At 73.2% G+C, this 112,489-nt stretch carries 102 protein-coding genes, 2 pseudogenes and 1 riboswitch (1 of these 105 running past the window's edge); of the genes and pseudogenes, 28 read left to right on the top strand and 76 right to left on the bottom strand.

Going from position 1 to position 112,489, the window contains the following annotated elements; translation table 11 throughout:
* Positions 1-737 carry the 3' portion of a prephenate dehydrogenase/arogenate dehydrogenase family protein gene (locus ACZ6KO_RS15310; RefSeq protein ID WP_469304454.1) on the top strand. The gene continues 157 nt to the left of window position 1, outside the view, so the window shows 737 of its 894 coding nt (coding positions 158-894); its start codon lies beyond the left edge, outside the window; its stop codon occupies positions 735-737.
* A 141-nt stretch (positions 738-878) separates the two neighbouring features.
* Entirely contained in the window at positions 879-2,576 is a 1,698-nt protein-coding gene (locus ACZ6KO_RS15305; RefSeq protein WP_469304453.1) for a class I adenylate-forming enzyme family protein, read from the top strand.
* 382 nt (positions 2,577-2,958) lie between these two features.
* Here the strand turns inward: ACZ6KO_RS15305 and ACZ6KO_RS15300 are convergent.
* From ACZ6KO_RS15300 to ACZ6KO_RS15200, 21 genes and pseudogenes are all read right to left on the bottom strand, one after another.
* Positions 2,959-3,954, bottom strand: a pseudogene (locus ACZ6KO_RS15300) (histidinol-phosphate transaminase); the annotation flags it as partial.
* Positions 3,955-3,957: 3 nt separating this feature from the next.
* Positions 3,958-4,815 (bottom strand): LuxR family transcriptional regulator, encoded by an 858-nt coding sequence (locus ACZ6KO_RS15295; protein ID WP_469304452.1) that lies wholly within the window; start codon positions 4,813-4,815, stop codon positions 3,958-3,960.
* 86 nt (positions 4,816-4,901) lie between these two features.
* Positions 4,902-5,150: a hypothetical protein gene (locus tag ACZ6KO_RS15290; protein WP_469304451.1), complete on the bottom strand. Its 249-nt coding sequence runs from the start codon at positions 5,148-5,150 to the stop codon at positions 4,902-4,904.
* On the bottom strand, positions 5,147-6,508 hold the full coding sequence (locus tag ACZ6KO_RS15285) for an ATP-grasp domain-containing protein (RefSeq protein WP_469304450.1): 1,362 nt from the start codon (positions 6,506-6,508) through the stop codon (positions 5,147-5,149). The genes ACZ6KO_RS15290 and ACZ6KO_RS15285 overlap by 4 nt, the downstream gene beginning before the upstream one ends.
* Entirely contained in the window at positions 6,505-7,707 is a 1,203-nt protein-coding gene (locus ACZ6KO_RS15280; protein WP_469304449.1) for a 3-deoxy-7-phosphoheptulonate synthase, read from the bottom strand. Before ACZ6KO_RS15280 ends, ACZ6KO_RS15285 begins: the two co-directional genes overlap by 4 nt.
* Positions 7,704-9,260, bottom strand: a complete 1,557-nt coding sequence (locus ACZ6KO_RS15275) for a nitrosuccinate lyase (RefSeq protein ID WP_469304448.1) — start codon at positions 9,258-9,260, stop codon at positions 7,704-7,706. Before ACZ6KO_RS15275 ends, ACZ6KO_RS15280 begins: the two co-directional genes overlap by 4 nt.
* Entirely contained in the window at positions 9,257-11,230 is a 1,974-nt protein-coding gene (locus ACZ6KO_RS15270) for an FAD/NAD(P)-binding protein (RefSeq protein ID WP_469304447.1), read from the bottom strand. The genes ACZ6KO_RS15275 and ACZ6KO_RS15270 overlap by 4 nt, the downstream gene beginning before the upstream one ends.
* Before the next feature lie 102 nt (positions 11,231-11,332).
* A complete protein-coding gene (locus tag ACZ6KO_RS15265) occupies positions 11,333-12,769 on the bottom strand; it encodes an aldehyde dehydrogenase family protein (RefSeq protein WP_469304446.1) in 1,437 nt (478 codons plus the stop codon).
* Positions 12,769-13,866, bottom strand: a complete 1,098-nt coding sequence (locus ACZ6KO_RS15260) for a phenylacetate--CoA ligase family protein (RefSeq protein ID WP_469304445.1) — start codon at positions 13,864-13,866, stop codon at positions 12,769-12,771. The genes ACZ6KO_RS15265 and ACZ6KO_RS15260 overlap by 1 nt, the downstream gene beginning before the upstream one ends.
* A gap of 307 nt (positions 13,867-14,173) precedes the next feature.
* Positions 14,174-15,220: a 3-oxoacyl-ACP synthase III family protein gene (locus ACZ6KO_RS15255; RefSeq protein WP_469304444.1), complete on the bottom strand. Its 1,047-nt coding sequence runs from the start codon at positions 15,218-15,220 to the stop codon at positions 14,174-14,176.
* Positions 15,220-15,498 (bottom strand): phosphopantetheine-binding protein, encoded by a 279-nt coding sequence (locus tag ACZ6KO_RS15250; RefSeq protein WP_469304443.1) that lies wholly within the window; start codon positions 15,496-15,498, stop codon positions 15,220-15,222. Before ACZ6KO_RS15250 ends, ACZ6KO_RS15255 begins: the two co-directional genes overlap by 1 nt.
* Positions 15,495-17,072 (bottom strand): amino acid adenylation domain-containing protein, encoded by a 1,578-nt coding sequence (locus tag ACZ6KO_RS15245; RefSeq protein ID WP_469304442.1) that lies wholly within the window; start codon positions 17,070-17,072, stop codon positions 15,495-15,497. The genes ACZ6KO_RS15250 and ACZ6KO_RS15245 overlap by 4 nt, the downstream gene beginning before the upstream one ends.
* A gap of 61 nt (positions 17,073-17,133) precedes the next feature.
* Positions 17,134-17,655 carry a flavin reductase family protein gene (locus ACZ6KO_RS15240; RefSeq protein ID WP_401454910.1) on the bottom strand — a complete coding sequence of 174 codons (522 nt, stop codon included), beginning with the start codon at positions 17,653-17,655 and terminating at the stop codon, positions 17,134-17,136.
* A 20-nt stretch (positions 17,656-17,675) separates the two neighbouring features.
* The gene (phzG, locus tag ACZ6KO_RS15235; protein ID WP_469304441.1) at positions 17,676-18,335 is read right to left on the bottom strand and encodes a phenazine biosynthesis FMN-dependent oxidase PhzG; all 660 of its coding nucleotides are present in this window, start codon (positions 18,333-18,335) and stop codon (positions 17,676-17,678) included.
* Between the two features lie 14 nt (positions 18,336-18,349).
* Positions 18,350-19,213, bottom strand: coding sequence for a PhzF family phenazine biosynthesis protein (locus ACZ6KO_RS15230; RefSeq protein WP_469304440.1), 864 nt, complete (start codon positions 19,211-19,213; stop codon positions 18,350-18,352).
* Entirely contained in the window at positions 19,206-19,562 is a 357-nt protein-coding gene (locus ACZ6KO_RS15225) for a hypothetical protein (RefSeq protein WP_469304439.1), read from the bottom strand. Before ACZ6KO_RS15225 ends, ACZ6KO_RS15230 begins: the two co-directional genes overlap by 8 nt.
* Positions 19,559-21,421, bottom strand: coding sequence for an anthranilate synthase family protein (locus ACZ6KO_RS15220; RefSeq protein ID WP_469304438.1), 1,863 nt, complete (start codon positions 21,419-21,421; stop codon positions 19,559-19,561). The genes ACZ6KO_RS15225 and ACZ6KO_RS15220 overlap by 4 nt, the downstream gene beginning before the upstream one ends.
* Positions 21,418-22,041 carry an isochorismatase family protein gene (locus tag ACZ6KO_RS15215; protein ID WP_469304437.1) on the bottom strand — a complete coding sequence of 208 codons (624 nt, stop codon included), beginning with the start codon at positions 22,039-22,041 and terminating at the stop codon, positions 21,418-21,420. Before ACZ6KO_RS15215 ends, ACZ6KO_RS15220 begins: the two co-directional genes overlap by 4 nt.
* Before the next feature lie 11 nt (positions 22,042-22,052).
* Positions 22,053-22,514, bottom strand: a complete 462-nt coding sequence (locus ACZ6KO_RS15210; protein ID WP_469304436.1) for a PhzA/PhzB family protein — start codon at positions 22,512-22,514, stop codon at positions 22,053-22,055.
* Between the two features lie 49 nt (positions 22,515-22,563).
* Positions 22,564-23,754 carry an acyl-CoA dehydrogenase family protein gene (locus tag ACZ6KO_RS15205; protein ID WP_469304435.1) on the bottom strand — a complete coding sequence of 397 codons (1,191 nt, stop codon included), beginning with the start codon at positions 23,752-23,754 and terminating at the stop codon, positions 22,564-22,566.
* A gap of 34 nt (positions 23,755-23,788) precedes the next feature.
* The gene (locus ACZ6KO_RS15200; RefSeq protein WP_469304434.1) at positions 23,789-24,601 is read right to left on the bottom strand and encodes an SDR family NAD(P)-dependent oxidoreductase; all 813 of its coding nucleotides are present in this window, start codon (positions 24,599-24,601) and stop codon (positions 23,789-23,791) included.
* 236 nt (positions 24,602-24,837) lie between these two features.
* On the opposite strand from ACZ6KO_RS15200, the gene ACZ6KO_RS15195 reads away from it, so the two are divergent.
* On the top strand, positions 24,838-25,545 hold the full coding sequence (locus tag ACZ6KO_RS15195; protein WP_469304433.1) for a class I SAM-dependent methyltransferase: 708 nt from the start codon (positions 24,838-24,840) through the stop codon (positions 25,543-25,545).
* Positions 25,542-25,940 (top strand): VOC family protein, encoded by a 399-nt coding sequence (locus ACZ6KO_RS15190; RefSeq protein ID WP_469304432.1) that lies wholly within the window; start codon positions 25,542-25,544, stop codon positions 25,938-25,940. Before ACZ6KO_RS15195 ends, ACZ6KO_RS15190 begins: the two co-directional genes overlap by 4 nt.
* Positions 25,941-26,264: 324 nt before the next feature.
* Here ACZ6KO_RS15190 and ACZ6KO_RS15185 read toward each other — a convergent pair whose 3' ends face one another.
* From ACZ6KO_RS15185 to ACZ6KO_RS15080, 22 genes are all read right to left on the bottom strand, one after another.
* Entirely contained in the window at positions 26,265-27,593 is a 1,329-nt protein-coding gene (locus ACZ6KO_RS15185; protein ID WP_469304431.1) for an FAD-binding oxidoreductase, read from the bottom strand.
* Positions 27,594-27,677: 84 nt separating this feature from the next.
* Positions 27,678-29,189, bottom strand: a complete 1,512-nt coding sequence (locus ACZ6KO_RS15180) for a DHA2 family efflux MFS transporter permease subunit (RefSeq protein ID WP_469304430.1) — start codon at positions 29,187-29,189, stop codon at positions 27,678-27,680.
* 45 nt (positions 29,190-29,234) lie between these two features.
* Positions 29,235-30,221, bottom strand: coding sequence for a ParB/RepB/Spo0J family partition protein (locus tag ACZ6KO_RS15175; RefSeq protein WP_469304429.1), 987 nt, complete (start codon positions 30,219-30,221; stop codon positions 29,235-29,237).
* A gap of 16 nt (positions 30,222-30,237) precedes the next feature.
* Positions 30,238-31,416 (bottom strand): IS701 family transposase, encoded by a 1,179-nt coding sequence (locus tag ACZ6KO_RS15170; RefSeq protein ID WP_469304428.1) that lies wholly within the window; start codon positions 31,414-31,416, stop codon positions 30,238-30,240.
* Positions 31,417-31,653: 237 nt separating this feature from the next.
* Entirely contained in the window at positions 31,654-32,451 is a 798-nt protein-coding gene (locus tag ACZ6KO_RS15165; protein WP_469304427.1) for a 4'-phosphopantetheinyl transferase family protein, read from the bottom strand.
* Positions 32,448-32,855, bottom strand: a complete 408-nt coding sequence (locus tag ACZ6KO_RS15160) for an acyl carrier protein (protein ID WP_469304426.1) — start codon at positions 32,853-32,855, stop codon at positions 32,448-32,450. The genes ACZ6KO_RS15165 and ACZ6KO_RS15160 overlap by 4 nt, the downstream gene beginning before the upstream one ends.
* The gene (locus ACZ6KO_RS15155) at positions 32,852-35,251 is read right to left on the bottom strand and encodes a xanthine dehydrogenase family protein molybdopterin-binding subunit (RefSeq protein WP_469304425.1); all 2,400 of its coding nucleotides are present in this window, start codon (positions 35,249-35,251) and stop codon (positions 32,852-32,854) included. The genes ACZ6KO_RS15160 and ACZ6KO_RS15155 overlap by 4 nt, the downstream gene beginning before the upstream one ends.
* Entirely contained in the window at positions 35,248-35,778 is a 531-nt protein-coding gene (locus tag ACZ6KO_RS15150; protein WP_469304424.1) for a (2Fe-2S)-binding protein, read from the bottom strand. The genes ACZ6KO_RS15155 and ACZ6KO_RS15150 overlap by 4 nt, the downstream gene beginning before the upstream one ends.
* A complete protein-coding gene (locus ACZ6KO_RS15145; RefSeq protein ID WP_469304423.1) occupies positions 35,775-36,749 on the bottom strand; it encodes an FAD binding domain-containing protein in 975 nt (324 codons plus the stop codon). The genes ACZ6KO_RS15150 and ACZ6KO_RS15145 overlap by 4 nt, the downstream gene beginning before the upstream one ends.
* On the bottom strand, positions 36,746-37,222 hold the full coding sequence (locus ACZ6KO_RS15140; protein WP_469304422.1) for an ester cyclase: 477 nt from the start codon (positions 37,220-37,222) through the stop codon (positions 36,746-36,748). Before ACZ6KO_RS15140 ends, ACZ6KO_RS15145 begins: the two co-directional genes overlap by 4 nt.
* Position 37,223: 1 nt before the next feature.
* Positions 37,224-38,726 (bottom strand): MFS transporter, encoded by a 1,503-nt coding sequence (locus ACZ6KO_RS15135; RefSeq protein WP_469304421.1) that lies wholly within the window; start codon positions 38,724-38,726, stop codon positions 37,224-37,226.
* A complete protein-coding gene (locus tag ACZ6KO_RS15130; protein ID WP_469304420.1) occupies positions 38,723-39,460 on the bottom strand; it encodes an AAA family ATPase in 738 nt (245 codons plus the stop codon). Before ACZ6KO_RS15130 ends, ACZ6KO_RS15135 begins: the two co-directional genes overlap by 4 nt.
* 442 nt (positions 39,461-39,902) lie before the next feature.
* Entirely contained in the window at positions 39,903-40,961 is a 1,059-nt protein-coding gene (locus tag ACZ6KO_RS15125; RefSeq protein ID WP_469304419.1) for an AvrD family protein, read from the bottom strand.
* 3 nt (positions 40,962-40,964) lie between these two features.
* Complete coding sequence (locus ACZ6KO_RS15120) at positions 40,965-41,246, bottom strand: acyl carrier protein (protein ID WP_469304418.1); 282 nt, start codon at positions 41,244-41,246, stop codon at positions 40,965-40,967.
* Positions 41,240-41,965: an SDR family NAD(P)-dependent oxidoreductase gene (locus tag ACZ6KO_RS15115; protein WP_469304417.1), complete on the bottom strand. Its 726-nt coding sequence runs from the start codon at positions 41,963-41,965 to the stop codon at positions 41,240-41,242. The genes ACZ6KO_RS15120 and ACZ6KO_RS15115 overlap by 7 nt, the downstream gene beginning before the upstream one ends.
* Positions 41,962-43,311, bottom strand: coding sequence for a class I adenylate-forming enzyme family protein (locus ACZ6KO_RS15110; protein WP_469304416.1), 1,350 nt, complete (start codon positions 43,309-43,311; stop codon positions 41,962-41,964). Before ACZ6KO_RS15110 ends, ACZ6KO_RS15115 begins: the two co-directional genes overlap by 4 nt.
* Positions 43,308-44,072, bottom strand: a complete 765-nt coding sequence (locus ACZ6KO_RS15105) for an HAD family hydrolase (protein ID WP_469304415.1) — start codon at positions 44,070-44,072, stop codon at positions 43,308-43,310. The genes ACZ6KO_RS15110 and ACZ6KO_RS15105 overlap by 4 nt, the downstream gene beginning before the upstream one ends.
* Positions 44,073-44,270: 198 nt before the next feature.
* Positions 44,271-45,761 (bottom strand): MFS transporter, encoded by a 1,491-nt coding sequence (locus ACZ6KO_RS15100; protein WP_469304414.1) that lies wholly within the window; start codon positions 45,759-45,761, stop codon positions 44,271-44,273.
* Positions 45,762-45,798: 37 nt separating this feature from the next.
* Positions 45,799-46,593, bottom strand: a complete 795-nt coding sequence (locus tag ACZ6KO_RS15095) for an AAA family ATPase (RefSeq protein WP_469304413.1) — start codon at positions 46,591-46,593, stop codon at positions 45,799-45,801.
* Between the two features lie 51 nt (positions 46,594-46,644).
* Positions 46,645-47,292 (bottom strand): AAA family ATPase, encoded by a 648-nt coding sequence (locus ACZ6KO_RS15090; protein WP_469304412.1) that lies wholly within the window; start codon positions 47,290-47,292, stop codon positions 46,645-46,647.
* Between the two features lie 204 nt (positions 47,293-47,496).
* A complete protein-coding gene (locus ACZ6KO_RS15085; protein ID WP_469304411.1) occupies positions 47,497-48,357 on the bottom strand; it encodes an MBL fold metallo-hydrolase in 861 nt (286 codons plus the stop codon).
* A gap of 40 nt (positions 48,358-48,397) precedes the next feature.
* Positions 48,398-49,270, bottom strand: coding sequence for a helix-turn-helix domain-containing protein (locus ACZ6KO_RS15080; protein WP_469304410.1), 873 nt, complete (start codon positions 49,268-49,270; stop codon positions 48,398-48,400).
* Positions 49,271-49,425: 155 nt separating this feature from the next.
* Between ACZ6KO_RS15080 and ACZ6KO_RS15075 the strand changes: the two genes are divergently transcribed.
* The gene (locus ACZ6KO_RS15075; protein WP_469304409.1) at positions 49,426-50,136 is read left to right on the top strand and encodes a TetR family transcriptional regulator; all 711 of its coding nucleotides are present in this window, start codon (positions 49,426-49,428) and stop codon (positions 50,134-50,136) included.
* Positions 50,137-50,267: 131 nt separating this feature from the next.
* Here ACZ6KO_RS15075 and ACZ6KO_RS15070 read toward each other — a convergent pair whose 3' ends face one another.
* Positions 50,268-50,909 carry a ScbR family autoregulator-binding transcription factor gene (locus tag ACZ6KO_RS15070; protein ID WP_469304408.1) on the bottom strand — a complete coding sequence of 214 codons (642 nt, stop codon included), beginning with the start codon at positions 50,907-50,909 and terminating at the stop codon, positions 50,268-50,270.
* A 312-nt stretch (positions 50,910-51,221) separates the two neighbouring features.
* On the opposite strand from ACZ6KO_RS15070, the gene ACZ6KO_RS15065 reads away from it, so the two are divergent.
* The 3 genes from ACZ6KO_RS15065 to ACZ6KO_RS15055 all read left to right on the top strand — a co-directional run bounded on the left by ACZ6KO_RS15065 (position 51,222) and on the right by ACZ6KO_RS15055 (position 54,138).
* A complete protein-coding gene (locus tag ACZ6KO_RS15065) occupies positions 51,222-52,244 on the top strand; it encodes a ScbA/BarX family gamma-butyrolactone biosynthesis protein (RefSeq protein ID WP_469304407.1) in 1,023 nt (340 codons plus the stop codon).
* A gap of 183 nt (positions 52,245-52,427) precedes the next feature.
* Positions 52,428-53,075: a L,D-transpeptidase family protein gene (locus tag ACZ6KO_RS15060; protein WP_469304978.1), complete on the top strand. Its 648-nt coding sequence runs from the start codon at positions 52,428-52,430 to the stop codon at positions 53,073-53,075.
* Between the two features lie 85 nt (positions 53,076-53,160).
* Positions 53,161-54,138 (top strand): sigma-70 family RNA polymerase sigma factor, encoded by a 978-nt coding sequence (locus ACZ6KO_RS15055; protein ID WP_469304406.1) that lies wholly within the window; start codon positions 53,161-53,163, stop codon positions 54,136-54,138.
* Between the two features lie 282 nt (positions 54,139-54,420).
* Here ACZ6KO_RS15055 and ACZ6KO_RS15050 read toward each other — a convergent pair whose 3' ends face one another.
* From ACZ6KO_RS15050 to ACZ6KO_RS14995, 12 genes and pseudogenes are all read right to left on the bottom strand, one after another.
* A complete protein-coding gene (locus ACZ6KO_RS15050; RefSeq protein WP_469304405.1) occupies positions 54,421-55,017 on the bottom strand; it encodes a Uma2 family endonuclease in 597 nt (198 codons plus the stop codon).
* A 104-nt stretch (positions 55,018-55,121) separates the two neighbouring features.
* Positions 55,122-56,399, bottom strand: coding sequence for a thymidine phosphorylase (locus tag ACZ6KO_RS15045; RefSeq protein WP_469304404.1), 1,278 nt, complete (start codon positions 56,397-56,399; stop codon positions 55,122-55,124).
* Between the two features lie 104 nt (positions 56,400-56,503).
* Positions 56,504-56,902, bottom strand: coding sequence for a cytidine deaminase (locus ACZ6KO_RS15040; protein WP_401454994.1), 399 nt, complete (start codon positions 56,900-56,902; stop codon positions 56,504-56,506).
* Positions 56,899-58,158, bottom strand: coding sequence for an ABC transporter permease (locus ACZ6KO_RS15035; RefSeq protein ID WP_469304403.1), 1,260 nt, complete (start codon positions 58,156-58,158; stop codon positions 56,899-56,901). The genes ACZ6KO_RS15040 and ACZ6KO_RS15035 overlap by 4 nt, the downstream gene beginning before the upstream one ends.
* Positions 58,155-59,270 carry an ABC transporter permease gene (locus tag ACZ6KO_RS15030; RefSeq protein WP_469304402.1) on the bottom strand — a complete coding sequence of 372 codons (1,116 nt, stop codon included), beginning with the start codon at positions 59,268-59,270 and terminating at the stop codon, positions 58,155-58,157. Before ACZ6KO_RS15030 ends, ACZ6KO_RS15035 begins: the two co-directional genes overlap by 4 nt.
* A complete protein-coding gene (locus ACZ6KO_RS15025) occupies positions 59,267-60,970 on the bottom strand; it encodes an ABC transporter ATP-binding protein (RefSeq protein ID WP_469304977.1) in 1,704 nt (567 codons plus the stop codon). The genes ACZ6KO_RS15030 and ACZ6KO_RS15025 overlap by 4 nt, the downstream gene beginning before the upstream one ends.
* Before the next feature lie 196 nt (positions 60,971-61,166).
* Positions 61,167-62,228, bottom strand: a complete 1,062-nt coding sequence (locus ACZ6KO_RS15020; RefSeq protein WP_469304401.1) for a BMP family lipoprotein — start codon at positions 62,226-62,228, stop codon at positions 61,167-61,169.
* A 218-nt stretch (positions 62,229-62,446) separates the two neighbouring features.
* Positions 62,447-63,742: an amidohydrolase gene (locus ACZ6KO_RS15015; protein WP_469304976.1), complete on the bottom strand. Its 1,296-nt coding sequence runs from the start codon at positions 63,740-63,742 to the stop codon at positions 62,447-62,449.
* 137 nt (positions 63,743-63,879) lie between these two features.
* Positions 63,880-64,989 carry a hypothetical protein gene (locus tag ACZ6KO_RS15010; RefSeq protein ID WP_469304400.1) on the bottom strand — a complete coding sequence of 370 codons (1,110 nt, stop codon included), beginning with the start codon at positions 64,987-64,989 and terminating at the stop codon, positions 63,880-63,882.
* 42 nt (positions 64,990-65,031) lie between these two features.
* Positions 65,032-65,958: an N-acetylneuraminate synthase family protein gene (locus ACZ6KO_RS15005; protein WP_469304399.1), complete on the bottom strand. Its 927-nt coding sequence runs from the start codon at positions 65,956-65,958 to the stop codon at positions 65,032-65,034.
* Positions 65,959-66,091: 133 nt separating this feature from the next.
* Positions 66,092-66,796: pseudogene (locus ACZ6KO_RS15000) on the bottom strand (acylneuraminate cytidylyltransferase family protein); the annotation flags it as partial.
* Positions 66,793-68,094, bottom strand: coding sequence for a DUF6716 putative glycosyltransferase (locus ACZ6KO_RS14995; RefSeq protein ID WP_469304398.1), 1,302 nt, complete (start codon positions 68,092-68,094; stop codon positions 66,793-66,795). The pseudogene ACZ6KO_RS15000 and the gene ACZ6KO_RS14995, both read right to left, overlap by 4 nt.
* Positions 68,095-68,270: 176 nt before the next feature.
* On the opposite strand from ACZ6KO_RS14995, the gene ACZ6KO_RS14990 reads away from it, so the two are divergent.
* Genes ACZ6KO_RS14990 through ACZ6KO_RS14980 form a run of 3 tightly spaced genes read left to right on the top strand, consistent with a single transcriptional unit; the run spans position 68,271 to position 71,736 of the window.
* Complete coding sequence (locus ACZ6KO_RS14990; RefSeq protein ID WP_469304397.1) at positions 68,271-69,245, top strand: glycosyltransferase family 2 protein; 975 nt, start codon at positions 68,271-68,273, stop codon at positions 69,243-69,245.
* Positions 69,245-70,603, top strand: a complete 1,359-nt coding sequence (locus ACZ6KO_RS14985) for a polysialyltransferase family glycosyltransferase (RefSeq protein WP_469304396.1) — start codon at positions 69,245-69,247, stop codon at positions 70,601-70,603. The genes ACZ6KO_RS14990 and ACZ6KO_RS14985 overlap by 1 nt, the downstream gene beginning before the upstream one ends.
* Positions 70,600-71,736, top strand: a complete 1,137-nt coding sequence (locus ACZ6KO_RS14980) for an acyltransferase family protein (protein WP_469304395.1) — start codon at positions 70,600-70,602, stop codon at positions 71,734-71,736. The genes ACZ6KO_RS14985 and ACZ6KO_RS14980 overlap by 4 nt, the downstream gene beginning before the upstream one ends.
* A gap of 17 nt (positions 71,737-71,753) precedes the next feature.
* Here ACZ6KO_RS14980 and leuE read toward each other — a convergent pair whose 3' ends face one another.
* Both leuE and ACZ6KO_RS14970 read right to left on the bottom strand, forming a co-directional pair.
* A complete protein-coding gene (leuE, locus tag ACZ6KO_RS14975) occupies positions 71,754-72,416 on the bottom strand; it encodes a leucine efflux protein LeuE (RefSeq protein ID WP_469304394.1) in 663 nt (220 codons plus the stop codon).
* Positions 72,417-72,460: 44 nt separating this feature from the next.
* Positions 72,461-74,041 (bottom strand): acyl-CoA mutase large subunit family protein, encoded by a 1,581-nt coding sequence (locus ACZ6KO_RS14970; protein WP_469304393.1) that lies wholly within the window; start codon positions 74,039-74,041, stop codon positions 72,461-72,463.
* 163 nt (positions 74,042-74,204) lie between these two features.
* On the opposite strand from ACZ6KO_RS14970, the gene ACZ6KO_RS14965 reads away from it, so the two are divergent.
* Entirely contained in the window at positions 74,205-75,095 is an 891-nt protein-coding gene (locus ACZ6KO_RS14965; protein WP_469304392.1) for a L,D-transpeptidase family protein, read from the top strand.
* Between the two features lie 230 nt (positions 75,096-75,325).
* On the opposite strand, the gene ACZ6KO_RS14960 is transcribed toward ACZ6KO_RS14965, so the two are convergent.
* Together ACZ6KO_RS14960 and ACZ6KO_RS14955 are read right to left on the bottom strand one after the other, a co-directional pair.
* Positions 75,326-76,315, bottom strand: coding sequence for a hypothetical protein (locus tag ACZ6KO_RS14960; RefSeq protein ID WP_469304391.1), 990 nt, complete (start codon positions 76,313-76,315; stop codon positions 75,326-75,328).
* The gene (locus tag ACZ6KO_RS14955) at positions 76,315-77,004 is read right to left on the bottom strand and encodes an RNA polymerase sigma factor (RefSeq protein ID WP_469304390.1); all 690 of its coding nucleotides are present in this window, start codon (positions 77,002-77,004) and stop codon (positions 76,315-76,317) included. The genes ACZ6KO_RS14960 and ACZ6KO_RS14955 overlap by 1 nt, the downstream gene beginning before the upstream one ends.
* Positions 77,005-77,445: 441 nt before the next feature.
* On the opposite strand from ACZ6KO_RS14955, the gene ACZ6KO_RS14950 reads away from it, so the two are divergent.
* From ACZ6KO_RS14950 to ACZ6KO_RS14910, 9 genes are all read left to right on the top strand, one after another.
* Entirely contained in the window at positions 77,446-77,913 is a 468-nt protein-coding gene (locus ACZ6KO_RS14950) for a 2-oxo-4-hydroxy-4-carboxy-5-ureidoimidazoline decarboxylase (RefSeq protein ID WP_469304389.1), read from the top strand.
* Positions 77,914-78,083: 170 nt separating this feature from the next.
* Entirely contained in the window at positions 78,084-78,464 is a 381-nt protein-coding gene (sdhC, locus tag ACZ6KO_RS14945; protein WP_401456741.1) for a succinate dehydrogenase, cytochrome b556 subunit, read from the top strand.
* A 5-nt stretch (positions 78,465-78,469) separates the two neighbouring features.
* Complete coding sequence (locus ACZ6KO_RS14940) at positions 78,470-78,952, top strand: succinate dehydrogenase hydrophobic membrane anchor subunit (RefSeq protein ID WP_469304388.1); 483 nt, start codon at positions 78,470-78,472, stop codon at positions 78,950-78,952.
* A 22-nt stretch (positions 78,953-78,974) separates the two neighbouring features.
* Entirely contained in the window at positions 78,975-80,729 is a 1,755-nt protein-coding gene (sdhA, locus tag ACZ6KO_RS14935) for a succinate dehydrogenase flavoprotein subunit (protein WP_469304387.1), read from the top strand.
* The gene (locus ACZ6KO_RS14930; protein WP_401456746.1) at positions 80,729-81,487 is read left to right on the top strand and encodes a succinate dehydrogenase iron-sulfur subunit; all 759 of its coding nucleotides are present in this window, start codon (positions 80,729-80,731) and stop codon (positions 81,485-81,487) included. The genes sdhA and ACZ6KO_RS14930 overlap by 1 nt, the downstream gene beginning before the upstream one ends.
* Positions 81,488-81,643: 156 nt before the next feature.
* Entirely contained in the window at positions 81,644-82,207 is a 564-nt protein-coding gene (locus ACZ6KO_RS14925; RefSeq protein WP_469304386.1) for a Uma2 family endonuclease, read from the top strand.
* A 98-nt stretch (positions 82,208-82,305) separates the two neighbouring features.
* Positions 82,306-82,713 (top strand): hypothetical protein, encoded by a 408-nt coding sequence (locus ACZ6KO_RS14920; RefSeq protein ID WP_469304385.1) that lies wholly within the window; start codon positions 82,306-82,308, stop codon positions 82,711-82,713.
* Between the two features lies 1 nt (position 82,714).
* Positions 82,715-83,125, top strand: coding sequence for a thiol-disulfide oxidoreductase DCC family protein (locus ACZ6KO_RS14915; RefSeq protein ID WP_469304384.1), 411 nt, complete (start codon positions 82,715-82,717; stop codon positions 83,123-83,125).
* Positions 83,126-83,146: 21 nt separating this feature from the next.
* Entirely contained in the window at positions 83,147-83,878 is a 732-nt protein-coding gene (locus tag ACZ6KO_RS14910) for a TetR family transcriptional regulator (protein WP_469304383.1), read from the top strand.
* Between the two features lie 31 nt (positions 83,879-83,909).
* On the opposite strand, the gene ACZ6KO_RS14905 is transcribed toward ACZ6KO_RS14910, so the two are convergent.
* The 3 genes from ACZ6KO_RS14905 to ACZ6KO_RS14895 all read right to left on the bottom strand — a co-directional run bounded on the left by ACZ6KO_RS14905 (position 83,910) and on the right by ACZ6KO_RS14895 (position 87,185).
* On the bottom strand, positions 83,910-85,469 hold the full coding sequence (locus tag ACZ6KO_RS14905; RefSeq protein ID WP_469304382.1) for an ABC transporter substrate-binding protein: 1,560 nt from the start codon (positions 85,467-85,469) through the stop codon (positions 83,910-83,912).
* A 178-nt stretch (positions 85,470-85,647) separates the two neighbouring features.
* Positions 85,648-86,916 carry a metallophosphoesterase gene (locus tag ACZ6KO_RS14900; protein ID WP_469304381.1) on the bottom strand — a complete coding sequence of 423 codons (1,269 nt, stop codon included), beginning with the start codon at positions 86,914-86,916 and terminating at the stop codon, positions 85,648-85,650.
* The gene (locus ACZ6KO_RS14895) at positions 86,913-87,185 is read right to left on the bottom strand and encodes an SCO4848 family membrane protein (RefSeq protein WP_469304380.1); all 273 of its coding nucleotides are present in this window, start codon (positions 87,183-87,185) and stop codon (positions 86,913-86,915) included. Before ACZ6KO_RS14895 ends, ACZ6KO_RS14900 begins: the two co-directional genes overlap by 4 nt.
* A gap of 94 nt (positions 87,186-87,279) precedes the next feature.
* On the opposite strand from ACZ6KO_RS14895, the gene ACZ6KO_RS14890 reads away from it, so the two are divergent.
* Positions 87,280-88,542, top strand: coding sequence for a D-alanyl-D-alanine carboxypeptidase family protein (locus tag ACZ6KO_RS14890; protein WP_469304379.1), 1,263 nt, complete (start codon positions 87,280-87,282; stop codon positions 88,540-88,542).
* Here the strand turns inward: ACZ6KO_RS14890 and ACZ6KO_RS14885 are convergent.
* The 4 genes from ACZ6KO_RS14885 to ACZ6KO_RS14870 form a co-directional block, all read right to left on the bottom strand.
* Positions 88,484-89,404: a YihY/virulence factor BrkB family protein gene (locus ACZ6KO_RS14885; protein ID WP_469304378.1), complete on the bottom strand. Its 921-nt coding sequence runs from the start codon at positions 89,402-89,404 to the stop codon at positions 88,484-88,486. The genes ACZ6KO_RS14890 and ACZ6KO_RS14885 overlap by 59 nt on opposite strands.
* 128 nt (positions 89,405-89,532) lie before the next feature.
* The gene (locus ACZ6KO_RS14880) at positions 89,533-90,129 is read right to left on the bottom strand and encodes a 2'-5' RNA ligase family protein (RefSeq protein WP_469304377.1); all 597 of its coding nucleotides are present in this window, start codon (positions 90,127-90,129) and stop codon (positions 89,533-89,535) included.
* 127 nt (positions 90,130-90,256) lie between these two features.
* Entirely contained in the window at positions 90,257-91,270 is a 1,014-nt protein-coding gene (trpS, locus tag ACZ6KO_RS14875; protein WP_469304376.1) for a tryptophan--tRNA ligase, read from the bottom strand.
* Positions 91,271-91,542: 272 nt separating this feature from the next.
* A complete protein-coding gene (locus ACZ6KO_RS14870) occupies positions 91,543-92,835 on the bottom strand; it encodes a serine hydroxymethyltransferase (RefSeq protein WP_469304375.1) in 1,293 nt (430 codons plus the stop codon).
* 34 nt (positions 92,836-92,869) lie between these two features.
* A riboswitch (ZMP/ZTP riboswitch) is annotated at positions 92,870-92,960 on the bottom strand.
* A gap of 147 nt (positions 92,961-93,107) precedes the next feature.
* On the opposite strand from ACZ6KO_RS14870, the gene rocD reads away from it, so the two are divergent.
* Positions 93,108-94,295 carry an ornithine--oxo-acid transaminase gene (rocD, locus tag ACZ6KO_RS14865; RefSeq protein WP_469304975.1) on the top strand — a complete coding sequence of 396 codons (1,188 nt, stop codon included), beginning with the start codon at positions 93,108-93,110 and terminating at the stop codon, positions 94,293-94,295.
* A gap of 88 nt (positions 94,296-94,383) precedes the next feature.
* Here rocD and ACZ6KO_RS14860 read toward each other — a convergent pair whose 3' ends face one another.
* Positions 94,384-95,574 carry a glutathionylspermidine synthase family protein gene (locus ACZ6KO_RS14860; protein WP_469304374.1) on the bottom strand — a complete coding sequence of 397 codons (1,191 nt, stop codon included), beginning with the start codon at positions 95,572-95,574 and terminating at the stop codon, positions 94,384-94,386.
* Positions 95,575-95,710: 136 nt separating this feature from the next.
* The gene (locus tag ACZ6KO_RS14855) at positions 95,711-96,010 is read right to left on the bottom strand and encodes a hypothetical protein (protein WP_469304373.1); all 300 of its coding nucleotides are present in this window, start codon (positions 96,008-96,010) and stop codon (positions 95,711-95,713) included.
* 114 nt (positions 96,011-96,124) lie between these two features.
* Between ACZ6KO_RS14855 and ACZ6KO_RS14850 the strand changes: the two genes are divergently transcribed.
* Positions 96,125-96,958, top strand: coding sequence for a DMT family protein (locus ACZ6KO_RS14850; RefSeq protein ID WP_469304974.1), 834 nt, complete (start codon positions 96,125-96,127; stop codon positions 96,956-96,958).
* A 429-nt stretch (positions 96,959-97,387) separates the two neighbouring features.
* Here the strand turns inward: ACZ6KO_RS14850 and pdxR are convergent, their stop codons facing one another.
* Entirely contained in the window at positions 97,388-98,818 is a 1,431-nt protein-coding gene (gene pdxR, locus ACZ6KO_RS14845; protein WP_469304372.1) for a MocR-like pyridoxine biosynthesis transcription factor PdxR, read from the bottom strand.
* A 45-nt stretch (positions 98,819-98,863) separates the two neighbouring features.
* Here pdxR and ACZ6KO_RS14840 point away from each other — a divergent pair, with 45 nt between their 5' ends.
* Positions 98,864-99,361 carry a carboxymuconolactone decarboxylase family protein gene (locus tag ACZ6KO_RS14840; protein ID WP_469304371.1) on the top strand — a complete coding sequence of 166 codons (498 nt, stop codon included), beginning with the start codon at positions 98,864-98,866 and terminating at the stop codon, positions 99,359-99,361.
* A gap of 97 nt (positions 99,362-99,458) precedes the next feature.
* Here the strand turns inward: ACZ6KO_RS14840 and ACZ6KO_RS14835 are convergent, their stop codons facing one another.
* The 3 genes from ACZ6KO_RS14835 to ACZ6KO_RS14825 all read right to left on the bottom strand — a co-directional run bounded on the left by ACZ6KO_RS14835 (position 99,459) and on the right by ACZ6KO_RS14825 (position 102,717).
* Positions 99,459-100,448 (bottom strand): malate dehydrogenase, encoded by a 990-nt coding sequence (locus ACZ6KO_RS14835; RefSeq protein ID WP_469304370.1) that lies wholly within the window; start codon positions 100,446-100,448, stop codon positions 99,459-99,461.
* A 330-nt stretch (positions 100,449-100,778) separates the two neighbouring features.
* A complete protein-coding gene (locus tag ACZ6KO_RS14830) occupies positions 100,779-101,060 on the bottom strand; it encodes a DUF3017 domain-containing protein (protein WP_469304369.1) in 282 nt (93 codons plus the stop codon).
* A 793-nt stretch (positions 101,061-101,853) separates the two neighbouring features.
* A complete protein-coding gene (locus tag ACZ6KO_RS14825) occupies positions 101,854-102,717 on the bottom strand; it encodes a bifunctional methylenetetrahydrofolate dehydrogenase/methenyltetrahydrofolate cyclohydrolase (RefSeq protein WP_469304368.1) in 864 nt (287 codons plus the stop codon).
* Positions 102,718-102,959: 242 nt separating this feature from the next.
* Here ACZ6KO_RS14825 and ACZ6KO_RS14820 point away from each other — a divergent pair, with 242 nt between their 5' ends.
* Positions 102,960-103,577 (top strand): hypothetical protein, encoded by a 618-nt coding sequence (locus tag ACZ6KO_RS14820; protein ID WP_469304367.1) that lies wholly within the window; start codon positions 102,960-102,962, stop codon positions 103,575-103,577.
* Between the two features lie 267 nt (positions 103,578-103,844).
* Here ACZ6KO_RS14820 and purH read toward each other — a convergent pair whose 3' ends face one another.
* Positions 103,845-105,422, bottom strand: a complete 1,578-nt coding sequence (gene purH / locus ACZ6KO_RS14815; RefSeq protein ID WP_469304366.1) for a bifunctional phosphoribosylaminoimidazolecarboxamide formyltransferase/IMP cyclohydrolase — start codon at positions 105,420-105,422, stop codon at positions 103,845-103,847.
* Entirely contained in the window at positions 105,419-106,033 is a 615-nt protein-coding gene (purN, locus tag ACZ6KO_RS14810) for a phosphoribosylglycinamide formyltransferase (protein WP_469304365.1), read from the bottom strand. The genes purH and purN overlap by 4 nt, the downstream gene beginning before the upstream one ends.
* A gap of 262 nt (positions 106,034-106,295) precedes the next feature.
* Here purN and ACZ6KO_RS14805 point away from each other — a divergent pair, with 262 nt between their 5' ends.
* A complete protein-coding gene (locus ACZ6KO_RS14805) occupies positions 106,296-106,892 on the top strand; it encodes a hypothetical protein (RefSeq protein WP_469304364.1) in 597 nt (198 codons plus the stop codon).
* A gap of 842 nt (positions 106,893-107,734) precedes the next feature.
* Here ACZ6KO_RS14805 and ACZ6KO_RS14800 read toward each other — a convergent pair.
* Positions 107,735-110,584: a cell division protein PerM gene (locus ACZ6KO_RS14800; RefSeq protein WP_469304363.1), complete on the bottom strand. Its 2,850-nt coding sequence runs from the start codon at positions 110,582-110,584 to the stop codon at positions 107,735-107,737.
* Between the two features lie 119 nt (positions 110,585-110,703).
* Between ACZ6KO_RS14800 and ACZ6KO_RS14795 the strand changes: the two genes are divergently transcribed.
* Positions 110,704-112,326 carry a helix-turn-helix domain-containing protein gene (locus ACZ6KO_RS14795; protein ID WP_469304362.1) on the top strand — a complete coding sequence of 541 codons (1,623 nt, stop codon included), beginning with the start codon at positions 110,704-110,706 and terminating at the stop codon, positions 112,324-112,326.
* Positions 112,327-112,489: the final 163 nt, after the last annotated feature.

Genomic DNA, 112,489 nt, shown 5'->3' with positions numbered 1-112,489 from the left:
GCGACATCACCGACCTCTCGCCGCGGCTGGAGAAGGAGCTGGGCAAGGCCGACGTGGTGGTGCTGGCGGTGCCCGAACCGGTGGCGCTGGCCGCGGTCAAAGGGGTGGCGGCCGCACTGCGCCCGGGCGCCCTCCTGGTCGACACCCTCTCCGTCAAGCAGCGCATCGACGAGGAGTTCCGCGCGCACGTCGACGGGACCGCCGTCGAGGCGATGGGCCTGAACCCCATGTTCGCCCCGGCCCTCGGGTTCGAGGGCCGGGTGGTGGCGGCCTCGGTGACGTACGACGGCCCGCTCACCGCCGAGCTGCTGCGCCTGGTGGAGTCCTGGGGCGGGCGCGTCGTCCGGGTCGAGGCCGCCGAGCACGACCGGCTGACCGCGGTCTCCCAGGCGCTGACCCACGCGACCGTGCTCTCCTTCGGCCTCGCGCTGTCCCGGATGGGCACGGACGTCGAGGAGGTCGCCAAGATCGCGCCGCCCCCGCACAAGACGCTGGCCTCGCTGCTGGCCCGGGTCTCCTCCGGCACCCCGGAGGTGTACTGGGACGTGCAGGCGGCCAACCCGCAGGCGGTGAGCGCCCGTACGGCCCTGGCCGAGGCCGCCCGCCGGCTCGCCGACACCGTCAAGGACGGCACCGAAGAGGACTTCACGGCCCTGATGACCAAGGTCCGCGGCGCGCTGGGCGCCGAGCTCGACAACTACCGCGAGCTGTGCGCGCGGATCTTCGCGAACGTCTGACGGTTCCCGCCCGACGCTCCGCCCGCTCCTGGCACGCACACGCCGCATCTGACGGCATCGCATCGCACCGTTCACCTATCGCATCGCATCGCACCGCACCGACCCGTTGACGTACCGCACCCCTCATCAGAGAGGCACGACATGACCGACTCCCGCACGGGCTTCGCCGCGACCGTCCTCGACCCCGGGCAGCGCGCGGCGCTGGCCGCCGACAAGAGCGTCGGCGGCGGCAACCTGCTGCGTTCCGCGCTCGCGGCGAGCCCGAGCCCCACCACGCCCTTCGTCCACTCCACCCGGCCGATCACCGATCTGGCGGGCGCCGAGCAGCACGACTGGAGCCTGGCCGAGGTCGACGGCCTGGCCCAGGCCTGGTCGGCCTGGTACCTGGCGCAGGGCGTGCAGCCCAAGGACCGGGTCGCGGTCTGGTTCGAGGACTCCTTCGCGTACTCCGTGCACTTCTACGCCCTCGCGCAGATCGGCGCGATCGCCGTGCTCATCAACAGCAAGGCCACGGCGCCGATCGCCGAGTCGCTGATCGAGCAGACCACCCCGGTCGGCCTGTACGCCGACCGCGGCCGGCTGGCGCAGCTGCGGGCGAGCAGCGAGATCCTGGACGGGCTGGCCTGGACCCAGGAGGAGGAGAGCCTGCCGGCACCGCCCGCGGCGGAACTTCCGGCCGGGGCGTACTGGAACCACGTCTCCGAGGACCCGGTGGTCATCCTGCACTCCTCGGGGACGACCGGCCGCCCGAAGCCGACCATCCACACGCACGGCACGATCGTGGCCGGCCCGCAGTTCCGGCTGGTGGACTTCAAGGAGCAGCCGGGCGCGCTGATGCTGACCGCGCTGCCGCAGTCGCACCTGGGCTGCATCGCCTTCACCGTGTACGCGGTGCTGGCCGGCACCCCGGTCGTCGCGCACAGCGACCGCAGCGGCGAGGAGCTGGCGGCGACGGTGGCCGCGCACAAGCCGACGGCGGTGATGGCCTTCGCGCACTCGTACGCCGAACTGGCCGCGCTGGAGCGGACGGACGGGGCGCTGGACAGCGTCGGCTCGTGGGTGTCGATCGGCGACGCCGTGCACCAGGCGCACATCACGCGGACGCTGGAGCACCGTTCGGCGCACCTGCCGTCGGCGCAGTTCTTCGACCGGCTGGGGACGACGGAGCTGGGCTGGGGCGTCCTGCTGAAGATCCGTACGAAGGACAGCGTGCGCAACGACCGGTGCGCGGGACAGCCGGTGGGGGTCGCGGAGGTCGCGATCCTGCGCAAGGACGGCAGCCACGCGGACGTCGGCGAGGTCGGCTTCCTGGCCGCCAGGGGCCCGGCGATCACGCCCGGCTACTGGGGCGACTCGGCGACGACGTACCGCTACAAGCTGGCCGGGCACTGGCTGCCGGGCGACATGGCGTACAAGGACGCAGGCGGCGACTTCTACCTCGTGGACCGGGCCGCGGACCAGATCCTGACGGCTGCCGGGCCGGCGTACTCGACGCTGATGGAGGAGGTGCTGCTGAACGACGTGCCCGAGTTCGACGACGTCGCGGTGATCGCCGGCGAGGAGGACGGGGCCGTGGTGCCGGTGGCGGTGGTCACCACACCGGAGGCGGTGGCCGTGGACGCGGAGAAGCTGCTGCTGCGCGCGAACGAGGCGCTGGCGGCGGCCGGGCAGCCGGCGCTGCGGCTGCTGGAGGTGGCGGCCGGTGAGGCGGACTTCCCGGTGGGGGTGACGGGGAAGGTGCTGAAGCGGAAGCTGCGGGAGAAGTACGCGGACCTGGGGGCGTACGTGCGGGACGCCGCCGGCGGCGGGGCCGGCAAGTCGCTCGCCGTGGCGGGCTGAGCCGAGGGACTGCCGCCGCGTCCCGGCCCGGCGAGGGGCGGGCCGGGACGGGGCGGCGCCGGCAGGTGGCCCGGCGGGCCGTTTCGGGGGCTCCGCCCCCATGCCCCCGCGCCTCAAACGCCGGCGGGGCTGGATTGGGGGCCCGGCGGCGCCGGAAGCGGACCCGGCAGGGCTGGGTTCGGTGCCCGGCGGCGCTGGAAGGGGCCCAGTGGGGCGGTTTCGGGGGCTCCGCCCCCGGGCCCCCGCGCCTCAAACGCCGGCGAGGCTGGATTGGCGGCCTGCGGCGCCGGAAACCTGCCCCGTAGGGCAGGTTTCGGGGCTCCGCCCCGGACCTCGCGCCTCAAACGCCGGCGAGGCTGGGGTTTGTCGGGGTTCGAGGGCGTTACGTGAGGGTGGAGGCCACCCTCAGGACTGCGTCGTTGGACTCCGCGGAGCCGATCGTCACGCGGATGCCCTCGCCGGGGAAGAAGCGGACCGCGATGCCCGCCTCGGCGAAGGCCTTCGCCAGGGCGGCCGTGCGGTCGGGGGAGCCGAGGTCCAGCCAGACGAAGTTCGCCTCCGTCCGCGGGACCGGCAGGCCCAGGTCCGCCAGGCCCAGCGCCGTCCGGTCGCGTTCCTTGACCAGGGTCTCGACCCGGTCGAGGAGTTCCGGCTCCGCGGCCAGCGAGGCCACCGCCCCGTACTGGGCGACCGCGTTCACCCCGAACGGCACCGCCGACGCGCGGATCGCCGCCGCCACCGGCTCGTGGGCCACCGCGTAGCCGACGCGCAGGCCGGCCAGGCCGTAGGCCTTGGAGAAGGTCCGTACGACCACCAGGTCCGGCCGGTCCCGGTACAGGTCCATGCCGTCCGGCGAATCCGGGTCGGTGACGAACTCCCGGTACGCCTCGTCCAGGACGACCGTCACCCCGGCCGGCACCCGGTCGAGAAAACGGTTCAGCGCGGCCCGGCCGACCACCGTGCCCGTCGGGTTGTTGGGGTTGCACACGAAGACCACCCGCGTGCGGTCCCCGATCGCCTCCGCCATCGCCTCCAGGTCGTGCGAGGCGTCCGCCCGCAGCGGCACCCGGACGGACACCCCCCGGTTGACCTCGGTCAGGTGCGGATACGCCTCGAACGAGGGCCAGGCGTACAGCACTTCGTCCCCGTCCCGCACCAGCGCGTGCAGCAGGTGCTGGAGCACCCCGCAGGAGCCGGCGCCCAGCGCGAGATGCGCGGCCGGAACGCCCAGGCGGGCGGCGAGGGCCGCGGTCAGGTCCGTGGAGAGGCGGTCGGGGTAGCGGTTGGCCCGGCCCGCCGCCTCCGCGAGGGCCGCGACGACCGACGGGAGCGGCGGGTAGGGGTTCTCGTTCGCGTTCAGGGTGTGCATCAGGGATCCCTTTCAGTCGATGGCGGGGAGGGCTTCTTCGCCTCGGCCCATCAGGTAGCCGAGCTGGAAGCGGTGCTGCGCGCCGTACTGGTCGCGCAGGCACGAGATGTGGCCCTGGACCGACCGCAGGCTGACCCCGAGCCGGCGCGCGATGGCCTTGTCGGAGCAGCCCTCGATCAGCAGCTTGCGGATGGCCAGGCGCATGTCCGGCACCACCTCGGAGGCGGCGTCGGCGGCCCGCACCGGCCGGAACGGGAAGGGTTCGGCCCGGTCCCAGGCCTTCTCGAAGACGTCGGTGAGGAAGCCGGTGACCGCGCGGTCGCGGATGACGACGGCCGATCCGCGCTCCCCGTCGGCGGGGATGAAGGACACCTCGCCGTCGATGACGATCAGCCGGTCGAAGAACTCCGGCAGGGTACGGACCTGCGCGCCGTGCTTCTGGACGGTCGCCACGTAGCGCTTGGTGGGCTCGTGGAAGCGCGAGCTGTGCTGGTAGAGCGTGCGCATGGCGACCCCCCGGGAGAGGTGGTCGCGGACCGCGGCGTACGCCTCGTCGAGGGTGGCGCCGGGGCGCGGGCCGTCGGGCTGGGCGGTGAGGATCTCCCGCCGGGCCCGGCCGAGGGCCTCGTGGATGGCGTACGTGATCCGCTCGGGGCCGTGGACGTACTCGATCCGGGCCCCGGACCCGGGCGGCGGGGCGGCCGGCTCCGGCGCCCGCGGCTGGGTCTGGGCGGCCTCCGCGGCGTACCGGGACAGGCTGTCCAGGGTGTCGGCCATCCGCCGGAGGGTGGCGGAGGCCGTCGTGGCGTCCGGGGCCGGGGCCTGGGTGGGCACGGGGACGGGGGCGGGGGCGAGGGTGGTGTGTGTCATGGGCGGTGCCTTTCGGGTCGGGTGGGTGGGGGCGTACGCGCGGGAGGGCCGCGGGAGTGCTCCCGCGGCCCTCGCCGGTCGGTGGGTCACTGCCCCGGGCGCCGGGCGTGGCTGCGCGGTGGCGCCGGGGCGAGCAGGGTCTTCACGGCGTGCGCCGCCGCCCGGAGGGTCCCGCCGGCGATGACCGGTGGGGCCGGCGGATTCCGTACGGCCGCGGCCGCCGCCGCGAGGGCGAACCCGCCGCCCAGGGGCAGGCGGGCCGGGGCCCGGGGGCCGGGGGCCGGAGCCGCCTCCGGCCCGCCGGGCCCGGGGGCGGGGTGGCCGGCGCGGGTCACCGGGCCCGCGCCGGCGCCGGGGAGGTGCGGACCGTGAGGGCCGCGCGGACGCGGGCCTCCAGCTCGTCGAGGGCCACCGACGACGGGGCGTCGATGAAGAAGTTCGCCACCCGGTCCTCGCTGCTGTGCAGCGGGCCGACGTAACTGCCCTTCTCCTTCTGGACGAAGACCGCCCGCAGGGTCGGCGGGTCGTCGGGGCGGCCGGCCGGGACCTGCGGCCACAGGTCGCCCTCGCCGGCCCATTCGACGGTGACGCCCGGCCAGTCCACCGTGACCTCCTCCAGGATCCCGGGCTCGTGCTCCACGTACACCTGGCGGGCGTGCCGGGTGGCCTTGGGGTACTCGGCGCACTCGCCCAGCGCGATGCGGATGATCTCCGGTTCGACCGGGCGGCCGGTGGCCAGGTGGTAGAGGACGGTCAGGCCGTCGCCGGGGGTGCGGGCGGCGACCTCCATCAGCTTGGGGTGGCCGGAGGCGTCCAGCCGCCATTCGGAATGGGTCATGCCGTCCTGGAAGTCCAGCAGGTGCAGCAGGCACTTGTTGGCGGCCAGCAGCGTCTTGCGGTCCAGTCCGACCGCGCCGGACACCGTGTGGGAGAGCTCCACGAAGGTGTCGGCGTGGGCGTCGGTGGTCTGCTTCACCGTCACCGAGTCCCACACGATCCGGCCGTGCTGGACCAGGGCCTCGACGGAGAACTCCTGGCCCGTGACCTTCTCCTCGACCAGGAGCGTCTCGTGCTCGGGGTAGTCGGCCAGCAGCCGGGCCAGCTGCTCCGCGTCCGCCGCGGTCCGCACGCCCGAACTGGAGTGCCGGGTCGCGGGTTTGACGACCGCCGGGTACGGGACGGCCGCGAGGTCGGCGGCCGCCCGCGCGCCCGGCGGGATCACCAGCGCGTACGGGTTGAACTCGCCCAGGTGCAGCCGCTGGAGGTACTTGCTGCGGCACACACGGCTGGCCCGCAGGCCCGGCGAGGGCAGGTTCAGGGCGTCGGCGACGAGGCCGGTCGGCTCGACGAGGGTCTCGCCGGCCGCGTACGCGCCGACGATCTCGTACGCGCCCTCCCAGCCGCGGACGGCGGCGACGACGCCCGCGTTGAAGGAGCACTCGCGGTCCACGGAGCCGTCGACGAAGGCGATGTCGGCGAGGGCGGCGGCCGGGTGGCCGGGCTCGCGCAGGGCGGCCAGGGCCTGCTCCCGCCACACGGACGGGGTGATGAGCAGGATCTTCAGGCCGCGCCGGGTCAGTTCCTCCAGGTAGCGGGGGGCCCGGCAGATCGCCAGGAAGGACCCGGTGAGGAGGAACGCTGCGGGTCTCTCGCCGTGGGTGGGCGCGGTGGCGGGCAGCGGGTCGGTGCTCATCGGTGGGGCCTCCACAGGTCCGCGGCCAGGAAGGCCATGTCGAGGGCCTGGCCGCGGTTCAGGCGCGGGTCGCAGGCCGTGGTGTAGCAGCGGTCGAGGTCGTCGAGGGTGACGGGGTCGGTGCCGCCGACGCATTCGGTGACGTGGGCGCCGGTGAGCTCCAGGTGCAGCCCGCCGGGGTGGGTGCCGAGCTCCCGGTGGATCTCCACGAACGCCGCGATCTCGGCGGTGATGTCGCCCAGCGAGCGGGTCTTGTGGCCGGTCGGGGCGACCTGGGTGTTGCCGTGCATCGGGTCGCAGACCCACAGCACGGGCGCGCCGGCGGCGGTCACCTTCTCGACCAGGCCCGGCAGGACGTCGCGGATCCGGTCGGCGCCCATGCGGGTGATGAAGGTGAGCCGGCCCGCCTCGCCCTCGGGGTCGAGGATCTCGGTGAGGGCGAGCAGTTCGTCGGCGGTGGCGGTCGGGCCGACCTTGACGCCGACGGGGTTGGCGATGGAGGCGGCGAAGGCGACGTGTCCGCCGTCGAGCTGGCGGGTGCGCTCGCCGATCCACACGAAGTGTCCGGAGCCGGCCCAGCGGCGGCCGCTGACCGGGTCGGTGCGCACCAGCGGGACCTCGTAGTCCAGCAGCAGCGCCTCGTGGCTGACGTGCAGCGGGATCTCGGGCACGTCGTCACCGCCACCGTCGCCACCGGGCAGCAGGCGGATGCGGTCCAGGGTCTGCACGGCCGTGTCGTACGCGGTGATCATCCGCCAGGGGTCGGCGGCGCGCTCCCCGGCGGTGAAGGCGAGACCGTTGACGGCGTCGCCGCGGTAGGCGGGCAGTTCCACGCCGTCGCGGGTCTCGGTCGGGCTGGAGCGCGGCTTGGCGTACTGCCCGGCCATCCGGCCCAGCGGGACGACGGGCACGGCGGCGCCGTACGAGACGATCTCCGCCATCTGGCGCAGGGTGGTGGCGGTGGACTCGGCTTCGCCGAGGGCGCGGGCGCCGAACTCCTCGGCACAGTGGCCGCCCTGGAGCAGGAGTGCCTCGCCGCGGGCGGCGGCGGCCAGCCGCGCGCGCAGCGTGTCGCTCTCGGACAGCGGCGTCAGCGGGGGCAGTTCGCCGAGCCGGTCGACGACGGTGGTGAGGGTGGCGGTGTCGGGCCAGTCGGGCTGCTGTGCCGACTGGAGCGCCCCTAGTGCCGTACTGGTCATGCGTTCGCTCCTCGTTTCAGGGCCCGGTCGGTCAGCGGACCGGCTGCCCCGGTGTAGTGGGCGGGTTCCAGCAGGTCGCGCAGTTCTTCCGGGCTGAGGACGCCGTGCAGCGTGGCGTCGGCGGCGAGGACCTCCGGGAGGGGGGTGCCGGTGCGGTGGGACCGGGCCGAGGCCCGGGTCAGCAGGTCGCGGGCGGCCGCCTTGCCGAGCCGGGGGGCCAGGACGGCGGCGATGCGTTCGGTGACGAGCAGGCCTGCCGTGCGGTCGAGGTTGGCGCGCATCCGTGCGGGGTCGGCGTCGAGTCCCTCGGCGAGTTCGACGGCGGTGTGCGCGGCGCCCGCGGTCAGCCGCAGGGCTTCGCGCAGGGTGTGCCATTCGGCGTGCCAGACGCCGGCGGACCGTTCGTCCTCGCTGACCAGGGCCTGGGCGAGGGTGCCGGCCAGGGCGGGGACGACCAGGGCGGCGGACCGGATCAGGGTGGCCAGGACGGGGTTGCGTTTGTGCGGCATGGCGGAGGAGGCGCCGCGTCCGGCGGGTGCGGGTTCGGCGGCCTCGGCGGTCTCGGTGCGGGCGAGCAGCAGCACGTCGACGGCGAACTTGCCGAGCGCGCCGGCCGTGTGGGCCAGGACGGCGCCCAGGTCGGCGACGGGCGTGCGCAGCGTGTGCCAGGGCAGGGCGGGCGCGCACAGCCCGGTCTCGCAGGCGTAGGCGGCGGCGAGCTGGTCGGCGTAGTCCTCGGGGACGGGTCCGTCGCCGTCGATGCGGGCGTACTCCAGGTAGCCGGCGAGGGTGCCGGCGGCGCCGCCGACGGAGACGGGCAGCCGCAGCCGGTCGATGCGCTGGACGGCGTCGAGCAGCAGGTGCCGCCAGCCGGCCGCCTTGAGGCCGAAGGTGGTGGGGACGGCGTGCAGGGCGAGGGTGCGCCCGGCCAGCACGGTGTCGCGGTGGACGGCGGCGAGGCCGGCCAGGGCCGCGGCGGTGCGCAGCAGGTCGGCGCGCAGCAGCTTCAGGGTGCGGGTGGCGACCAGCATCATCCCGGTGTCGAGGACGTCCTGGCTGGTGGAGCCGCGGTGGACGTACTCGGCGGCGGCCGGGTCGGTGGCGGCGACGACCCGGGTGAAGGCGGCGACCAGGCCGACCACGGGGTTCGCGGTCTCGCGGGCGGCGAGCGCGAGGGCCCGTACGTCGAGCCGCCCGGCGTCGGCCGCCCCGGTGATCGCCGCGGCGGCCGCCGGGGGCAGGGTGCCCAGCCGGGCCTGGGCCCGGGCGAGCGCGGCCTCGGCGTCGAGCATGGCCTGGAGCCAGGCGGTGTCGCTGGTGGCCGCCTCGGCGGGGGTCCCGGCTCGTACGGGCGAGAGCAGCCCGGCGTCGATCCCGTCGGGCGCGGCGGGCGCGTGCTCGTCGGGCACGGCGGGTACGGCGGGCGCGGGGTCCTCCGCGACTGCGCGGGCCGTGGGCCGGGCGGCGGCGCCGGCGATCAGGCCGGCCGCCGCCACGACGGTGCCCGCCGGGAGGTCGGGGGTGAGCCGGGGGACGGCGGTGAGCGGGGTCATGCCCGGACCTCGGCGCCGGGGGCGGTCAGCGGCTCGGGGACCGCGGTGAGGGCGAGGGCGGCGTGGGCGATGGCGTCGGAGTCCTCCAGCGTGACGGAGCCGACGCCGGGGCGGATGCCGGCGGCGGTGACCCAGTGGACGGACTCGGTGGGCACGCCGTAGGCGAAGCGGCGCGGGTGCGGCCGGCCGGCGGCGTCGACCAGGTGGTAGGGGCGTTCGGAGACGGCCAGCCCCCCGGTCTCGTAGTCGATGCCCGCGCTGCCGCGCACCGTGTACGGGCGGCACTGGCCGCTCTCCAGGAGCTGGAGCAGCAGCGGGTCGGTGGTGCGGCGCAGGTCGGGGTGGGGCAGCCGGGCCTCGATGAGGGCGGTGAGGCGGATGTCGGGGGCGTCGACCCCGTCGGCGGTGGCGACGAACACGGGGCCGTCGGGGCCGTCGGTCTCGGTGCGCACGCGCAGTCCGGGACCGGTGAACTCGACGATCCCGGCCGAGGCCAGGGCGATCAGTTCGTCGATGCGGGAGACGGGCGGGCCGATGGAGAGGAAGGCGTTGAGCGGGGTGTACCAGCCGTCGAGGTCCTCGCGGTGGGAGCCCGCCTCCAGGCCGCCGTGGTCGACGGCGAGGCGGATCTCGTTGCGCAGGTCGCGCAGCACGTCGAGGGCGGCCTTGAGGGGACCGCTGACGTTGCCCTCGCGGGCCTCCTTGGCGTCGCGCAGCAGGTAGGCGAGCATCCAGCGGCGGAAGTCCTCGCGGCCGGTGAAGCGCAGGTCGCCGTAGGGGCGGGAGAGGCTCTGCCAGTTCCAGCGCTCCTCGCCGTCGATGCCGGCCTCGGCGAGGAGGGCGTCCTCGGCCTCGTCGTCGGCGGCCGCGAGGTAGCGGGCGGTGAAGTCCTCGATCACGTCGGGGGTGAAGTGCCCGCCGCGGGCCGTCAGGAGCCGCTCGTAGTAGACGCTCTGCACCTCCTTCTGGATCAGCGGCCAGATGTGGATGCCGAAGTCGATCCAGTCGCCGTCCTTCGCGGCGGCGCGCATGGCGGACACCCGCTCGACGGTCAGCAGCCGGGGCACGTGGCGGCCGTCGGGGCCCTTCTCGTTCTCGCCGCGGGCCTGGTAGGGGATGCCGCGCCGGGAGCCGGCGTACATCTTGGGCTCCAGGCCGGAGGGGCGGTAGACGAGCCGGCCGTCGGCGCGGCGCTCGAAGAAGCCGCCGCGGCCGAGGGTGAACAGGGCCATGTAGTCGAAGAAGTTCAGGCCCAGGCCGCGCAGCAGGACGGGGCGGCCGGCGCCGATGGCCCCGAGATCGACGTCGGCGGGGTTGGAGGGCCCGGTGTAGGAGAGGCCGTAGGTGGCGGCGAACTCCGCGAGTCTGCGCTCCTCCGGCCCCAGGCGGGCCGGGAGGTGGCCCTGGGCGAGGATCACCGCGGAGAGCCCGGCCAGGCGCACGCCGTCGGCGAGGTCGAGGGTCTGCGGGCCGCCCGGGGCGGCGTCGTCGGCGAGGGCGACGGCGCGGGTGCGGTGGACGTGGATCTCGATGTGGTCGGGCGCGTTGGTGACGGCCTCCTGGAAGGCCCACTGGAGGTAGTGGCCGTAGAAGGCGCGCGTGGGGTAGGAGTCGGGGCCGAGCTCGCGGGCCTCGGCGAGGGTCTGGGCGCCGTACGCGTCCTCGTCGGCGGCGGACAGCCGGCGCGACCACTCGTAGAGGCTGGGGCCCTCCTCGATGGGGCCCTCGATGCTGACGCTGTCGTCGGTGAAGAGGGTGATCTGCGAGGAGACGGTGTTCATCAGCAGGTGGCGCGGCTGGGCGGTGCGCCAGACGGCGCCGGGGCCGGGCGAGGAGGGGTCGACGACGTGGAGGGTCAGGGCGTCGTGCGCGGGGGACTTGCGTTCCTGGGCGCATATGCGTTCCAGGACGGAGAGGCCTCGGGGGCCGGCCCCGACGATGGCGATCCGGGCATGGCTGTGCTGCGGCATGTTCTCTACTCCCACCAGCGTGAAAGAGGGCCTGGATGTGTCAGACGGCGGTGTTCCAGCCGACGTCGGTGAGCGCGCAACGGGCGTGCACGGGAAGTCCTTTCAGTCGCGGACGACGGTCTTGCTGCGCATGAGGAACTCGGCGAGATACCCGTCGTGCGGGAGTCCGGGGCCCATCCAGTACGTCGGGTGGTCGCCGGCGTGGACATTGCCGATGGTCGGCTCGGCGATCAGGTCGTCGAGCAGGTCGTGGTCGGTGGTGAGGGCGGTGACGACGAGGCTGCCGCGCAGCGGGGCGATGCCGTCGGAGCGGTTCCAGGGGGCCACCCACACGCAGGGGAAGGGGAGTTCGACGCCGGTCTGGGGGGCGTCGGAACGCTCCAGGCGGTGGACGGCGGGGCGCAGGGCCGCGCTCCCGTCGCCGAGGTCGGCGGCGATGCCGTCGCCGCCGAGGTGGGCGTGGCTGCCGGCGGCCTGGGAGAACAGGTGGGCCTCGACGGCCCGGGCGGCCGCGGCGGGCTGGACCGGCAGGACGGCCGCGTCGTCCTCGGGCGGCAGGGCGGGCAGGGCGGCCAGCCGCCCGGCGAGGGCGTCGGCCAGGGGGGCGGGGTCGCCCTCGACGAGGACGGCGGTGGTGTTGACGCAGCCGGTGCCGCCGTGGGCGGCGACGGAGGCGGTGATGGTGTCGAGGTGGGCGCGCCAGTCGGTGTCGGCGGTGATCAGGATCTTGGTCCGGCCGGGGCCCTGGAGCAGGATCCGCGGGTCGCCGCCGTACTTGCGTACGACGTCCTCGCCGCCGTAGACGAGCGAGCGGTCCGCGGCGCGCAGCAGGGTGTCGGCCTCGGCGTGGTCGGTGGGCAGGTAGGCGATGTGGTCGGCGCCGAACCCGGCCGCGCGCAGGGCGGCCACCAGGCGGTACGGGGTGAACGGCTCGCGCCGGGAAGGGCGTACGGCGACCCGGTAGCCCAGGGCGAGGGCCTCGGGCCAGAGGCTGTGGGTGCCGGGGTGGTTGCCGGCGGCGAGCACGGCGAAGGTCTCGGCGCGCCGGACCCAGACGGCGCGGCCGGTGCGGGTGAGCGGGGAGCGCCAGTCCTCGGCGGTGCCGCCGGGGCGGGCCTGGGTCAGGCTGTCGTAGACGCGGGTGAGGCGGGTGCGGATGTTGGCGGTGGTGGCGCGGACGACGGAGAGCGGGACCCCGCCGACCCGGCTGACGGTGTCCTCGTACTCGGCGGCGCTCTGGCCGGCGAGCTCGGCGGTGGCGAACAGCTCGGCGGCGCGGGCGACGGCGGCGATCCGCTCGTCGGCGGGCAGCGGGCGGGCCCGGTGCAGGGCCTTGACGGTGCGGTCGACGAAGAGGGAGGGGACGAGGCTGAGTTCGGCGACGGGGGTGCCGCGGACGTCGGTGACGGTGGTGCGGCGGCGGGCCCGGAAGGGCCCTTGCGGCCCGAGCGCGTCGAGCTGGAGCAGGCCGGCGGCCGGGGCCGGGGCGGCGGGAGCCGGGGCAGCGGCCGCTGCGGAGGTGAGCGTCGGGGCCGGCATCAGTAGACCCCCTCGATGACGGTCTCGTTCTCGAAGGTGGCGACGGGGGCGATGTCGGCGACGGCGTCCCCGGAGCCGGTGGTGGAGGGGACCCTGGTGGCCAGGTCCCGCTCCAGGTTGTTGGGGAGCAGGAACGATTTGCTGACATGGCTGACGACCACCTGGCCGCGCTCGCCGTACGCCACGCTCTCGCCGCTCGCCGGGTCGACGACGGAGAAGGTGACGTAGGGGCTCAGCGGGTCGAAGACGCAAGGGTCCTCGTCGGCCAGGCCGGCGCGCTCGCCGGCGAAGCCGAGGATCATCGTGCTGCCGTAGTTCCCGCAGAAGGCGGTGCCGGGGAAGATCTCCGTCCGGTACAGGTGCCGGGAGTCCGGGTCGAGCTGGGTGCCGCCCCAGCGGATCGCCTTCACCTTCTTGTTGACCAGTTCCACCAGGTCCTCGCGGCCGGCGAGCCGCTCCAGCACCGACGGGGTGATGGTGAGCACCTCGATGTCCTGGGTGGTCAGGACGAACTCGGCCTGTTCCAGCAGGTGTTCGGCGTACGCGCCCGCGTCCGCGCCGCGGCCGGCCGCGATCAGCTTCTTCACCCAGCGCGGGTCGAGGTCGATGGTGAAACCGCGGGTCCCGTGGGTGGCGGCGGAGCGGCGGAAGAACTCCCCGACGATGTGCGGGCCGGTGGGCACCAGGCCCAGCCAGTTGGCGCCGCGCGGGAAGCCGTGCGCGTCCAGGTTGGCGTTGGACCAGGCCACCATGCGGTCCAGCCAGTCGCGGGTGAGGACCACCCGCTTGGGGGCGCCGGTGGTGCCGCCGGACTCGAAGACGCCGACGACGTCGGGGCGGGGCCCGTAGCCGCGCGGGATCAGGTCCTCGGCGCGGACGTGGCGCAGCTCGCCGGTGACGTTCGGGAAGCGCCGCAGGTCGGCGTGGGTCCGGATGTCCGTGCGGGGGTCGAAGTCGAGGGTCTCCGCGCGCCGCAGCCAGAACGGCGAGCCGGTCTCCGGGTGGAAGTGCCACTCCATGGCGGCCCGGAGGAACTCGTCCGGGTCGGGCTGCACCTCGTACGGAAGGTCCAGGATCGGGTTGTCTGGCGAGGACACGGCGTCTCCTAATCGGGGTGCGCGGGGCGCGGGGCAGGGCGGTGCGGTGCAGCGGGTACGCCGACGGGACCCGGCACGGGGGAATGGGTTCGGTCCCGTCGGCGTACGCGCTGGTCGGGGAGGCCGGTGGCGGTGGGCGCGGCCGAGGTCGTCTCTTTCGGATCTTGCCGGTTAAGCCCGCGTCGTCCGGTGCCGTGCATCGCAAGGCGGAGAGGCTCCCGATTACTGGACGTCCTCGGGTGCCTCGACAACGCGGCGAGGTGCGGTGCCGGGCGGCGCGGGTCAGGCGAGATCCGGAAGAGACGGCCTAGATGCGGATCAAGGTGGCGCACCAGCGGCCGGTGGAGATGCCGCACAGGGCGACCAGGTCTCCGGGGTTCAGCTCACCGCGCTCCCGTTGCAGGCCCAGCGAGATCAGCTGGTCGGCGCCGCCCATGTGACCGTGGTCGGGTGCGAGGGCCGCGTTGGTCCGGTCCACCGGGATGCCGAGCGGCGTGGCCACGGCGGCGATGCTGGCGGGGACGTCGTTGAGGTAGATGACGTGGTCGATGTCGCCGCGGCTCACCCCGGCGCGGCGGGCCGCGCCCTCGATGACCTCGACGAGCCGGGTGTAGCGCTCGCCGATGAACTTCCGCAGCTTCGCCGGGTCGCCGGCGAACTGCTCGCGCACCTGGTCGTAGGCGGAGGGGGCGTCGGCGCTGGTCCAGCCGGCCGGCGGGAGCGGGGTGAGCGCGCCGCCGAAGTCCAGGCGCAGCAGGTCGCTGTACTCGGGGTCGGTGAACTGCTCGCTGGCCAGCCAGCGGTTGGCGTCGTGGCCGCGGGTGACGACGACGGCGACGGCCGCGTCGCTGAGCACGGTGTTGATGACGTTCATCCGGTTGCGGTGGAACTCGCTGACCCGGTTGACGACCACGAACAGGGCGTGCCGGGCCTCGGGCTGCATGGCGAACGTCGAGGCCACGTAGAAGAGGCCGTTGACGCCCGAGCCGCAGCCCTCGTTGAGCAGCAGGGTCTGGGTGCGCTCGATCTTCAGCTCGCGGGCCAGCGCCGAGGCGCTGTCCCAGTACGCGTACTCGGGCATGTCGGTGGTGGCGACCACCACCAGGTCGAGGGCGTCGGCGGTGATCCCGGCCCGGTCCAGGGCCTGCTGGGCGGCCTCCCGCGAGAGGTCGGTGGCGGTGACGTCGGCAGCGGCGCGGTGGAAGGTCCGGTAGCCCCACTTGACGACGCGCTCGGGGTCGGGCACGTAGTCGGCGGCGACGGCGGCGACGTCCTGGTCCTCGCCGAAGGCGTAGCCGAAGCCGGCGATACCGATGTCCACGGCCGGTGCGATGGTGGCGTTGTCCGTGGTCATCAGGCGGCTTCCCGGGCGGTGGCCTCCGCCTCCGACAGGCGCCAGGCGAGGTCGTCCGCGGCCTCCGCCAGCGTCCGCTCGAACAGGATCATCAGGTCGTACTCGTCGCCGAAGCGCTCCCGGGCGTACTCCCCCAGCTGGAGCGCGAGCGCGGAGTGCCCGCCCAGCTCCAGGAAGGTGTCCTCCAGGGCGATCTCGGGATCCTCCAGGAGGTCGGCCACCCACTCCAGGGTCGCCCTGCGGATCTCCTCGGCGCGCGTGGTGGTGTCGTTGCTCATCGGGTACGGCTCCTCTCCTCTTCCCAGATCCGGGCCACTTCGGCCCGGTTGACTTTGCCGTTGACGGTGCGCGGCAGGTACGGCAGCGGCAGCGCCCGGTAGCTGGAGGGGTGCATGTACGAGGGCAGCAGCTCCCGTACGTGGCCGCGCAGCGCCCGCGTGCCGGGGTCGGCGGCGCCCTCGGCGACCACGTACGCCGCGACCAGCCGCTGGTCGCCGGGCTTGAACTCGTGCACCCAGACCACCGCGTCGGCGATGTCCTGGTGGGCCTGGACCGCGACCTCGATGTCGCTGAGCTCGATGCGGTGGCCGCGCAGCTTGACCTGGAGGTCGGCGCGCCCGACGTAGCCGTAGCCGCCGTCCGCGCGCGGGGTGACCAGGTCGCCGGTGCGGTAGAAGCGGACGCCGTCGACGGTGGGGAACCGCTCGGCGGTCAGCTCGGGCCGGCCCAGGTAGCCGTCGGCGACCTGGGGGCCGCTCAGCCACAGCTCGCCCTCCTCGCCGGTGGCGGCGTCGCGGCCGTCGGCGGTGACCACGCGGGCGCCGCCGGAGAGCAGCACGCCGATCGAGAGGGTGTCGGTGTCGAGGTCCTCCTCGGTCACCGCGTGGTAGGTGCTGAGCACGGCGGCCTCGGTGACCCCGTACATGTTGACCAGCACGGTGCTGGAGAGCCCGAACTGCTTGGCCCAGGGGCGGACCGTCTCCGGGGTGAGCTTCTCGCCGCCGAAGATCACGTAGCGCAGGGCGGGCAGGGCCTGCTGGTCGCGGAGCATGATGCCGGTCATCGCGCTGAACGCGGTCGGGGTCTGGCTCAGGACGGTGATCGCCTCGTCGGCGATGACGTGCATGCACGCCTCGGGCGAGCGCGAGATGCCCGGCGGCAGCACCACCAGGCGGGCGCCGGTGGCCAGCGGGCCCCAGATCTCCCACACCGAGAAGTCGAAGGCGATGGAGTGGAAGAGCAGCCAGCTGTCGTGCTCGTCGAAGGCGAACGGCCCCTCGGCGCTGGCCAGCAGGACCGCCGCGGCACCGTGCGGGACGAGGACGCCCTTGGGCCGGCCAGTGGTGCCGGAGGTGTAGATGATGTACGCGGTGTCGGCCGGGTCGGGTGCGGACCGGGTCGGCCGGGGCGCCGGCGGGGCGTTCAGCAGGCTGGTGATCCGCCCCTCGGAGACCACCGGGACCGCGCCGGTCTCGCAGGTGTCGGGGTCGCCCAGGAAGGCGGTGACCTGGCTGTCGGAGACGATGAACTGGTTGCGCGAGGGCGGGTTGCGCACCTCCAGCGGCACGTACGCGGCGCCCGCCTTCATGATGCCGATCATCGAGGCGACGGCGGCGGCGCCCGGCGGCATCCGCAGCGCCACCCGGTCGCCCCGGCCGACGCCGAGGTCCGCCAGCAGCGCCGCGACGGCGTCGGTCCAGGTGTCCAGACGGCGGTAGGAGTACGAGGCTCCGTCCGCCGACAGCGCGGTGCGGTCCGGGAACCTCTCGGCCGAGTCGGCGAAGACCTCGGTCAGCGCGCGGTAGTCGGTGGCGCGCTGGTTGCGCGGCGGACCGATGGTGGGCAGGGTCATGGCTCCCCCTTGCGGGCGTACGGGTGGCGTACGGATGGGACGTGAGGTGGCCGGCCGGGAGCTACCAGTCGGCGATGTGGGACGCGCGGATGTCCTGTTCGGCCCGGTCCGGGTTGGGGGCGGGCCGGGCGAAGGAGCGGTTGTAGTAGACGAGCGGGGTGCGGTCGCTCGTATGGGCCTCCTCGACGCAGCCGATCAGGATGCTGTGGTCGCCGGCGTCGACGATGGAGTGCAGGGAGCAGGCCACGCGTACGGAGGTGTGGTGCAGTCCGGGCAGGCCCAGCTCGCACACCTCCATGTCGCCCGCGGCGAACCGGTCGATGCCGGAGGTCGCGAACCGGCGGGCCACCGTGTGCTGTTCCTCGGCCAGCACGTTGATCAGGAAGTGCCGGGCGGTGGTGAACGCGGCGTGGGTGCTGGCGCCCTTGTCCAGGCAGACCGAGACCAGCGGCGGGTCGAGGGAGACCGAGCTGAACGAACTGGCGGTGAACCCCCAGGGCTTGCCGTCCGCGTCGAGGGTGGTGACCACCGTCACCGGGCCGGGGACCAGCGCCATCGTGCGGGTGAGCAGGGAGCGCTCCATGATGGGACGTCACTCTCCGTTCAGGGCTGGAGGCGGGCGGTGCGCCAGCGGGCGCCGTGCCGCGTGTAGCGGAGCCGGCGGTGCAGCCGGTCGGAGGCGGCGGACCAGAACTCGATCTCGTCGGGCCGCAGCAGGTAGCCGGTGAACCGCTCGGGGCGGGGCAGCGCCCGGCCGGTGTCCAGCAGCCGGTACGCCTCGGTGCGCAGGCCCTCCAGGTCCCCGGGCCCGTCGAGCGGGTCGCTCTGGCGGGAGACGGTGGTCATGGAGTGCAGGGGCACCGGGCGGGCCGACCACAGGGCGTCGCTCTCGCCGGGCGAGAGCGCGGTGACCGGGCCGTTCAGGGCGATCTGCTGGCCGAGCTCGCGCCAGTACAGCAGGGCCGACGCCCAGCCGGTCTCGGCCAGCTCGCGGCCCTTGCGGCTGGTGGAGTGGGTGGTGAAGACCAGGCCCTGGTCGCTCTCGCGGGTGAGGGTGACGATCCGGCTGGAGGCGCGGCCGTCGGCGCCCGCGGTGGCCAGGGCCACCGAGCGGGGCTCGCGCACCCCGCGCCGTACGGCCTCGGCCAGCCACGCGCGGACCAGGGGCATCGGTTCGGCGGGCGGGCTGTCGTACGCGGGGAAGTCGAGGTCCGCGTCCCCGGAGAGGGACTCGAACCGGCTGGTGTCGATCCGGGTGCTCATGAGCGGCTGCACTCCTAGACGTAGATGGTTCCGCGGGCGACGACGGTCCCGTAGCCACCGACCCGCACGCCGTCGACGTGGTCCGCGGTGCCGTGGGCGGTGGCGCACATGTGCGACGGCCGGCCCATCTCCACGCCCTGGGTGATCTTGATGCGCTGTCCGTACGGCGCCAGGCCGTGCCGGGCCAGGTGGATGGCCAGGGGGCCGGCGGCCGAGCCGGTCGCCGCGTCCTCCACCACCCCGTAGGCAGGGGAGAACATCCGGGTGCGCCATTCCTCGCCCTTTCCGGCGAAGCAGTTCGCCGCCATGTCGGGGAACTTCGACAGCGCCCGGTGGTCGGGCTCCAGGGCGGAGAGCGCCTCGACGCTCTCCAGCCCGACGAAGACGTGCCGGGGTCCGTTGCGGTAGATCTCCACCGGGGCGGTGGACTCCGCCAGGCCCAGGGCCTCCAGGAGGGCGTCGGCGTGCTCGTAGGGCTCCCAGGTGGGATGCGGCTGGCGCATCTGCACGATCACCGCGCCGTCGGCGTTGTCCATGCCGACGTCGAAGGGGATCACGCCCATCCCGGTCTCCAGCCGCAGCCGTTCCTCCTTGCGGGCGACGCCCAGCGCCTTGCGGCTCAGGCCCAGTGCCACGGCGGTGCCCAGCAGCGGGTGCCCGGCGAAGGGCAGCTCGTTGACCGGCGTGAAGATCCGGATCCGGGCGTCGGCCGCGTCCGCCTCGGCGGGCAGGACGAAGGTGACCTCGGAGAGGTTCATCTCCCGTGCGATGGCCTGCATCCGGTCGGAGGTCAGGTCCTCGCTGCCGAAGAAGACGGCCACGGGGTTGCCTTCGAGCGCCTTGCGCGCGAAGGCGTCCACGACCATGTAGTCATGCATTGGAGGGAACTCCCTGGCTGAGTGCGAAGGCTGGGCCGAGGCCGGCGAGGGTGGTGAGCGGGTGCTCGCCCTCCACCGCGGCCTCGACGTCGAATCTCGAGCGGTGCGCCGGCGGGGTGCCGATCAGCTCCGCGGCCCGGTTGGGCGGCAGGACACCGTCGGCCGGGCGCTCGCTCCACAGCATCACCGCGCCCCACCGGTTGGCCGCCTCGTCGGCCAGCCACAGCTTCAGCACCAGCCCCGGTACCTCGGTCCAGGCGCCGATGCCCTCCTCGTGCAGGTGCGCGCGCATCGAGGCGATGCTCTGCCCGGTGCCCTCCAGGTCCCACCAGGCGACGTCGACCCTCATCCGACCCGCACCCCCAGCACGCCCAGCAGCGCCTCGCCGAGGATCCGCGGGCCGTCGACGGTGAGCACCGACTCGGCGTGGAACTGCATCGACGCGAAGTGCGGGCCGCGCAGCGCGTGCACCTCGCAGGTCCGCGGGTCCCGGCTGACCTCGATCATCCCGAGCTCGCCGCCGTCGACCTTGTCGTCCAGGCTCTGGGCGGCGTACGTGTTGTAGAAGCCGACCCGCTCATAGCCGCCGAAGAAGTCGATCTCGCGCTGCACGCCCTGGTTGGGCACCGGCCGGCGCACCAGGTCCAGGCCGAGCCGGGTGCTGAGGACCTGGTGGCTCAGGCACACGGCCAGGAACGGCCGCCGCTCGGCCAGCAGCCGGGCGGCCGCCCGGTGCAGGTGGACGATCCGCGGGTCGCCCGCGTCGCGCGGGTCACCGGGTCCGGGGCCGAGCACCACCACGTCGTACGCGTCGAGGGCGTACGGCTCGTCGAAGCGGCGTACGGTCACCTCCAGCCCGAGCGCGGCCAGTTGCTGGCCGATCATCGCGGTGAAGGTGTCCTCGGCGTCGACGACCAGGGCGCTCAGCCCGGTCAGCCCCGGCACCCGGGCGTCGGGGCGGGCCCCGTCCCCGCTCAGCCAGAACGAGGCGATGCCCGTGTTGCGGGAGGCGAGCGCCGCGCGGACGGCGGGGTGCTGGGCGAAGCGCACGGGCGCGTCCGGCTCCAGCACGCCGAGCAGGCCGGCCGCCTTGGCGCGGGTCTCGGCGACCTCGGAGGCCGGGTCGGAGTGGCGCACCAGCGTGGCGCCGACGCCGATCCGCATGTCCCCGGCCGCGTCGATGTCGGCGGTGCGGATGAGGATGGCGGAGTCCAGGGAGCGGCTGCCGTCGGACTCGCGGCCGATGAGGGCGGCGACGCCGCCGTAGTAGCCGCGGCCGCCGGGCTCGTGGCGGGCGATGACGCGGGCGGCGCTCTCCAGGGGGCTGCCGGTGACGGTCGGCGCGAACATCGTCTCGTACAGGATCTCGCGCACGTCGCGGCGCGTGGTGCCCTCGATGAAGTACTCGGTGTGGGCGAGGCGGGCCATCTCCTTGAGGTAGGGGCCGGTGACCCGGCCACCCGACTCGCAGATGCGGGCCATCATCTTCAGTTCCTCGTCGACGACCATGTACAGCTCGTCGGCCTCCTTGCGGTCGGCGAGGAAGCGGGTGACCCCGTCGAGGGTGGGGCCCTGCGCGGGGTAGCGGTAGGTGCCGCTGATGGGGTTCATCACCGCGGTGCCGCCGTGCAGGGAGACGTGCCGCTCGGGGGTGGCGCCGACGAACGTACGGCCGCCGGTGTGGATCACGAAGGTCCAGTACGCGCCCTGCTCGCGCTCCAGCAGCCGCCGGAACAGCGCCAGGGCGGTGCGCGGCCCGTAGTAGTCGATGCGGGCCAGGTAGGACCGCTTGATGACGAAGTTGGAGCCGGCGCCGGAGCCGATCTCGTCGCGGACGATCCGGCGGACGGTGTCGGCGTACTCCTCGTCGCCGACGTCGAAGCGCCCGCCGGTCAGGGTCACGGGGACGTCGGCGATCCGGCCCGGCAGGTCGGCGAGCGCGAGGGTGTCCTGCGCGTCGACGGCGAGCGCCAGCAGCGGCGCCCCGTCGTCGGGTGCGCTGAAGCCGCGCTCGGAGAGCTGCCGGTAGGGGACGACGACCAGCACCTGCTCGGTGTCCAGCGGTACGGCGGCCAGCGAGGCGGGGCTGGTCACGCTGCCGGTGAGGACGGTGACGGTGCCCGGATCCCGCTCGGGCCGGTGCAGCAGGGCGAAGGAGTCCAGCTCCCCGGCCTGGATCCGGTCGAGGAGGTCTCGGTGCCGGGTCATGCGAAGACCTCCTGGGCGGTGACGACGCTGCCGCAGCGCTGGGCGGCGTACGTGAGCGCGAGCGTGTGGTGGACCTCGGAGAAGTCGCCGACGGCATCGGCCACGAGGAAGGGCTGGATGTCGTGGCTGTAGGCGTCCATGGCGGTGGCCAGCACCCCGACGTGGGCGTACACCCCGCACAGGACGAGCTGGTCGCGGCCGGCGGCGCGCAGGAACTCCAGCAGGTCGGTGCGGAAGAAGGCGCTGTAGCGCCACTTGGTCAGGACCAGGTCGCCGGCCTCGGGCGCGAGCTCGGGCACCACCTCGCGGTCCTCGGGGGCGGTGCGCATGCCCGGTCCCCAGAAGTCCGCCAGCAGGCCCCGGTCGGCCTCGGACATCCGGCCGGGCTGCGCGGTGTAGGCGACGGGCACGCCGAGGGCGGCGGCCCGCTTGCGCAGCTGGGCGGCGTTGTGGACCAGGTCGGAGCGGAGCGGGTCGGGCAGGGCGGCCAGGAAGTAGCGCTGCATGTCGTGGACGAGCAGCACCGCGCGGTCCGGGTCCGCCGTCCAGTCGGCGACGTTCTCCGGCAGGGTCAGCCGGGTCGGCAGGGGGTAGGACTCCACGGTCGGCAGGCCGGCCATCGGGTATCTCCTTAGGTGGGGATTCCTTCGCGCCGGACCTGGGGGACCTCGATCCCGAGGGCGCGGAACTGGTTCGTGGGGTTCATGAACTCGCGCTGCTGCTTGATCCGCCCGCCCTCGAACAGGAACGAGTGGATGAAGTGGTTGCGGTAGTGGCCCACCGGATAGCCCGGGTAGACGATCTTTCCTTCGCCGCGGCACTCCACCCAGAAGCGGTCGGGGTCCTGGGTGTCGTAGATCTCGATGTCGGTCCAGGTCCAGTCGGGGAAGCAGCGCAGGGACCACACCGCGTGCTCGCCGAGGCGGTCGCGGCCGGTGATGGTGATGGGCTCGCCGGTCTCGGTGGTCCACAGACCGCCGACACCGTCCTCGGTGAAGAGCAGGTGCCGCTTCAGGCGGTCCTCGCCCCGGGTGTTCATGTACTGCTCCACGATGGCGCGGTTGGCCTCGCGCACCGTCTGCTCGTCGCTCATGTCCAGCTCCTGTGCTCGGGTCGGCTCGGGGGGCGGTGTCGGGAGGGGCTCAGACCAGCAGGCTGACCTCGCGCGGGTCCTTGCCGACCAGCGCGCGGCCGTAGAGCTGGGCCGGGATGCCCATCCCGAAGCCGGCGTGCCGGCTGCCGACGTTGACGTCGCGCCAGATCCGCTGGAGGGGGCTCGCCTCGTTGAAGGCGGAGGAGCCGTACGCGGTCATCAGCAGGTCCACGGCCTCCCGGCACAGCTGGGCGACCTGGGTGGAGTTCTGCCGGGCCGCGGCGCGGGTGAGGACGTCGGGGAACTCGCCCGCGTAGGCGTACCGGTCGGCGGTGTCGGCGATCCGCGCGGCCAGCAGCTTCGCCGTCTCGATCCTGGTGGCGGCCTCGGCGAGGTCGAGCTGGAGGGTCGGGGACTCGGCCTGGTTGGGGAACTTCGAGCCGGCGGCGGGCCGGTTCGGCGCCGCCGCGCGGACGAGGTCGAAGGCGGCGGTGGCGCCGCCGATCAGCGAGCCCAGCAGACCGATGGAGAACAGCCCCACCAGGCTGTTGCGGTAGCGGTTGCCCGCGTCGACCAGGCCGTCGGTCTGCCCGGCCAGCAGCGGCGCGTACGGCAGCAGCCGCCGCTTCGGCACGAACACCCCGGTGGCGACGACCGTGTTGCTGCCGGTCCCGCGCATCCCGGCGAAGTGCCAGGTGTCCTTGACCTCGACCTCGTCGGCCCGCATCAGCGCGAAGTGGACGACCGGCTCACCGCCCTCGGTGGGGACGGCGATCAGCACCCCCACCCAGTCGGCGTGCAGCGAGCCGGAGACGTAGCCCCACTCGCCGGTGACGAGCACACCGTCCTCGGCGTGCTCGACGCCGCGGGCCGGCATGCCGAGCACCAGGGCGGTGCGGGCGTCGGCGTTCAGGCTCCACACCTCGTCCTGGACCTCGCGGGGGAAGAGGGAGGCCACGAAGTTGCCGGCGTTGAGCACCCCGGTGATCCAGGCGGCGGAGGAACAGCCGCGGCCCACCTCGCTCGCGACCTCCAGCAGGGTGCGGATGTCGGCCTCGTGGCCGCCCAGCCGCTTCGGCGTCATCAGCCGGAACAGGCCCGCTTCGGTGAGCGCGGCCACGCCCCGGGCGGTCAGCCGGCGCTCGCGGTCGGTCTCGGGCGCGTCCTCCCACAGGGCCGGGCGCAGTCCGGCGGCACGCTCCACGAGCTCGGCGGTCAGCCCGGTCAGCTCTGTCTGCACGGTCGTGATCCCTTCAAGAAGGCGGGTGGGGAGGTCAGTTGCCCTGGGCGGCGCGGGCGAGGGTGTCCCACTGCTTCCAGCCGGCCAGCCGCTCCTCGTAGGAGGCGGTGATGGTGTCCAGGACGGTGGCGCCGAGCAGCAGGCGCAGCGGCGGGTTCGGGGAGTCGACGAGCTCCAGCACCGGTCCGGCGGTGGCGGCCGGGTCGCCGGGGGCGGAGCCGGCCGACGGGGCCTCGGCGACGTCCACGTAGGCCTCGCCCGGCTCGGCCCACACGGCGGAGGCGCCGCGCCAGTCGGTCTTGTACGGCCCCGGCTCGACGAGGGTGACGTGGATGCCGAACCGGCCGACCTCCTGGGCGAGGGCGTCGGTCAGGCCCTCGATGGCCCACTTGGAGGCGTGGTAGAGGCCGAGCATCGGCCAGGAGGCCAGGCCCGCGATGGACGACATCTGCAGGATGTGACCGCCGCCCTGGGCGCGCAGCAGGGGCAGCGCGGCCTGGGTGACCCACAGGGTGCCGAAGAGGTTGGTGTCGATCTGGTCCCGGGCCTGGGCCTCGGTGATGTCCTCGACGGCGCCGAAGAGGCCGTACCCGGCGTTGTTGACGACCACGTCGAGCCGGCCGAAGTGCGCGTGGGCGGCGGCGACGGTGGCGAAGGCCGCCTCGCGGTCGCGGACGTCGAGCGGGAGCGGCAGCACCGCGTCGCCGTACGCCTCGACGAGGCCGTCGAGGCTGCCGAGCGAGCGGGCGGTGGCGGCGACCCGGTCGCCGCGCCGCAGGGCGGCCTCGGCCCAGACCCTGCCGAAGCCCCGGGACGTGCCGGTGATGAACCAGACCTTGCCAGCCACAGTCGAACTCCTTCTGCCCGGTGTCCCGTTGGGGTTTCCGGGCTTTATTCATCCCGATGAATGCCGGGGTGTCCACGTGCCTGAATTCGGACACCTGTCGGGCATCCGCGGGGCTGCCGGTGTCCGACTGCGGAATTTCCGCACCCGGACACGGCGGCCATTCCTGGACGGGTGGGCGGCGGGCAATACTGCGGCCGATACCGCGCTCCATCCACCGCCACCGCAAGGAGATTCGCGTGAGCGACTCGGACAAGCCCTTCGACTACGCCGCGGCCGACTTCAACTCCGTCTACACGGGCGGGGAGCTGCTGGAGGGCGCCGCCATCAAGGTCGTGCCGTGGGACATCGGCGAGGCACAGCCGGACGTCGTCGAGCTGGAGCAGAAGGGGCGGTTCTCCGGCGCCGTCCTCGACATCGGCTGCGGCCCGGGCGACAACGCCGTCTTCCTGGCCGGCCGCGGCCACCGGGTGACCGCGATCGACGCGGCCTCGGCCGCCGTCGACCAGGCCCGTGAGCGGGCCGCCGCGGCCGGGCTGGAGATCGAGTTCGCGGTCGCCGACGCCACCGACCTGGCCGGCTACGAGGGCCGCTTCGACTCGGTCCTGGACAGCGCCCTCTTCCACACCCTGCCCGGGCCCGCCCGCCCGCGGTACGCCGCCGCCCTGCACCGGGTCACCCGGCCCGGCGCGCAGCTGAGCGTGCTGTGCTTCGCCGACGTACCCGGCGGGATGCCGGCGCCGCTGTCGGTGCCGGGCGAGGAACTGCGGGCCACGCTGACCGGGGCGGGCTGGGAGATCACGCTGATGGAGCTGTCGGAGTACGCCGGTGTCGCCGTCGGCATGGAGAAGTTCTTCGAGCGGACGGGGCAGCGGCCGCGCCTCGACGACAAGGGCCGCACCCGGCTGCCGGTGTGGAAGGTCTTCGCCGAGCGGGATGCCGCGTGAGCGGGGCCTCCCTTGGTCCCGGTGGCGGCTTCCACCCGGCGCGGCGCGCGTTCCCCGTGCTGCGCGCCCGCCGGGTGGGGGCCACGGCCGCCTTCTACGAGCGGCTGGGCTTCGCGGCCGGGCACCGGCACCCGGCCAAGGGCGAGCCGGACTTCGTCACGCTGCGCCGGCACGACACGGAGCTCGCGGTGAGCCGGGACGACCGGGCGGTGGCCTCGGCGGCCGGCGGGATCGACCTGTTCGTGTTCGTGGAGGCCGTGGACGCGACGGTGGAGTCCCTCCGGCGCGCCGGAACGCCGGTGGTCCAGGAACCGGAGGACACCCCGTGGGGCGAACGCGTGGCCTACGTCCAGGACCCGGCGGGCAACCGCGTGGGCCTGGGCCAGGTCCCTTAGCGGGGGGCCGGACCGTACCGCCGGCGCGGACCGTGCCGTATCGACGGTGCGGACCGTGCGTGGCTGGTCGCGCAGTTCCCCGCGCCCCTACCGGTGGGGCAGCCACCCTGGTCACGCAAAGGTGCCCCGGAGCCAACAGCTCCGGGGCACCTGTCGTGCAGCGCACCGAGGTCAGGGGCGCGGGGAACTGCGCGAACGGCCCACGACGGGCCGCACCCGACAACCCGGCCCAGGCCCCCGCCAGGGGCGCGGGGAACTGCGCGATCAGCCACGTGCGGCCCGCACCCGAAGACCGGGCCCAGGCCCCCGCCAGGGAGCCGGCCGTTACGGCGAAACGCTCAGCCCCGGGCGGAACACGTTCCCCGGGTCGTACACACCCCGAAGCTTCGCCAGCCGCCCCCGCGTCCCCGCGTCGAACAGCTCCTCCGCATACGCGTCGGCCGCCCGCTCGCCGTAGACGAAGTTCAGCGAGCGGCCCAGCGTCCAGGGGGCCACCGCCTCGTCCAGCGCCGCGTGCGCCGCCCGGATCGCGTCCGCCGGCGCGTCGTCCGAGCCCGACAGCACCCGCAGGATGTACGCCGCCTCCCGCCACGGCACGGCGTTCGCCACCTCCGGCTCCCGCGCCAGCGCCCCGCCCAGGTGCCGCAGGTCCACGATGCACGGGACGGCCGCACCGGGCCCGGCCAGGGTGCGTACGGCGTCCAGCACCTCCGGCGGCAGTCCGCTCAGCAGCACCGCGTTGCCGTCGTAGGCGTGCGCGAACGTCGGCTCGGCGTAGATGGAGCCGACCTCGGGGTAGGCCAGTTCGCCCAGGTGCTCGTGGATGATCTCGGCGCCGAACTCCCGCCAGGGCCGCACCAGCTCGGGGCCGGCCGCGAGGTCGGTGGTGGCGAAGCGCACGTGCACGACGTGGCGGCCGCGCAGCGGCTCCGGGAAGACCGGGATGGGCGGGTACTCGATCATGCCGACGGAGGCGGTGACCGACTCGGGGGCGGTCGCCGTCCAGGCCGCGAAGTGGGCCAGGACCTGCTCGGCCTGGCCGGCGTCGAAGTACATGCCGCCGCCGTAGACGGTGGCGACCGGCAGCAGGGAGATCTCCAGCGCGGTGACGACGCCGAAGTGGTCGCGCCCGCCGCGCAGCGCCCAGAACAGGTCGGGGTCGCTGTCGGCGGTGACGTGCCGCAGCCGGCCGTCCGCGGTCACCACGTCGATGGCCCGCACCAGGTCGGCCGCGTAGCCGAACTCGCGGGCCAGCAGGCCGAGTCCGCCGGCCAGGGTGTAGCCGACGACGCCGACGTGCCCGGCGGAGCCGGACAGCGGGGCCAGCCCGTGCGGGGCGGTCCGCTCGACGACCTGCTCCCAGCGCACGCCCGCCTCGATGCGGGCGGTACGGGCCGCGGGGTCGACGGTGATGGCGTCCAGCCGCCGGGTGCTGACGACGAGGCCGCCCCGGTCGAGGACGGTGACGCCGTGCCCGGTGGACTGCGCGGTGACGGCCAGCCCCCGTTCGGCGGCCCAGGCCACCGCGCGGCGGACGTCCTCGGCGGTGGCGGCGCCGACGACGACGGCCGGCCGGTGGTGGTATCCGGTCTGGAATCCGGTGAGTTCCTCCTCGTACCCTTCCTCGCCGGGGGTGCGGACGATACCGGTCACCGCATTCCGGAGGGTCGTGACATCAAAGGGTGTGCTGTCGCCAGACATCAGCGGTATTTCCTTTCGGGGTAATGTCAACGTGCTTCAGCCGACCTTTTCCAGATCGGGATTCGGGGAATCCTGGGGAGTCGTCGCCGCATTCCCGGCGTCGTCCGTCCGCCGTGCCCGGGACGGCATGAGAAGGCATGCGGCCGCGCCGATGAGAAGGACGGCGACGGGCAGCAGCAGGGTGGTTCCGGCGGCCCGCCCGAGGTCGTCGGGGGACGCGGCGAGCTGCGCCTGCATGAGGACGCCGACGGCGGCCGCGCCGATGACGCAGCCGACCTGGCGGATGGAGTTGTACATGCCCGCGCCGGCCCCGATGACCTCGACGGGCAGCGTGCCGGTGGCGACGTTGGCCATGGGCGCGAAGGCCGAGCCGGTGCCGATGCCGGCCACGAAGAGGGCGCCCGCGGTGAGCCACACGCCCGCGTCCGCGTACATGGCGAGGACGAGCAGGCCGAGGCCGGCCGCGAAGACCAGGAAGCCGCCGAGGACCACCCACTTGCCGGGGACCCGGTCGGAGAGGCTGCCGGCGAGCGGCCCGGCGAGGCCGCTGGAGACGGCGATGGGCACCATCAGCAGGCCCGCCGCCTGCGGGGAGAGGTCCATGACGTCCTGCATGAACAGGGTCAGCGGCAGGTAGAGGCCGGTGACGGCGAAGCCGATCGCGGCGGCGGCGAACGAGGCGGTGCTGAAGTGGCGGCGCCCGAAGAGGGACAGCGGCATCAGCGGCTCGCGCGGGTTGATCCGCTGCCACAGCACGAACGCGATCAGGAGCAGCACGCCGAGGAGGATGACGGTGGTGACGTCCAGCGGGCCGACGACGGTGCCCCAGTCGTAGTGCTGGCCGTTCTGCAGGCCGAAGACCAGGGCGAACAGCCCGAGTCCGGACAGTACGGTGCCCACCAGGTCGAGACGGCGCGGGGCGCTCGGCGCGCCGCCGGGCAGCAGCCGGGCGGCCATGGCCAGGCCCAGCAGGCCGATGGGCACGTTGATCAGGAAGATCCACTCCCAGCCGGCGGAACCGGTCAGGAAGCCGCCGAGCAGCGGCCCGGCGGTGGTGGCCAGGCCCGCGACGGCGCCCCACACGCCGAGGGCGGCGCCGCGGCGCTGCGGCGGGAAGAGGACGGTGACGAAGGCCATGGTCTGCGGGGCCATCAGGGCCGCGCCGATGCCCTGGACCGCGCGGGCGGCCATCAGCATGCCGGCGCTGCCGGAGAGCCCGCACCACAGGGAGGCGGCGGTGAAGACCGCCATGCCGGTGAGGAAGACGGGCTTGCGGCCGAAGCGGTCGCCGAGCCGCCCGGCGAGCAGCAGGGGGACGGCGTAGGTGAGCAGGTAGACGCTGTGCACCCAGGTGATCTGGTTGAGGTCGGCGTTCAGGCCGGTGATCATTCCGGGGATCGCGACGGTCACGATGGTGGTGTCCATCATGATCAGGAAGAACCCGACGCAGAGGGCGGACAGCGCGGCCCAGGGGTTGACCGGCGGGGTCCCGGGCGGGGCGGACCCGGCGGCGGCGGGCGGGACGGACTGCGAGGCGATGTTGGTCATCTCATCATCTCTTCGGGAGGGGTGCGGTGGTACGGGGTCTGCCGGTCAGGGGGTCTCCTGCCGGCCGCGCTGCTCCAGCTCGGTGGCGATCTCGTCCCAGTGGGCGGCGCAGGCGCGGGCCATCGCGGCGATCTTGGGGGCCTGGTGGGCGGGGGCGCGCAGCAGCAACCCGCTCTCGCCCTCGCGTACGATCCGGGCCTCCAGCCAGCGGATCAGCGCGCGGCCCTCGTCGCTGTACTTGAGCGTGGGGTCGCGCTTGAGGGAGTCCAGGACGGTCGGCAGGTCCACGGGGGCGGGGCACTCGCGCGCCCGGGACTCCCGTACGGCGCGGACGGCGCCGGTTGCAGCACCGCCCGCCGCGCCACCCGTACCGGTGCCCGGGCCCCCGCCGGGCAGCGGGCCCTCGCCGCGGCCGAGGCGGTCGCGGACGTCACGGGCGGTCTCCACCGATATCCCGGCGGACCGGGCGATCTCGCGCAGCGAGGCGTCGGGGCGGACGGCGAGGTAGTCCACGGCGCGCAGCCGCCCCTCGGTGGCGCTCAGGGGGCGGGCCCGGCCGTCGCAGCCGACCCGCACGGCGGCCGGCGCGCCCGCCTCCTGGGCGCCGCGGCGCAGGACGCCGACCGTCTTGCCCGACAGCCCGACCTTGGCGGCGACCGCCCGGTCCGACCACTCGGGCCAGGCGCGCAGGATGCGGCGGGCGCACTCGCGGCGGTCGGCGAGGGTCAGGGGCAGCCCGTGGCCGTTGTTGGCCTCGACGGCGAGCAGGAACGCCTCGGGCTCCGTGCCGTCGAACCAGCGGACGGGGATGGTCTCGCGCCCGCCCAGCCGGGCGGCGTGCAGCCGGTGCATGCCGTCGATCACGCGCATCGTGGAGCGGTGCACGACGATCGGCGGCAGGGCCGTCTCCAGGCCCGCCAGCAGCAGGACGTGGTCGTGGTCGACGCCGGCCAGGCGCGGGGACTCGGCGTCCAGCAGCAGGTCCACCGGCACGTGGGCGGTGGCGGGAGCCGCCGCCGTCAGGACAGACATCACAACTCCTCGTACGTCAGCCGCTGAGGGCCGGGTGGTGGGCGGGCCGGGCGGCACCCTGGCCCAGCAGCCGGTGGGCGGCCGCGGCCGCCACGAACGTCATGTGGCGGTGCCAGCCGGGGAAGGAGCGGCCCTCGAAGTCCCGCAGTCCGCAGTCCTCCAGGACGTCCATGGGCAGTTCGGCGGCGCCCATGCGGGCCAGTGCGGCGGAGGCCCCGTCGGTGCCGGCGAGCCAGTACCGGGTGGGGCGGGCGTCGTCCTGGCCCCACTGGGTGAGCAGCGCGAGGGGGCGGGCGACGCCGGGGATCCGCACGACGGCGGGCGCGCGGCGCGGCAGCCGGCCGGGGTACGGGGAGCCGACCCCGGCCGACGGCCGGGCGGGGTGGGCCGGGTAGGCGGGGTGAGCGGCGTACGCCGGGTGGGCGGCGGCCGGGCCCAGGGCCTGGACCAGGTGCGCGACGGGCGTCGTGCGGACCGTACGGTCGCCGGGCGGCCCGCACAGCACGGGCAGGGTGGCGGGCACCGACACGGCGAAGCCGAGGCCGCGTTCGGCGAGGCCCGCGATGAGCCGGGCCGTCTCCTGCGGGGCGTCGAGCCGGCCGTCGGCGACGACCGGGACCCCGGCGGTGGCGGGGTGGGCGGCAGCGGCGTCGACCAGGTCGAGGCCGAGCCGGCTGGGTAACCCGGTGCGGGCGCCGGCCGGTATCCGGGCGCGCCGGCGCAGGCCGGCGTCCTCGCTCCAGCGGCCGGGCAGCGACAGCCGCCAGTCGACGGGCACGCAGCCGCGGTCGGTGACGAGGAACATCCCGAGCGCCAGCTGGCAGCTGAGCGTGCGGCCGCCGGCCGGGTCGAAGCGGCGGTGCACCCCGGCGGAGCACTCCCCGCGCTTGGGGATGACCACCGGCACCATGCGCAGGGCGTGCACCCGGGCGCGTTCGCCGCACCAGGCGGCGAGTTCACGGCGGACCGGATCCCACTGCCAGGTACTGGAGTTGACGATCTGGTGCAGCGACTGCGAGGCGGTCTCGAAGGTCCCGGCGGACCGGGCCATGTTGCGGACGGACTTCTTGCCCGGGGTGGTCACCAGTCCGTCCAGGTACGCGCGGGCCCAGCGGCGCTGATCGGTCCGCGGCAGGCAGCGGAACAGGCGCCGTGCCAGTACGTCGGCGGTCGGCACGGTCTCCGGCACAAGCATGGCGCTCCCTCCGGCGAGCGGTGGTGGTCCCTGAGAATGAGAATAGCGAGTGTTCTCTTTGTTTTGCGAGCCCGCGTCCCCGCGGCGCCCGACTTTGTCATGTCCGGCCCCCTCCCCCACCAGGACGGGACGAGACGGACGGGACGCGTCGCGACTCGACGCCGGCGGCACGGCCCAGGGCCCCGGCCGGAGCGGGTGCGCTCCGGCCGGGGCCCTGGTCGAAGGGCGCCGGGATCTTTACGCCGCGAGTTCCGCCAGGATGGCGTCGTCGCGCGTCAGGTTCGGCCTGCTGCCGCTGTAGAGGCTGTCCATCGGCAGCCACCGCAGGGTGACCGGGGCCGGTTCACCCGACGCGGCCCGCGCCGCCGTCGCCCGCTCGCCGTACCCGATCGCCGCCGCGGCGGTGTGCCGGGGACCCGCGGGGACGTCCACCACCGACCACCCGGCCGGATGCCGGGCGGACTCCCACCCGAGGTAGTCCAGCGACAGGTCCCGTCCGAGACCCGTCCCCAGCCCCTTGAGGTAGGCCTCCTTGCGCGTCCACAGCCGCCCGAACGCCGCCGTGCCGGCGCACTCCGGCACCTCCGCGAGCTCGGCCCGCTCGTCCGCGTGCAGCGCGGCCGTGCACACCCGCGCCGTCTCGGCGCTCGGCACCTTCTCGACGTCCACGCCGATCGGCACCTGGGCCACCCCGATCAGCACCATCCCGCTGCTGTGCGACAGCGAGAAGTGCAGATCGGACTCGGGCTCGCGCAGGACCGGCCGGCCGTGCTGCTGGTCGCAGCACGGACAGGGCCCTCTCCCGAACACCAGCGAGCCGGCCGGCCGCCCCACGTACGTGGCCAGCACCCGCCGCAGGGCGATGTGCGCGGCCGCGTACAGGTAGCCGCCCGCCTGCCGCCGGCACTGGCGGGCGCGCTGCAGCTCCTTCTCGTCCAGCTCCGCCATGTCCAGGACGCCGGTGATGTCGTCCGGCTTGGGCTGCCGCAGCAGCCACACGTCCGCGCCGGCCGGCGGCGCCAGCTTCGCGGTCATCCGCCATACCCGAGCAGTTCCGCCAGCATGGCGGCCAGTGCGGGGGTGTCCTGCGCCATCAGGATCTCCTTCAGTTCCGGCGCGACGCCCAGCGCGTCCCGGAGCCGGTACTGGAGCTCGCACCCGAGCATCGACCCCACGCCGACGCTCACCAGCGTCCGCGTGGTGTCGAGCGCGTCCGGGCCGACGCCCACGGAGCGGGCGACCTCCTGGCGCACGTAGTCCAGGAGCAGCTCCATCCGCTCCGCCGGGCCCGCGGCCGCGAGCGCGGCCGCCGAGGGGGCGGTCACGTCCACGGCGCGCGGGCCGTCGGCGAGCTCCTGCGGTCCGGCGGGGCCGGCCTCGGCCGGGTACCCGTCGGGATCGGCTGTCAGCCAGTCCAGCACGGCCTGATCGACGGTCATGATTCCTCCTTGGTGATGACGGTGGTGACGGTGGTGACAGGGGTGGGATCCGTGACGGTCACGGACCGGGTGGCGAGCAGGGCCCGCACCCGGGCCGGGTGCAGGGGCAGGCCGCCGACGTGGCCGGCCAGCCCCAGGGCGTCCCGCACGGCGCCGGCGAGGACGGCGCCGCTGCCCGCGGTACCGCCCTCCCCCGCGCCGCGCAGGCCGAGCGGATTGCCCGGTGCCGGCGCGTCCTCGAACAGCTCCACCCGGATCTCGGGGAGCTGGTCCGCGCGCGGCCACAGATAGTCGTCGAGCGTCGGCGACAGCGGCCGGCCGTGCTCGTCGTAGCGGAACTCCTCGGACAGCGCGCCGCCGATGCCCTGCACGGCGCCGCCGGCCAACTGGCCGCGCACCGACGCCGGGTGGACCGCGCGGCCGATCTCGTACGTCACGGCGTACCGCAGCAGCGTGACGGCGCCCGTGTCCGGGTCGACCTCGACCTGCGCGAAGTGGGCGCCGTACGGATAGGTCATGCCGTTCGCGGCGTACGTCGACCGGCCGATCAGGCCCGGCTCCGCGCCACCGGAGACCCACCGCGGTGCGAAGGAGGCGGCGGCGATCCGCCCCCAGTCCACCCGCCGCTCCGGCGCGCCCGCGACGGCCAGTCCGCCGTCCTCGGCGACCAGCGTGTCCGGCGCGGCGCCCAGCAGTGCGCCGGCCACGGGCCGCGCCTTGTCCAGGACGGCGCGGGCGGCCTCGCGTACGGCCGTACCGCCGACGACGGTGGAGCGGCTGCCGAACGTGCCCCCGCCGTCGGGCAGCAGGTCGGTGTCGGAGAGCACCACGTGCACCCCGGCCACGGGGACGGCGAGTTCGTCGGCGGCGATCTGCGCCATGACCGTCTGGATGCCCTGGCCGGCACTGGCGCCGCCCATGACGACCCGGACCGCGCCGGTCACGCCGATGTCGACGACGGCGCTGTCGTAGCCCAGGCCGGCCTTCTCCAGGATAGCGGCGCAGCCCGTGCCGACCAGCCGTCCCTCGGCGCGGGCGGCGGCCGCCTCGGCCCGCCACCGCTCGTACCCGACGGCGGCGAGCCCCTTGTCGAAGTGCTCCAGGTGGTCCTTGCCGTCCAGCACCATCGGCGCGCCGAAGACGTGCAGGGGCCGGGTGTGCGGGAGTTCGGCCGCCGTCAGCAGGTTGATCCGGCGCAGCTCGACCGGGTCGGCGCCGAGCCGGGTCGCGGCCAGGTCCAGGGCGTGCTCGCGCACGAAGGTGTGCTGGAAGCGGCCCGGGGCCCGGTAGGTGCCGATCGGCGTCTTGTTGGTGGTGACGATGTGCACGCGCGAGCGGCAGGCGGGCAGCCGGTACGGGCCGGAGATCATCGAGGCGGTCAGCGCGGCGACGACCGCGCCGTGGGTGCGGATGTAGCCGCCGTTGTCCAGCCAGGCCTCGTCGCGCAGGCCCAGCAGCCGGCCGTCCGCGTCCAGGGCCAGCTCGATGCGGTGCTCCTGCTCGCGGGCGTGGTTGGCGGCCGTCATGTGCTCGGCGCGGTCCTCGCTCCACTTGACGGGGCGGCCGGTGCGCAGGGCGAGGAAGGGGACCAGGAAGTCCTCGGGGTAGAACTCGCCGCGGATGCCGAAGCTGCCGCCCGCGTCCGTCTCGCGCAGGTGGATGCGGTGTTCGGGCAGCGCCAGCAGGGAGGCGAGCACCCGGCGGTTGATGTGCGGGATCTTGGCCGCGCCCCAGATCGTCAGCCGCCCGGTGTCGGGGTCGGGTTCGGCGACCAGGCCGCGCGGCTCCAGCGGGGTGCCGCTGTGCCGGCCGATGCGCAGGGTGGCGCCGACCACGTGGGCGGCCGCGGCGAAGGCGGCGTCCACGTCGCCGTACCCGAAGTCGACGACGCCCACCTCGCGTTCGGCGGGGGCGGTGCGCGCGTCGAGGACGGGCTCCAGCTCGGCCAGGTCGGCCCGGACGAGCTCGGCGGCGTCCTCGGCGGCGTACGGGTCCTCGGCGACGACGGCCGCCAGCGGCTCGCCCGCGTACCGGACGTGGCCGGTGGCCAGCGGCGGCTGGAGGTACGGGGTGAAGTCCAGCCCGGGGTGCGGCTGGCGCACCGGGATCAGGGCGCCGGGGGGCAGGTCGGCGGCGGTGACGACGGCGGCGACGCCGGGCAGGGCGGCGGCGCGCGCGGTGTCGATGCCGAGGATCCGGGCGTGCGCGAGGGGGGAGCGCACGACGCGCATCCACAACTGCCCGGGCCGCACGACGGCGTCGTGGAACCGTCCCCGCCCCCGCAGCAACCGGTCGTCCTCGAGCCGCGCCACGGACCGCCCGACGGCCGGCCCGCCACGACGACCGCCGGGGGCGGGGTCCTCCGTGGGGGCGGGGGTGGCGGGGGCGGTGTTCATCGGGGGGCTCCGTCCGGGGGCGTGGCCGCGTGCGGCGGTCGGTGGGCCGCTGCCTCGATCGCCTCGACGATGGGCTGGTAGCCGGTGCACCGGCACAGGTTGGCGGCGACGCACGCCCGGATCCGGGACCGGTCGGGAGCCGGCTCGCGGCGCAGCAGAGCGGTGGCGAGCATCAGGAACCCGGGGGTGCAGAAGCCGCACTGGAGCGCGAAGTGGTCGCCGAACGCCCGCTGCAACGGCCCGAGCCGGCCGTCCGGCTCCGTGAGGGACTCCACGGTCTGCACGCTCTGCCCGTCGGCCTGCACGGCGAGCACCACGCAGGCCCGCACGGGCTCGTCGTCCAGCAGCACGGTGCACGAGCCGCACACCCCGGTCTCGCACCCGACCTGCGTCCCGGTCAGCCCCACCTCGCGCCGCACGACGTCGGCCAGACTGCGGCGCGCCTCGACGTCGAGGGCGTACGGCGCCCCGTTGACGGTGAGCTTCACCGGCACGGTGGCCGGGCCGGCGTACCCGGCGCCGCTCATGCCGCCACCGCCTCGGCGGCGCGGCGGCGGACGGGGGCGAGGACCCGGGCCCGCTCGGCGGAGCGGGCCAGCGCCCGCCGGACGAGCGCTCCCGCCAGGGCGGCGACGTCCGCGGCAGCGGTGTGGGCGGCCGGGTCCCCGGCGCCGGCCGGGTCCCAGGCGGCGGGGGCGCCGCCGGTGCGTGCGGCGCGGGCGGTCGCCTCCTCGACCGCGAGCGCGGCCGCCGCCGCGAAGGCGTCCGGGTCCGGGCGGGCGCCCAGGAGCTGGGCCTCGGCGCGCGGCGCCCGCACCGGGACCTCGCCCGGTCCGGCCACCGCCAGCCGCACCGCGGCGACGCGGCCGTCGGCGCCGAGGGTCAGCGCGGCCGCCGCCGCGGCCTCGGGCAGCCGGCCGGGCTGGACGCCGTACTCCACGAGCGCGGCGGCCGGTTCGGCGGACGGGAGGCGGACGGCGGTGAGGATCTCCCCCGGCCGCAGCGCGGTACGGTGCCGGCCGCGCAGGAACGCCGCCGCCGGCACCACCCGGGCGCCGGCCGGCCCCAGCAGGGTCAGTTCGGCGTCCAGCAGCACGGCCAGCAGGCACCACTCGGCGCACGGGTCGGCGTGCGCGAGGCTGCCGCCGAACGTCCCCCGGACCCGGACCGGCAGCTGCCCGATCAGGGCGGCCGCCTCCGGCAGCACCGGCAGGTCGCGGTGGAGCACCGGGTCGGTGCTGCGCTCCAGGGCGGCGTGCGGGGTCAGCGCCCCGATCCGGACCCCGCGCGCGTCGGCCCGTACGCCCCGCAGGCCCGCCGCCCCGCCCAGGTCCACCAGCAGGTCGGGCCGGACCAGCCGGCGGTTCAGCAGCGGGATCAGGGACTGCCCGCCCGCCAGCACCCGGGCCTCGCGGCCGGCCGCGGCGGCCCCGGCGAGGGCGGCCACCGCCTCCTCGGGGGTACGCGGGCGGACGTAGCCGAACGGCGCGGGCTTCACGGCCGGTCCACCGGGGGGACCCGGAGCTCGGTGTGGCCGTACTTGCGCATCACGTCGGCGAGGTCGAAGTGCGCGGAGCGCTCGATGACCTTCTCGCCGCGGAACCGGTCGATGCCCAGGGCGCCGAAGGTGGCCTTGCGGTGGCTGGGCGGCAGGCCCCGGAACGGGCCGGACTGGGTGGCGGTGCACAGCACGCGGGAGATGACGGTGTCGCCCTCGGCCCACTGTTCCACGACGGTGTCGACCATGTCGGGGAACGCGGTCCGGAAGGCGCGCACCCAGGTGCGTACGCCCTCGGGACCGCGCAGGCCGAACTGCGGCCAGGTGAAGTCCTCGTGGAAGACCTCGTCGGCGAGGCCGAGCTCGCCGTGGGTGATGATCCGCTCGAAGAGGAGGGCGATCTTCTTCTTCCGCACGTCGGCGAGTTCGGACCACGCCGCGTGGTCGGCGGCCGCGGTGTCGGCGGTCGGCATGTCAGGCCTTTCCGGAGGGGTGGGAGGAGGCGAGCGGCCGCCCGGGCGCGGGGGACGGCGCGGGGGACGGCTCGGCCGGCGGGGCGGGCGCGGGCCGGGGCAGGGAGCGGGCGGCCGCGGCGGCCACCAGCACCAGGACCAGCCCGATGCCGGCGACCCAGCGCAGGGCCTCCGCGTGGGCGGCGGTCCCGGTCCGCCCGCCGAGGACCGCGAAGAAGACGGCGCCCAGCAGGGCCACGCCGACGGCGCTGGCGAACTGCTGCGCGGTGGTGAGGATCCCGGCGGCGGAGCCGGCCTGCCCCGGCCGTACGCCGGAGAGGACGGCGCCGGTCAGGGCCGGGACGGCGATCCCGTTGCCGAGCCCGATCAGCACCATGGGCGGCAGCAGCCACCCCACGCTCAGCCCGTCCGGGGACCGGAGCAGTCCGATACCGAGGGCCAGCAGTCCGGCGGCCGCGACGAGGACGCCCGCCAGGACGGTCCGCGCGGCACGGGCGGGCGGGGTCCGGCGCGCGGCCATGGAGGCGGCGGCGAAGGCGAGCCCGAGCGGGGCGAAGGCGAACCCGGCGCCCAGCGGGGACAGGCCGAGCCCGGACTGCAGGACGAGGGTGAGGGCGAACAGGAAGCTGAAGAACGCGCCGAACACGGCGCCGCTGACGAGGAGTCCGCGGTGGAAGGCCGGGACGGCGAAGAGCGACAGGTCCAGCAGCGGGTTGCCGCCCCGCCGCGCGAGCCGCCGCTCCCACGCCAGCGTGGCGCCCAGTACGGGCACGGCGGCGGCCAGGCACAGCCAGGCCCACACCGGCCGGGTGCCGGACCCGCCGGGCCCGGGCATCAGGGGTACGAGCGCCAGCGCCAGCCCGGCCGGGATCCCGATCGCGCCGAGCGGATCGAGGCCGGCGCCGCCCACCCGCACCCTGGGCGGCCCGGGGACCACGGCGCGGGCGAGCACGAAGGTCAGCAGCCCGGCGGGGACGTTCACCAGGAAGACCGCCCGCCAGCCCAGGCCCGAGGGGCCGGCCTGGAGCAGCAGCCCGCCGAGCACCTGCCCGGCCACGGCGCCGACCCCGATGGTGAACCCGAACCAGGCGAGCGCGCGGGGCCGTTCGGCCGGGCCGAACACCCCGGTGATCAGGGCCAGGACCTGCGGCACCATGGCGGCGCCGGTGACCCCGTGCAGGAGGCGGGCGGCGACCAGCTGGCCGGGGCTCTGGGCGAGCCCGCACAGCAGGGAGGCGGCGGTGAAGGCGAGCGTCCCGCCGAGGAACACCGCGCGGTGGCCGAAGAGGTCGCCGAGCCGGCCGCCGGTGATCAGACCGCCGGCGTACGTGAAGGCGTACCCGGCGACGATCAGTTCGAGGGCGAGGGGCCCGGCGCCGAGGTCGCGCTGGAGCGTGGGCGCGGCGACGTTGACGACGTACAGGTCGAACTGGGCCATGAACAGGGCGGCCAGCACCACCGGCAGCATGAGCCACCGGCGGGCGTGACCGGTCGTGGCGGTCACCGTGCCTCCCCCCGGGCGGCGACGGAGGCGGCGCTCGGGGTGCGCGCGCCCTCCAGCCGCCAGTCGATCCCGGCGTACTCGCGGGCCGCGAGCTCCAGGGCCACGTCGACGGACCGGACGGTGGGCAGCGCGAACAGCCCGGCGATGGTGCGCAGCCGCTCCGCGCGGTCGCCGCTCCCGACGACGTGGTACGTCACGCCGAGGTCCTCGAGGGCCCGCAGCAGCATGTCGTCGCAGAACCCCCGGAAGTCGGGGTGCATCCGCCGGTGCCGGCCGCGGCCGCCGCTGCCTGCGCTCCCCTCGCCGGCGGTGAGGTGCACGAACCCGTCGTAGGTCTCCTTCACGTGCTGCCGGAAGGCGTGCCCGAGCTGGTCGACGGCCTCGGCGAAGAAGCCCATGGCGGCCGAGCGCGGGGGCGTCGGGGCGGGCGCGGCGGGGTCCATCCCGAACCGGACGCGCGCGGCGGCGTAGATCCACTCCTGGAGGGAGGACCCGTCCGAGATCAGCCGCGCGCCGAGCCGCGCCTCGTTCCGCACCCGGCCGGCGTGCCGCCGCACGGCGAGCTGGAGGTACTCGGCGGGCGAGACGTCGGCGAGCGCCTTTCCGGGCACGGCGTCGGGCAGGATCTCCCGGATGGACCGGGCGGGGGCGAACGGGATACCGGTGTAGTGGGAGAGGGCGGTGGCCGTGGAGGTCTTCCCCGCCGCGTAGGTCCCGGACACGGACAGCCGCATGTGTACTCCTCGTGTGATCGTTCCAGTGGTCCACCGGGGCCCCGCCCCGCCCCCGCGCCTCAATCGCCGGCGAGGCTGAGTGGGTACGCCTCAATCGCCGGCGCGGCTGGGTAGGTACGCCTCAATCGCCGGCGCGGCTGAGTGGGCGCGCCTCAAACGCCGGCGGGGCTGGAAGGCGGGGGCTCCGCCCCCACCCCCTACGGGCGCTCCGCGCCCGTGCGCTCAAACGCCGCGCGGGCTGGATTTGCCGTTGCGCGGCGGCACCTTTCAGCGCCGCTGGGCACCATCTCAGCCTCGCCGGCGTTTGAGGCGCGGGGGTGCGGGGGCGGAGCCCCCGAAAGCCTGCCCACCGGGCAGCCTTCCAGCGCCGCCGGGCCCCGTTCCAGCCCCGCCGGCGATTGAGGCGCGGGGGCCTGGACCCGGGGGTCCCGGGCCCCCGCGGTCAGGTGGCCGCGGAGGCGGCCTCCGGCGGGAGTTCGTGCGCGAACGAGCACCGCAACCCCACGCCCCCCAGCCCGGCCTCGATCTCCACGCTGCGCCACACCCCGCCCCGCAGCGGCAGCAACCGCTTGGCGAGCAGCCGCGCCCGGGCCCGCGCCGCCGCCGCGGGGACCGTCGGCAGCGGCAGCGCCGTATCCGCCGCCGTCAGCACGGTCTGCATCATCCACAGGGTGTTGCTGTTCGCCCGGTTCACCTGGTCCAGCTCGTACATCAGCACCTGGACCAGCTGCAGGTTCACCACGAACGCGTCCACCATCGAGATGGCCGGCCCGGTCGCCGCGTCCACGCCCCGCGCGTCCGGCCCGGCGGGCCCGTCGGCGGGGCCCGGGTGGAAGTGCACGCCCGCCTCCGCGGTCAGCGACTCCATGTCCACGGCCACGTCACGGATGACGTGCCGCCGCTTCTTGAAGCCCTCGCCGTAGAACCGCAGGCGCCCGTCGCCGAGCCCCTCGTCGAGGCCGGCGAACAGCCCCTCGGCGTCCGCCCGGACACCCTCGTCGTGCTCGATCTCGCACCGCACGCGCAGCGCGCCCACCGAGCCGTCGTGGACGGACAGGACCCGGCCGGGCGCGCCCGGTACGTCCTCCGTGCGCACCAGGCGCGACGCGGCCGGGATGCGCAGCAGGTCCTCCTGCGGCGCGCCGCCCGCCCGCAGCACGATCTTGCGCAGCCGCATGGTGGAGTGGGCGTCGCCGGTCAGCCCGTACGCGTGCACCAGGTGCAGTTCGGCGAGCTGCACCCCCAGCACGAGCGCGTCCACCGTACTCAGGTGCGGGCGCAGGTCGGTGCCGTCCTTCTTGCGCGACCAGTCCGCCGGGTAGCTGACGTCCACGGTCGCGTGGATGCCGGGGCGTTCGGCCGCGACGGGCGTGGCGACGATGTCGCGGACCAGGTAGTCGGCCCGCTGGTAGCCGCGGGAGAAGAAGCGGCCCTCCCCCGGGCCCAGGTAGTCGTCGATCGAGGTGAGGCTCAGGGTCGGGTTCGAGATGGTGAGGGACACCGCTCACGCACCCGCCGTCGCACCCGACGCCGCGCGCTCCAGCGCGGCCTCGTACGCGCCCACCAGCTCGCGCAGCGTACGGATCTCCGTGATCGACAGCTGCTCGCCGAACGGGTCGACGCCCAGCTCGGTCTCCAGCTGGATGAGCAGCTGGGCGAGCATCAGGGAGTTGACCCCGGACTTGAGCAGCTCGTCGTCCAGCGACAGCTCCTCCTCGTCCGAGCTCAGCACCACGGCCTGGATCTCGCGCTCGATGATGTCCTGGACGCTCTGGTCGTTCAGCATGTGATTCCTCCGTCGATGACCAATGACTGACCGGTGATGAAACGTGCCTGCGAGGAGGCCAGGAAGAGGACCGCGTCCGCGATCTCCTCCGCGGTGCCGAGCCGCCCCAGTGGTGTGCGGTGCTGGATCTTCTCCCGGTTGCGTTCGGTGACGTCCGAGGTCAGCTCGCTGTCGAAGAACCCGGGGGTGAGGGTGTTGACGCGGATGCCCACGGGTCCCAGCTCCCGGGCGAGGGCCCGGCCGAACCCCTCCAGGCCCGCCTTGGCCGCGGCGTAGACCGCGACCCCGCGGTAGCCGCGGATGGCGTTGATGGACGAGATGTGCACGATCGACCCGCCGTCGCGCATCATCAGCCGCGCACACGCCTGGGTCAGGTGGACCGGGGCGGCGAGGTTGGCGACGAGCAGGTCGTCGATGCGGTTCGGGGCGATCGTCAGGAACAGCTCCTGGTGGAGCAGGCCGGCGTTGTTGACGAGCAGGTCGACCGTGCCGAAGCGTTCCTTCACGGCCTTGACGAACTGCCGGACCGCGCCGGGGTCGTGCAGGTCGACCGACTGCCACAGGAAGTCCTCGGGGTGCGCGGCGGCCAGTCCCTCGGTGAACTCGTTCGGTTTGCGGCTGAAGGTGGCGACCCGCCGGCCCTCGGCCAGCAGCCGTTCCACCAGCACCCGCCCCAGTCCCCGGCTGCCGCCGGAGACCACGGCGACGGGCCCGCTCACGCCGCGCTCCGGATCTTCTTGAACCGGTCGGAGTGCGTGTCGTCCTCGGTCACCTCCACCACGACCGGCACCTTGAAGGCCTCCAGCCGCTGCGCGCAGTGCTCGCGCACCCGGCGGGCGGTGACCCGCGGGTCGGTGCACGGTTCGGTGAGCTTGACGACGGCCTTGACGACCTGGCCGGTGACGTGGCTGGGGCGGCCGGAGACCACGGCGTCGGCCACGTAGTCCAGCTCCAGCAGGACGTTCTCGACCTCGCTGGGGTAGACCTTCTCGCCGGCCACGTTGATGAGTTCGGACCTGCGGCCCAGGATCCGTACGTAGTCGCCGTCCGTCTCCACCGCGTCCTGGGTGTTGAAGAAGCCCTGCTCGTCGAAGGGCGCCGGCGCGTTGAGGTAGCCGAGCATCGCCATGTCGGAGCGGATCCACAGGATCCCGTCGTCGATGCGGTAGGAGAAGCCCTCGCCGCCCAGCTTGACCCACAGGCTGCCGTCGTCACGGGACTTGGTCGGCATGATGCCGAGCTCGGACAGCCCGTACGTCTGCTTCAGGCGGACCCCGGGCAGGGCGCGGGCGAGCCGCTGGAGGGTGCCCTCGGGCATGGGCTCGGTGCCGTACGTCACCAGTTGCAGCGAGCTGAGGTCGTGCCGCTCGTACGCCCGCGAGATGAGCAGCATGTTCAGGAAGGTGGGGGTGGTCGGCAGGATCTGGATGTCCTGGGCGGCGATGGTCGCGCACACCTTGTCCGGGGTGCGCTCGTCGATGGTGACCAGGGCGCCGCCCTGGCTGAGGGTGTGCAGCAGGGTGTTGATGCCGCCGATGTGGTCCAGGTTGAGGAAGCCGAGGGTGCGGCGCGGCCGGGTCGGCGGGCCGTACTTGGCGAGGACCTTGGAGAAGTCCAGCACGCTGGCCTTGCTGCGCCCGGTGGTGCCGGAGCTGAAGAGCACCAGGCCTGGCACTCCGTCGGCGCGCAGCCGCCCGTACAGGTCGTGGTCGGCCTCGCGGCCGGTGATCTCCACGCTGCGCCGCCAGTGCGCGGAGTCGATGGTGATGACCGTCTCCACCTCGGCGACCTCGTGGAACTCGGCGCGCTTGGCGGCAGGCAGCGGGGTCATCGGGACGACGACCGCGCCGCGCTCGATCAGGGCGAGCAGGCCGGCGCAGGCCTCGACGCTGCTGACGCCCTCGAGGGCGACGACCTGCCCGGCGTGTATGCCGTTGCGGTCGAGGAATCTCTCCCACTCCGCGGTCAGGCGGGCGAGTTCGGCGTAGCTGTGGGCCACGCCGTCGAAGACGATGGCGTCGGCCTCGCCGAAGCTCTGCATCCGGTCGAAGAACCAGGACGTCATACGCTTTCCACCTCTTTCACCTCGTTCGATACGGCCGCCAGGGAGCCGGTCCGGCCGGGGGCCCGCCACAGCGGCAGGCCGAGCGCCGGCGGTACCGGCGCGGCGGGCAGCAGGGACCACCCGTGGATACGTGCGTGGGTGCGCAGGACCTTGTCGCCGCCGACGACCACGGCGGCTCCGGCCGCCCGCAGCATCGGCAGGTCGGAGATGTGGTCCCCGTAGGCGATGCAGTGCCCGGGGTCGGTGCCGTGCGCGGCGGCGACGGCCCGCAGGGTCTCGGCCTTGGCGGCGGAGAGCATCGGGGGCCGGTGCAGGCCGCCGGTGTAGCGGCCCCAGGCGATCTCGGGCTCGGTGCACCAGACCTCGTCGGCGCCGAGGTACTCGGCGATGGGGTCGAGGACGGCGGGGAAGGATCCGGAGACGAAGACGATGCGCGTGCCGTGCCGCTGGTGGCGGCGCAGGGCCGCGACGCCGTCCTCGTGGAAGAAGCCGCCGGCCCGGAGCTCCTCGCGGAACCAGTCCTCGGCGAGGGCGGACACCTCGGTGGCGTACGCGCCCTCCAGGCTGGCGAAGTAGGCGCGGTTGGTGGCCTCGCGGGGGCAGCCGACCTCGTTCATCGCCTTGAGCGCGCGGCGCCGGGTGACGTACTCGGCGGGCGGGTTGCCGGTCGCGGAGAGGTAGTGGCGCAGGAAGCGGAACATGCTCGGGGCGGTCGTGAGGGTGCCGTCCACGTCGAAGAATGCGGTGCGGTAGCCGTTCACTGCGGTCTCAACCTTTCCGGGAATGGGCTGGCTGGTCTGGCTGTGCTGGCCGTACGGGGTGGTGCGGGCGCTGCGTCCGGTCGCGGCGGCGGACCGGGTGGGTGGACCGGGGGTGGTGCCTGCGCACAGCCCCTTCCCCCGCGGGGGATTCGGAGGAAGGGGCCGTGCACGGGGCGTCCGGCGCGAGGAGGTCCCGCGTCAGACGCGTTCGGTGACCGGAGCCGGCCGGGTGGCCGGGGCCCCGTCGGCCGGGGCCGTCACCGCGCTCGTGGTGCCCGGGTCGGCGGCGACCGCCTGCGCGACGGGCTTCTTGAGGCCCAGCGTCGCCAGGAAGGTCAGCGCGATGCCCGCGGCGGTGGCCCAGGTGGCGACGAGGATGCCGTCGGTGAGCCGGGCCGGGTCGGTGGTCTCGCCGCCCGCGGCGGAGGCCGCGACGGCGATCAGGACGGCGAGGCCGACGGCGCCGCCGATCTGCTGGCCGGTCTGGGCGATACCGGAGCCGATGCCCTGCTCCTCGTCGGCCACGCCGGTGGTGGCGGCCGCGAACATCGCCGTGAAGATGACGCCCTGACCGAGCGAGAGGACGATCAGCGGGAGGGCGATGACCAGGTACGAGGCGTCCTGCGAGAGGGTCAGCGCGAGGGCGACGGTGCCCACCAGGCCGACCGCGAGGGCGATCAGCAGGGTCTTGCGGGCGCCGTAGGCGTTCATCAGCTTCCCGGCGGCGACGGTTCCGATCAGGACGCAGCCGGAGGGGAGCAGGAAGGCGAAGCCGGTGGCCCAGGCGCTGTAGCCCTGGACGACCTGCCAGTACTGGGTGAGGAAGTAGGCGTAGGCGCCGAACGTCGCCATGAAGAGGAACGTGATCGTGGTGCCGACGGTGACGTTGCGGTTGCCGAACAGGCGCAGCGGCATCATCGGGGCGCGGGTCCTGGACTCGATGCCGAGGAAGAGGGCGAACAGGGCCACGGAGCCGATCAGGCTGCCGATGGTGGTGCCGGAGGCCCAGCCCACCTCAGGGCCGTTGACCAGGGTGAACACCAGCAGCGTGGAGGCGACCGTACCGGTGATGGCACCGGGGAGGTCGAAGCCCCGGGTGCTGACCCGGGCGGTCTTCGGCAGGAGGCCGATGCCGTAGACCATGGCCGCGCCGGCGGCGATGACGTTGACCCACATGACCGCCTGCCAGCCGAACCAGTCGGTGAGCAGGCCGCCGAGGATGGCGCCGAGGACCATGCCGAAGCCACCGGCACCGCCCCAGACGGACAGGGCGCGGTTGCGCTCCTTGCCCTCGGCGAAGAGGGTCACCACCAGCGACAGGGTGGCCGGCGCGAGGAAGGCGCCGCCCAGGCCCTGGACCACGCGGGCCGCGACCAGCAGCCAGGACTCGGTGGCCAGGCCGCCCGCCACCGAGGAGGCGGCGTAGAGGAAGAGGCCGAAGAGGAACATGTTCTTCCGGCCGAAGAGGTCCGTGGCGCGGCCGCCCAGCAGCAGGAAGCCGCCGAAGGCGACGGAGTAGGCCGAGATCACCCACTGCAGGTTCTGCGCGGAGAAGCCGAGGTCGCTGCCGATGTCCGGCAGGGCCACGAACATGATGTTGTAGTCGATCGCGATGATCATCTGGGCGAAGGCCAGGAGGCCGAGGATCGCTCCCAGACGACGCGGCTTGGCCTGCACGCTCGTGGGCACGCCAGTTCCTTCCGGTCGGGGACGGTCGGGGGTGGGGTCAGTAGCGGAAGGCGTACGCGAGCCGGCGCGCGAAGGACTTGTGGCGCTGGGACTCCATGTACGCGAGGTTGGACTGGAGGTCCTCGATGTCGGCGGCGACGCGTCGCTCGGCCTCCTCGATGGCCTCCTTGATCGGTACGACCACCGGCAGCCCGAAGATGTCGACGATCTTCTCGATGCGCTCGGGGATCGGGCCGCCGACGACCCGGTAGGGGATCTTGATCTCGTCGAGGGCCTCGACGAGCAGGTCGTCGGAGAGCCGGCGGAACGGCTCGGACACCGGGCGGTGGCCGTCGGCGTCCATGTCGAACTCGACGGGCAGGTGCACGTAGGCGTCGTAGGACCGCTTGGCGCGGTCCTTCTGTATCTCGCCGAGGGTGTCGGTGTACTTCTGGTAGAAGCGCTTGGAGGTGACGCCCATGGCCTTCTTCACGCCCTGGAACCACCACGGCATACCGGGGTTGATGCCGACCCGCATGCGGGCCTCGAAGTACACCCACTCGTGGAAGACGCCGCCGTCGGAGATGAAGGCACCGGTGCCGGACTCGTTGACCAGGCGCTCCTCGTAGCGGCGCAGGCCCAGCTTGACGAGCTCCATCGCGTTGAGCTCCATCACCGTCTTGCCGGGGACGAGGTCGACGAGCAGCTCACGGGAGGTCTTGGCGTGCGTGCGCGGGATGCCCGTCGCGATCGAGAGGGCTTCCGTGGTGGTCGACTTTCCGGACGAGTAGGTGCCGGATATCGCCAGTTTGAGATCGGGCTTGTCGCTCCACTGGGGAACCTCGAGCTGCATTGTCTGTGGCCTTTCTCGTCGGGACGGGGCGGGTTTCGGAAATGCGCGGGGTTACTTTCCCTGGACGGCGGCCAGGGCCTTGTCGATGTCCACGACGGCGGGAAGTCCGGTGATGTCCAGGATCTGCTGGACGCGTTCGGCCGGGCTGCCGGCGACGGTGTGGACGGGAACTCCGGTGTCCGCGAGGGCGGGCAGCAGCACCTGGTCCGACAGGACCCGGAAGGTGTCGTTGATCGGCCGGTTGTCCTCGTCGAGCGGGAATTCGATCGGGAGGTGGAAGAAGGAGTCGTACGCGGTCTTGGCGTGCCGCACGGCGAGCCTGCCGATGTGGTCGGCGACGTCCTCGTACGCGGCCGTGACCTCGTCGCGGAAGCGGCTGTCCACGGTGGCCTCGGTGCCCGGGTTGGGGCCGGTGACCAGGCGGAGCTTGGCGAACACCCACTCGTGGACGATCGATCCGTCGCTGATGAAGCCGGCCGGGTGGGCGGCCTCGTTCAGCGTGCGCTCGGCGTACCGCTTGACGGTGAGCTGGAGCAGCTCGCCGGAGGTCCAGTTCCAGATGTGCTTGCCCTCGCCGCCGATGGGCTCGCGCATGGCGGTGCCCTGCGTGTAGGGCAGACCGGTTACCTCGGAAAGGACCTGGGAGAGCAGGGTCTTTCCAGATCCGTAGGCGCCGACAATGGCGATTCTCTGGGTCATGCCGAAATCATTTCAGCAGACCGGCAGGGGGCCCAGCCCCTCTTGATGGTGTTATTGGAGCACCTGTTGCCGCCGCCAACAGGCGGCCCGCCGGGCGGGATACGGCGGTTGCGCACGGAAGGCCGCCCACGAAAGGCCGCATGCGAAATCCCCGGCCCCATGAATTCTGGGGCCGGGCCGGAAGAATTGCAAGGAGCGGAGCAATTACTGGTAAATTTCTTCCCACGGCTGCCACATGGGCGTACCGGATTCCGTCGAGATCCGCCCGAAGACCACGTCCGAGAAGTGGTTGGCGAACGCCAGGGTGCGGGGGCGGACCAGCTCGGCGAGCAGGGCGCGACGGGTGGCGACCCCGTGGTTGGGCAGTGCGTCCATGGCCACTCGCCAGTCGGGGCGGGCGAGTTGGGCGGGGGTGTGGAAGACGTCGCCGAAGGCGATGAGCCGGTGCCCGCCGGCGTTCAGGACGTAGGCGGTGTGGCCGGCGGTGTGCCCGGGGGTCGCCCAGGCGGTCACGCCGGGGAAGACCTCCTCGCCGTCGGCGATCCCCCGGATCCGCGGCGAACCGGCCTGCGGCCGCGGCCAGTTCGCCCATTCGTCGGCGGAGGCGGCGTACACGGCGGAGGAGAACGGCGAGTCGGCGCCCGCCCCGGGGCGGAAGGCCCAGCCGAAGTGGTCGTCGTGCAGGTGGCTGAAGGCGATCAGTTCGATGTCGGCGGCCTTCACCCCGGCGCTCTCCAGCGCCGCCGGCAGCCGGCCGCCGACCAGGACGCCGAGGGTGGGGTGGGTGTGCTCGGCGGGGATGTCGTGGGGGCCGAAGCCGGCGTCGACCAGCATCGCGCGGCCACGGTACTCGATCAGCAGGGCGCCGATGGAGGCGGTGAGGTAGCCCTCGGGGTCCAGCAGGGCCGCGTTCTCCCCCTCCCAGTCCGCCGCCGTGGTCTCCGGCAGCCAGCGCCGCGGGTCCAGTTGCACGTGACCGTCGGGCAGCCAGGTGACGGTGTGCTCGCCCAGGGTCAGCGAGCGCGGCGCGGTGGCCGGGGTGTTCCACGGGGTGGCAGTGGCCATGGTGGTCGGTTCCTCGTCTCGGCGCCCGGCGGGGGCGCGTTCAGACAGCGGCGCCGCGCGCTGCGGCCCACTGCTCCGTCAATTCGGCGGTGCCGTACTGCGGGCTGAGCAGGATCACCTGCACCCCGGGCCGGCCGGTGACGCACAGCGAGACCCGGGTGAACTCCAGGTCCCCGAGCTCGGGATGGCGTACGAGCTGGGACTGGCCGCCGCTGTCGGCGACCCGGTGGCGGGCCCACAGCGCGGCGAACACGGGGCTGTGCCCGGTGAGTTCGCTGACCAGCGCGGCCAGACGGGTGTCGGCGAGCAGGTCGCCGCTCTGCACCCGGAAGGCGGCGACCGCGGCGGCCGCCTCCTGCTCCCAGCGCGGCAGCCGCTCGTGGGCGGCCGGGTCCAGGAAGAGCATCCGCAGGTAGTTGGGGCGTTCCCCGGACAGCCCCAGCAGCCGGGTGGCGGTGGCGTTGGCGGCGCTGACGTCCCAGTAGTGGTCCAGGACGTAGGCGGGGCTGGGGAGGAAGCCGTCGACGATCCGTAACAGCAGCGGCAGGTCGTCGTCGGCGCATCCGCGCGGGCGGCCGGCGGTGGCGTACCCGGCGAGCCGCATGGCGTAGAGCCGCTGGGCCTCGTCCAGGCGCAGGACCTGGGCGATGCTGGCGAGGATCTCCGGGGAGACGTTCTTGGCGCGGCCCTGTTCGATCCAGGCGTACCAGGAGGCCCCGATGCCGGCGAGCATCGCGACCTCTTCGCGGCGCAGTCCGGGGACCCGGCGGGCGGCGCCGCCGGGCAGTCCGACCTGCTGAGGGGTGACCTCGGCGCGGCGCTCTGCGAGGAAGTTGCCCAGTTCGGCGAGCTTGGGGTCCACGCGTCTCTGGGGCCGCACCGCGGCGGAGGGCGCTGTTCCGTTACGAGTCATGGTGCATCTCCTCCTCACTCCACAGGAAGCGTAGAGAACGCTCGCTCTTTTTTCTACACCATAGAGAGTACTCGCTTTGTTTTTCTGGGACACTACAACGAGTAGCGCAACGGCCGGGGGGCCGGAACGACACCGACCACCGCGAAGGGCCACACATGGCGAACCACGAACGAGCAGGGATCAAGCAGGAGCGTGCGGGCCGCACCCGCGCCCTCCTCGTCCAGGCCGCGGGCGAGGAGTTCGCCGAGCGCGGCTACGCGGGCACCTCCCTGACCCGGATCAGCGGGGCGGCGATGGCCACCATCGGCGCCCTGACGTTCCACTTCCCCGCGAAGAACGAGCTGGCGGAGGCGGTCTGCGAGCGCGGCTGCGCGCTGACGCGCGAGGCGGTCGGCCGGGCGGCCGGCGCCGCCCGCTCCCCCGCCGAGGCCCTCACGGAGATCACCGGCACCCTGGCGGCCCTGCTGGAGGAGCAGGCGGTCGTCCGCGCGGCGGCCCGGCTCTCGCGCGAACTGCGGATGCGGCACGACTGGCGCGAGGCCTGGATCCCGGCCGTGCGCACCGTGCTGACGGAGGCCCAGCACACCGGTCAGCTGCGCGCGCAGGAGCCGGAGCTCGTCGGTGTGCTGGTGGCGTGCGTCGTCGCCGACCTGGAGGTCACCGCCCAGCGGGCGTACGCGTCCCCGTCCTGCGGCATCTGGAGCGTGCGCGGACGGCTGGCCGAAGTGTGGGAGGTGCTGTGGTCGGGGATCGCCGGCCGTCGCGGCCCGCACCCGGCCGGACCTCCCCCGCCCGCGTCCGCCCCCGCGCCTCCCGGGGCGCCCGGGACCCCCGCGCGGCCCGGCGACGGGCCTCCGATGGCTTGAAATCACCCCCTGCCGCACCCATCGAAATCACTGATGTTTCGTCATTTCCATGATCGCGGCAGGGAGTTGTACGACGGCACGGCCGTCCCGCGCGCCCGCCCGGCAGGGCGCTCCGGGCCGGGGACGTACGGTCAGGAGCCCAGCGACGCACCCTTGCGGGCGGAGTCGGCGACCCCCAGGTCGAGGCCCGCGATGACCTCCGGCGCGGCGACCGCGGGCAGCAGGTAGCGCCACAGGGTGGCGACGCGCTCGTAGACGTCCGCATGACCCGTGGCGATGCTCGACAGCAACTGGGTGCCGGTGTAGGCGCCGACCACGATCTCGGCGAACTCCTCGATGTCCACGCCCGGCAGCAGGTCCCCGCGGCGCTCGGCGGCCACCAGCTGGGTCCGCAGCATCTCGGACCACAGCTGGTACGGCGCGGCGTCGCTCATCCCGAAACTGCCCTGCTCGACGGCGAGCCGGACACCGGCCCTCAGCAGCACGTTGGTGCGCAGCTGACGGGCCACCTCCAGGGTGATGTCGAGCATCCGCTGGAGCCCGTCCTCCCCCGCGGGGAAGGCCATGTCGGCGGCCTGCTCCGCCATCACGGTCTGGGCGACCTCCTCCTTGGAGGCGAAGTGGAAGTACATCGCACCCATGGTGGTCTCGGCCCTGCGTACGATCTTGTTCATGCTCGCGCCGGCGAACCCGGACTCGTCGAACACCTCGGCGGCCGCCCGGATGATCTTCTCTCGGGTCCGGATGGCACGGGCTTGCCTTGGCTGCGACACGATCACTCCAACTGCACCGGGGACGGCTTCCTGGACGGTCCCCCCACCGTAAAAAAGCGAACACCCTCTATGTTATGCGATCTGTTCGCTCGCATGCGATCGGCTCGCGCGGGACCTTCATGACGATCAACGCATCCTCTGGCGGCCAGATCAAGCCACTCTCGGGTTTCGGTCGTCCCCTACTCGACAAACAAAACGAGCACTCTCTACGTTAATCCAGGACGGGGGTCATACGGCAGCTCCGCTTCCGCGCTCCGCGTCCCGCCCAGCGCCACACTTGTGCCCGTTTGGACATCATTTCAGGGGGATCAGATGGAGTTCTCATACGCCCAGCACGAGACCAGCGCCACCCCTAGCACCCCCTTCGGTCCCGCCGACCCGCCCGCCACCGTGACCACCACCGTTCCCCGCGAATACGTGCACAAGGCCGCGCTCGCCGAGGTCCTCCTCACCGGCTGGCACCGCACCGGCGACGACGCCTTCACCGCGGCCGCGCAGTGGCCCCGGTCCCACAGCTTCTACCGCTCCCGCCACGGTGTCCACGACCCGATGCTCTTCACAGAAACGGTTCGTCAGGTCTCCTCGCTGCTCTCCCACGCCGCGTACACCGTCCCCTTCGGGCACCATTTCATCTGGGAGCGCTTCAGCTACGCCACCGCACCCGGCGCCGAGGCTCTGGAGGCGGGGCCCCGCCCCGCCGAGATCGCCCTCGACATCGAGTGCCGCGACGTGGTCCACCGCCGGGGCCGGCTCTCCGCCCTCACCCCCCGTTTCACGGCCCGCCGCGACGGGGTGCGCCTGGGCACCGCCGAGATCCGCTTCACCAGCCACGCCCCGGCCGTCTACCGGCGGCTGCGCGGCGGCTACGCCGACGTGGCCGCGGCCCAGGCCGCCGCCGTCCCGGTCCCGCTGCCCGTACCGGCCCACCGCGTGGGCCACAAGCTGCGCGAGAACGTCGTCCTGGCCGCCACCCGCGCGCCCCGCCGCTGGCAGCTGCGCGTCGACACCACCCACCCGGTGCTCTTCGACCACCCCGTGGACCACGTCCCCGGCGCGCTCCTCCTGGAGGCCGCCCGGCAGGCCGCCCACATCGTCGCCGGCCCGGTGCCGACCATGGCCACCTCCATGGACGCCCGCTTCACGCGCTTCGCCGAACTCGACGCCCCCTGCTGGATCGACGCCGAGCCCGAGCCCGGAACCGACCGGGTCCGCACGGTCATCCACCAGAACGGCCAGGAGCTCTTCACCGCGGTCGTCGGTACGGCTCCGCTCGCCGCCCTGTCCCGCCCCTCCGGGACCCAGGCCCAGGCGCAGCCGGTCTACGCCTTCTCCTGAGGTCTGCGGATACAACAACCGTACGAACAGAAATACGTACGCCGGCACGGAACCGCACCGGGTCTCCCGCACGTCCACCCGCGCGACGGAGTTGTTCAGCACCACCCGAGTCGGGAGGCCGGCTTGAAGCACATACGAACGATCGGCAGACGCCGCGCGACGGCGGTCGTCGCAGGGGCGGTGATGCTGGCCGCGCCCCTGGTCCTGGCCGGCGGCACCACCGCCTCGGCCGCGGCCTGCAACATGACCACCGGGCCGCACCAGCGGCAGGTCGAGCAGTTCCTCGGCCGCCCGGTCGACGGCCGCCAGTCGGCCGCCGACTGCCAGGCCATCCGGGCCTTCCAGGCCCAGCACGGCATCACCCCCACCGCCGGGTACGCGGGCCCCCTCACCTGGCAGACGATGAACACGATGCTGGCGCAGCGGGCCGCGGGCAAGAACCCCAACCGCGACGGCCGTTGCCCCACCAACGTGGGCCGGGTCGCCTGCGTGGACCTGACCCGCCAGCTCAGCTGGATCCAGGACGGCGCCACCCTGACGTACGGCCCGGTGCCCGTGCGCACCGGCAAGGCCGGCACGGAGACCCGCACCGGCCACCGGAAGATCTACTACCGCAGCATCAACCACTGGTCGACCATCTACGACGTCGCGATGCCCTACTCCCAGTTCTTCGACGGGGGCATCGCCTTCCACTCCACCACCAAGAGCATGTGGAACCCGCCCGGCTCCGGCGGCTGCGTGAACATGACCAGCACCGACGCCAAGGCGTACTGGAACCTGCTCAGGAACGGCGACGACGTCTTCGTCTACGGCCGCAAGCCCGGGACGTAGGCGGCGGTCGGGGCTTTCGGGCTGCCGTTGTCAGTGGCCTCCGGTAGGTTCCGAAGGACAGGGATCTACCAGGGGGCGACAGCACATGGATGACCTCGCGACCGCACCGGACCTGGACGCGGCGATGGACCGGTACCGGGTCGAGCTCACCGGTTACTGCTACCGGATGCTCGGTTCGTCCTTCGACGCGGAGGACGCCGTCCAGGACACCTTCATCCGCGCCTGGCGGAGCTACGAGAAGTTCGAGGGCCGCTCCTCGCTCCGCTCGTGGCTCTACCGGATCGCCACCAACGTCTGCCTGGACCTGCTGACCGCGGGCAACAAGCGGGCCCGGCCGATGGATCTGACGGCCCCCCAGCACCAGGCGTCGGCCGTGCTCAACGAGCGCCCGGAGGTCACCTGGCTGGAGCCGGTCCCGGACGGCCGGGTGCTCCCGCAGCACGCCGACCCGGCGGAGCTGGCGCTGGCCAAGGACTCCGTCCGGCTGGCCTTCGTGGCGGCCCTCCAGCACCTGCCGGCCAAGCAGCGCGCGGTGCTGATCCTGCGCGAGGTGCTGGCCTGGAAGGCGGACGAGGTCGCGCAGCTGCTGGACACCACGGTGGCGTCGGTGAACAGCGCCCTGCAGCGGGCGCGGGCCACGCTGGCGGCGCACCCGCCGCGCGAGAGCAGCCCGGCCGACCCGCTGGACGCGGACCAGAAGGACCTCCTGGGGCGCTATGTGGCGGCGTTCGAGGCGTACGACATCAACGCGCTGGCCTCGCTCCTGCACGAGGACGCGGTGCTGTCGATGCCGCCGTTCGACCTGTGGCTCCAGGGCCCGGCGGACATCGCGGCCTGGCACCTGGAGCAGGGCATCGGCTGCAAGGGCTCGCGCCTGGTGGCGACCACGGCGAACGGCCTGCCGGCGTTCGGCCAGTACCGCCCGGACCCCTCCGGCGCGGGCCACACCCCGTGGGCCCTCCAGGTCCTGGAGATCTCAGACGGCCGCATCACCGGCCTCAACGCCTTCCTGGACACCGCCCGCTGGTTCCCCCTGTTCGGGCTCCCCGAGCGTCTCCCCTAACCCCACGAGGTCCAGCAGGCCGCGCAACGGGGGCGCGGCCCGCACCCGGACCTCGACGCCCGCGCGGCGGGCGGTGAGGGCGGCACGGCCGAGGGCGTTCACGGCGCCGAGCGTGGGCGCCAGGCCCGTCGCGTCGAGGACCAGCCGACGGGGCCCGTCCCGGCACAGCGCACGCACACGCGCACACCACCGGACGGCATCGGGCTCGGGTCCCTCCAGGACCAGGGTTCGGGTCTCCACGAGGGGGTGACTGCCGCCCCCGCGGAAACTCATCGGTGGGTTTCAGAGCACAGGGAAGTCCGAGGTGTCCAGGTCGAAGTCGAAGGGCGCCGGAAGGTGGAACGCCTCGCCGAACTTTCCGGAGCGCAAGACCCGGTAGAGGCCCTCCTTGGGCTCACCGTAGAGGGTGATCGTCGGGCCCCCCGGGGCAAAAGCGTCGACCAAGAGATACAGGGGCACACCGGCGTGTGCGTAACCCGCAGGCTTGACCAGACGGTCATGGCGGAGACTCGACTTCGAGGTGATCTCGACGGCCAGTTCCGCCGCTGCCGCCGGAATGAAATGCTCATCGCCGGCGGAACGAACGAGCGCCTCGGGCACGACAACCAAGTCGGGGATGTACATGCCGCTCCTGGACGGAACTGCCACGGCCAGTGTCTGGCAGATGATCCACTCTTTCGGCACCACCCCGATCAGTGCGCGGTGCACGTCGGACGCAATGAGGTTGTGCCTGTTGGTTGGTGCCGGCGACACGGTGACGATCCCCTCGATGATCTCCACCTTGCAGCCCTCCGGCCAGTCCATCTCCTCCCAGAGGCGAACGGCCAGATCCCAGTCGTCGCCGCCCGTGGGCTGAGGCTCGACTGCGAGTGCGCTCATGGTGTGCTCCTCATTCGGTTCGTCACCGATCCCAGCATGCCGAACGGGACCGGCGCAGGTCCACCGGTCCCGTTCACCCGAACATGAGTATTCAGATCACGAGGTCACGCGATGCGGTCCAGCACGATCGGCGTGGCGGTGAAGGAGGTCCCTGCCGGGGCGATGTCGTACGTGCCCTCCAGGGAGGCCAGCGCGTACGCGAACTTCTCCGGGGTGTCCGTGTGCAGCGTCATCAGCGGCTGGCCGGCCGTGACCGTGTCACCCGGCTTGGCGTGCAGCTCGACGCCCGCGCCCGCCTGCACCGGGTCCTCCTTGCGCGCGCGGCCGGCGCCCAGGCGCCAGGCGGCCACACCCACGCCGTACGCGTCCAGGCGGGTCAGGACGCCCGTGGACGGGGCGGTCACGACGTGCTGCTCGCGCGCCACCGGCAGGACCGCGTCCGGGTCGCCGCCCTGCGCCGCGATCATCCGGCGCCACACGTCCATCGCGGAGCCGTCGGCCAGCGCCTTCGCCGGGTCGGCGTCCTTGACGCCCGCCGCCTCCAGCATCTCCCGGGCCAGCGCGATGGTCAGGTCGACCACGTCCGCCGGGCCGCCGCCCGCCAGCACCTCGACCGACTCGCGGACCTCCAGCGCGTTGCCCGCCGTCAGGCCGAGCGGCGTCGACATGTCGGTCAGCAGCGCCACCGTCTTCACACCCGAGTCCGTGCCCAGGCCCACCATCGTCGAGGCCAGCTCGCGCGCGTCCTCGATGTTCTTCATGAAGGCGCCGGAGCCGACCTTCACGTCCAGCACCAGCGAGCCGGTGCCCTCGGCGATCTTCTTCGACATGATCGAGGAGGCGATCAGCGGGATGGCCTCGACGGTGCCGGTCACGTCACGCAGCGCGTAGAGCTTCTTGTCGGCGGGCGCGAGGCCGTCACCGGCGGCGCAGATGACCGCGCCGGTGGTGTCCAGCACGTGCAGCATCTCCTCGTTGGAGAGCAGCGCGCGCCAGCCGGGGATGGACTCCAGCTTGTCCAGGGTGCCGCCGGTGTGGCCCAGGCCCCGGCCCGACAGCTGCGGTACGGCGGCGCCGCACGCGGCGACCAGGGGGGCGAGCGGCAGGGTGATCTTGTCGCCCACGCCGCCGGTGGAGTGCTTGTCGGCGGTGGGACGGGACAGGGACGAGAAGTCCATCCGCTCGCCGGAGGCGATCATCGCGGCGGTCCAGCGGGCGATCTCGGCGCGGTTCATGCCGTTCAGCAGGATGGCCATGGCCAGCGCTGACATCTGCTCGTCGGCCACGACACCGCGGGTGTACGCGTCGATGACCCAGTCGATCTGCTCGGGGCTCAGCTCACCGCGGTCACGCTTGGTGCGGATGACGGAAATGACGTCCATGGCAGTTCCTTCCGTACACGTTCGGTACGTGCGCGACTCTACGCGCGTTGAGAGGGGAAACGGGGCGGCCCCCGCACCGGGGTGCGGGGGCCGCGGGGAAAGCACTAGCGGAGGTGGTCCGGGCCGAAGGCCTGCGGGAGCATCGCGGCGAGCGGCAGGACGCCCTCCGGGGTGTCGACCAGCAGCTCGGGCCCGCCGAACTCGAAGAGCAGCTGGCGGCAGCGCCCGCACGGCACGAGCAGCCCGCCCTTGCCGTCCACGCACGTGAAGTGCGTCAGCCGGCCGCCGCCGGTCGCCTGGAGGTGCGAGACCAGCCCGCACTCGGCGCACAGGCCGAGGCCGTAGCTCGCGTTCTCGACGTTGCAGCCGATGACCACCCGGCCGTCGTCCACGCGGGCGGCGACCCCGACCGGGAAGCCGGAGTAGGGGGCGTACGCCCGGGACATGGCGTCCCGGGCGGCCTCCCGCAGGGCCTCCCAGTCGAAGTCGGTCGCCAGGGTCATTTGCCCTGGCCCTTGCGGTACGGCATACCGTCGGCCTTGGGCATCCGTAGCCGTTGTGCGGACAGGGCGAGGACGAGCAGCGTCGTGACGTACGGCGCGGCCTCGACGAACTGGCTGGGCACCGAGTCGGTCAGGGCGTACCAGACGAACATCGCCACGGCGAAGAACGCGGCGACGGCCGCCTGCACGTACTTCTTCTTGTACAGCTGCCAGGCGACGGCCAGCACCAGCAGGATCGCGATGAGCAGCAGCATGGCGTGCACGTTCTCGGCGCCGCCGCGCAGCTTCAGGCTGTACGTGAAGCCGAACAGGCCGGCGCCCAGCGCCATGCCGCCGGGCATCCAGTTACCGAAGATCATCGCGGCGAGACCGATGTAGCCGCGGCCGCCGGTCTGGCCCTCCTGGTAGATGCCGGTGGAGACGATCGCGAGGAACGCACCGCCCAGACCCGCCATCGCACCGGAGACCACCACGGCGATGTACTTGTACTTGTAGACGTTGACGCCCAGCGACTCCGCGGCGATCGGGTTCTCGCCGCAGGAGCGCAGCCGCAGGCCGAAGGCCGTGCGCCACAGCACCCACCAGGTGGCGGGGATCAGCAGGATCGCGACGACGGTCAGCAGCGACAGATCGGTGACCAGACCGCCGAGCACGCCGGCGATGTCGGAGACCAGGAACCAGTGCTTGCCCTGGATCGTGGCCAGCCAGTCCGACAACCCCGGGATCGTGATCTCGGTGATCGGCTCGATGCGCGGGGACTGCTTGGAGGAGCCGCCCTCGGCCTTGTCGAAGGTGAAGTTCGACAGGTACTGCGTGAAGCCGATGGCCAGGATGTTGACCGCCACACCGGAGACGATGTGGTTGACGTTGAACGTCACGGTGATGATCGCGTGCAGCAGACCGCCGAGGGCGCCGCCGACCAGGCCCATGAGGACACCGGTCCAGGGACCCCACTGGTAGCCCGCCCAGGCGCCGAACCAGGTGCCCAGGATCATCATGCCTTCGAGACCGATGTTGACCACACCGGCCCGCTCGGCCCACAGACCGCCCAGACCCGCCATGGCGATCGGGACGGCGAGCTGGAGCGCTCCGGAGACCTGGCCGACCGAGGTCAGGTCCTCGGCGCCGGAGATGACCCGGACCAGCGAGATCAGGGCGAGGCCGCCCGCGATGATCAGCAGGATCCAGGGCAGGGTGAGCTTGCGGCGGCCGCCCTTGGGCGCGGCGCTCGTCGCGGATACGGTGCTGGTGCTCACGCCGCGACCTCCTTGTCGGTCTTGATGGCGTGGCCGGCGGCCAGCTCCTCGCCGACCTTCTGCTGCTGGCGGCGGATGCCGTAGCGGCGGACGAGCTCGTAGCTGACGACGACCGCGATCACGATCAGGCCCTGCATGATCGTGCCGATCTCCTTCTCGTAACCGGCCGAGTCGAGACCGGCGGAGGCCTTGTCGATGAAGGCGATCAGCAGCGCGGCGAAGAAGATGCCCACGGGGCTGTTGCGGCCCAGCAGCGCGACGGTGATACCGGTGAAGCCGATGCCCAGCGGGAACGACAGGTTGTACGTGTGGGACTCGCCCAGCAGCAGCGGCATACCGGCCAGACCGGCGACCGCGCCCGAGATGAGCATCGACGTCATGATCATCTTCTTGGCGTCCACACCGGAGGCCTGCGCGGCGGACTCGCTGGCGCCGGTGGCGCGCAGGTCGAAGCCGAAGCGGGTGCGGTTGAGGACGAACCAGTAGACGATGCCGAGCGCGAAGGCGACGAAGGTGAAGCCGTAGACCTCGAAGCCGCCGGCGGTGGTGAGCGCCGGGAACCAGCCGGACTTGGGGATCTCACCGGTGGTCACGTCGTTCGAGCCGGGCAGCTGGACGCCGAGGTTCTTCGGCAGGATCAGCCAGGCGATCAGGGAGGTCGCGATGGCGTTGAGCATGATCGTGGAGACGACCTCGCTCACCCCGCGCCGGGCCTTGAGCAGGCCCGCGATACCGGCCCAGAAGGCACCGGCCAGCATGGCCACGATCACGATCAGCAGGATGTGCAGCGGACCCGGCAGCTCGACCGAGGCGCCGACCACGGCGGAGACCATCGCCGCGAGGCGGTACTGGCCGTCCACACCGATGTTGAAGAGGTTCATCCGGAAGCCGATGGCGACGGCCAGGGCTGCCAGGTAGTAGATGCCGGCCTGGTTGAGGATCAGGACCTGTACGTCCTCGTAACCGCCCTGCTCCACGAGGATGCGCAGCGGCTCGACCGGGTTCACACCCGAGACGGCCAGCACGATCATCGTCAGCAGGAACGCGCTGACCAGCGCGAGCGCGGGGCCGGCGAAGCCCAGGAGCAGCCGGTCCTTGTCGAATTTCTTCATCGGGCCTCGTCCTCCGTCGTGTCACCGTCGGCAGCGACAGAGCCTTCTACGTGGTCGTTGTGTTCCAGGTGCCCCCGCGCGGCGCCCGTCATGGCGGTGCCGAGCTCCTCGGGCGTGATGGTCGCGGGGTCGGCGTCGGCGACCAGGCGGCCGCGGTAGATGACCCGCAGGGTGTCGGACAGGCCGATGAGCTCGTCCAGGTCGGCGGAGATCAGCAGCACGGCCAGGCCCTCGCGGCGGGCCTCGCGGATCGCGTCCCAGATCTGCGCCTGCGCGCCGACGTCCACACCGCGGGTCGGGTGGGCGGCGATGAGGAACTTCGGGTTGTGGCTCATCTCGCGGCCGACGATCAGCTTCTGCTGGTTGCCGCCGGAGAGCGAGGCCGCGGTGACGTCGATCCCGGGCGTGCGCACGTCGTACTCGCGCACGATCCGCTCGGTGTCCTTGCGGACGGCCTTCGGGTCGAGGACGCCGCGCTTGGAGTTGGGCCGCTCGGTGACGTGACCGAGGATCCGGTTCTCCCACAGCGGGGACTCCAGCAGCAGGCCGTGGCGGTGGCGGTCCTCGGGGATGTACCCGATGCCACCCTCGCGGCGCTTGCGCACCGTGGTCTTCGTGATGTCGGTGCCGTCCAGGCTGATGACACCCGCGTCGGTGCTGATCATGCCCATCAGGGCCTCGATCAGCTCCGTCTGGCCGTTGCCCTCGACACCCGCGATCCCGAGGATCTCGCCCTTGTGGATCGTGAAGTTGACGTCGTCGAGCAGGAGGCGGCCCACAGGGACGGCCGGCTCGTGGACGTAGGTGTCGCTGTCCGGCAGCGGGTTCGGGCTGGACACCTCGGGCGCGGTGATCGTGCCGGACTCGGCCAGGGTCAGGCCCTGGACCTGGAGCATCGGGACGTCCGTCACGGTGGACTCGCGGGTCTCCGGCGACGGCAGCTCGGCGCCGACCATCAGCTCGGCGAGCTGCTTGGTGGTGGCCGTCTTCGGGTCGGCGGTGCCGACCGTGGTGCCGCGGCGGATGACGGTGATGTCGTCCGCGACCTTCAGCACCTCGCCCAGCTTGTGCGAGATGAAGATGACGGTGAGGCCCTCGGCCTTGAGCTCGCGCAGGTTGTCGAAGAGCGCGTCGACCTCCTGCGGCACGAGCACGGCGGTCGGCTCGTCGAGGATGAGGGTCTTCGCCCCGCGGTAGAGGACCTTGAGGATCTCCACGCGCTGGCGGTCGGCGACACCGAGGTCCTCGACCAGGACGTCCGGGCGCACGCCGAGGCCGTACGCGTCCGAGATCTCCTTGATCTTCTTACGGGCCTTGGCACCGATGCCGTACAGCTTCTCGCCGCCGAGAACGACGTTCTCCAGGACGGTGAGGTTGTCGGCGAGCATGAAGTGCTGGTGCACCATGCCGATGCCGCGGGCGATGGCGTCGCCCGGGTTGTGGAAGGAGACCTGCTCCCCGTCGATGGTGATCGTGCCCTCGTCCGGCTTCTGCATGCCGTAGAGGATCTTCATCAGGGTCGACTTGCCGGCACCGTTCTCACCGATCAGGGCATGGACCGTGCCCTTGCGAACGGTGATGTCGATGTCCTTGTTGGCGACGACGCCGGGGAAACGCTTGGTGATGCCGTGCAGTTCGACGGCGGGGGGGCTGGACGCGGTGATGACGCACTCTCCTTGGCGCGAAGGAGCGGGAAGCAGGAGGGGGGCAGGGCGGGGATCGGCCGGGCGGGTGGGCGGGAGTGGGACGGTATCGCGTCCACGATGCCTCTACGCGCGTAGCACTGTCGAAAGTGAAAACTTGTGGCCAAGTGGCCACCCAACGCGGTGCGGGGTCCGGGAGCGGCAGAGCCGCTTCCCGGACCCCGGAGACCGTTCGAGCCGGTCGGGCCGTCCCTTACGGGGCGGTCTTGACGACGATCTTCTTGGAGATGATGTCGGCCTTGGCCTTCTCCACCGCGGCGGTGACCTCGGCCATCTTCACGTACTCGGGGTTGGACGTGGCCAGGCCGACGCCCTCCTTGTCCAGGCCGTAACGGATCTCACCGTTCTGCGGCTTGCCGTCCTCGACCGACTTGATCAGGTTGTAGACCGCGTCCTCGACGTCCTTGGTGACGGAGGTGAGGATCTTCTCCTTGTACTTGGAGAGACCGGCCTGGTTGTACTGGTCGGAGTCGACGCCGATGGCCCACTTGCCCTCGGTGGCGGCGGCCTCGATCGCGCCGGAGCCGGCGAGACCGGCGGCGGCGTAGATCACGTCGGCGCCGTTGGACAGCTGGCCCTTGGCGGCGGCCTTGCCGAGGTCGGGCTTGGCGAAGCCACCGAAGTCCGGCGGCTGCGACAGGTAGGCCGACAGCACCTTGGCGTTGGGGTTGGTGTCCTTGACGCCCTGGGTGAAGCCCGCCTCGAACTTCTTGATCAGCGGAACCTCGACACCGCCGATGAAGCCGACCGTGCCGGTCTTGGACGCCTTGGCGGCGGCGACGCCGGCCAGGTAGGAGCCCTGCTCCTCGTTGAACACCATGTTGGCGACGTTCTTGCCGGTCACGGAGGTGTCGTCGATGATGCCGAACGTGGTGTTCGGGAACTTCTCCGCGACCTTCTTGATGGCCGGGGCGTACGCGAAACCAACACCGATGACCGGGTTGTTGCCCTTGCGCGCGAGCTCGGTGAGGCGCTGGACCTTGTCGGCCTCGCTCTCGCCCTCGGTGGGCTCGGCCTCGGCACCCTTGATCTTCAGGTCCTTCTCGGCCTTGGCCAGACCCGCGTACGCGGCGTCGTTGAAGGACTGGTCGCCACGGCCGCCGATGTCGTAGGCGATGGCGGCCGACTTCGCCTTCGAGTCGGGGGACCCGGACTCGGAGGAAGAGGTCGACGACTTTCCGCCGCACGCGGTGGCGGAAAGGGCGAGGGCCGCGGACGCGAGGCCCACGGTGGTGATCCTGGTGATCCGGCGCAAGGGGGGCTCCTTCAAAACCGACCGAAGCGCCACTGACCGGCGCTGGTTTCGCGGCGATCGTAACGCGCGTAGATGTCAGTTAAAGGGCCGTTCATGAGTCGTTATCGGATCGTCGCGAACCGGACAGTGACCGATCGGTAACAGCTCTCCTCTCCAGCCCTTGTGTACCAAGGGCTGGACAGGTATGACGGCGGACCCGCCGATGGTGTACCGAAAATTTACCGGACCGGCCTCGCACGGCGTCCGTCGAGCAGGGCGGCGGCCGTGAAGAACTCCACGCCGACGGCGATCGCGGCCTCGTCGACGTCGAAGTCCCCGCGGTGCAGGTCCCGCTTCGCGGTGTCCCCGGGCGTGCGGACGCCGAGGCGGGCCATCGCCCCCGGCACGTGCTCCAGGTACCAGGAGAAGTCCTCGCCGCCCAGGCTCTGCTCGGTGTCCTCGACCGACTCCGGCCCGCGCCGGGCCGTCATGGCCTCCCGCAGCAGCTCGGTGACGACCGGGTCGTTGACCACCGGCGGCACCCCGCGGACGTGGTTGATCTCGAACTTGGCCCCGTGCATCGTGGCGACCTCGTCGATCGCCGCCAGGATCAGGTCGGGGGCCTCGTGCCAGGCGTTCAGGTCCAGGCAGCGCACGGTCCCCGACAGCTCGGCGTGCATCGGGATCACGTTGCAGGCGTGCCCGGCCTCGATCCGGCCCCAGGTGACCGACATCCCCGAGCGGGCGTCCATCCGGCGGCTCAGCAGGGCCGGTACGTCCAGGGCCACCCGGGCGGCCGCGGTGACCAGGTCGGTGGTCAGGTGCGGGCGGGCGGTGTGGCCTCCGGCGCCGGCCAGGGTGACCTCCAGCCGGTCGCAGGCCGAGGTGATGGGCCCCGGCCGCAGCCCGATCTTCCCCGCGTCCACGCGCGGGTCGCAGTGCACCGCGATGATCTGCCCGACCCCGTCCAGCACACCTGAGTCGATGGCCTCGGTGGCACCCCCGGGGAGCACCTCCTCCGCGGGCTGGAAGAGCAGCCGTACGGGCCGGGGCAGCAGGCCCTGCCGGTCCAGCTGGGCCAGCACCAGGCCGGCGCCCAGCACGGCGGTGGTGTGCACGTCGTGGCCGCAGGCGTGGGCGCGGTCGGGCACGGTGGAGCGGTAGGGCACGTGGGTCTTGGCGTCGGGGATGGGCAGGGCGTCGATGTCCGCGCGCAGGGCCAGCATGGGGCGCAGGGCGGCCGCCCGCGGCGCGCCGGTGCCCTCGTAGCCGCCCCGTGCACCGGGTTCCTCCCAGGTGCCCACGTCACAGATCAGTCCCGTGCCGGACTTCAGCACCCGTGGTCGCAGGCCGGCTTTCTCGAGCCGGGCCTTGATCGCGGCCGTGGTGCGGAACTCCTGGTGTCCGAGCTCGGGATGCATGTGCAAGTCCCGGCGGAACGCGATCAGTTCGGCACGCAGGTTCTCCGGGAGCTTGCCGGGCAGCTCGGGCTGGGCGGGCTTTCCGGGCAGGGCGGTCTGGGACTCGCGGGACATCAACTGGTTCACCTGTTGAAGAGTAGGCGCACCTATGGGCCAACTGCCGGGTGATCACAAAAACTTCAACCCGTTCGGGGCGAAAAAACCGTCCTCCGGGCGCATGCCTGTGGTCGGCCGGGGGTAAACTCCGCCGCTCACCCGGCCGCGGGGGCCGCCGTCGCGGGGAGTCTGCGCACATCACGGGCGGTGTCGGTGACGCCGGCGAGGAACGTGCGCGCCCGGGGCGAGGCGTTTCCGGTGAGCCAGGCCGGGTCGACGTCGCAGACCGCCACCGTCACACCGGTGCCGGAGAGCGCGTACGGCAGAGTGTGGACCACCGTGGACGGAAAGCTGACGATCGTGCGGCCCACCGGGCCGCGCCGGGCGATCAGCTCCAGCGGCAGGTCCGGCCGGACGATCTCCAGTCCGGTGGCCTCGCTGAGCGCGCGCAGCTTCTCGGTGGACTCGCGGCGGTGCGCGAAGTAGCGGGTCGCGCCGTGCTCCTCGGTGAGGGCCCGGACGGCCTCCAGGTAGCGGGCGGGGTCGACCACACCGGTCTCCACCAGCGAGGTCCCCACCAGGTCGGTGCCCTTGGTCAGGCGCGGCGGGCCGAACCGGGAGCGGGTCCAGCCGAAGTCGTTGACGCGCAGCCGCATGCCGTCGAGCGGGGTGACCGGCATCGAGGTGAACAGCTCCACCCCGCGCAGCCGGCGCCGCGCGGTGGCGGAGACCGGCGCGTACGCCAGCTCGCGCGCCCGGCCCAGCGCGCCGCCGCCGGTGCGGTGCCAGCGGCGCAGCCGCTCGCCGCGGCCGAGCTGGGCGACGAACTCCATGGTGGCCGTGCCGTCGTCGACGACGACCAGCTCCTTGGCGCGCGCCGGGACCAGCAGCAGCTGCACGAACCGGGAGAACGGGTCCCCGACCACGATCCGCCCCGCCCGCCGTACGTCGCCCGCGAGGGCCCCGAGCGCCTTGAACGGCGCGAGGGCGCCGCCGCGGGCCTCCTGCCACTGCACGCGGTGCCCCTCGTCCCGCGCCAGCCCCGCCACCCGCCGCAGCTGCCCGCGCGACATGGGGTCGGTGGGGGGCAGTACGACGATCCGCAGGTCGTCGGCGGGCGCGGGGGCGCCGGAGGCACCCTTGGCGGGCTGGCCGGGCACCCCGGGGAGCAGCGGTCCGCGCGGGGCGCGGGCGTGGGCCCACTCCAGCACGTTCAGCAGCTGCACCGGGCTCTCGACGAAGGCCAGGGTGGTGGCAGGGTTCACCGCGTACTCCTCGTGGTCGGGACGGGCGGGGCCGGCCGCGGGTCAGACGGTGGTGAGCGCGGCCTCGGCCTGCTCGGCCTCGGCGACCTCGCCCACGACCCGGCGCAGCTTCTTCATGGGGCCGAGCTCGGACGCGTAGACCTTCTTGACGCCGTCGCCGAGGGCGGTCTCGATGGTGCGGATGTCGCGCACCAGGCGGGCCAGGCCGCCGGGCTCGACGGAGGCGGCCTGGTCGGAGCCCCACATCGCGCGGTCGAGGGTGATGTGGCGCTCGACGAAGCAGGCGCCCAGCGCGACGGCGGCCAGCGTGGTCTGCAGGCCGGTCTCGTGGCCGCTGTAGCCGATCGGCACGTTGGGGTACTCGTCCATGAGGGTGTTGACGACCCGCAGGTTGAGCTCCTCGGCCTTGGCCGGGTAGGTGGACGTGGCGTGGCAGAGCAGGATGTTCTCGCTGCCGAGCACCTCCACCGCGTGCCGGATCTGCTTCGGCGTGGACATGCCGGTGGAGAGGATCACGGTCCGGCCGGTGGCGCGCAGGGCGCGCAGCAGCTCGTCGTCGGTGAGGGAGGCGGAGGCCACCTTGTGGGCGGGGACGTCGAACTTCTCCAGGAAGGCGACGGCCTCGGTGTCCCACGGGGAGGCGAACCAGTCGATGCCCCGCTCGCGGCAGTGCGCGTCGATGGCGCGGTACTCGTCCTCGCCGAACTCGACCTTGTGGCGGTAGTCGATGTACGTCATGCGGCCCCAGGGGGTGTCGCGCTCGATGTCCCACTGGTCGCGCGGGGTGCAGATCTCGGGGGTGCGCTTCTGGAACTTCACCGCGTCGCAGCCGGCGTCGGCGGCGGCGTCGATGAGGGCGATCGCGTTGGCCAGGTCGCCGTTGTGGTTGATGCCGATCTCGCCGACGACGTAGACGGGCCGGCCGGGGCCGGCGGTACGCGGTCCGAGGGTCCGGAGGCGAGCGTTCATGGCAGGTGTCCTTCGGTTTGGTACGGGGGTGTGAGCTGCGGGTCTTACGGGGGTCCTGCGGGGTCCCGCCGGGTCCTCAATGAGGGGCGCCCAGGGGTTCGAGCGGGGGTTCCAGCGGGGGTTCCGGCAGGGGGTCCAGCAGGGGTGCCAGCGCGCGGGCGCGCGCCAGGTCGTGCGGGTCGTCGATCTCCAGCACGCGGGCGGGATCGGTGGGTACGGGCAGGGTCCGGCCGAAGAAGCGGTGCCGGGCCCGGCGGAAGCCGGCGGCGTCCATGGCGTACGCGGCTCCGGTCTCCAGCAGGTCCTGGGGGCGGTCCTGGCGCCGCGGCCGGGTGGCCTTGTCGTGGTTGACGCCCACGCCGCCGTCCTCGTCGGGAAGGCGCCACAGGAAGCCGTGGAAGGGGGCCACGGTCAGGGCCGAGTCGGCCGTGCCGGTGGCGACGGCGGCGGCGACCGACTCGACGTCGGTGGAGGTCAGGAAGGGGCTGGTGCACTGCACGAGGAGGACGACGGCCACCTCGGTGTTGTGCAGCTCCTCGTAGGCGTCCAGCGCGTGCAGCAGGGCCGATTCGCTGGTGGCCGTGTCCCCGGAGATGGCGGACGGGCGGCGCACCACGTCGGCGCCGGCCGCGCGGGCGGCGGCGGCGATGGCCTCGGAGTCGGTGGAGACGACCACGTCGGTGACGGTGGGCGCGGCCAGGCAGGCCCGGACGGCCCGGGTGACCAGGGGGACCCCGCCGACCTCGGCGAGGTTCTTGCCGGGGACGCCCTTGGAGCCGCCGCGGGCCGGGACCACGGCGAGGACGCGCGGCGCGCGGGGCGCGCGGCCGGCGCTCACAGTTCGCCCATCCGCCGGATCAGCGGGGCCACGCGCTGCACGCCGTGCCGGTAGGCGCCGCGCGCCGCGTTCCGCAGCCGCCCGCGCAGGTAGGCGCGCAGCCGGGACTCCCCGCCGGCCGGGCGGACCGCGCCGGGCAGCGGGACGCCGTCGGGCCCGAGGTGGTGCCGGGCCAGGATCCCGGGCAGGTACCCGGGTGCGGTCGTCAGCGTGTAGTACGGGGCGAGCGGCGGCAGTTCCTCCCGCGCGCACAGCTCGGCGACGCGGTCGCGGGCGGCGGTGAAGGCCTCCGGTCCGGCGCCGACGCCCTGCTCGGCCAGCCAGTCGGGGTCGGCCTTGGGCAGCAGGCCCGCGTCGAGCTCGTCCCAGGAGGCCAGGCAGCCGGACCCGAGGAAGTGGTGGTTGCCGAGGGCCTCGCGGATGCCGAGGTCGGTGAGCACGGCGGTCGGGATGGACCGGTGCATCGATTCCAGGGCGGCGGTGGAGGAGACGGTCACCAGCAGGTCGGTGCGGTCCAGGACCTCGCCCATGTTCCCGTACACCAGGCGGCAGTTGGCCGGCAGCCCGTCGGGCAGCTTCTCGGCGAGCCGCTGGTAGGGCAGCTCCTCCAGGTGCGTGGTGTGCTCGCCGGGCCGGCTGCGCAGCTTGACCAGGACCTCGCGGTCGGGGTGCCGGCGGGCGTGTTCGGCGGCCCGGCGCAGCAGGTAGGTGCGGTCGGCGCGGTTCTCGGGCACGGAGGGCTGGGCGGCGAAGACCACGGTGTGGGCGCGGCTGCCGGCGCTCTCGTAGGGCGCGCCGTCGAGGAAGGGCAGCGCGGTCTCGGTGACCGCGCCGGCGTCGGCGCCCACGCCCTCGTAGACGGCGCGGAAGCGCTCCGCGTCGTGCCGGGAGTTGGCGAGGACGAGGTCGGCGCCGTGCCGCAGCAGCAGCCCGTCGGCGAGCTTCTCGTATACGACGCCCACGTATCCGGTGACGATGACGGGCCGCGCGGCGGCGTCGGGCCACAGCGCGCGGGCGCCGTGCAGGACGGCCTGGACGGCGCCGCCGACCAGCGCGAGGACGACCACGTCGTACGCCTCGCGCTGGATCTCCGCGAGGAACTCGGCGCAGGTCACCTCGGTCAGCCGGTCGGCCTCCACCCCCACTTCACCGAGTTGGCGCGCGGTGGGCGTGGCACGGCCCCGCAACAGGAATCCGGTGAGGTGTGGTTCGGGCGCGAGGCGACGGGCGGTGAGTGCGCCCCATTTCCATCGCGTATCGGAATCGGCGAGTACGGCGACCCGCTTCGGTACTGGCACGGCCCAGAAGCTATGCCGGAATTCCGGTGATCGTCCCAACGATCCCTCAACAGCGGGTGAACAACCCGTCGACGAATTGCGAATGCGGACTGGTTAACAGACCCGCCGCCCGTCGTTCACCCGGAATCCTCATTCGGTCCATGATGAATGCTGCGGGGCGTCCTATTCTCTCGCGGGTGCTCAAGCTCTCTGTTGTCGTGCCGTTCTACAACGTGCAGACATACGCACCGGATGTCCTGAAAAGCCTCGAACTCAACGCCCGGGACGACTTCGAGTTCCTGCTCGTCGACGACTGCTCGACGGACGGGACGCCCGAGCTGCTGGAGCACGCCGCGCGCCGGCTGCCCGGCGCGGTGCACCTCAGACGGGAGACCAACGGGGGCCTGGCCACCGCGCGCAACACCGGCCTGGACGCGGCCCGCGGCACGTACGTGACCTTCCTGGACGGCGACGACTGGCTGGCCCCGGGCCAGCTGGCCCGGGTGCTGGCCGCCATCGAGGAGCTGGGCTGCGACTTCGTGCGCACCGACCACGTCCAGGTCACCGGCCGCACGCGGACCGTGCAGCGCATTCCGTACGGCCCCCAGGGCGTCATCGCCGCGCCGCGCACCGCGATCCTGCCGGCCGACCGGTCGTCCTCGGTGGACTATCCGTACGCCTGGGCCGGGATGTACCACCGGCGGTTGCTCGACGCGGGAATACTGCACTTCACGGACGGTTTGCGGACGGCCGAGGACCGGCCGTGGATCTGGCGGCTGCACCGGGAGGCGGCGTCGTTCGCGGCCGTCGGATTGCCCGGAATCTTCTACCGTCGGGGAGTTTCCACCTCCCTGACACAGATCGGCGACGAGCGGCAGCTCGATTTCATCCGCGCATTTGATCAAGTCCTGTCCGAAACCGCCGCGGACCGTGAAGCCGATCTCCTTCTTCCGAAAGCCGTCCGAACATATTGTGCGATTATTTCGCACCACTTGGGCTCCCAGGAAAGGTACGAACCGGCCGTGGCCAAAAAACTGCGAGCGCTGTGCGCGGACGCCCTCGGCCGAATGCCGCAGGACGTCCTGGCCGAGGCCCTGGACGGGATGGACGCCGAACGCTCCGGGCGCCTGCGCCGGCTGCGCCGCCGCGCCTCGGCGGGGGCGGCCCTCTGATGTCCACGCGCACCACCCAGATCTTCCTGGCGTCCACCCTCTACGGCACGGCCACCCTCGCCGCCGGCATCGACGCCGGCAGCTTCCCCGCCGCCGCCCGCCGGATCCTGCTCACCAGCAACAACGCGCTCGTTCCCGAGGTCACCCCGGGCATCGAGGACATGCCGGGCTTCGCCGCTCTGCGCACGCGCTTCGACGAGGTCCTGGACTGGAACCACGTCATCGAGCCCTTCCACCCCAGCTCCTGGGCCCCGCGCGGCGAGGACGTCCCGCTGTGGGAGCGGCAGCTGCGCGCCCTGTGGGGGCTGGGCGAGGACCGTGTCGAGCTGATCGTCGAGTCGATCCAGGTCTCCCCCGCGCAGGCCCTGTGCCAGCTCTTCCCCGGCGCCGCCGTCGACGTCTACGCCGACGGCCTGATGAGCTACGGGCCCACCCGCTTCAAGATCGACCCCCAGATCGGCGTCCGGGTCCGGCGCGTCCTGCACCTGGACCTCGTACCCGGTCTGGAGCCGCTGCTGCTGACCGAGTTCGGGGTACCGGCCGAGCTGGTGCCCGGCGAGCTGTTCCTGAAGGTGCTCACCGAGCTGTCCGCCGACGCCCCCGACATCGCCGCCGACGCCCCGGCGCTGCTGCTCGGCCAGTACCTCTCCGCCCTCGACCTGCTGCCCGCGCGGGAGGAGGAGGAACTGCACGTGGCGATGGTCCGCGGCGCCCACGCCCTCGGCCACCGCGAGATCGTCTTCAAGCCGCACCCCTCCGCCCCGGCGTGCTACAGCGACCGGGCCGCGGCCGAGGCGGAGCGGCTCGGCGTCCCCTTCACCGTCGTGACCGAGCCCGTCCTCGCCGAGGTGCTCTACCAGCGGCTGCGCCCGGCGCTGGTGGTCGGCTGCTTCTCCACCGGCCTGCTCACGGCCGCCACCCTGTACGGGCTCCCGGTCGCGCACACCGGTACCGACGTCATACTGGCCCGGCTCGCCCCGTACCAGAACAGCAACCGCGTCCCGCTGACCGTCGTCGACGCCCTGCTGCCCGCGCTGGCCGACCACGACGCCGTACGCGGCTGGCGGGCCCCCGGCCCGGAGCGGGTCCGCGAGGAACTCGCCGGACTGGTGACCGCCGTCGGGTTCACCATGCAGCCGCAGGTGCTGGCCGCCCGCCGGCCCGAGGCCGAGCGCTACCTCGCCTCCCGGCTGGACGCGCGCACCTGGCGGTACTTCAAACGCAAGCGGCTGACCACCCTGGCCCTGCCCGGCGGCATCCCGTCCCAGCTGTCCTTCCTGCGCGGCAGCCCGGTGCTGCGCCGGGCCGTGCGCCAGGCCAAGCGGCTGCGCCGGGCGGCCTCGGGACGAGGGCGGTGACCTCGCTCGACGCGAGCGCCGCGGCGCGCGAGGACGGGCGGTCCCCCGCGCGGGAACGGCCCGGCGGACCGGCGGGCGCGGGCGCGGGCGGACGCGCGGGCGGGCCGCCGCGGCTGGCCGGCCTGGACGGGCTGCGGCTGCTCGCCGCGCTGATGGTCGCCGGCTACCACTACGGCGGGCGCGACGGCGAGGTGGCCAGGGCCTGGGGCGCCTCGCCCCGGGAGCTGTTCCCGACGGCGTCGGGCTGGTTCGCGTACGGCTGCCTCGGCGTCCAGATCTTCTTCGTGATCAGTGGCTTCGTGATCTGCATGAGCGCCCGGGGCCGCCGTACGCGCGCCTTCGCCGCCTCCCGCGCGGCCCGCCTCTACCCCGCCTACTGGGTGGCGATCGGCCTGGTGACGCTGGTCGCGTACCCGACGGTGTCCGCCTCGGACTTCCTGGTGAACCTGACCATGCTCCAGCAGCCGCTGGGCGCGGACCGGGTGCTCGGGGTGTGCTGGACGCTCTGGGCCGAGCTGCGGTTCTACGTGCTGTTCGCGCTGTGCGTGGTGCTGCCGGGCGGCGGCCGGCGCCGGACCCTGCTGTTCTGCGGGGGCTGGCTGTTCGCCGCCGCGCTCGCCGACGCGTCCGACCACGCGCTGCTGACGCAGGCGCTGATGCCGCAGTACGCGCCCTTCTTCGTCGGCGGCATCGGCCTCCACCTCCTGTACCGCGACCGCCGCGACGCGCTCGCCTGGTGCGTGACCGGGGCGGGCTGGCTGCTCGGGCAGCACTACGCGGTGGCGGGGCTGTGGCACGCGCCGGACCCGCGGTTCTTCTCGTACCGCAGCGCGCTGGTGATCGTGGCCGTGGTGACGGCGGGGTTCCTCGCGGTCGCGCTGGTCGCGCTGGGCCCGTTCGGCCGCATCGGCCCGGCCGGCAGCCGGTGGCTGACGGCGGCGGGGGCGCTGACGTACCCGTTCTACCTGGTGCACGAGCACCTGGGCTGGACGGTGATCGCCGCCCTGCGGCCGGCGCTGCCGCCGGCCGTCGTCCTCGTGGTCACCGTGGCGCTGATGCTGGGGCTGGCCCGGGCGGTCCACCGGCTGGTGGAACGCCCGCTGACACCGGTGCTGCGGCGGGCCCTGGGCTGACAGGCGCGGCGGCGGGCTCAGCTGACGGCGAGTTTGGCCGCGAAGCCGAGGAAGAGCACCCCGGCGGCCGAGGTCGCACCGGCCGACAGCCGCCGACGGCTGCGGAAGGCCGCGGACAGCCGGGTCCCGCCGAAGATCAGCAGCGTCAGGTAGAGGAAGCTGCCGATCTGCAGCAGGGTGCCCAGGACCAGGAAGGACAGCGCCGGATAGGCGTAGGCGGGGTCGACGAACTGCACGAAGAAGGACACCAGAAAGAGGATGGCCTTCGGGTTGAACAGGCTGATCAGCAGCGCCCGCCGGTACGGCCGCTCCGCCTCGCCCGCGTCACCGGCGACGCCGTCCCCGGCCCCGGCCGGCTCCCCGTCCCGCTCACCGCGCGAGCGCCACAGCGCCCAGGCGCCGCGCAGCATGGCGACGGCCAGCCAGGTCAGGTACCCGGCGCCGAGCAGCTTGACGATCCCGAACACCACCGGGCTGGTCTGCAGCAGCGAGGCCGCCCCGGCCGCGGCCAGCACCATCAGCACGGTGTCGCCGGTCCAGACGCCGGCGGCGGCCCGGTACCCGGTGCGCACACCGCGCCGGGCGGCGACGGAGAGCACGTACAGCGAGTTCGGCCCCGGCAGCAGAATGATCAGCACCAGGCCCGCGAGGTAGGTCGGAAGATCGGTCACACCCAGCATGTCCAGGAGTGTGGCACAAGGTCACTCCTGTCAACACCCGGGTTTCACCATACGGAATCGGCCGGTACGTAGGTGCCCCAGACCTCCCGCAGCGCGGTGCAGACCTCCCCCACGGTGGCCCGGGCCCGCAGCGCCTCCTTCATCGGGTACAGCACGTTCTCCGTCCCGGCCGCGGCCTCCCGCAGCGCCGCCAGCGCCGCGTCCACCGCCCGCTGGTCGCGCTCCGCGCGCAGCCGCGCCAGCCGCTCCCGCTGGCGGACCTCGATCTCCGGGTCGACGCGCAGCGGCTCGTAGGGCTCCTCCTCGGCCAGCGCGAACCGGTTGACCCCGACCACCACCCGCTCGCCGCTGTCGGTCTCCTGCGCGATGCGGTAGGCGTTGCGCTCGATCTCGCCCTTCTGGAAACCCGCCTCGATGGCGGCGACCGCGCCGCCGAGGTCGGCCACCCGCTCCATCAGGGCGAGGACCTCCGCCTCCAGCTCGTCGGTCATCCGCTCCACGGCGTAGGACCCGGCGAAGGGGTCGACGGTGTGGGGCACGTCCGTCTCGTACGCGAGGACCTGCTGCGTGCGCAGGGCCAGCCGGGCCGACTTGTGGGTCGGCAGGGCGATGGCCTCGTCGAAGGAGTTGGTGTGCAGCGACTGGGTACCGCCGAGCACCGCCGCGAGCGCCTGGACCGCGACCCGCACCAGGTTGACCTCCGGCTGCTGGGCCGTCAGCTGCACCCCGGCGGTCTGGGTGTGGAAGCGCAGCATGAGCGACCTGGGGTCGCGGGCGCCGAACTCCTCGCGCATGACGCGGGCCCAGATCCGGCGCGCGGCCCGGAACTTGGCGACCTCCTCCAGGAGGGTGGTGCGGGCGACGAAGAAGAAGGAGAGCCGGGGGGCGAACGTGTCCACCTCCATGCCGGCGGCGAGCGCGGTGCGGACGTACTCGATGCCGTCGGCGAGGGTGAAGGCGACCTCCTGCGCGGGCGAGGCCCCGGCCTCGGCCATGTGGTAGCCGGAGATGGAGATGGTGTTCCAGCGGGGGATCTCGGCGCGGCAGTAGCGGAAGGTGTCGGCGACCAGCCGCAGCGAGGGCGCGGGCGGGAAGATGTACGTCCCGCGCGCGATGTACTCCTTCAGCACGTCGTTCTGCACGGTGCCCGTGAGCCGGTCCGCCGCGACGCCCTGCTCCTCGGCGACGAGCTGGTAGAGCAGGAGCAGCAGGGCGGCCGGAGCGTTGATGGTCATCGAGGTGGAGACCCGGTCGAGCGGAATGCCGTCGAAGAGCACCCGCATGTCCTCGACCGAGTCGACGGCGACGCCCACCTTGCCGACCTCGCCGTGCGCGAGCGGCGCGTCGGAGTCGTGGCCCATCTGCGTGGGCAGGTCGAAGGCGACGGACAGTCCGGTGGTGCCGGCGTCGATGAGCTGCCGGTACCGGGCGTTGGACTCGGCGGCGGTGCCGAAGCCGGCGTACTGACGCATGGTCCACGGCCGGCCCGTGTACATCGTGGGATAGATCCCCCTTGTGTACGGGTAGGTACCGGGCTGCCCCAGTTGGTCCACGGGATCCCAGCCCGTCAGAACCTCGGGCCCGTAGACGGGTTCGATCGGCAGTCCGCTCTCGGATCGCGCCATTGTGACCAAGACCTCCATGGAGCGGGCGGGCCCGGTGCTGATACAACCGTCCCCGCGCGGCGGGCCCCCGGTCACAATGGCGCAACATCCCGGGACTCCGCGCAACTGTCCACGCCCGCCAGGCATCGTTCAGATAGACCACGTAGGAATTCGGGGGGAAAGCATGCACCGCCACACGCGCCGCCAGAGAGTCATCGTCCGCAGCCTCGGGGTGGCCACCGCCGTCGCGCTCGCCGCGACCGCCTGCGGGCCGCAGAAGGCGGGACCGGCCGACGCCGCCCCGCCGGCCCCCTCCGCGTCCGCGGCGGGAAGCACCCCCGAGACCTCCGCCCCGGCCTCGCCCTCGCCCGACGCCAAGCCCGGTGAGGCCTCGCCGTCGCCGTCCGCGTCGGCCTCCAAGTCCGCGTCGGCCACGCCGGCCGTCAAGGCGATCATGGCCAACGGCGACGAGAACGACCAGGTCCGCGAGCTGCAGGCGCGCCTGAGGCAGCTGGGCCTGATGAACGTCGCGCCCACCGGTTTCTACGGCTCCAAGACGACCGGCGCGGTCAAGGCCTTCCAGTCCAAGCACGGTCTGAGCGCCCACGGTTCGGTGGACGACGCGACCTGGAAGAAGATCGAGGGCGCCAGCAAGAAGCCCTCCGAGGCCGAGCTGCGCCCGCCGACCACCATCGAGGCGGACGCCCCCGACCCGCGCTGCATGCAGGGCCGGGTGCTGTGCATCAGCAAGGAGAGCCGCACCCTCGCCTGGATGATCGACGGCAAGGTCGTCTCCACCATGGACGTGCGCTTCGGCTCGGAGAACACCCCGACCCGCGAGGGCGTCTTCAAGGTGGACCGCAAGGAGAAGGAGTGGACCTCCACGCTCTACCACACGGCCATGCCGTACTCGATGTTCTTCAGCGGCGGCCAGGCGGTGCACTATTCGGCCGACTTCGCGGCGCGCGGCTACAACGGCGCCTCGCACGGCTGTGTGAACGTCCGTGACAAGGGGAAGCTCGCGGCGGTCTTCAACCAGGCGCAGGTCGGCGACAAGGTCGTCGTCTACTGGTGATCCGGGAGCGATGTTCCCGGAGCTGTGCTCCCGGAGCGGTGATCCAGGCCTGGTGATCCAGGACGGTTGAGGGCGCGGGCGGGGCCGGGGGAACGTGCCCCGCCCGCGCCGGTTGCGCAGAGCCCAGGGGTACGGGGGGAACCCCGGCTCATGCGCCGCCGATGACCAGTCGGCTCGATATGTACTGCGCCGCCGGGTCGAAAAGTGTTACAGGCGGGTGAGCACAAGGGTCAGCGGCGGTTGCGGAAGTCCAGCGAACCGCCGCCGGCCGACGCGGACGGCAGCGCGGTCGGGGCCTCGGCGACATCGCTGCCGCCGGTGCCGGAGCCACTGCTGCTGCCGGTCCCGCCTTCGGCACCGCCCTTGCCGCCGTCGAGCAGGGCGTCGCAGAAGCGCGCCACGCGCTGGGTGCCGCGCGCGAGCCGGGTGAGCCGCTCGCGCCGGTCGTCGCTGAGGCGGCCGGCGCGGAAGTCCTGGCACAGGTCCATCGCCCGGTGGCGGGTCTCGCGGTCCTTGGTGCCGGCGGTGGCGCCCGCGTCCATGCCGGACTCGCCGTCGCCGCCGCCCTTGCCGCCGTCACCGGCGCCGCCGGCGCCCGGCGTCTGCGGGTCCGTGAAGGCGCCGTGACCGTCCGGGACGGGGCTCTGGACGGGCCCGGAGGACGCCGTCGCCAGGTCCTCGCGCAGCGGGTCCCGCCGCGTACCGGGCGTGGGCTGGGGCGCCGCGGTCATCCCGCCGGCCGAGTCGGCGGTGACGCCGGCGCTCACCGACACGGCCGGCGCGGGCCCGGCGTTCGTGTGCTGGGTCCGGTCGAACAGGCCCGCGCCGGCGGCCGCCGCGGCGACCCCGCCGATGGCCACCGTGGCGAAGGCGGCGGCGAGTCCGAACCGTACGGTGCCACCGCGCCGGGGTGCGGCGGCGGTGCGGACGGGGCTGAGCTCGACGACGGGCTCGTCCGCGGGGAGCGGGTCCGCCGCGGGGGCGCCGGCCGGGCGGGCCGGGGCGCCGTGCGCGGCGCGGAACGCGGCCACGGCGGCCGCCTCACCGGGGAGTTCGGGGCCGCCCGGGGGCGGTGTGGGCGGCGTGAGGGCATGCAGAGCACCGCGCAGCCGGGCGGCGTCCGCCCGCGCGCGGTGATCGGCTACAGGTCCGACCGGCTCGCCCCGCAGCAGCTTCTCCGCCGCGGCTCCGTCCAGCCACCTGTTGCCCTCGTCGGCCATCACATGTCCTTCTGCGTCCGCCAACGTGAATGCGTCACACCGGTTTGTTCCACGAGTCCCCCGCCCGGACCGCGTTGCGCGGGAACGGCGTCCAGATCCCGGCCGGGGTTCCCGGCATTATGTCCGACTTCGCTTCCGGACTCGGCGTTCAGCAGTTCCGCCAGCTTTTTCAGGCCACGGTGCGCGGCGGTGCGGACCGCGCCGGGGCGCTTGCCCAGCGTCTCGGCGGCGCTCTTGGCGTCGAGGCCGACCACCACGCGCAGCACCACGGCCTCCGCCTGGTCCTGCGGAAGCCGGGCGATCAGCGCCATGGTGCGGCCGGTGGCCAGGGATTCCATCGCCTCGCCGGCGGTGTCGCAGTCGGCGGCGCGCCCGGTGAGCTCGGTCTCGTCGCCGCCGATGGCGGGGCGGCGGCCGCGCATGCGCATGTGGTCCAGGGCCCGGTTGCGGGCGATGCGCGCCGCCCAGCCGCGGAAGCGGTCGGCGTCGCCGGTGAAGGAATCGAGGTCACGGGCGATCTGCAGCCATGCCTCGGAGGCCACGTCCTCGGCGTCCGTGTCACCGACGAGTGTCCGTATGTACCCGAGCAGGCGCGGGTGCACGGCGCGGTACACAGCACGGAACGCGTCCTCGTCGCCGTCCTGTGCCGCGAGCACCGCGGCGGTCAGCTCCGCGTCGTCCCCCAGCAAAGTCCCCAACCTGTCCTGTACGTGTGGCGCAAATCAGCACGTTACGGCTTTCAAGCACCTCTCGTCCATGAGATGTACAACGAGCAACCAGTCCTGCGCGGAGCGGGGTGTGACACAAAACGCACCGCAGACGCTGACAGGGGTACGGGCTTGTCGCACGAGTCCGTATCCGAAGGCGACCGGGGCCTCTCCTGTGGGGGGTGGCGGCCTCGGTCGTCTTCTTCCTCTTCCTCGTCCCAGTGTCGCCCGGCTCCGCCCGGGCGTCTGCCTGGCCCGACGCGCCTTCAAACGCCTCATCCGGGTGAAATCCCGCGAGAGGGTACGACACGCCCGGCCCGACCTCGCTAGCGTGGTGGGGATCCCCCGTGACCGTCCCCGAGGAGCCCCCCGCTGTCCAGCCACCTTCCGGCACAGGTCCGCGGCGGCTCCACCCCCGGTCTGGTGTGGCTGAACGCCGCGACGACCGCGGCCGCCGAGGAGGCGCTGCTCCAGTGCTGCGGCAGCCTCCGCTGGGCCCAGCGGGTGGCCGCGCACCGCCCGTACCCGGACCTGGCTGCGCTGCTGGCCGCCGCCGACGAGGCGGCGTACGACCTGCGGCAGCCGGATCTGGCCGAGGCCCTGGCCGCCGAGTACTCCGCGGAGCTGGACGAACGGGCTCCGTACGCCGCCCATCTGGCGCTGCGCGCGGCCCACGCGGAGTACGAGCGGCTGTTCGGGCACGCCTTCGTGGTCTGTCTGGACGGGCACCCTCCGCACGACCATCTCAACGAGGTGCTCAGCGGGATCCAGTCACGGCTGGCGAACTCGCCCGACGAGGAACGGGCGGTGGCGGCCGACGAACTGCGCCGGCTCGCCGGGGAGCGTCTGAGGGACCTCGCGATCCTGGCGGACGCGCCCGAATTGGTCTGATTCGCCCCTGTGGGATAGTCCGTCCGTGCCTGTTTGATCACACCGATGGACCCCGCGCGAAGGAACCGACAACTCGTCGCTACGATGTCCGGGGCCGGTGGACCGTACCCGGCCGGGCCCGACCGACAACGAAGCCGGCTGGCCCCCGCCCCGCTTCCGGAGGGTTTTCCGTGCCGGCTGGAACGTTGTACCGCGGCCGGGAAGGAATGTGGTCCTGGGTGGCTCATCGAGTCACCGGCGTCCTCATCTTCTTCTTCCTGTTCGTACACGTCCTCGACACCGCTCTCGTCCGCGTCTCCCCTGAGGCGTACGACGATGTCGTGGCTACCTACAAGACTCCGATCGTCGCGCTGCTGGAGTACGGCCTCGTCGCCGCCATCCTGTTCCACGCGCTCAACGGTCTCCGTGTCATCGCCGTGGACTTCTGGTCCAAGGGCCCCCGCTATCAGAAGCAGATGCTCTGGAGCGTCGTGGGCATCTGGGTCGTCCTGATGATCGGGGCCCTGTACCCCGTACTCGGCCACGCCTACCTCGAACTGTTCGGGAAGTGACACGCATGTCTTCTGACACTTCTTCCGCCTCGGCGATCGGCGACGTGGAGGGCGCAGGCCTCTACGACGCCGACAACCCGGCGCCGTACATCGAGGCCCCGCGCAAGCGGACCGGCAAGACGCCCCGCTCGACCCGCGGCAACTTCGAGATGGTCGCGTGGCTCTTCATGCGCCTCTCGGGCATCGTCCTCGTCGTGCTGGTCATCGGCCACCTCCTCATCCAGCTGGTGCTGGACGGCGGCGTCTCCAAGATCGGCTTCGCCTTCGTGGCCGGCCGCTGGGCGTCCCCGTTCTGGCAGGCCTGGGACCTGCTGATGCTGTGGCTGGCGATGCTGCACGGCGCCAACGGTCTGCGTACCGTCATCAACGACTACGCGGAGCGCGCCAACACGCGGCTGTGGCTGAAGGGCCTGCTCTACACCGCCACGGTGTTCACCATCCTTCTGGGCACGCTGGTGATCTTCACCTTCGACCCGAACATCCGCTAGGCACGGGGCTGAGGCAGAAACGATGAAGATCCACAAGTACGACACCGTCATCGTCGGCGCCGGCGGCGCCGGCATGCGCGCCGCCATCGAGGCGACGAAGCGCAGCCGTACCGCCGTGCTGACGAAGCTGTACCCGACCCGCTCCCACACGGGCGCCGCGCAGGGCGGCATGGCCGCCGCGCTGGCGAACGTGGAGGAGGACAACTGGGAGTGGCACACCTTCGACACGGTCAAGGGCGGTGACTACCTGGTCGACCAGGACGCCGCCGAGATCCTGGCGAAGGAGGCCATCGACGCCGTCCTCGACCTGGAGAAGATGGGCCTGCCGTTCAACCGCACCCCGAACGGCACCATCGACCAGCGCCGCTTCGGCGGTCACTCCCGCAACCACGGCGAGGCCCCGGTCCGCCGGTCCTGCTACGCCGCGGACCGCACCGGCCACATGATCCTCCAGACGCTGTACCAGAACTGCGTCAAGGAGGGCGTGGAGTTCTTCAACGAGTTCTACGTCCTGGACCAGCTCATCGTCGAGGAGGACGGGGTCAAGAAGTCGGCCGGCGTCGTCGCGTACGAGCTGGCCACCGGCGAGATCCACGTCTTCCAGGCGAAGGCCGTCATCTACGCCTCCGGCGGCACCGGCAAGTTCTTCAAGGTGACCTCCAACGCGCACACCCTCACCGGCGACGGCCAGGCGGCCTGCTACCGGCGCGGTCTGCCGCTGGAGGACATGGAGTTCTTCCAGTTCCACCCGACGGGCATCTGGCGCATGGGCATCCTGCTGACGGAGGGCGCCCGCGGTGAGGGCGGCATCCTCCGCAACAAGGACGGCGAGCGCTTCATGGAGAAGTACGCGCCGGTCATGAAGGACCTCGCGTCCCGTGACGTCGTCTCGCGCTCCATCTACACCGAGATCCGTGAGGGCCGCGGCTGCGGTCCGGCCGGTGACCACGTGTACCTGGACCTGACGCACCTGCCGCCGGAGCAGCTCGACGCCAAGCTCCCGGACATCACCGAGTTCGCCCGTACGTACCTCGGCATCGAGCCGTACACGGACCCGATCCCGATCCAGCCCACCGCGCACTACGCCATGGGCGGCATCCCGACCAACGTCGAGGGTGAGGTCCTGTCCGACAACACCACCGTCGTCCCCGGCCTGTACGCGGCCGGCGAGGTCGCGTGCGTCTCGGTGCACGGCGCCAACCGCCTGGGCACCAACTCGCTGCTGGACATCAACGTCTTCGGCAAGCGCTCGGGTATCGCGGCGGCCAACTATGCGGCCGAGAGCGACTACGTGGAGCTGCCCGAGAACCCGGCGCAGCTCGTCGTCGACCAGGTCGAGCGGCTGCGCGAGTCCACGGGCAACGAGCGGGTCGCGGACCTGCGCCTGGAGCTCCAGGAGACGATGGACGCCAACGTGATGGTCTTCCGTACGGAGCAGACCATCAAGACGGCCGTCGAGAAGATCGCGGAGCTGCGCGAGCGCTACAAGAACGTGTCCGTCCAGGACAAGGGCAAGCGCTTCAACACGGACCTGCTGGAGGCCATCGAGCTGGGCAACCTGCTCGACCTGGCCGAGGTCATGGCCGTCTCGGCCCTGGCCCGCAAGGAGTCCCGCGGCGGTCACTACCGCGAGGACTACCCGAACCGCGACGACGTCAACTTCATGCGCCACACCATGGCGTACCGCGAGGTCAGCGCCGACGGCACGGACTCGGTCCGTCTCGACTACAAGCCCGTCGTCCAGACCCGCTACCAGCCGATGGAGCGTAAGTACTGATGGCCACCCCGACCCTCGACAAGGTGGAGGCGGAGTCCGCCGCCTCCCCGTACATCACGGTCACCTTCCGGATCCGCCGCTTCAACCCCGAGGTCTCCGACCAGGCGGAGTGGCAGGACTTCCAGATCGAGATCGACCCGAAGGAGCGCGTGCTCGACGGTCTCCACAAGATCAAGTGGGACCTCGACGGCACGCTGACCTTCCGCCGCTCGTGCGCGCACGGCATCTGCGGCTCCGACGCGATGCGGATCAACGGCAAGAACAGGCTCGCCTGCAAGACGCTGATCAAGGACATCAACCCGGAGAAGCCGATCACCGTCGAGGCCATCAAGGGCCTGACGGTGATGAAGGACCTCGTGGTCGACATGGAGCCCTTCTTCCAGGCGTACCGCGACGTCATGCCGTTCCTGGTCACGACGGGCAACGAGCCGACGCGCGAGCGTCTGCAGTCCGCCGAGGACCGCGAGCGCTTCGACGACACCACCAAGTGCATCCTGTGCGCCGCGTGCACCTCCTCGTGCCCGGTGTTCTGGAACGACGGCCAGTACTTCGGCCCGGCGGCGATCGTCAACGCGCACCGCTTCATCTTCGACTCGCGTGACGAGGCCGGCGAGCAGCGCCTGGAGATCCTCAACGACAAGGACGGCGTGTGGCGCTGCCGCACGACGTTCAACTGCACGGATGCCTGCCCGCGCGGCATCGAGGTCACCAAGGCGATCCAGGAAGTCAAGCGCGCCCTGATCACGCGCCGCTTCTGACCTCCCGGTCCTCCCCTTCGTACGAGGGCCCCGCACCCCGGTTCCGCACCGGGGGGCGGGGCCCTCGCCCATACAGGTGAGCGCGGCCCAACTCTCCCCGCGGAACCGGCCGACCACGCGATGCTGACCCCTGTGACGACTCCGGGGAGGCACACCATGCGCACTCTGCTCGACGCGGCCGACTGGTTCATGGCACGGAACCCCGGCTGCCGCATCGAGGTCATCGGTGGTCAGATCCTGCTGTCACCCTTGCGGGACGGCCCCCACCAGGAGGTTCTGACCGACCTCATGGTGTCCTTCATCACGGCTGGGCTGGACGACGAGTCGTCAGAAGTGCTCCAGGGCGTCGGGATCTGGCTCCCGGACGGGCCCGAGGACTACGCCATTCCCGACCTCGCGATCGTCGATGCGGACGGCGAGGACCACGAGGTCGAGTTCAACTGCCTCGACCCCGTCGTCTTCCGGCTGGTCCTGGAGGTCACCTCCATCAACTACCAGGCCGACCTGCGCACCAAGGTCCGGGCGTACGCCAACGCCAAGGTGCCCGTCTACGTGATCATCGACCGCAAGCACGACCGCCTGCACGTCCTCACCGACCCGGCCCAGGACGACTACGCCACCCACCGCGTCCACGCCCCCGGCGAGGTCGTCGCCCTCCCCGAGTCGATCGGGGCCAAGGTGACCCTGGACGTCGAGGCCCTGCTCACCGCGGCGCGGTAGCGGCGGACTGCTCCCCAGGCACTCGCTTGAACCTGTTCAAAAATAGGTCTAGAGTCAGTCATGCCCAGCATTTGAACACGTTCAAGGAGGCGGGGGGCATGGACCTCACCGTGGTCGCGTACGTCATCTATCTGCTCATCAGCGTCGGGCTGACCATCTGGGTCGCCCGGACTCTCAGCCGCAACGGCCGCATCTTCATCGCCGACGTCCTCCAGGGCAACGAGAAGCTCGCCGACGCCGTCAACCACTTGCTCGTCGTCGGCTTCTACCTCGTCAACCTCGGCTTCGTCACGCTCTACCTGCGCGCCGCCGACGCCGTCGCCGACGCCCGGGGGCTCTTCGAGGCGCTCTCGGTCAAGCTCGGCGTGGTGCTGCTCGTCCTCGGCGTGATGCACCTGCTCAACGTCTGGGTGCTCAACAAGATCCGCCGCCGGGGCATCATGGAGCGCCAGCAGATCCCGCCGGTCGCACCGCAGGGCCGGACCGCACCGGCCGGGACCTGGTGACGTGGCCGCCCCGGTCCGCGGGCTCGTCGTCCTGTACGACGCCCGGTGCCCGCTCTGCGCGCACATCCGCGAGTGGCTCCTCGGCCAGCGCCGGCTCGTACCGCTGGCGCTGGTCCCGGCCGGGTCCGCCGAGGCCCGTCGGCGGTTTCCCGCCCTCGACCATGCGGCCACCCTGCGCGAGATCACGGTCATCGGCGACCGCGGCCAGGTCTTCACCGGTACCGATGCCTTCATCGTCTGCCTGTGGGCCCTGGCCGAGCACCGGGCCAGGGCGAACTGGCTGGCCACCCCGGCCGGCCGGCCCTTCGCCCGCACCGCGATGCTCGCCGCCGCCAAGTGGCGCGACCTGACCCGCGCGCCTGCGGACGCCTCCGGTCCGGCGTGCGAAGACCAGTGCGCGGCCCCGCGTTGAGCACCGATAGGCTCGGACACCGTGACTGATCAGAAAGCTCCCAAGAGCGAGCAGACCCGCACGCTCATCCTCGAAACCGCGCTCCGGCTGTTCCAGGAACGCGGTTACGACAAGACGACCATGCGGGCCATCGCCAAGGAAGCGGGAGTATCGGTCGGCAACGCCTACTACTACTTCGAGTCCAAGGAGCACCTGGTCCAGGGCTTCTACGACCGGATCGGCGCCGCCCACCAGGCTGCGGTACGGCCCATCCTGGCCCGGGAGACCGACCTGCAGAAGCGGCTCGCGGGCGTGCTGACCAGCTGGCTCGACGTCGCGGCCCCGTACCACGAGTTCGCCGCCCAGTTCTTCAAGAACGCGGCGGACCCCGCCAGTCCGCTCAGCCCGTTCTCCCCCGAGTCCGAACCCGCCCGCAGGCAGGTCATCGACCTCCACCGCGAGGTGCTCGCCGGGGCGAAGACCAAGGTCCCGGACGAACTGGCCGACGTCCTGCCCGAGCTGATGTGGCTCTCGCACATGGGCCTGGTCCTGTACTGGGTCTTCGACCGTTCCGAGAACAGCGAGAAGACCCGGCGGCTGGCCGAGCGCGGCGCGCAGCTCACCACGCGCGGCATCGTCCTGGCCCGGTTCCGCGTGCTGCGCCCGCTCGTACGGGAGGTCCACGAGCTGTTCGCGGACTTCCTGCCCGGCATGGCGCAGGCGGCCGTCGGCCGCAAGAAGGCCTCGGACCCGCACCCCGGCGCAGCGGAGTAGCGGGTCCGGGACACGCGGCGGGCCGGTCCGGCTACAGCCAGTTGAGCTCCCACAGGCGCCACACGCCGGTGCCGTCGGAGAGGTACTGGGCGCCGGACACCGCGTCGCGCGACATCACGTAGTCCTTCTTCTGCCAGATCGGCAGCATCGGCACGTGCACGGCCGTCAGCCGCTGCACCTCGCGGAAGTCGTTGGCCGCCTCGGCGCGGTGGGAGAAGGACTGGGTACGGGTGATCAGCTCGTCGATGGCCTTGTCGCTGAACGCGTTGTTCATGCTGGAGTCGCGGCCGATGAGCGGGGCGGTGAAGTTGTCCGCGTCGGGGAAGTCGGCGATCCAGCCGATGGTGTAGGCGTCGAACTCGCCGGCCGCGTACGCCTTCTGGAAGTCGGCCCACTTCTCGACCGGCTTGAGCGTGACGTTGAACAGGCCGGTCTCGTCCAGCTGCCGCTTGATCTCCTGCGCCTCCGCCGCGTTCGCGCCGCGCACGTTGTAGCCGAGCGTGAAGGCGACCGTACCGTTGACCGAGCCCGCCTTGAGGATGTTCTTGGCGTTGGTGCCGCTGGGCTCGGGGAAGGCGTCGAAGAACGGCGTGGTGTGACCGCCGATGCCCGCCGGGACGAGCGAGTACAGCGGGGTGACCGTGCTCTTGTAGACCTGGCTGGAGACCTTGCTGCGGTCGATCGCGGCCGCCACGGCCCGCCGTACCGGCTCCTTCTCCATCGCGGAGCCGGGGCGCACGTTGAAGACCATGCTGCGGGTCTCGGTGCCGCCGCTCTGCTGGTACCGGGTGTCCTTCAGGCTCGGGTTGAGCCCGGCCAGGACGTCCGGCGGCATGTCGCGGTGGGCGACGTCGATCTGCCGGTCCGTCCAGGCCTTGTGCAGCTCGGCGGAGCCCTCGTAGTACTTCACGGTGACCGGCGCGTGCGCCGGTTTGGCCTGGCCCACGTAGTTCTCGTTGGGCTTCAGCTCGGCGGAGGTGCTCGCCTTGAAGGCGCCCAGGACGTACGGGCCGGAGCCGTCCACCTTCTCCTCGGTGCGCAGCGCCTTCGCCGGGTACTTGTCCTTGTCGACGATCGACGCGGCACCCGTGGCGATCTTGAAGGGGAAGGTGGCGTCGCGCGCCGACAGGTTGAAGGTGACCGTCCGGCCCTCGGCCTTGACCGATTCCAGGGTGTTGAACAGCGGCGCCGGGCCCTGCTCGGAGTTGATCGCCTTGATCCGGTCGAAGGAGTGCTTGACGTCCTCCGCGGTGATGGCACGGCCGCTGGAGAACTTCACGTCCGGGCGCAGCTCGCACTGGTACGTGGTGAGCTTCTGCCCGATGAACTTGCAGGAGCTCGCCGCGTCCGGAATCGGCGTGTCCGAGCCCGTCTTGAGCGTCAGCAGCGACTGGTAGACGTTGCTGTACAGGGCCCAGGAGCCGGCGTCGTACGCGCCGGCCGGGTCCAGGGAGGAGACGACGTCGGTCGTCCCCACCTCGATCGCGCCCTTGGCGTCGCCCCCGGTGGCCGGAAGCAGCTGCCAGGCCCCCACCCCCACGACACCGAGGACCAGTGCGGCCGCTATGACCTTGGACCGGACAGACCGCATCCGTGACTCTCCTCTTGCCCCACCCCGCGACGGCCGTCGGGGACTGCACATGTCCGACTGCCGACGCATACCTATCCGATTACCGGTCACCCAATCACGGAAAATTGGGAGGCGGAAGGGTGTTTCATTACGGGCTCTTCACGATCCCCACGGACCCCTTGCGCGATCCGCACGGCGTTCACGCCTGGTACGAGGCGAGTTCGACCACCGTGATGTCGGAGGGCGCGCCGACCCGTACGGGCGGGCCCCAGGCGCCGGCGCCGCGGGACACGTACAGCTGGGTGTCACCGTAGCGCTCGAGTCCGGCCACGGTGGGGTTGGCGAGTTCGGCGAGGTAGTTGCCGGGCCAGAGCTGGCCGCCGTGGGTGTGGCCGGAGAGCTGGAGGTCGACGCCGTGGCGGACGGCGTCGTGGATGACGACCGGCTGGTGCGCGAGCAGTACGGCGGCGCGGGAGCGGTCCCGGTCGCCCAGCGCCCTGCCGAAGTCGGGGCCCTGGCCCTCGCGCTCGCCCGCGATGTCGTTGACGCCGGCGAGGTCGAAGTACGGCATCTCGCGGCGGGCGTTCTCCAGCGGGGTCAGCCCCAGCTCACGGACGTGGTCGAGCCACTGCTGGGCACCGGAAAAGTATTCATGGTTGCCGGTGACGAAGTACGTCCCGTGCCGGGCCCGCAGCCGGGCGAGCGGCTCGGCCGCGCCGCGCAGGTCGCCGACGTCGCCGTCGACGAGGTCCCCGACGATCGCGATCAGGTCGGACTGCGTCCGGTTGACCGTCTCCACGATCCGCTCGGTGTGCGCCCGTCCGAGGACGGCGCTGAGGTGGACGTCGCTGACGACGGCGATCCGGAAGCCCTGTGCCGCGCGCGGCAGCTTGGCCAGGGGCACGGTCACCCGCTTGACCCGGGGGCCGCGCAGCACGCCGTACGTGCCGTAGCCGACCGTTCCCGCGGCCGCGGCGACCGCGGCCCCGGCGACCGCCCGCGCGACGAAGGTCCGCCGGGTGAGGTCGGCGGCGGCCGCGCCGGGGTCCGAGGGGGCCTCGTCCCCGGAGGGCCGTGCCTCGGCCGCCGGCGGGGCGGGGGTGGCCGCGAGCTCGGCGACCGGCGCCTCGTACGCGCCCCGCCCGGCCCGGGCCGCCCGGCGCAGCCACACGGCCCGTACGGCCTCGCCGACGAGCATGGCCAGGGTCAGGTACAGCAGGACCGGCAGCCACAGGTACCCCGGCCAGGAGACGAGCTGCTGGAGCCAGAACGGCGCCCCGGCCCGCCCCGCCGACAGGGCGGCGAGCGCGAGGAGGGGCAGCACGAACGCGGTGACCGTCAGCACGCGGCGCGGCCGGGAACCGGCCGTCGTGGTGTCCCGGACCAGCCGGATCCACAGCCAGCGGTGGACGGCGTACAGCAGGGCGAGGACCAGCAGGACGGCCCCCGTGGCGAGGACGACCGTCATGCCGCACCATCCTTGGTACCGCGCTCGCGTGACGCGCGCCGCAGCGCGAGCACGCCGCGCAACCCGATCACCCCGACGGCCGTCCCCAGGAGAAAGGACGTCACGGCGAGCGCCAGGTGCACCCAGAAGTACGCGGTCGGGTCACCGGCGTCGTCGAAGGCCAGCCCGCCGCCGTCCCTCCACAGGTTCCGAACGAAGGACACCCAGATGAACCAGGTCCACGCTCCGAACGCGAGCAGGAACCAGGAGGCGGCACGGCTGAGTTTCATGCCATCAGTATCGACAGCGTCCCCGGGGCGGACGCTCCGGGGTGGGCTGTCCCGGCGGTGGTATCGGCGGGTTGGCCGAACCGTCACGATAAATATGACAAAGGGATGTACGTTCACCTGCGTGTCTGCAAAGAAGACCGCGCTGACGGTCCTTTCCGCCGTGCTGCTGGTCCCCGCCGTGCTCGTGGGTCCCGCCCGTGCCGACGACAAGCCGGGCGCGCCCGCCAAACTCCCGGCGGAGCCGCCCTCGTCGATGTCCACGGTGGGCGGTGCCGCGCTCGGCAAGCCCGGTCCCCAGGTCCAGCTGCTGCCCGGCGCGCCCGCCCTGCCGACGGGCCTGACGGGCCGTTCCTGGATCGTGGCCGACGCTGAATCGGGTGAAGTCCTGGCCGCGCAGAACGCGCACTGGCGGCTGCCGCCGGCCTCCACGCTCAAGATGCTCTTCGCGGACACGGTACTGCCCGGACTGCCCAAGGACCGGGTCCACAAGGTCACCGCCGAGGACCTGGAGGGCGTCGGCCCGGGCAGCAGCCTGGTCGGCGTCAAGGAGGACATGGAGTACTCGGTGCACGACCTGTGGCTGGGGGTCTTCCTGCGGTCGGGCAACGACGCGGTGCACGTGCTGTCGGCCATGAACGGCGGCGTCGAGAAGACCGTCAAGGACATGCAGGCGCACGCGGAGGAGCTCCAGGCCCTCGACACGCACGTGGTCTCCCCCGACGGGTACGACGCCCCGGGGCAGGTCTCCAGCGCCTACGACCTGACGCTCATCGCCCGCTCCGGCATGCAGAAGAAGGACTTCCGGGAGTACTGCGGCACGGCGAACGCGAACTTCCCCGGCCTCCAGGCGGCCGGCAAGGAGCGCGAGACGTTCGAGATCCAGAACACCAACCGGCTGATGACGGGCGCGGCCGGGCTGCCCGCGTACAAGGGCATCGCCGGGGTGAAGAACGGCAGCACGACGATGGCCGGGTCCACCTTCACCGGCGTCGCCCAGCGCGGCGACAAGAAGCTCCTGGTCACGGTCATGAACCCGAGCGCGGGCGGCCTCAACCCGGTCTACGAGGAGACCGCGGCACTGCTGGACTGGGGTTTCGCGGCGGCCGGGAAGGTGAAGCCGGTCGGCGAGCTGGTGCCGCCCAAGAGCGTGGACACCCGTCCGCACGGCTCCCCGGCCCAGTCCCACGAGAACAACCCGGCCGCGGCCGGCTCGCAGGCCGCCACCGGTTCGGGCTTCGGTACCGCGCTGGGGATCGCGGGCGGCGCGCTCGCGGCGGTCGCGGGCGGCGCGTTCGTGGTCAACCGCCGCTGGCCGCGCGGTTCCCGGGGCCGTCGTCCCGAGCCTCCGGTGGAGTGACCTCGTCGGCCTCGCGGGCGGGCGTGGCCGTCCAGGCCGCGCAGAACAGCAGCAGCTTCGCCGTGAAGTTGATCCACAGCAGCAGGGCGATGGGGACGCCGAAGGCGCCGTACATGCTCTTGGCGGCGACCTCCCGGATGTAGCCGCTGAGCAGCAGTTTCAGCAGTTCGAAGCCGGCCGCGCCGATCAGCGCCGCCGTCACCAGGGTCCGGCGCGGCGGCTGCACGCCGGGCAGCAGGCTCAGGACGTACAGCAGGAGCAGGAAGGCCGCGAGCACGCCGACGCCGAAGGCCCCGCCCCGCAGCAGGACCCCGCCGGCCCCCTCCTGGGGGATGCCCAGCCAGCTGCCGAGCCGGCCGACGGCGCTGGAGCCGGTGATCGAGGCCACCGCCGAGGCCAGGGCCGCGGCGCCCAGGCCCAGCAGCACCAGGCCGTCCTTGCCCTTGCGGACGACGGGGTTGCCCTCGTCCTCGTCGTCCTTGTCCCACACCGCCCGCAGGCAGTCGCGCAGCGAGCCGATCCAGCTGACGCCGGTGAAGAGCAGGACGACGCCGGCGACCAGGCCGACGGTCGCGGCGTTGGCCACCAGCGCGTTGAGGTCGAGCTGGTCGGAGATGCCCGGGACCTGCTCGGCGAGGCCCTTCTGGAGCCGGTCCAGCTGCTCCTGGCTCAGGGCCGCCGCGCCGATGGCCGCGGCGACGGTGATCAGCGGGAAGAGCGCGAGGAAGCTGATGAAGGTGATGGCGGCCGCGAGCCGGGTCCAGTGCACGCGGTCGAGCCGCTGGTACGAACGCCAGGCGTGCGTCCGCATGAAACGGGTCGCCAGCGGGCCGATCACCGGGAGTTTCGTCAGCCAGTCCATAGGGGTCACCGTAATTCAGTGTCCGGAAATAGCCGGTATTGCCCGCTTTGGACGCTACGGTCGTCCACTGTGACATTGAGTGACCTGGTCCTGCGCAGGCTCCGCTTCCTGGCCGTGCGCCTGCTCCGTCAGGAGCGGCGTACGGCGGTCTCGTCGACCGGGGAGCACGCCTGCGAGGGCACGGCCGCCGCGCCGCCGTTCCCGAACGGGTACTCGCGCAGCTTGCGCCAGACGCCGTCCGAGCCCTGCTCGTAGAGCGCGAAGCCGTCACAGATCCACTCGGCCCCGTAGTCGGCCAGGGAGGCGTACGCGACGTCCATCGCCTCGTCGGGGATCCCGTGGGCGACGGTGACGTGCGGGTGGTACGGGAAGGCCAGCTCGCGGCCGAGCGGCCCCGCGGGGTCGCGGACCTCGCCCTGCAGCCGGGTGCAGCCCGCGCCGCCCTCGGCGACCTTGACGAAGACCACCGGCGAGACCGGGCGGAAGGTGCCGGTGCCGGCCAGCCGCATCGGGAACGACCGGAAGCCGGCCGCGACCCGGTCCAGGTGGGCCCGGATCGCCGGGAGCCGGCAGGTCTCCGCCTCGGTGGGCGGGACCAGGGTGACATGCGTGGGGATGCCGTACGCGGCGTCGTCCCCGAAGCCGGCGCGCAGCTGCTGGAGCTGGCTGCCGTACGGCTCCGGGACCGCGATCGAAACGCCGAGCGTTACGGTCCCAGTCCCCACGTATGTCTCCTCGGTCTGTGGATCGGCTGTGCGGCGGTGCCGCAGCCCCCAGTGTGGGGCCAGCACCCCCCTGTCGGCCAGTGGCGCATGTCTCGTCCGCCCCGGCCGGTGTCCGCCCGGCGCGCGCTCAGTGCTTCGCGGGCAGGAATCCGAGCCGGTCGTACGTCTGCGCGAGGGTCTCGGCGGCCACGGCACGGGCCTTCTCCGCGCCCTTGGCCAGCACCGAGTCCAGCGTCTCCGGGTCGTCGAGGTACTCCTGGGTACGGCGGCGGAAGGGTGTGACGAAGTCGACGACGACGCCGGCGAGGTCCGTCTTGAGCGCGCCGTACCCCTTGCCCTGGTACTTCTCCTCCAGCTCGGCGATCGTCTCGCCGGTCAGGGTCGAGTAGATCGTGAGGAGGTTGCTCACACCGGGCTTCTTCTCGGCGTCGAAGCGGATCTCGGCCTCGGTGTCGGTGACCGCGCTCTTGATCTTCTTCTCGGTGACCTTGGGCTCGTCGAGCAGGTTGACCAGGCCCTTGGGGCTGACGGCCGACTTCGACATCTTGGCCATCGGGTCCTGGAGGTCGTAGATCTTCGCGACCTCCTTGACGATGTGCGCGGCCGGGATGGTGAAGGTCTGCCCGAAGCGCTGGTTGAAGCGCTCGGCCAGGTCGCGGGTCAGCTCGATGTGCTGGCGCTGGTCCTCGCCGACCGGGACCGCGTTCGCCTGGTAGAGCAGGATGTCGGCGACCTGGAGGATCGGGTACGTGAAGAGGCCGACGGTGGCGTTGTTGACGCCGCCCTTGGCGGACTTGTCCTTGAACTGGGTCATCCGGCTGGCCTCACCGAAACCGGTGATGCAGTTCATGACCCAGCCGAGCTGCGCGTGCTCGGGGACGTGGCTCTGGACGAAGAGCGTGCACCGCTCCGGGTCGAGCCCGGCCGCCAGCAGCTGGGCCACGGAGTACCGGGTGTTCTCGCGGAGGGCCGCGGGGTCCTGGGGCATGGTGATCGCGTGCAGGTCGACGACCATGTAGAAGGCGTCGTGGGTTTCCTGCAGGGCGACGTACTGGCGGATGGCACCGAGGTAGTTCCCGAGGTGGAACGAACCCGAGGTGGGCTGGATACCGGAGAGCGCGCGCGGACGGTCGAAGGCCATGGGCCCATTCTCGCAGGTACGGCGGGGTGAGTTCGGCATGCGCTGGCCGGAAGCGGTCGGCTTGTCGCCGCCCCCTGGCCCCGGACCCCGGCACCCACCGGCGTACCGCCGGGTAGCCCGGCGTCCGGATCCCACCCCGGCCGAGCGACCGACCGGCGGCGGGTTCCGTCCGGCCCCGCCGGCGTTCGGTGTGCGGGGTCCCCCGGACGGAGTCCGGGGGAGGCTCGGGGCGGAGCCCCGCACACCATCCCCGCCGGCGTGTCAGGCGGACGTCAGGCCGGCAGGCCCGGGGCCGGGTGCTCGGCCATCAGGGCCGCGACCTCCTTGCGGATCACGGCCAGTGCGTCCTCGTCACCCGTGGCCGCCACCGCCCGCGCGATCCAGTCCGCCACCACCGGCATGTCGCCGGTGCCCAGCCCCCGCGACGTCAGCGACGGCGTGCCGATCCGGATCCCCGAGGGGTCGAAGGGCTTGCGCGGGTCGAACGGCACCGTGTTGTAGTTCACCACGATCCCCGCCCGGTCCAGCGCCTTCGCCGCCACCTTCCCCGGCACGTCCTTCCCCGTCAGGTCGATCAGGATCAGGTGGTTGTCGGTGCCGCCCGACACCAGGTCGAAGCCGCGCTCCAGCAACGCCTCGGCCAGCGCCCTGGCGTTGGCGACGACCGCGTGCGCGTACGCCGCGAACGACGGCTGCGCGGCCTCGTGCAGCGCCACCGCGATGCCGGCCGTCGTCTGGTTGTGCGGGCCGCCCTGCAGGCCCGGGAAGACCGCCTTGTCGATGGCCTTGGCGTGCTCCTCGCGGCACATCAGCATCGCGCCGCGCGGCCCCCGCAGCGTCTTGTGCGTGGTCGTGGAGACCACGTCCACGTGCGGCACCGGCGAGGGGTGCGCGCCGCCCGCGATCAGGCCCGCGATGTGCGCGACGTCCGCGACGAGGACCGATCCGGCCTCCTCGGCGATCGCGGCGAAGGCCTCGAAGTCGATCGTGCGCGGCAGCGCCGTACCGCCGCAGAAGATCAGCTTCGGCCGCTCGGCCAGCGCGAGGTCGCGCACCGCGTCGTAGTCGATCAGGCCGGTGTCGGCGCGGACGCCGTACTGCACGCCCCGGAACCACGAGCCGGTCGCCGAGACGCCCCAGCCGTGCGTGAGGTGGCCGCCCATCGGCAGGGCCATGCCCATCACCGTGTCGCCGGGCCGTGCGAAGGCCAGGTAGACCGCGAGGTTGGCCGGGGAGCCGGAGTAGGGCTGGACGTTGGCGTGGTCGACGCCGAACACGGCCTTCGCGCGGGCGACGGCCAGGGCCTCGACCTGGTCGATGTTCTGCTGGCCCTCGTAGTAGCGGCGGCCCGGGTAGCCCTCGCTGTACTTGTTCTGCAGGACGGTGCCGGAGGCCTCCAGCACGGCCGCCGAGACGTAGTTCTCGCTGGGGATCAGCCGCAGGGTCTCCGCCTGCAGGGCCTCCTCGGCGGCGACCAGCCCGGCGAGCGCCGGGTCGGTGGCGGCGAGGGCGTGGTGGCGCGAAGGCGAAGAGGAAAGGGACGAGGGGGAAAGCGGCGCGGTCATGGCGGCTCCTCCGGGGTCGATGTCGGTTCGTACCCCGCGAGGCCCAGGCGAGCGGCCCTGTGTGCGGACGTGCGCGCACGACTCCCCCGGAGTTGGTTCCCCGTACGCCAGTCGCCGTGCGTACCGGACACCTTAGCGGCCGCGTCGCAGGGAAGGTTTCCGCGTCCGGTATCCGAGCGACGATAGAAGTGACGTCACCCTCGTCACTCACTGGCCAGGACCGACGAAACGGAGATCCCGTGTCGACCACCACGCACACCACAGCGGACGCCATGCGTGCCGCGGACGCCCACAGTGCGCACAACTACCACCCGCTGCCCATCGTCGTCGCCACCGCGGAGGGCGCGTGGATGACGGACGTCGCGGGCAAGCGCTACCTCGACATGCTCGCCGGCTACTCGGCCCTCAACTTCGGCCACGGCAACCGCCGTCTGATCGACGCCGCCAGAGCGCAGCTGGAACGCGTCACGCTGACCTCCCGCGCCTTCCACCACGACCGCTTCGCCGCCTTCTGCGCGGAGCTGGCCGCGCTGTGCGGCAAGGAGATGGTGCTGCCGATGAACACCGGTGCAGAGGCGGTCGAGACGGCCGTCAAGACCGCCCGCAAGTGGGGGTACGAGGTCAAGGGCGTCCCCGACGGACAGGCCAAGATCGTCGTGGCGGCGAACAACTTCCACGGCCGCACCACGACCATCGTCTCCTTCTCCACCGACCACGAGGCGCGCGACCACTACGGTCCCTACACCCCCGGGTTCGAGATCGTCCCGTACGGCGACCTGACGGCGCTGGAGGCCGCGGTCACCGCGAACACCGTGGCCGTGCTGCTGGAGCCGATCCAGGGCGAGGCCGGCGTCCTGGTGCCGCCCGCCGGATACCTCGGCGGCGTACGCGAGCTGACGCGCGCGCGGAACGTGCTGTTCATGGCCGACGAGATCCAGTCCGGGCTCGGCCGCACCGGCCGGACCTTCGCGTGCGACCACGAGGACGTGGTCCCCGACGTCTACATCCTCGGCAAGGCGCTGGGCGGCGGTGTGGTGCCCGTCTCCGCCGTCGTCGCCGACCGCGACATCCTCGGTGTGTTCAGGCCCGGCGAGCACGGCTCCACCTTCGGCGGCAACCCGCTGGCCTGCGCGGTCGCCCTGGAGGTCATCGCGATGCTGCGCGGCGGCGAGTACCAGGCCCGGGCCGCCGAACTCGGCGACCACCTGCACCAGGAGCTGGGGCTGCTGGTGGGCGGGGGCGCGGTGACCGCCGTACGCGGGCGCGGGCTGTGGGCCGGCGTGGACATCGAGCCGTCGCACGGCACGGGCCGGGAGATCTCCGAGAAGCTGATGGAGCGCGGGGTCCTGGTGAAGGACACCCACGGCTCCACCATCCGCATCGCCCCGCCGCTGGTGATCAGCAAGGAGGACCTGGACTGGGGCCTGGAGCAGCTCCGGGCGGTCCTGGCGGCGGAGTAGCGGGGCAACGGCAGGGCGAGCGGCCGGGCCGGACCGGAAGGGGACCGGCCCGGACCGAACCCGACCGGACCGCCCCGGAAGGTCCCTCTTACAGGATGACGTGGGGCAGGAAGCGGGCGTACTCGTCCGTGACCGGCCCCGCCGATTCGCGGATGCCGAGCCCCGCCGCCTCGTCCTCGACGACCCACGCGCCGAGCACCACCCGGTTGCCGTCGAAGTCGGGCAGCGGGGCCAGGCCCTGGAAGCAGACCGGCCCGTCGCCGTCGGCGCGCACGTACGGCGCCCCGCCCGCCTCGTGCAGGGTCACCCCGGCGCCCTCGCGGCCCAGCAGGGGCTTGGCGACGTACCCGGTGGTGGTGGCGAGTTCGCGCGGCCCGTCGAGGTAGGCGGGCAGCAGGTTCGGGTGGTCCGGGAAGAGCTCCCAGAGGATCGCCAGCAGCGCCTTGTTGGACAGCAGCATCTTCCAGGCGGGCTCGATCCAGCAGGTGGTGCCGGTACCGCCGCCCTGGTCGATGGTGTCGAGGACCTGGGGGCCGAACTCGTCCGTGGCCAGCCACTCCCACGGGTAGAGCTTGAAGCAGCTGCGGATGAACCGGAGCCGCTCGTCGACGAAGCGGCCGGACAGCCGGTCCCAGCCGATCTTCTCGACGGCCAGCGCCTCGGTCTCCAGACCGGCCTGTTCGGCGGTCTCCTGGAGATAGGCGACCGTCATCAGGTCCTCGCCGAGCTCGTCGGCCTCGGAGTGCGCGAAGTGCACCGGGCCGGGCGGCAGTAGCTCGGCCTGGCGGCGCCAGGCGTCGACGAGCCGCTCGTGGAGGGAGTTCCACTGGTCGGCGCCGGGGAAGCACTCCTCCATCCAGAACCACTGCGGGCTGGCCGCCTCCACGAGGGAGGTGGGCGTGTCGGCGTTGTACTCCAGCATCTTGGCCGGGCCGGTGCCGTCGTAGCGCAGGTCGAAGCGGGCGTAGAGGGAGGGCTGCTCGGCGCGGCGCCGCCAGGACTCGGCGACGACCTCCTTCAGGAGGGGGTCGGTGATCCCGAGGTCGGCGAACCGGTCCTGGGCGACGATGTGCTCGGCCGCGGCCAGGCACATCGCGTGCAGCTCCTCCACGACCTCCTCCAGCGCCTCGACCTCGGGCAGCGTGAAGGAGTAGTACGCGCTCTCGTCCCAGTACGGGCGCAGGGAGTCGTCGGGATAACGGGTGAGGGGGTAGATGAGCCCCTGCTCCTCGACGGTCCGCTGCCAGTCGGGGCGCGGTTCGATGGTGTGCCGCTGCATGATGCCGATGCCGATCCGTCCGTACTCGTGCCGCGGCGGATGCCGCCGCCGGCGCCTGGCGTGGGCCAGTGACCCGTGGGGCCCTGACCCGTGGGCCCTGGCCCGTCCCGCCCCGTAACCCCCCGCCCCCGACGCGTCAGCCGCCGGAGGAGGACGAGCCGCCGCCGATGCCGCCGCGCTTGACGGCGTCCTTGTCGAAACTGCCGCCGGTGACCTTGCCGGCGCTGACGTAGCCGCCGTAGTAGTGCGAGCCGCGGCCGCCCTTCTTGCACTCCTTCATGGAGTACTGGTCGAGCGTGACGCGGTCGGCGCAGCGCCGGTCCGGCTCGTTGCTGCTGCCGCAGGCGACGAGGCTGGCCGCGAGCAGGCCCATGCCGCCGAGTGCGACCGTGCCGGAGCGCATGCGGCGCTTGTTGGTGGTGCGGCTGCTGTCCATGTCCGAGGCTCCCCCTTGTGGCGTGCTGCCGGACAGACTAGAGGCGCGGAGGGGAGGGATGGAATCCGGCCGCCCGCCCCGGCCTTCCCCTAGAGTCCTTTTGTGCTGCTTGGGATGATCTGCGCGCTCGGTGCGGCGGTCTGTTTCGGTACGGCGTCCGTCCTGCAGGCGGTGGCGACACGGGCGGCGGAGCCGGGAACCGGGTCCGGGGTGGACCCCGGACTGCTGTGGCGCGCGGCGCGGCAGTGGCGATATCTGCTCGGTCTGGTGCTCGACGGGGTCGGGTTCGTGCTCCAGATCGTGGCGCTGCGGTCGATCCCGATCTACGCGGTGAGCGCGGCGCTGGCGGGCAGCCTCGCGGTGACGGCGGTGGTCGCGGCGCGCCTGCTGCGGGTACGGCTGTCGGCGGCCGAGTGGGGGGCGGTGGGCGTCCTGTGCCTGGGCCTGGCGCTGCTGGGGCTGTCCTCGGGCGAGGAGGGCTCGCGGCCGGGCTCCCCGGCGCTGGCGTGGGCGATGCTGGCGGCGGCCGGCGGGATCCTGGTGATCGGCGCGGCCGCGGGGCGCCTGCCGGACGGGCCGCGCGCGCTGGCCCTGGGCCTGGCGGCGGGCACGGGGTTCGGCGTGGTCGAGGTCTCGGTCCGCCTGATCCGGTCGCTCTCGCCGTCCCACCTGGCCACCAATCCGGCGACGTACGCGCTGCTGCTGGGCGGGGCGGCGGGGTTCCTGCTGCTGACGTCGGCGCTGCAACGGGGGTCGGTGACGGTGGCGACGGCGGGCATGATCCTGGGCGAGACGATCGGCCCGGCCGCGATCGGCATCCTCTTCCTGGGCGACCGCCCCCACCAGGGCCTGACGTGGCTGGCGGCCGTCGGCTTCACGCTGGCGGTGGCCGCCGCCCTGGCCCTGGCCCGCTTCGGCGAACCCCCGGGGGCGGAACCCCACGGGTAGCACCAGACCCCCACCGGCCCCCTCGCCCAGGGGGCCGCCCCGACGGGGTCGAGCCGCTGCTCCGCCCCAGCCCCCACCCACGCGCTGCGCGCCCGGTGCGCTCAAACGCCGCGCGGGCTGAATTCACCGCCACCCGACCCCACGCGGCCCCGTTCCAGCCCCACCGGGCACCTCCTCAGCGCCACCGGGCACCTTCTCAGCGCCGCCGGGCACCCCAACCAGCCCCGCCGGGCACCTTTCCAGCGCCGCCGGGCACCATCCCAGCCCCGCCGGCGATTGAGGCGCGGGGGCGTGGGGGCAGAGCCCCCGCACGGCAGGCCGCGCCCCGCGTCGGCACCCACCCCACCGGGCACCCCAACCAGCCCCGCCGGCGATTGAGGCGCAGGGGACCCGGGGGGGCTGGCCCGGGTCTGGTCCGCCGGGCGGGCGCTACGGAAGGGTGGCCGTCAGGGCGGCCAGCGTGGGGGTCCAGGCGCTGTCCGGCGGCGTCGCGTACCCCACCACCACCGCGTCCCGCGCCGGCAGCTCGGCGTCCGGGTGGCGGAACAGCGACAGGCCCTCCAGCGCCAGGTCGTGCCACGCCGCCGACTGCACCACCGACCGCTCCGTACCCGGCGGCAGGTCGAGGACCGCGTGCAGCCCGGCGGCGATGCCCGACACGCGGACCCGGCCCTCCAGGGCCGCGACCAGCTGGTCACGGCGCCGCCGGTACCGCAGCCGCATGCTCCGCACGTGCCGGTCGTACGCCCCCGACCGCAGGAACTCCGCCAGCGTCAGCTGGTCCAGGGCGCTCGACGTCCAGTCCGCCCGTCCCTTGGCCGCCATGACCGCGTCCAGCAGCCCCGGCGGCACCACCATCCACCCCATCCGCAGCCCCGGCGCCAGGGACTTGCTCGCCGTACCGAGGTACAGCACCCGGTCCGGGTCCAGGCCCTGCAGCGCGCCCACCGGCTGCCGGTCGTAGCGGAACTCCCCGTCGTAGTCGTCCTCCAGGATCACGCCCCCCGACGTCCGCGCCCAGTCCACCGCCGCCGCGCGCCGCTCCGGCGTCAGCGCGACGCCCGTCGGGAACTGGTGTGCCGGCGTCAGCAGCACCGCGCCCGCCGGCATCCCCGCCAGGTCCTGCGTCCGCGCGCCCGCCGCGTCGAGTCCGACCGGCACCGTCCGCAGCCCCACCTGCGCCAGCAGCCGGCGGTGCACGTGGACCGCGTACGCCTCCACCGCCAGCTCCCGCACCCGCCGCGCCCTCAGCATCCGCCCGACCAGCATCAGCCCGTGCGCGAACCCGGACGTCAGCACGATCCGCTCCGGGTCCGCCGCCACCCCACGGGCCCGCGCCAGGTACCCGGCCAGCGCCTCCCGCAGTTCGATACGGCCCCGCGGGTCGCCGTACCCGAACGCCTCGTTCGGCGCGTCCAGCAGCGCCCGCCGGGCCGCCGACAGCCAGGCCGTCCGGGGGAAGCCGGCCAGGTCGGGCGAGCCGGGCATCAGGCTGTACGTGGGGCCCCGGCGCACGGGCCGCCGTACGGCCTGCTGCCCGGCACCCCTGGCGCCCCCGGCGCCCCCCGCACCCCCGGCGCCCTTGCGCGGACGTGCCCGTTCCGCGACCCTCGTACCGGAACCCTGGCGGGCCGTCAGCCACCCCTCGGCGACCAGCTCGCCGTACGCCTCGGCGACCGTGTTCCGCGCGATCCCCAGGTCCGCCGCCAGCGTGCGCGAGCTCGGCAGCCGGGTCCCCGGCGCCAGCCGGCCGCTGCGCGCGGCCTCCCGCAGCGCCTCGGCGAGACCGGCCCGCAGGCCACGCCCCGCGACCGGTTCCAGATGCAGGTCAGCCCCGAAAGTGGCCCACGATTGCGTCATGGATATGGACCATATCGTCGGGACGTTTCCTTCTAGCCTGGGTGCATGACCACGAACCAGGAACACGCTCACGAGCACACCCCCCGCATGCAGCTGGCCAAGCTCGCACCGGAGGTGTACAAGGCCGTCCTCGCCCTGGAGATCGCCTCCCGCAAGGGCCTGGACCCGACGCTCGTCGAGCTCGTGAAGATCCGTGCCTCACAGCTCAACCACTGCGCGTTCTGTCTCGACATGCACACCAAGGACGCCCTCGCGGCGGGCGAGAGCGTCGAGCGCATCGTGCTGCTCGGCGCCTGGGAGGAGTCGCGGCACTTCTACACCGAGAAGGAGCTCGCCGCGATCGAACTCACCGAGGCCGTCACCGTCCTGACCGACGGCTTCGTCCCCGACGAGGTCTACGAGAAGGCCGCGAAGCACTTCGAGGAGAAGGAGCTCGCGCAGCTCATCTCGGTCATCGCGACCATCAACGTCTGGAACCGCTTCGGCGTCACCACCCGCATGGTCCCGGGCCACTACACCCCGGGCATGTACAAGACCTCGTAGTCCTGGCCGGGAACACCGGAACGCCCCGGCCGATGACGGCCGGGGCGTTCCGGTTGCCCTGCGCGGTTACCCTGCACGGCTGCCTTGCGCAGGCGGGTCAGATCAGGCCGAGCTCGCGCACCGCGTCGCGCTCCTCCGAGAGCTCCGCGACCGACGCGTCGATGCGCGCGCGGGAGAACTCGTTGATGTCCAGGCCCTGGACGATCTCGTACTTGCCGTCCTTGCAGACGACCGGGAAGGACGAGATGAGGCCCGCGGGGACGCCGTAGGAGCCGTCCGACGGGATGCCCATGGAGGTCCAGTCGCCCTCGGCGGTGCCGTTGACCCAGGTGTGGACGTGGTCGATGGCGGCGTTGGCGGCGGAGGCGGCCGAGGACGCACCACGGGCCTCGATGATCGCCGCGCCGCGCTTGGCAACGGTCGGGATGAAGTCGTCGGCGAGCCAGGCCTGGTCGTTCACGACCTCGGCGGCGTTCTTGCCGGCGATCTCCGCGTGGAAGATGTCCGGGTACTGGGTCGCCGAGTGGTTGCCCCAGATGGTCAGGCGCTTGATGTCGGAGACGGCGGCACCGGTCTTGGCGGCCAGCTGCGAGATCGCGCGGTTGTGGTCCAGGCGGGTCATCGCGGTGAAGCGCTCGGCCGGTACGTCCGGGGCGGCGGCCTGCGCGATGAGCGCGTTGGTGTTGGCCGGGTTGCCCACGACCAGGACCTTGATGTCGTCCGCGGCGTGCGCGTTGATCGCGGCGCCCTGCGGCTTGAAGATGCCGCCGTTGGCGGAGAGCAGGTCACCGCGCTCCATGCCCTTGGTGCGCGGGCGGGCGCCGACGAGCAGCGCGACGTTGGCACCCTCGAAGCCCTGGTTCGGGTCGTCGAAGATGTCGATGCCCTTGAGCAGCGGGAAGGCGCAGTCGTCGAGCTCCATGGCGGTGCCCTCGGCGGCCTTCATGCCCTGGGGGATCTCCAGGAGACGGAGCTTGACCGGCACGTCCGCGCCGAGCAGGTGGCCGGACGCGATACGGAAGAGCAGCGCGTAGCCGATCTGGCCGGCGGCGCCGGTGACGGTGACATTCACGGGAGTGCGGGTCATGGCCTTCTCCGTTAGACAGCTGGCGGTGGGGCGTCGCTGCCCCGTGTGCGCAGGCTATCCGACGGGGACCCGCCCCAATCCCCGGGTCCCTGTGGTGCGTCGCACACGGCGCCGTCCGTTCGAAGGCGAACGAGGGCCGTCACCTTGGGCCGTGGCCCCTGCGGGGGTCGCGCGAGGCGACGTTCCCGGCCGGTTCGGGAACCCCTCGATCGGCGTGCCGTACGCGCCCGCCACCGGTGCGCCGTACGGGGACGCCCGCGGGACGGCCCCGATCCGCGCGGGGCGGGCGGTACCGGTCCTGCCGCGTGCCGCCGCCCGGCGCTGGGCGGGTCAGCGGAAGATGAACCGCAGGGTGGACTCCAGGAACGGGAGCTTCAGCCACGGATCGGGCTCCGCGACCAGGGCGAGCAGGGTGATGGCGATGCCGAGCACGCCATAGGTGACGAGGTCGGTGAAGCGCGAACGCACCGCGAGCATCCCGACGGACGGCAGGACGCGCCGCATCACGGCGGCGGTGATCAGCGCGATCCCGATGACCAGACAACCGACGCGTACGAAACCCAGCGCGGTCGTGAGCAGTCCGGCGGCCGTGGCGGCCAGCACGCTGAGCATGGGCCACTGACGCGCGGGCGCGGGCGCGTCCCACGGCGCCGCCCGCCCTCCGCCCTCGGGCCGCGCGGTGTCCCGCGTGACGGACGGAAACCGCCGGGACGCCCGGGGAACCGGCCGCCCGTCCCCGGCGACACCCACGCCACCGTCCGCGGCCGGGCCTTCGCCACCGTCTGCGGCAGGCCCTTCGCCACCGTCTGCGGCCGCCTCTTCGCCACCGTCCGCGGAGGACCCGGCCGCGCCACCGTCCGCGGAGGACCCTTCGCCACCGTCCGCAGCCGCGCCTTCGCCATCGTCCGCGGAGGAACCGGTCACACCACCGTCCACGGAGGGGTCGCGGTCCTCCGCGCTGCCCGCGCCGCTCGCCTCGGGCCCGGCGCCGACTGCCTCCGGGCCGCCTTCCCGGCCTCCGGCCGCACCGGCCGCAGACACGTCCACGTCATCCCCGGCCCCGGCCTCGCGGCCACCCGGACCGCCCGCGCTGCTCGCGGTGGGGCCGCCGCCGTCCTTCTTCCGGCCGCCCCGAGCCCCGGAGGCACCCTCGGAGGCACCGGGGGCACCCTCGGGCGCACCGGACCCACCCGACCCACCGGACGCAGCCTCACCGGCCGCACCGGCCGCAGCCGCACCCGCGCCCGCCCCGTCGGCCGCCTCGGCGCCGCCGCCCCTGGCCCCGGCCCCGCGGGCGTCCGGGCCGCCCTGAGCGACACCGGTCAGCCGTTCGGCGGCAGCCGTCGTACCGGCGGACGCGCGGCGGTCCGGGTGGTCCGCGCCGGCGGAGCCACGCGCTTCACGGTCAGTTCGCACCGGGCACGGTCCGTTCCGCCGCCTCGACGACGTTCACCAGCAGCTGTGCCCGCGTCATCGGACCCACGCCACCGGGGTTCGGCGAGATCCACCCCGCCACCTCGGCGACCCCCGGGTGCACATCGCCGACGATCTTGCCGTTCTCGTCGCGGCTGACGCCCACGTCCAGCACCGCCGCCCCCGGCTTCACGTCGTCGGCCTTGACCAGGTGCGGCACGCCCGCCGCCGCGACCACGATGTCCGCCCGCCGCAGCAGCCCCGGCAGGTCACGCGTACCGGTGTGGCACAGCGTCACCGTCGCGTTCTCCGACTTACGGGTCAGCAGCAGCCCGATCGAGCGGCCGACCGTGATACCCCGGCCCAGCACCACGACGTGCGCGCCGTTGATCTCCACCCCGTGGTGGCGCAGCAGCTCGACGATGCCGTACGGCGTGCACGGCAGCGGGCCGGGCTCGTTCAGGACCAGCCGGCCCAGCGACATCGGGTGCAGCCCGTCCGCGTCCTTGGCCGGATCCATCAGCTCCAGCACCCGGTTGGTGTCGATGCCCTTGGGGAGCGGAAGTTGGACGATGTAGCCGGTGCACTCCGGGTTCTCGTTGAGTTCCCGTACGACCGCCTCGATCTCCTCCTGCGTGGCCGTCCCCGGCAGTTCGCGCTGGATCGAGGCGATGCCGACCTCGGCGCAGTCCTTGTGCTTGCCGCCCACGTACCAGCGGCTGCCCGGATCGTCACCGACCAGCAGGGTGCCGAGGCCGGGGGTGATACCCCGTGCCTTGAGCGCCGCCACGCGGACGGTCAGATCGGACTTGATCGCGGCGGCGGTGGCCTTGCCATCGAGAATCTGGGCAGTCATGACCCCATCCTCCCGGATCGGGTGCCCCCGGTTCCAGTCAAGCCACGCGACGACGGCAGCGGTTGGTTGCACTTGCACAACAAGTGACCGCCCTTCTACCCCTTGACTGGACAAGGACGGGCCAGGACGACCACGATGACCGAAAAGAGTGCCGCGGGCAGTGCCGGGGGGCGGACCGCAGATCGAGATGTTCCTCCGCGCGGGCCGCGCGTCCCCGCACGTTGACGGAGGAACACCCCACCATGAGCTTCGGCGACCCGAACAACCCGTACGGGCAGCAGCCGCAGGGCCAGCCCCAGTACGGCTACCCGCAGCAGGCCCCGCAGGGCATCCCGCCGCAGGCCGGTTACGGCTACCCCCAGCAGGGCGCGCCCGGCTACCCGGCCCCCGCCGGCTACCCCGTCGCCCCGATGGAGATGCCCGGCCTGATCAAGACCGCCCGTGTGCTCCTCTTCATCGTCGCGGGTCTGCAGATCCTCGTCGGCGTCATCTTGGGCATCATCCTGATGGCCGCCAGCGGCGCCGCCGCCGGCACCAGCGTGAGCGACGAGGCGGACCTGCTGGCCGGCCTCGGCGGCATCATGGTGTTCATCGTGTTCGCCTTCGCGGCGTGGGCCATCACCCTGGGCGTGAAGTTCTCCAACGGCGGCAACGGCGTGCGCGTCACGACGATCGTCTACGCCGCGCTGTTCATCGCGCTGAGCCTGTTCAACTTCCTTGGCGCCGTCAACAACTCCTCGACGGGCGGCGGTGGCGGCCCGATCGTCGGCGCCATCGTCGGCCTCGCCATCGGCGGCATCATCCTCGCCTCGATGGTCAACAGCGCCGCCACCGCCTGGTTCAAGCGCCCGCGCTACTGATCCGTACGGACCTGCACGGGTCCGTACAGGTCCGTACAGGTAAGGACCGACCCATACCGGTCCGTACCGGGCCGTACTGGTCCCCGCGGATCAGTACGGCCCGCTCCGCGCCCCACGGACGCGACCGCTCGCGCACCAGCCGGGGCAGACGAAGCAGCCGGAGCGGACCGACCGGACCGGAACCTTCCGGAGCGGAACCTTCCGGAGCGGACAACAGGCCGCGCCCCGCACCGTCCGGTGCGGGGCGCGGCCTTCGCGTTGCGCGGGTCAGTGGAAGAAGTGCCTCGTCCCCGTGAAGTACATCGTCACGCCCGCCTTCTGCGCGGCCTCGACCACCTGCTCGTCGCGGACCGAACCACCCGGCTGGACCACGGCCTTGATGCCCGCGGCCGTCAGGATCTCCAGGCCGTCCGGGAACGGGAAGAACGCGTCGGAAGCGGCGTACGCGCCCTGCGCGCGCTCCGCGCCCGCCCGCTCGACGGCGAGCTTCGCCGAGTCGACCCGGTTGACCTGGCCCATGCCGACGCCGACCGAGGCGCCGTCCTTGGCGAGCAGGATGGCGTTGGACTTGACCGCCCGGCAGGCCTTCCACGCGAAGGCGAGGTCGGCGAGCTCCGCCGCGGAGAGGGCGTCACCGGTGGCCAGGGTCCAGTTGGCCGGGTCGTCGCCGTCCGCCTGGAAGACGTCGGACTCCTGGAGCAGCACCCCGCCGGAGATCGGCTTGAGGTCACCGGGCTGGTGCGGGTCGCCGTCCACCTTCAGCACGCGGATGTTCTTCTTCCGGGCCAGGACCTCCAGCGCGCCGTCCTCGTACGCGGGGGCCGCGATGACCTCGGTGAAGATCTCGGCGACCTGCTCGGCGAGCGCGACCGTCACCGGGCGGTTGACGGCGATGACACCGCCGAACGCCGACAGCGGGTCGCAGGCGTGCGCCTTGCGGTGCGCCTCGGCGATGTCCGCGCCGACGGCGATGCCGCACGGGTTGGCGTGCTTGATGATGGCGACGCACGGCCCGTCGTGGTCGTAGGCGGCCCGGCGGGCGGCCTCGGTGTCCACGTAGTTGTTGAAGGACATCTCCTTGCCGTGCAGCTGCTCGGCGTTGGCGAGTCCGCCCGGCTGCCCGTCGGTGTAGAGAGCGGCCCCCTGGTGGGGGTTCTCCCCGTAGCGCAGGGAGGCCTTGCGCTCCCAGGCCCCGGCGAGGAACTCGGGCAGGGCGGCCGCCTCCCCCTCGGCCTCGGGCGCGTATGCGTTCGTGAACCAGGACGCGACGGCGACGTCGTACGCGGCGGTGTGCTGGAACGCCTCGGCGGCCAGGCGCTTGCGCGCCGTCAGGTCGAAACCGCCGCCCTGGACGGCGGCGAGCACGTCGGCGTAGCGGGCGGGACTCGTCACGACCGCGACGGAGGGGTGGTTCTTGGCCGCCGCACGGACCATGGACGGCCCGCCGATGTCGATCTGCTCGACGCACTCGTCGGGCGTCGCGCCGGAGGCGACGGTCTCGCGGAACGGGTAGAGGTTGACGACGACGAGGTCGAACGGCTCGACGCCCAGCTCGGCCAGCTGCGCCCGGTGGCTCTCCAGGCGCAGGTCGGCGAGGATGCCGGCGTGCACGCGCGGGTGCAGGGTCTTGACGCGGCCGTCCAGGCACTCGGGGAAGCCGGTCAGCTCCTCGACCTTGGTGACCGGGACGCCGGCGGCGGCGATCTTCGAGGCGGTGGAGCCGGTCGAGACGAGCGTGACGCCCGCGTCGTGCAGCCCGCGCGCGAGCTCCTCGAGGCCCGTCTTGTCGTAGACGCTGATGAGCGCCCGGCGGATCGGCCGCTTCGTCGTACCTTCGGCGGTCACTGGATCGTTACCTTTCGTCCCTCAATGCGGTAGCCGTGCCGGGCCAGTCGCCCCACGACATCGACGAGCAGCCTGCGCTCGACTTCCTTGATGCGCTCATGGAGAGCGGCTTCGTCGTCCTCGTCCCGGACCTCGACCACACCCTGGGCGATGATCGGTCCGGTGTCCACGCCGGCGTCCACGAAGTGGACGGTGCAGCCGGTGACCCGCGCGCCGTACGCGAGCGCGTCGCGTACGCCGTGCGCGCCGGGGAAAGCCGGCAGCAGCGCGGGGTGGGTGTTGATGAAGCGGCCCCCGAACGTGTCGATGAACCTCTTCCCCACGATCTTCATGAACCCGGCGGAGACCACCAGGTCGGGATCGTGGGCGGCGGTGGCGGCGGTCAGGGCCTCGTCCCACTCCTCGCGACTGGCGTACGCCTTGACCGGGCAGACAAAGGTGGGGATCCCGGCCCGCTCGGCCCGCTCCAGCCCGGCGATGCCGGACCGGTCCGCCCCCACGGCCACGACGCGGGCGCCGTACCCCTCGGGATCGGCGGCGATGGCGTCGAGCAGGGCCTGGAGGTTGGTGCCGGAACCGGAAACCAGCACGACCAGGCGGGAGGCAGCCATGAAAGGCCCTTTCTGGGCGGGTTCGTCCTTGCATGATCGTACGAAACTCCGGGTCCCCTATATACGGGGAACCATACGAAGCCACCGACCGCCTGCAACGATACCGGCACACCGGACGGCCCCCGAGGGACGGGGGCACGGCCGAGCTGTAGCGTCTGGACCACACGCCTCACCACCCGCTTCACCACCCGCTTCACCACCCGCTTCACCACCCGCCTCACCGCACCGTCACAGCAACGACACAGGGGAAGAAACGCACCCGATGCCGGACCGCCGTCAGCCCTCCTCCACCGACGACAACCCCTACGCGGCGCCGCCCGAGGGGCGGCCCGACCAGCCGTGGCAGCCGCGCGAGGGCGCGAACGAGCACGAGCGCCGCGGCGGCGGCGACCAGGGCCAAGGTCCCTCCGGGGGCGGCCCGGCCCGCTGGGACCCGACGGACCCGCTCCAGCGGCGGGCCCGCTACGCGCTGCTGGCCGGCATGTGGGGCTTCTTCTTCGGGCTCTTCGGGATCCCGTCGGCGGGGCTGCTGCTGGGTGCGCTGGCCCTGTACTGGGGGATCAGCGCGCTGCGCGCGAAGCGCGACCCCTCGGAGGAGACGCCCGCGGGGACCCCGCCCCGGGCCGACGGGCTCGCGGCCCTGGGCGAGGCGGCCCGCCCGCAGCGCACGGCGGCCATCGGCGGCCTGGTCACGGCCTCCCTGGCGATCCTGCTGGCGGCGAGCTCGTACACGGTGCAGCTGGTCTACAAGGACTTCTACGTCTGCCGTGACGACGCGCTGACCCAGACGGCGGCCCTGCAGTGCAACGACCTCCTCCCGAACAACGTCCTGGGCACCTGGCTCGAGGTAAAGCGCTGACCCCACCCGCCACCTGACGGCCCCCCACCCGGACCCACGCCCGGCCCGGCACACGCCCGACCCGGGGCACCGCGTGCCGGGCCCAGGGCACCCGCCCCTGCCCCCTGTCGTCAAAAGTCCCGCCTGGCCCGCGACGCCTGACCGCGCCTCGCTGCGTTGCCGAACCCGGGAACTCCTCCGCCGTGCGATGCACGGCGGAGGACGCCGCAGGCCTCACCGGCCGACGACAGGACCACAGACCCTGACGGCCACCAGGCCCGGCGCCGACGGCACCTGACACCACGTCCGCCCGCCGGTGACCACCCCGACCGAGCGCCCAGCCCGGCCGCCGGGAATGCGGGCCCGGCCTGAAAGCGGCCCGCCCGGCACGTCAGGGGCACGCCGCGCGCAGGCCCCGGCCAACCCCGTCCCGTCCGGCGACCCGCCACGGCACGGATGGCCCCGCTCCGCCCGCACCCGCACGCCACATGGCCCGCTGGCCTGCCGCGCCCCCGGTCCGCATGGTCCTCCCGGTGGAGCGGGGCACGTCGGTGCGCGCGTCGGCCCGGCCGTTGCGCCGGGACCCGTGGAGCCTGCCACGAGGGGTGTCCGGCCCCGGCCCCCTTGTCCCCTCCCGGCCTTGGCCGAGCCGGTCCGCACAGCGGCCCCTCGGCTCCGCTGCGCCCAGGCCCCACAGGCTTTCAGGCCCCACGGCCCAACGCTCCGTCACCGGAGGTGACAACGTGGGCCGCAGGCCGGGACCGCATGGCGGGGCGGGCCGCCCCGCCATGCGGCCACCCCTCGCACCGCTCCCGCGCGGAAGCGCGGACCACGAGGGGCGGGTGGGCGGGGACCAGGCACGGTCACGGCCGGCGCCGCCGACGCGGCAGCACCCGCGCCCCCGTCACCGGCGGCGACAGCTTCTCCTCCGATCCGGCCGCTGCCGGCGCGGCCGGGGGCTTCGGCGTCCGCTGCCATGCCCTGGCGCCGTTCAGCCCCGCACCGGGCGGATCCGGCACGGGCCCGCCCGGCACCTTCGGCGACGGGACCCCTGAGGGCTCGGGTGCCGCTGCCGGGGGCCGCGGCCCCAACAGCCGCGCACCGCCGAGGCCGGGCCCCGGCTCGGGCGGCGCTTCCGCCGGCCCGCCGGGCCGCGACGGCCGCAGCCACGCCAGCGCCTCGCCGAGCCGCGACCCATCGGCGTCGGGCGCCTGCGCCCCCGACCGCCCGTACTCGGGCGAACCCGGCCGCCCCGGCGACGGCGCCGCCGGATCCGCTGCCCGAGGCAGACGCGGCGGCTCCACAGGGGCCGAGGGACAGGGCCCCGACGGGTCACCCCCCGGGCCGCCGGGCCGCGACGGCCGCAGCCACGCCAGCGCCTCGCCGAGCCGCGACCCATCGGCGTCGGGCGCCCGCGCCCCCGACCGCCCATACGCGGGCGAACCCGGCCGCCCCGGCGACGGCGCCGCCGGATCCCGCTCCGACGGCCGCCGGCCAGCCGTGCCGGCCGCCACCGGATCCACGGCCCGAGGTGGACGCGGCGGCTCCACAGGGGCCGGGGGACACGGCCCCGACGGGTCAGCCCCCGGCCTCGCGGCCCGCGACGGCCGCAGCCACGCCAGCGCCTCACCGAGACGCGAGGCCAGAGAGGCTGAGGTCTTATCAGTCCCGGACGGACGCCTCTGCGCCGATGCCGGACCCGCCGGGCGCGGACCGCCGAGGGCCCGCTCGACCGCGGAGTCCGACGGCCGCGGCCCCGGCGCCTCGCGGGCTGACGGAGCGACAGGCTCCGGGGACCCGGGCCCCGACGCCCCGGGCCGCCGCGGGCCGGACACGCCGGGCCCGGTCAGCCCCGGCCTCATCCCTCCGCCCACTCCGGCGGAACCCGGCTCCACCACGGCCCCCGGACCCGACGGCCTGGACCCCGACAAGCCGTCAGCCGACGCAACCTCAGGACTCCGAGGCCTCAGACCAGGCGCAGCCGACCCGAACGACGACCCCGACTGCGCCGGAGCCCCCGACCGCGACGGCCCGGACCCCGGCCCACCCGGACCGGCGAGACCCGGCTCCACCACGGCCCCCGACCCCGACGGCCCGGACCCTGGCCCACCCGGACCGGCGAGACCCGGCTCCACCACGGCCCCGGCCCCCGGCGCGCCCGCAGCCGGCGGAGCCGCAGGGTCCCGGGGGTGCGTGCCGGGCTCGGGCGGGACGGCGGTCGGCGACGGCGCAGGGTCCCGGGGGCGCGGGCCGGGCTCGGGCGGGACGGCGGCCGGGGCCGTGGCGGGGTCCCCGGACCGTGGTCCCGGCGGGGCCTCCGGGGCCATCGGCCCGGTCACCCCGGCGGGGGGTACGGGCTCCGCCGGCGGGGTGAGGTCCGGGATCAGCGTGCCCGAGGTACGCCGCAGGGTCGCCCAGCGGGCCTCGCGCCCGGCGTTCGTGTGCCAGTCGTCGTCCGCCGGCTCGGGCGCGAACGACGGCCGCGTCCGCCACCGGTGCACCGCCACCGCGACCGGTACGGCCAGCACCAGCGTCCAGCCCACCGCCGCCGCTCCCGCCTGCCACCACACCGGCCCGAACCGCGCCAGCTCCCCCGAGCCCAGCGCCCCGCCCGACGCCCCCGCCAGCCCCGCGAGCAGCAGTCCGCACACGACCGCCCCCAGCGCCGCCGTCAGCGCCGTCTCGCCCAGCGACACCTCCCGCGCCCGCCGGACCGCGAACCACCCCACCACCAGCCCGGCCACCACCGGCATCGCCAGCGCCGCCCACGCCGGCATCGACCCCGCCCCCGCCGGCGGCAGCGCCGCCAGCAGCGGGAAGTGCGGCAGCGCGGGCGAACCCTCGAAGCCCAGGGGGGTCGCGACCGCGCCGGTGCCCAGCTCGAACCCCGGCCCGAGCCCGTACGCCGCGCCCCACACCGCCGCGTTCGGGATCAGCCCGACCGCCAGCAGCAGCACCGCGAACCGCCCCGACCACACCCCCGTCAGCTGCATGAACGATTCCTGTGCCGCCTGCGCGTGCCAGACCAGCGACGCCCCGAGCAACAGCGCGCCCCCGCCCACCAGGACGAGCGCTCCCGCGCCCCCGGCCCCCAGCGCCAGCGCGTACCGGGGGCGCGCGACGGCTCTGCGTACGCCCTCCGGCACCCACGCCGGCAGCGGCCCCCGCGGCCGCCCCCGCGCCGCCCACACCCCGCCGCCCGCGGCCGCAGCCGTGACCAGCGGCACGTGCCAGGCCGCGCTCAGCGGATCGGCCGGCATCGGCCCGCCGGCCGCGTACACGGTGGCGGCGGCCCCCACCGCCAGGTAGCCGCACATCACCGCCGAGAACACGGCCCCGGCCGGCAGCGCGTCGTCGTCATCGATCGCCAGCCGCGCCGCACGCCGCGTCAGCAGCACGGGCAGGGCCAGCAGGAGCAGTGGCGTCACCCCCACCGGCGCGGGTGCGCCGGACAGCGTGTCGTACCGGATCAGCTCAGTGCCGTGCGCCATCAGCCACAGCCCGGCGGCGAGGTGCAGCGCCCCGCCGGGCCCGCTGTCGGGGTACGGCGAACTGATCCACAGGGTCATGACGAGTACGGCCAGGAAGCCGAGTCCCAGCCCGGCGGCGACGACGCCGCTCAGCACACACGCGGCGGCGGCCGGAGAACGGCGGCGGCCGCCGGACCGCGGGAGCGCCGGCAACGACGTCCCGCGTTCGGTCACTTGGGTCACCTCGCCATGGTCCCAACGACACGCGCTGACGCCGCGTAACAGGCGATTACCCGTGGTGTCGCCCAATATACGGTTATGTACTTTTTCGCCCAGAGCTGCCGGGTCACGGGGAGAGCGGCATGACACCCAGCGCCGGCACACCCTCCGAACTGCCCCTGCCCTCCCCCAAGGAGCGCCGCAGACTGCGCGAAGCCGTCGGCCTCAGCCTCGACGACGTCGCGGCGGCGCTCGGCGTGTCCGCGTCCACGGTCCGCTCCTGGGAGACCGGCCGCACGGGCCCGCGCGGCCGCAAGCGCCAGGCCTACGCGAGGATCCTGGGCACGGACACGGACACGGACACGAATACGGGTACGGATGCGGACAGCGGTACCGATACGGGTGTCCGTACGGATGCGGGTTCGACTTCGGGTACGGGTCCCGGCACGAGTTCGGGTACGAGTTCGGGTTGCGACAGCGGCAGCGGCACCGCCGGGGTCTGGCCGGGCCTGACCCACGGCACGGCCGACCTCCCCACCGCCCTGCGCGCCGGCGGCGATGGACTGCGGGCCGCCTTCACCGCCGGCGGGGCGGGCCGGCCCGCGGCCGGGCACCCGGTGGACGCCGGCCCGGCCTTCTCCCCAGCCGGCCGCCACGCCTACGAGATCGGCCCCGAACCCTTCCCAGATCCGGATCCGGATCCGGCCCCCGCCCCGGCCCCGGGCACGGGCACGGCCCCGAACCCCGCGCCGGATCCCCGGGCGGACGGCCACCCGGAGGCCACCACCGGCCCCTCCAGCCCTTCCGGACCCTCCCGCCCCGGCACGCCCGACGCCGTATCCGAGCCCACGCCCGACCCCGCGCCCGACGCGGTGCCCGCGCGTCCCCGTCGGGTGGGCCCCAGCCTCAATCCCGTCCCTCCCGAGGGCGGATTCCGGGCCTCCGTCGTCCGCCTCACGCCCGGTCAGGCCTTCGACGCCCTCTACGCCTACGCCGCCCCCGCCCTGGTCCGCCAGACCTACCTGCTCACCGGCCGCCGCAGGCTCGCCCGGCAGTCCGTCGAGCGGGCCTTCCGGCGGGCCTGGGAACGGTGGCCGGAGGTCGCCACCGATCCCGACCCCGTCGGATGGGTGCGCGCGGCGGCGTACGAATGGGCGCTCAGCCCCTGGCACGTATTCCGCCGCCCCCGCAAGCACCCCGACAAGACCCCGGCGGACCCCGCCGACCGGATCCTGATGGACGCCCTGCTCGCGCTGCCGCCCCGGCACCGCCGCACCGTGCTCCTCTACGACGGGGTCGGGCTCGACCTGCCCGACACGGCCGCCGAGACCGAGGCCAGCACCCCGGCCGCCGGCGCCCGGCTGCTGCGCGCGCACGCCGAACTCGCCCACCGCGTCCCCGAGCTGGTCGCCGTACCGGCCGCGGGCCGGTCGGCGGTGCTGCACGAACAGCTGTGCGCGCTGCGGCCCGCCGTACGGCTGGAGCCGTGCCGGGCGGTGGTGGTACGGATGGTCGGCGAGCGGCGCAGCCGGCTGTGGACCCGGGCCGCGCTCACCCTGACGGCGTGCATCGCGGCCGCCACCACGTACACCCTGTTCACGGCGCCCACCCGGTACGTGCCGCGCATCGCGCCCGGCGCGAGCGTGTCCGGCGTACCGCCGCACGCGGGCCCGCAGCAGCTGACCGAGGAGCGCAGGCTGCTCCAGGAGAAGCTGCGGACGGAACGGGAGAGCGGGCCGGCCCGGCTGCTGCCCCGGGTCGAGTGAGCCGTCCGGTTCCGGTACCAGGCGGAAACGGGCGTGGGCCCCCCCCCCGCCCCCCGGGGGGGGGGCCCCCCCCCCCGGGGGGGGGGGGGGGGGCGGGCGGGGGGGGGGCGGGGGGGTGGGCGCGGGGGGGGGAGGGGGGGGTGGGGGGGGGGGAGGAAACAGT

It is taken from the genome of Streptomyces sp. NPDC042102, from assembly GCF_055582305.1.
The sequence above is the reverse complement of the archived record's forward strand: the minus strand, read 5'-3'. Positions and strand labels throughout refer to the sequence as shown.

Bases quoted from the DNA above. Each gene is read 5' to 3' on its own strand.
- ACZ6KO_RS15045 (WP_469304404.1), bottom strand. From the start codon at position 56,399: ATGGACGTCATTTCCGTCATCCGCACCAAGCGTGACCGCGGTGAGCTG.
- ACZ6KO_RS15055 (WP_469304406.1), top strand. From the start codon at position 53,161: ATGGATGACCTCGCGACCGCACCGGACCTGGACGCGGCGATGGACCGG.
- ACZ6KO_RS15225 (WP_469304439.1), bottom strand. From the start codon at position 19,562: ATGAGGGTCGACGTCGCCTGGTGGGACCTGGAGGGCACCGGGCAGAGC.
- ACZ6KO_RS15060 (WP_469304978.1), top strand. From the start codon at position 52,428: ATGCTGGCCGCGCCCCTGGTCCTGGCCGGCGGCACCACCGCCTCGGCC.
- ACZ6KO_RS15005 (WP_469304399.1), bottom strand. From the start codon at position 65,958: ATGAACGCTCGCCTCCGGACCCTCGGACCGCGTACCGCCGGCCCCGGC.
- ACZ6KO_RS15085 (WP_469304411.1), bottom strand. From the start codon at position 48,357: ATGGCCACTGCCACCCCGTGGAACACCCCGGCCACCGCGCCGCGCTCG.
- ACZ6KO_RS15250 (WP_469304443.1), bottom strand. From the start codon at position 15,498: ATGAGCAACGACACCACCACGCGCGCCGAGGAGATCCGCAGGGCGACC.
- leuE (WP_469304394.1), bottom strand. From the start codon at position 72,416: ATGCTGGGTGTGACCGATCTTCCGACCTACCTCGCGGGCCTGGTGCTG.
- ACZ6KO_RS14825 (WP_469304368.1), bottom strand. From the start codon at position 102,717: ATGACTGCCCAGATTCTCGATGGCAAGGCCACCGCCGCCGCGATCAAG.
- ACZ6KO_RS14885 (WP_469304378.1), bottom strand. From the start codon at position 89,404: ATGGACTGGCTGACGAAACTCCCGGTGATCGGCCCGCTGGCGACCCGT.
- ACZ6KO_RS15140 (WP_469304422.1), bottom strand. From the start codon at position 37,222: ATGCCGACCGCCGACACCGCGGCCGCCGACCACGCGGCGTGGTCCGAA.
- ACZ6KO_RS15075 (WP_469304409.1), top strand. From the start codon at position 49,426: ATGGCGAACCACGAACGAGCAGGGATCAAGCAGGAGCGTGCGGGCCGC.
- pdxR (WP_469304372.1), bottom strand. From the start codon at position 98,818: ATGACGCAATCGTGGGCCACTTTCGGGGCTGACCTGCATCTGGAACCG.
- ACZ6KO_RS14920 (WP_469304385.1), top strand. From the start codon at position 82,306: ATGGACCTCACCGTGGTCGCGTACGTCATCTATCTGCTCATCAGCGTC.
- ACZ6KO_RS15040 (WP_401454994.1), bottom strand. From the start codon at position 56,902: ATGACCCTGGCGACCGACTTCGACTGGGAGGCCCTGCGGGAGGCCGCC.
- ACZ6KO_RS15110 (WP_469304416.1), bottom strand. From the start codon at position 43,311: ATGACGTCCTGGTTCTTCGACCGGATGCAGAGCTTCGGCGAGGCCGAC.
- ACZ6KO_RS15230 (WP_469304440.1), bottom strand. From the start codon at position 19,213: ATGCATGACTACATGGTCGTGGACGCCTTCGCGCGCAAGGCGCTCGAA.
- phzG (WP_469304441.1), bottom strand. From the start codon at position 18,335: ATGAGCACCCGGATCGACACCAGCCGGTTCGAGTCCCTCTCCGGGGAC.
- ACZ6KO_RS15155 (WP_469304425.1), bottom strand. From the start codon at position 35,251: ATGAACACCGCCCCCGCCACCCCCGCCCCCACGGAGGACCCCGCCCCC.
- ACZ6KO_RS14900 (WP_469304381.1), bottom strand. From the start codon at position 86,916: ATGACGGTCGTCCTCGCCACGGGGGCCGTCCTGCTGGTCCTCGCCCTG.
- ACZ6KO_RS14970 (WP_469304393.1), bottom strand. From the start codon at position 74,041: ATGGCGCGATCCGAGAGCGGACTGCCGATCGAACCCGTCTACGGGCCC.
- ACZ6KO_RS15255 (WP_469304444.1), bottom strand. From the start codon at position 15,220: ATGACCACGGACAACGCCACCATCGCACCGGCCGTGGACATCGGTATC.
- ACZ6KO_RS15275 (WP_469304448.1), bottom strand. From the start codon at position 9,260: ATGACCCCGCTCACCGCCGTCCCCCGGCTCACCCCCGACCTCCCGGCG.
- ACZ6KO_RS14985 (WP_469304396.1), top strand. From the start codon at position 69,245: ATGTCCACGCGCACCACCCAGATCTTCCTGGCGTCCACCCTCTACGGC.
- ACZ6KO_RS15285 (WP_469304450.1), bottom strand. From the start codon at position 6,508: ATGAGCACCGACCCGCTGCCCGCCACCGCGCCCACCCACGGCGAGAGA.
- rocD (WP_469304975.1), top strand. From the start codon at position 93,108: ATGCGTGCCGCGGACGCCCACAGTGCGCACAACTACCACCCGCTGCCC.
- ACZ6KO_RS15210 (WP_469304436.1), bottom strand. From the start codon at position 22,514: ATGAGCGACGAGCAGACGGTGCGCGAGGCCAACCGCGCCATCGTGGAG.
- ACZ6KO_RS15095 (WP_469304413.1), bottom strand. From the start codon at position 46,593: ATGCAGCTCGAGGTTCCCCAGTGGAGCGACAAGCCCGATCTCAAACTG.
- ACZ6KO_RS14940 (WP_469304388.1), top strand. From the start codon at position 78,470: ATGTCTTCTGACACTTCTTCCGCCTCGGCGATCGGCGACGTGGAGGGC.
- ACZ6KO_RS14855 (WP_469304373.1), bottom strand. From the start codon at position 96,010: ATGGACAGCAGCCGCACCACCAACAAGCGCCGCATGCGCTCCGGCACG.
- ACZ6KO_RS15265 (WP_469304446.1), bottom strand. From the start codon at position 12,769: ATGCCGGCCCCGACGCTCACCTCCGCAGCGGCCGCTGCCCCGGCTCCC.
- sdhA (WP_469304387.1), top strand. From the start codon at position 78,975: ATGAAGATCCACAAGTACGACACCGTCATCGTCGGCGCCGGCGGCGCC.
- ACZ6KO_RS15090 (WP_469304412.1), bottom strand. From the start codon at position 47,292: ATGACCCAGAGAATCGCCATTGTCGGCGCCTACGGATCTGGAAAGACC.
- ACZ6KO_RS15165 (WP_469304427.1), bottom strand. From the start codon at position 32,451: ATGACCGCGAAGCTGGCGCCGCCGGCCGGCGCGGACGTGTGGCTGCTG.
- ACZ6KO_RS14870 (WP_469304375.1), bottom strand. From the start codon at position 92,835: ATGACCGCGCCGCTTTCCCCCTCGTCCCTTTCCTCTTCGCCTTCGCGC.
- ACZ6KO_RS14850 (WP_469304974.1), top strand. From the start codon at position 96,125: ATGATCTGCGCGCTCGGTGCGGCGGTCTGTTTCGGTACGGCGTCCGTC.
- ACZ6KO_RS14805 (WP_469304364.1), top strand. From the start codon at position 106,296: ATGCCGGACCGCCGTCAGCCCTCCTCCACCGACGACAACCCCTACGCG.
- ACZ6KO_RS15215 (WP_469304437.1), bottom strand. From the start codon at position 22,041: ATGGCCGGCCTGCCGACCGTGGAGTCCTACCCCCTGCCGACCCGGCTG.
- ACZ6KO_RS14965 (WP_469304392.1), top strand. From the start codon at position 74,205: ATGCACCGCCACACGCGCCGCCAGAGAGTCATCGTCCGCAGCCTCGGG.
- purN (WP_469304365.1), bottom strand. From the start codon at position 106,033: ATGGCTGCCTCCCGCCTGGTCGTGCTGGTTTCCGGTTCCGGCACCAAC.
- ACZ6KO_RS15305 (WP_469304453.1), top strand. From the start codon at position 879: ATGACCGACTCCCGCACGGGCTTCGCCGCGACCGTCCTCGACCCCGGG.
- ACZ6KO_RS15150 (WP_469304424.1), bottom strand. From the start codon at position 35,778: ATGAGCGGCGCCGGGTACGCCGGCCCGGCCACCGTGCCGGTGAAGCTC.
- ACZ6KO_RS15160 (WP_469304426.1), bottom strand. From the start codon at position 32,855: ATGACCGTCGATCAGGCCGTGCTGGACTGGCTGACAGCCGATCCCGAC.
- ACZ6KO_RS14795 (WP_469304362.1), top strand. From the start codon at position 110,704: ATGACACCCAGCGCCGGCACACCCTCCGAACTGCCCCTGCCCTCCCCC.
- ACZ6KO_RS14830 (WP_469304369.1), bottom strand. From the start codon at position 101,060: ATGCTCAGCGTGCTGGCCGCCACGGCCGCCGGACTGCTCACGACCGCG.
- ACZ6KO_RS15170 (WP_469304428.1), bottom strand. From the start codon at position 31,416: ATGCTTGTGCCGGAGACCGTGCCGACCGCCGACGTACTGGCACGGCGC.
- ACZ6KO_RS14930 (WP_401456746.1), top strand. From the start codon at position 80,729: ATGGCCACCCCGACCCTCGACAAGGTGGAGGCGGAGTCCGCCGCCTCC.
- ACZ6KO_RS15295 (WP_469304452.1), bottom strand. From the start codon at position 4,815: ATGACACACACCACCCTCGCCCCCGCCCCCGTCCCCGTGCCCACCCAG.
- ACZ6KO_RS15180 (WP_469304430.1), bottom strand. From the start codon at position 29,189: ATGACCAACATCGCCTCGCAGTCCGTCCCGCCCGCCGCCGCCGGGTCC.
- ACZ6KO_RS15245 (WP_469304442.1), bottom strand. From the start codon at position 17,072: ATGACCCTGCCCACCATCGGTCCGCCGCGCAACCAGCGCGCCACCGAC.
- ACZ6KO_RS14860 (WP_469304374.1), bottom strand. From the start codon at position 95,574: ATGCAGCGGCACACCATCGAACCGCGCCCCGACTGGCAGCGGACCGTC.
- ACZ6KO_RS15130 (WP_469304420.1), bottom strand. From the start codon at position 39,460: ATGCGGCTGTCCGTGTCCGGGACCTACGCGGCGGGGAAGACCTCCACG.
- ACZ6KO_RS14925 (WP_469304386.1), top strand. From the start codon at position 81,644: ATGCGCACTCTGCTCGACGCGGCCGACTGGTTCATGGCACGGAACCCC.
- ACZ6KO_RS14835 (WP_469304370.1), bottom strand. From the start codon at position 100,448: ATGACCCGCACTCCCGTGAATGTCACCGTCACCGGCGCCGCCGGCCAG.
- ACZ6KO_RS15065 (WP_469304407.1), top strand. From the start codon at position 51,222: ATGGAGTTCTCATACGCCCAGCACGAGACCAGCGCCACCCCTAGCACC.
- ACZ6KO_RS15270 (WP_469304447.1), bottom strand. From the start codon at position 11,230: ATGCCGCAGCACAGCCATGCCCGGATCGCCATCGTCGGGGCCGGCCCC.
- ACZ6KO_RS15175 (WP_469304429.1), bottom strand. From the start codon at position 30,221: ATGTCTGTCCTGACGGCGGCGGCTCCCGCCACCGCCCACGTGCCGGTG.
- ACZ6KO_RS15030 (WP_469304402.1), bottom strand. From the start codon at position 59,270: ATGAAGAAATTCGACAAGGACCGGCTGCTCCTGGGCTTCGCCGGCCCC.
- ACZ6KO_RS15220 (WP_469304438.1), bottom strand. From the start codon at position 21,421: ATGACCCGGCACCGAGACCTCCTCGACCGGATCCAGGCCGGGGAGCTG.
- ACZ6KO_RS14820 (WP_469304367.1), top strand. From the start codon at position 102,960: ATGAGCTTCGGCGACCCGAACAACCCGTACGGGCAGCAGCCGCAGGGC.
- trpS (WP_469304376.1), bottom strand. From the start codon at position 91,270: ATGGCCTTCGACCGTCCGCGCGCGCTCTCCGGTATCCAGCCCACCTCG.
- ACZ6KO_RS14890 (WP_469304379.1), top strand. From the start codon at position 87,280: ATGACAAAGGGATGTACGTTCACCTGCGTGTCTGCAAAGAAGACCGCG.
- ACZ6KO_RS15080 (WP_469304410.1), bottom strand. From the start codon at position 49,270: ATGACTCGTAACGGAACAGCGCCCTCCGCCGCGGTGCGGCCCCAGAGA.
- ACZ6KO_RS14840 (WP_469304371.1), top strand. From the start codon at position 98,864: ATGACCACGAACCAGGAACACGCTCACGAGCACACCCCCCGCATGCAG.
- ACZ6KO_RS15050 (WP_469304405.1), bottom strand. From the start codon at position 55,017: ATGAGCGCACTCGCAGTCGAGCCTCAGCCCACGGGCGGCGACGACTGG.
- ACZ6KO_RS15015 (WP_469304976.1), bottom strand. From the start codon at position 63,742: ATGTCCCGCGAGTCCCAGACCGCCCTGCCCGGAAAGCCCGCCCAGCCC.
- ACZ6KO_RS14905 (WP_469304382.1), bottom strand. From the start codon at position 85,469: ATGCGGTCTGTCCGGTCCAAGGTCATAGCGGCCGCACTGGTCCTCGGT.
- ACZ6KO_RS15280 (WP_469304449.1), bottom strand. From the start codon at position 7,707: ATGACCAGTACGGCACTAGGGGCGCTCCAGTCGGCACAGCAGCCCGAC.
- ACZ6KO_RS14960 (WP_469304391.1), bottom strand. From the start codon at position 76,315: ATGGCCGACGAGGGCAACAGGTGGCTGGACGGAGCCGCGGCGGAGAAG.
- ACZ6KO_RS15240 (WP_401454910.1), bottom strand. From the start codon at position 17,655: ATGGAGCGCTCCCTGCTCACCCGCACGATGGCGCTGGTCCCCGGCCCG.
- ACZ6KO_RS14895 (WP_469304380.1), bottom strand. From the start codon at position 87,185: ATGAAACTCAGCCGTGCCGCCTCCTGGTTCCTGCTCGCGTTCGGAGCG.
- ACZ6KO_RS15120 (WP_469304418.1), bottom strand. From the start codon at position 41,246: ATGCTGAACGACCAGAGCGTCCAGGACATCATCGAGCGCGAGATCCAG.